The 115343-nt window shown below is 72.0% G+C and carries 91 protein-coding genes, 2 tRNA genes, 2 pseudogenes and 1 riboswitch (1 of these 96 running past the window's edge); of the genes and pseudogenes, 45 read left to right on the forward strand and 50 right to left on the reverse strand.

Annotated features, from left to right (window positions below; translation table 11 throughout):
• Positions 1–41 precede the first annotated feature (41 nt).
• The 5 genes from ngcE to AC5P1B_RS19885 form a co-directional block, all read right to left on the reverse strand.
• Positions 42–1478 (reverse strand): N-acetylglucosamine/diacetylchitobiose ABC transporter substrate-binding protein, encoded by a 1437-nt coding sequence (gene ngcE, locus AC5P1B_RS19865; protein WP_493888650.1) that lies wholly within the window; start codon positions 1476–1478, stop codon positions 42–44.
• A 429-nt stretch (positions 1479–1907) separates the two neighbouring features.
• A complete protein-coding gene (locus AC5P1B_RS19870; RefSeq protein WP_493888651.1) occupies positions 1908–2732 on the reverse strand; it encodes a carbohydrate ABC transporter permease in 825 nt (274 codons plus the stop codon).
• Positions 2729–3649 carry a carbohydrate ABC transporter permease gene (locus AC5P1B_RS19875; RefSeq protein ID WP_493888833.1) on the reverse strand — a complete coding sequence of 307 codons (921 nt, stop codon included), beginning with the start codon at positions 3647–3649 and terminating at the stop codon, positions 2729–2731. The genes AC5P1B_RS19870 and AC5P1B_RS19875 overlap by 4 nt, the downstream gene beginning before the upstream one ends.
• 23 nt (positions 3650–3672) lie before the next feature.
• Positions 3673–5100 (reverse strand): extracellular solute-binding protein, encoded by a 1428-nt coding sequence (locus AC5P1B_RS19880; RefSeq protein ID WP_493888652.1) that lies wholly within the window; start codon positions 5098–5100, stop codon positions 3673–3675.
• A 41-nt stretch (positions 5101–5141) separates the two neighbouring features.
• Positions 5142–6251 (reverse strand): carbohydrate kinase family protein, encoded by a 1110-nt coding sequence (locus AC5P1B_RS19885; protein WP_493888653.1) that lies wholly within the window; start codon positions 6249–6251, stop codon positions 5142–5144.
• Positions 6252–6482: 231 nt separating this feature from the next.
• Here AC5P1B_RS19885 and AC5P1B_RS19890 point away from each other — a divergent pair, with 231 nt between their 5' ends.
• The gene (locus AC5P1B_RS19890) at positions 6483–7244 is read left to right on the forward strand and encodes a DeoR/GlpR family DNA-binding transcription regulator (RefSeq protein WP_493888654.1); all 762 of its coding nucleotides are present in this window, start codon (positions 6483–6485) and stop codon (positions 7242–7244) included.
• Entirely contained in the window at positions 7241–8575 is a 1335-nt protein-coding gene (locus tag AC5P1B_RS19895; protein WP_493888655.1) for a 6-phospho-beta-glucosidase, read from the forward strand. The genes AC5P1B_RS19890 and AC5P1B_RS19895 overlap by 4 nt, the downstream gene beginning before the upstream one ends.
• Positions 8576–8640: 65 nt before the next feature.
• On the opposite strand, the gene AC5P1B_RS19900 is transcribed toward AC5P1B_RS19895, so the two are convergent.
• The 8 genes from AC5P1B_RS19900 to AC5P1B_RS19935 form a co-directional block, all read right to left on the reverse strand.
• A complete protein-coding gene (locus AC5P1B_RS19900) occupies positions 8641–9282 on the reverse strand; it encodes a histone deacetylase (protein ID WP_493888834.1) in 642 nt (213 codons plus the stop codon).
• A gap of 97 nt (positions 9283–9379) precedes the next feature.
• The gene (locus tag AC5P1B_RS19905) at positions 9380–10135 is read right to left on the reverse strand and encodes a 2OG-Fe(II) oxygenase (RefSeq protein ID WP_493888656.1); all 756 of its coding nucleotides are present in this window, start codon (positions 10133–10135) and stop codon (positions 9380–9382) included.
• Positions 10136–10222: 87 nt separating this feature from the next.
• Positions 10223–11812 (reverse strand): AlkA N-terminal domain-containing protein, encoded by a 1590-nt coding sequence (locus AC5P1B_RS19910; RefSeq protein ID WP_493888657.1) that lies wholly within the window; start codon positions 11810–11812, stop codon positions 10223–10225.
• Between the two features lie 422 nt (positions 11813–12234).
• Entirely contained in the window at positions 12235–13068 is an 834-nt protein-coding gene (locus AC5P1B_RS19915; protein ID WP_493888658.1) for a sugar phosphate isomerase/epimerase family protein, read from the reverse strand.
• A gap of 47 nt (positions 13069–13115) precedes the next feature.
• Entirely contained in the window at positions 13116–14426 is a 1311-nt protein-coding gene (locus AC5P1B_RS19920; protein ID WP_493888659.1) for a dihydrodipicolinate synthase family protein, read from the reverse strand.
• A gap of 163 nt (positions 14427–14589) precedes the next feature.
• On the reverse strand, positions 14590–15768 hold the full coding sequence (locus AC5P1B_RS19925) for a Gfo/Idh/MocA family protein (RefSeq protein WP_493888660.1): 1179 nt from the start codon (positions 15766–15768) through the stop codon (positions 14590–14592).
• Positions 15769–16196: 428 nt separating this feature from the next.
• On the reverse strand, positions 16197–16433 hold the full coding sequence (locus tag AC5P1B_RS19930) for a DUF2277 domain-containing protein (RefSeq protein ID WP_493888661.1): 237 nt from the start codon (positions 16431–16433) through the stop codon (positions 16197–16199).
• A gap of 247 nt (positions 16434–16680) precedes the next feature.
• Entirely contained in the window at positions 16681–17493 is an 813-nt protein-coding gene (locus tag AC5P1B_RS19935) for an alpha/beta fold hydrolase (protein ID WP_493888662.1), read from the reverse strand.
• 316 nt (positions 17494–17809) lie between these two features.
• On the opposite strand from AC5P1B_RS19935, the gene AC5P1B_RS19940 reads away from it, so the two are divergent.
• The 4 genes and pseudogenes from AC5P1B_RS19940 to AC5P1B_RS19955 form a co-directional block, all read left to right on the forward strand.
• Positions 17810–18388: a TetR/AcrR family transcriptional regulator gene (locus AC5P1B_RS19940; RefSeq protein WP_493888663.1), complete on the forward strand. Its 579-nt coding sequence runs from the start codon at positions 17810–17812 to the stop codon at positions 18386–18388.
• 811 nt (positions 18389–19199) lie between these two features.
• Entirely contained in the window at positions 19200–23885 is a 4686-nt protein-coding gene (locus AC5P1B_RS19945; RefSeq protein ID WP_493888664.1) for an amino acid adenylation domain-containing protein, read from the forward strand.
• Positions 23833–27708 (forward strand): annotated as a pseudogene (locus AC5P1B_RS19950) (amino acid adenylation domain-containing protein); the annotation flags it as partial. The gene AC5P1B_RS19945 and the pseudogene AC5P1B_RS19950, both read left to right, overlap by 53 nt.
• 716 nt (positions 27709–28424) lie before the next feature.
• Positions 28425–28562: pseudogene (locus tag AC5P1B_RS19955) on the forward strand (MbtH family NRPS accessory protein); the annotation flags it as partial.
• Positions 28563–28578: 16 nt separating this feature from the next.
• Here the strand turns inward: AC5P1B_RS19955 and AC5P1B_RS19960 are convergent.
• The 4 genes from AC5P1B_RS19960 to AC5P1B_RS19975 all read right to left on the reverse strand — a co-directional run bounded on the left by AC5P1B_RS19960 (position 28579) and on the right by AC5P1B_RS19975 (position 32656).
• Positions 28579–29484, reverse strand: a complete 906-nt coding sequence (locus tag AC5P1B_RS19960; protein WP_493888665.1) for a lysophospholipid acyltransferase family protein — start codon at positions 29482–29484, stop codon at positions 28579–28581.
• A gap of 38 nt (positions 29485–29522) precedes the next feature.
• Positions 29523–30281 carry a GNAT family N-acetyltransferase gene (locus AC5P1B_RS19965; RefSeq protein ID WP_493888666.1) on the reverse strand — a complete coding sequence of 253 codons (759 nt, stop codon included), beginning with the start codon at positions 30279–30281 and terminating at the stop codon, positions 29523–29525.
• A gap of 381 nt (positions 30282–30662) precedes the next feature.
• Positions 30663–31799 carry an isoaspartyl peptidase/L-asparaginase family protein gene (locus AC5P1B_RS19970; RefSeq protein WP_493888667.1) on the reverse strand — a complete coding sequence of 379 codons (1137 nt, stop codon included), beginning with the start codon at positions 31797–31799 and terminating at the stop codon, positions 30663–30665.
• A 509-nt stretch (positions 31800–32308) separates the two neighbouring features.
• Positions 32309–32656, reverse strand: a complete 348-nt coding sequence (locus tag AC5P1B_RS19975) for an ArsR/SmtB family transcription factor (protein WP_493888668.1) — start codon at positions 32654–32656, stop codon at positions 32309–32311.
• A 91-nt stretch (positions 32657–32747) separates the two neighbouring features.
• On the opposite strand from AC5P1B_RS19975, the gene AC5P1B_RS19980 reads away from it, so the two are divergent.
• Positions 32748–35117 (forward strand): heavy metal translocating P-type ATPase, encoded by a 2370-nt coding sequence (locus tag AC5P1B_RS19980; RefSeq protein ID WP_493888669.1) that lies wholly within the window; start codon positions 32748–32750, stop codon positions 35115–35117.
• 134 nt (positions 35118–35251) lie between these two features.
• Here the strand turns inward: AC5P1B_RS19980 and snpA are convergent, their stop codons facing one another.
• Positions 35252–35923: a snapalysin gene (snpA, locus tag AC5P1B_RS19985; RefSeq protein WP_493888670.1), complete on the reverse strand. Its 672-nt coding sequence runs from the start codon at positions 35921–35923 to the stop codon at positions 35252–35254.
• Positions 35924–36427: 504 nt separating this feature from the next.
• The gene (locus tag AC5P1B_RS19990; protein WP_493888671.1) at positions 36428–37390 is read right to left on the reverse strand and encodes an oxygenase MpaB family protein; all 963 of its coding nucleotides are present in this window, start codon (positions 37388–37390) and stop codon (positions 36428–36430) included.
• A gap of 154 nt (positions 37391–37544) precedes the next feature.
• Here AC5P1B_RS19990 and AC5P1B_RS19995 point away from each other — a divergent pair, with 154 nt between their 5' ends.
• A complete protein-coding gene (locus AC5P1B_RS19995; protein WP_493888672.1) occupies positions 37545–38237 on the forward strand; it encodes a TetR/AcrR family transcriptional regulator in 693 nt (230 codons plus the stop codon).
• A gap of 79 nt (positions 38238–38316) precedes the next feature.
• On the opposite strand, the gene AC5P1B_RS20000 is transcribed toward AC5P1B_RS19995, so the two are convergent.
• The 4 genes from AC5P1B_RS20000 to AC5P1B_RS20015 form a co-directional block, all read right to left on the reverse strand.
• Entirely contained in the window at positions 38317–39165 is an 849-nt protein-coding gene (locus AC5P1B_RS20000; RefSeq protein ID WP_493888673.1) for a pentapeptide repeat-containing protein, read from the reverse strand.
• A gap of 154 nt (positions 39166–39319) precedes the next feature.
• The gene (locus AC5P1B_RS20005) at positions 39320–39499 is read right to left on the reverse strand and encodes an alpha/beta fold hydrolase (RefSeq protein ID WP_493888674.1); all 180 of its coding nucleotides are present in this window, start codon (positions 39497–39499) and stop codon (positions 39320–39322) included.
• A complete protein-coding gene (locus tag AC5P1B_RS20010) occupies positions 39474–40124 on the reverse strand; it encodes a TolB-like translocation protein (protein ID WP_493888675.1) in 651 nt (216 codons plus the stop codon). The genes AC5P1B_RS20005 and AC5P1B_RS20010 overlap by 26 nt, the downstream gene beginning before the upstream one ends.
• Before the next feature lie 258 nt (positions 40125–40382).
• Positions 40383–41591 (reverse strand): MFS transporter, encoded by a 1209-nt coding sequence (locus AC5P1B_RS20015; protein ID WP_493888676.1) that lies wholly within the window; start codon positions 41589–41591, stop codon positions 40383–40385.
• Between the two features lie 54 nt (positions 41592–41645).
• Between AC5P1B_RS20015 and AC5P1B_RS20020 the strand changes: the two genes are divergently transcribed.
• Positions 41646–42395, forward strand: a complete 750-nt coding sequence (locus tag AC5P1B_RS20020; protein ID WP_493888677.1) for an AraC family transcriptional regulator — start codon at positions 41646–41648, stop codon at positions 42393–42395.
• A 50-nt stretch (positions 42396–42445) separates the two neighbouring features.
• Here the strand turns inward: AC5P1B_RS20020 and AC5P1B_RS20025 are convergent, their stop codons facing one another.
• Positions 42446–42790 carry an ArsR/SmtB family transcription factor gene (locus tag AC5P1B_RS20025; RefSeq protein ID WP_493888678.1) on the reverse strand — a complete coding sequence of 115 codons (345 nt, stop codon included), beginning with the start codon at positions 42788–42790 and terminating at the stop codon, positions 42446–42448.
• A gap of 135 nt (positions 42791–42925) precedes the next feature.
• Between AC5P1B_RS20025 and AC5P1B_RS20030 the strand changes: the two genes are divergently transcribed.
• From AC5P1B_RS20030 to AC5P1B_RS20045, 4 genes are all read left to right on the forward strand, one after another.
• Entirely contained in the window at positions 42926–44254 is a 1329-nt protein-coding gene (locus AC5P1B_RS20030; RefSeq protein WP_493888679.1) for an MFS transporter, read from the forward strand.
• A 146-nt stretch (positions 44255–44400) separates the two neighbouring features.
• The gene (locus AC5P1B_RS20035) at positions 44401–44916 is read left to right on the forward strand and encodes a GNAT family N-acetyltransferase (protein ID WP_493888680.1); all 516 of its coding nucleotides are present in this window, start codon (positions 44401–44403) and stop codon (positions 44914–44916) included.
• A gap of 296 nt (positions 44917–45212) precedes the next feature.
• Entirely contained in the window at positions 45213–45704 is a 492-nt protein-coding gene (locus AC5P1B_RS20040) for an RrF2 family transcriptional regulator (RefSeq protein ID WP_493888681.1), read from the forward strand.
• Positions 45705–45855: 151 nt separating this feature from the next.
• Positions 45856–47073 carry an MFS transporter gene (locus AC5P1B_RS20045; RefSeq protein ID WP_493888682.1) on the forward strand — a complete coding sequence of 406 codons (1218 nt, stop codon included), beginning with the start codon at positions 45856–45858 and terminating at the stop codon, positions 47071–47073.
• Positions 47074–47250: 177 nt separating this feature from the next.
• Here AC5P1B_RS20045 and AC5P1B_RS20050 read toward each other — a convergent pair whose 3' ends face one another.
• Positions 47251–48756 carry a DEAD/DEAH box helicase gene (locus AC5P1B_RS20050; protein WP_493888683.1) on the reverse strand — a complete coding sequence of 502 codons (1506 nt, stop codon included), beginning with the start codon at positions 48754–48756 and terminating at the stop codon, positions 47251–47253.
• A gap of 317 nt (positions 48757–49073) precedes the next feature.
• Positions 49074–49277, reverse strand: coding sequence for a cold-shock protein (locus AC5P1B_RS20055; RefSeq protein ID WP_493888684.1), 204 nt, complete (start codon positions 49275–49277; stop codon positions 49074–49076).
• A gap of 462 nt (positions 49278–49739) precedes the next feature.
• Between AC5P1B_RS20055 and AC5P1B_RS20060 the strand changes: the two genes are divergently transcribed.
• Positions 49740–50783: a sulfotransferase gene (locus tag AC5P1B_RS20060; RefSeq protein WP_493888685.1), complete on the forward strand. Its 1044-nt coding sequence runs from the start codon at positions 49740–49742 to the stop codon at positions 50781–50783.
• A 447-nt stretch (positions 50784–51230) separates the two neighbouring features.
• On the forward strand, positions 51231–52301 hold the full coding sequence (locus tag AC5P1B_RS20065) for a 2-dehydropantoate 2-reductase (RefSeq protein ID WP_493888686.1): 1071 nt from the start codon (positions 51231–51233) through the stop codon (positions 52299–52301).
• 292 nt (positions 52302–52593) lie between these two features.
• Here the strand turns inward: AC5P1B_RS20065 and AC5P1B_RS20070 are convergent, their stop codons facing one another.
• Complete coding sequence (locus AC5P1B_RS20070) at positions 52594–53313, reverse strand: polyprenol monophosphomannose synthase (RefSeq protein ID WP_493888835.1); 720 nt, start codon at positions 53311–53313, stop codon at positions 52594–52596.
• A gap of 300 nt (positions 53314–53613) precedes the next feature.
• Positions 53614–54270 carry a class I SAM-dependent methyltransferase gene (locus AC5P1B_RS20075; RefSeq protein ID WP_493888687.1) on the reverse strand — a complete coding sequence of 219 codons (657 nt, stop codon included), beginning with the start codon at positions 54268–54270 and terminating at the stop codon, positions 53614–53616.
• Between the two features lie 110 nt (positions 54271–54380).
• Between AC5P1B_RS20075 and AC5P1B_RS20080 the strand changes: the two genes are divergently transcribed.
• Positions 54381–55241 carry a GNAT family N-acetyltransferase gene (locus tag AC5P1B_RS20080; RefSeq protein WP_493888688.1) on the forward strand — a complete coding sequence of 287 codons (861 nt, stop codon included), beginning with the start codon at positions 54381–54383 and terminating at the stop codon, positions 55239–55241.
• A 138-nt stretch (positions 55242–55379) separates the two neighbouring features.
• On the opposite strand, the gene AC5P1B_RS20085 is transcribed toward AC5P1B_RS20080, so the two are convergent.
• Positions 55380–56354 carry a TIGR03557 family F420-dependent LLM class oxidoreductase gene (locus AC5P1B_RS20085; RefSeq protein WP_493888689.1) on the reverse strand — a complete coding sequence of 325 codons (975 nt, stop codon included), beginning with the start codon at positions 56352–56354 and terminating at the stop codon, positions 55380–55382.
• A gap of 268 nt (positions 56355–56622) precedes the next feature.
• Positions 56623–56810: riboswitch (cobalamin riboswitch) on the forward strand.
• A 29-nt stretch (positions 56811–56839) separates the two neighbouring features.
• On the opposite strand from AC5P1B_RS20085, the gene AC5P1B_RS20090 reads away from it, so the two are divergent.
• Genes AC5P1B_RS20090 through AC5P1B_RS20105 form a run of 4 tightly spaced genes read left to right on the forward strand, consistent with a single transcriptional unit; the run spans position 56840 to position 59597 of the window.
• The gene (locus AC5P1B_RS20090) at positions 56840–57538 is read left to right on the forward strand and encodes an energy-coupling factor ABC transporter permease (RefSeq protein ID WP_493888690.1); all 699 of its coding nucleotides are present in this window, start codon (positions 56840–56842) and stop codon (positions 57536–57538) included.
• The gene (locus tag AC5P1B_RS20095; RefSeq protein WP_493888691.1) at positions 57535–57990 is read left to right on the forward strand and encodes an energy-coupling factor ABC transporter substrate-binding protein; all 456 of its coding nucleotides are present in this window, start codon (positions 57535–57537) and stop codon (positions 57988–57990) included. The genes AC5P1B_RS20090 and AC5P1B_RS20095 overlap by 4 nt, the downstream gene beginning before the upstream one ends.
• 6 nt (positions 57991–57996) lie before the next feature.
• Positions 57997–58746 carry a cobalt ECF transporter T component CbiQ gene (gene cbiQ, locus AC5P1B_RS20100; RefSeq protein WP_493888692.1) on the forward strand — a complete coding sequence of 250 codons (750 nt, stop codon included), beginning with the start codon at positions 57997–57999 and terminating at the stop codon, positions 58744–58746.
• Positions 58743–59597 (forward strand): energy-coupling factor ABC transporter ATP-binding protein, encoded by an 855-nt coding sequence (locus AC5P1B_RS20105; RefSeq protein WP_493888693.1) that lies wholly within the window; start codon positions 58743–58745, stop codon positions 59595–59597. The genes cbiQ and AC5P1B_RS20105 overlap by 4 nt, the downstream gene beginning before the upstream one ends.
• A 350-nt stretch (positions 59598–59947) precedes the next feature.
• On the opposite strand, the gene bglX is transcribed toward AC5P1B_RS20105, so the two are convergent.
• The gene (bglX, locus tag AC5P1B_RS20110; RefSeq protein WP_493888694.1) at positions 59948–62272 is read right to left on the reverse strand and encodes a beta-glucosidase BglX; all 2325 of its coding nucleotides are present in this window, start codon (positions 62270–62272) and stop codon (positions 59948–59950) included.
• A gap of 355 nt (positions 62273–62627) precedes the next feature.
• On the opposite strand from bglX, the gene AC5P1B_RS20115 reads away from it, so the two are divergent.
• Entirely contained in the window at positions 62628–64061 is a 1434-nt protein-coding gene (locus AC5P1B_RS20115; protein ID WP_493888695.1) for a CAP domain-containing protein, read from the forward strand.
• Positions 64062–64303: 242 nt separating this feature from the next.
• Here AC5P1B_RS20115 and AC5P1B_RS20120 read toward each other — a convergent pair whose 3' ends face one another.
• Positions 64304–64894: an Rv1733c family protein gene (locus AC5P1B_RS20120; RefSeq protein WP_493888696.1), complete on the reverse strand. Its 591-nt coding sequence runs from the start codon at positions 64892–64894 to the stop codon at positions 64304–64306.
• A gap of 246 nt (positions 64895–65140) precedes the next feature.
• Between AC5P1B_RS20120 and AC5P1B_RS20125 the strand changes: the two genes are divergently transcribed.
• Together AC5P1B_RS20125 and soxR are read left to right on the forward strand one after the other, a co-directional pair.
• On the forward strand, positions 65141–65515 hold the full coding sequence (locus AC5P1B_RS20125; RefSeq protein WP_493888697.1) for an RNA-binding S4 domain-containing protein: 375 nt from the start codon (positions 65141–65143) through the stop codon (positions 65513–65515).
• A gap of 167 nt (positions 65516–65682) precedes the next feature.
• A complete protein-coding gene (gene soxR, locus AC5P1B_RS20130) occupies positions 65683–66183 on the forward strand; it encodes a redox-sensitive transcriptional activator SoxR (RefSeq protein WP_493888698.1) in 501 nt (166 codons plus the stop codon).
• 224 nt (positions 66184–66407) lie between these two features.
• On the opposite strand, the gene AC5P1B_RS20135 is transcribed toward soxR, so the two are convergent.
• Positions 66408–66701 (reverse strand): YiaA/YiaB family inner membrane protein, encoded by a 294-nt coding sequence (locus AC5P1B_RS20135; RefSeq protein ID WP_493888699.1) that lies wholly within the window; start codon positions 66699–66701, stop codon positions 66408–66410.
• Positions 66702–66900: 199 nt separating this feature from the next.
• On the opposite strand from AC5P1B_RS20135, the gene AC5P1B_RS20140 reads away from it, so the two are divergent.
• The 3 genes from AC5P1B_RS20140 to AC5P1B_RS20150 all read left to right on the forward strand — a co-directional run bounded on the left by AC5P1B_RS20140 (position 66901) and on the right by AC5P1B_RS20150 (position 68487).
• A tRNA-Pro gene (locus tag AC5P1B_RS20140) sits at positions 66901–66974 on the forward strand.
• Positions 66975–67424: 450 nt separating this feature from the next.
• Positions 67425–68270 (forward strand): carboxymuconolactone decarboxylase family protein, encoded by an 846-nt coding sequence (locus tag AC5P1B_RS20145; protein ID WP_493888700.1) that lies wholly within the window; start codon positions 67425–67427, stop codon positions 68268–68270.
• 143 nt (positions 68271–68413) lie between these two features.
• Positions 68414–68487, forward strand: a tRNA-Pro gene (locus AC5P1B_RS20150).
• 132 nt (positions 68488–68619) lie between these two features.
• Here the strand turns inward: AC5P1B_RS20150 and AC5P1B_RS20155 are convergent.
• From AC5P1B_RS20155 to AC5P1B_RS20165, 3 genes are read right to left on the reverse strand one after another with little or no spacing between them, the layout of a single operon-like run.
• Complete coding sequence (locus AC5P1B_RS20155; RefSeq protein WP_493888701.1) at positions 68620–69453, reverse strand: hypothetical protein; 834 nt, start codon at positions 69451–69453, stop codon at positions 68620–68622.
• The gene (locus AC5P1B_RS20160) at positions 69450–69902 is read right to left on the reverse strand and encodes a DUF6114 domain-containing protein (RefSeq protein ID WP_493888702.1); all 453 of its coding nucleotides are present in this window, start codon (positions 69900–69902) and stop codon (positions 69450–69452) included. The genes AC5P1B_RS20155 and AC5P1B_RS20160 overlap by 4 nt, the downstream gene beginning before the upstream one ends.
• Complete coding sequence (locus AC5P1B_RS20165; protein ID WP_493888703.1) at positions 69893–70543, reverse strand: DUF6230 family protein; 651 nt, start codon at positions 70541–70543, stop codon at positions 69893–69895. Before AC5P1B_RS20165 ends, AC5P1B_RS20160 begins: the two co-directional genes overlap by 10 nt.
• 290 nt (positions 70544–70833) lie before the next feature.
• Here AC5P1B_RS20165 and AC5P1B_RS20170 point away from each other — a divergent pair, with 290 nt between their 5' ends.
• The gene (locus tag AC5P1B_RS20170; protein WP_493888704.1) at positions 70834–71334 is read left to right on the forward strand and encodes a tetratricopeptide repeat protein; all 501 of its coding nucleotides are present in this window, start codon (positions 70834–70836) and stop codon (positions 71332–71334) included.
• A 151-nt stretch (positions 71335–71485) separates the two neighbouring features.
• On the forward strand, positions 71486–73081 hold the full coding sequence (dacB, locus tag AC5P1B_RS20175) for a D-alanyl-D-alanine carboxypeptidase/D-alanyl-D-alanine endopeptidase (protein ID WP_493888705.1): 1596 nt from the start codon (positions 71486–71488) through the stop codon (positions 73079–73081).
• A 191-nt stretch (positions 73082–73272) separates the two neighbouring features.
• On the opposite strand, the gene AC5P1B_RS20180 is transcribed toward dacB, so the two are convergent.
• Positions 73273–74223, reverse strand: a complete 951-nt coding sequence (locus AC5P1B_RS20180) for an NADP-dependent oxidoreductase (RefSeq protein WP_493888706.1) — start codon at positions 74221–74223, stop codon at positions 73273–73275.
• 70 nt (positions 74224–74293) lie between these two features.
• Between AC5P1B_RS20180 and AC5P1B_RS20185 the strand changes: the two genes are divergently transcribed.
• Complete coding sequence (locus AC5P1B_RS20185) at positions 74294–75232, forward strand: GlxA family transcriptional regulator (RefSeq protein WP_493888707.1); 939 nt, start codon at positions 74294–74296, stop codon at positions 75230–75232.
• 146 nt (positions 75233–75378) lie between these two features.
• On the opposite strand, the gene AC5P1B_RS20190 is transcribed toward AC5P1B_RS20185, so the two are convergent.
• The 3 genes from AC5P1B_RS20190 to AC5P1B_RS20200 all read right to left on the reverse strand — a co-directional run bounded on the left by AC5P1B_RS20190 (position 75379) and on the right by AC5P1B_RS20200 (position 80090).
• Entirely contained in the window at positions 75379–76836 is a 1458-nt protein-coding gene (locus AC5P1B_RS20190) for an alpha/beta fold hydrolase (RefSeq protein WP_493888708.1), read from the reverse strand.
• Between the two features lie 163 nt (positions 76837–76999).
• A complete protein-coding gene (locus AC5P1B_RS20195) occupies positions 77000–77269 on the reverse strand; it encodes a DUF5133 domain-containing protein (protein WP_493888709.1) in 270 nt (89 codons plus the stop codon).
• A gap of 541 nt (positions 77270–77810) precedes the next feature.
• Positions 77811–80090 carry a catalase gene (locus AC5P1B_RS20200; protein ID WP_493888710.1) on the reverse strand — a complete coding sequence of 760 codons (2280 nt, stop codon included), beginning with the start codon at positions 80088–80090 and terminating at the stop codon, positions 77811–77813.
• Between the two features lie 313 nt (positions 80091–80403).
• Between AC5P1B_RS20200 and AC5P1B_RS20205 the strand changes: the two genes are divergently transcribed.
• From AC5P1B_RS20205 to AC5P1B_RS20220, 4 genes are all read left to right on the forward strand, one after another.
• Positions 80404–81711 carry an ATP-grasp domain-containing protein gene (locus AC5P1B_RS20205; RefSeq protein WP_493888711.1) on the forward strand — a complete coding sequence of 436 codons (1308 nt, stop codon included), beginning with the start codon at positions 80404–80406 and terminating at the stop codon, positions 81709–81711.
• Between the two features lie 94 nt (positions 81712–81805).
• Positions 81806–83845 (forward strand): CocE/NonD family hydrolase, encoded by a 2040-nt coding sequence (locus AC5P1B_RS20210; RefSeq protein ID WP_493888712.1) that lies wholly within the window; start codon positions 81806–81808, stop codon positions 83843–83845.
• A 138-nt stretch (positions 83846–83983) separates the two neighbouring features.
• Positions 83984–84190 (forward strand): hypothetical protein, encoded by a 207-nt coding sequence (locus AC5P1B_RS20215; protein WP_493888713.1) that lies wholly within the window; start codon positions 83984–83986, stop codon positions 84188–84190.
• Between the two features lie 58 nt (positions 84191–84248).
• A complete protein-coding gene (locus tag AC5P1B_RS20220) occupies positions 84249–85310 on the forward strand; it encodes a glucose 1-dehydrogenase (RefSeq protein ID WP_493888714.1) in 1062 nt (353 codons plus the stop codon).
• 59 nt (positions 85311–85369) lie between these two features.
• Here the strand turns inward: AC5P1B_RS20220 and AC5P1B_RS20225 are convergent, their stop codons facing one another.
• From AC5P1B_RS20225 to AC5P1B_RS20235, 3 genes are all read right to left on the reverse strand, one after another.
• Positions 85370–85735: a GNAT family N-acetyltransferase gene (locus AC5P1B_RS20225; RefSeq protein ID WP_493888715.1), complete on the reverse strand. Its 366-nt coding sequence runs from the start codon at positions 85733–85735 to the stop codon at positions 85370–85372.
• A gap of 579 nt (positions 85736–86314) precedes the next feature.
• Positions 86315–88141 carry a sensor histidine kinase gene (locus tag AC5P1B_RS20230; protein WP_493888716.1) on the reverse strand — a complete coding sequence of 609 codons (1827 nt, stop codon included), beginning with the start codon at positions 88139–88141 and terminating at the stop codon, positions 86315–86317.
• Entirely contained in the window at positions 88128–88847 is a 720-nt protein-coding gene (locus tag AC5P1B_RS20235; RefSeq protein ID WP_493888717.1) for a response regulator transcription factor, read from the reverse strand. Before AC5P1B_RS20235 ends, AC5P1B_RS20230 begins: the two co-directional genes overlap by 14 nt.
• Before the next feature lie 233 nt (positions 88848–89080).
• Between AC5P1B_RS20235 and AC5P1B_RS20240 the strand changes: the two genes are divergently transcribed.
• The 4 genes from AC5P1B_RS20240 to AC5P1B_RS20255 all read left to right on the forward strand — a co-directional run bounded on the left by AC5P1B_RS20240 (position 89081) and on the right by AC5P1B_RS20255 (position 95706).
• Positions 89081–91141: a transglycosylase domain-containing protein gene (locus AC5P1B_RS20240; RefSeq protein WP_493888718.1), complete on the forward strand. Its 2061-nt coding sequence runs from the start codon at positions 89081–89083 to the stop codon at positions 91139–91141.
• Positions 91142–91332: 191 nt separating this feature from the next.
• The gene (locus tag AC5P1B_RS20245; protein ID WP_493888719.1) at positions 91333–92073 is read left to right on the forward strand and encodes a response regulator transcription factor; all 741 of its coding nucleotides are present in this window, start codon (positions 91333–91335) and stop codon (positions 92071–92073) included.
• Between the two features lie 83 nt (positions 92074–92156).
• Positions 92157–93512, forward strand: coding sequence for a sensor histidine kinase (locus AC5P1B_RS20250; RefSeq protein ID WP_493888720.1), 1356 nt, complete (start codon positions 92157–92159; stop codon positions 93510–93512).
• Between the two features lie 130 nt (positions 93513–93642).
• Positions 93643–95706 (forward strand): glycoside hydrolase, encoded by a 2064-nt coding sequence (locus AC5P1B_RS20255; RefSeq protein ID WP_493888721.1) that lies wholly within the window; start codon positions 93643–93645, stop codon positions 95704–95706.
• A gap of 115 nt (positions 95707–95821) precedes the next feature.
• Here AC5P1B_RS20255 and AC5P1B_RS20260 read toward each other — a convergent pair whose 3' ends face one another.
• Entirely contained in the window at positions 95822–98839 is a 3018-nt protein-coding gene (locus tag AC5P1B_RS20260; protein WP_493888722.1) for an AAA family ATPase, read from the reverse strand.
• A complete protein-coding gene (locus AC5P1B_RS20265) occupies positions 98836–100032 on the reverse strand; it encodes an exonuclease SbcCD subunit D (protein WP_493888723.1) in 1197 nt (398 codons plus the stop codon). The genes AC5P1B_RS20260 and AC5P1B_RS20265 overlap by 4 nt, the downstream gene beginning before the upstream one ends.
• Before the next feature lie 351 nt (positions 100033–100383).
• Here AC5P1B_RS20265 and AC5P1B_RS20270 point away from each other — a divergent pair, with 351 nt between their 5' ends.
• Positions 100384–101226 carry an NAD(P)H-binding protein gene (locus AC5P1B_RS20270; RefSeq protein WP_493888724.1) on the forward strand — a complete coding sequence of 281 codons (843 nt, stop codon included), beginning with the start codon at positions 100384–100386 and terminating at the stop codon, positions 101224–101226.
• 98 nt (positions 101227–101324) lie between these two features.
• On the opposite strand, the gene AC5P1B_RS20275 is transcribed toward AC5P1B_RS20270, so the two are convergent.
• The 3 genes from AC5P1B_RS20275 to AC5P1B_RS20285 all read right to left on the reverse strand — a co-directional run bounded on the left by AC5P1B_RS20275 (position 101325) and on the right by AC5P1B_RS20285 (position 104700).
• Entirely contained in the window at positions 101325–102371 is a 1047-nt protein-coding gene (locus AC5P1B_RS20275) for a phytase (protein WP_493888725.1), read from the reverse strand.
• A 516-nt stretch (positions 102372–102887) separates the two neighbouring features.
• Positions 102888–103514, reverse strand: coding sequence for a YigZ family protein (locus AC5P1B_RS20280; protein WP_493888726.1), 627 nt, complete (start codon positions 103512–103514; stop codon positions 102888–102890).
• Positions 103515–103677: 163 nt separating this feature from the next.
• Positions 103678–104700, reverse strand: a complete 1023-nt coding sequence (locus tag AC5P1B_RS20285; RefSeq protein WP_493888727.1) for an alpha/beta fold hydrolase — start codon at positions 104698–104700, stop codon at positions 103678–103680.
• Between the two features lie 754 nt (positions 104701–105454).
• Here AC5P1B_RS20285 and AC5P1B_RS20290 point away from each other — a divergent pair.
• Positions 105455–105889, forward strand: coding sequence for a CoA-binding protein (locus tag AC5P1B_RS20290; protein WP_493888728.1), 435 nt, complete (start codon positions 105455–105457; stop codon positions 105887–105889).
• Between the two features lie 25 nt (positions 105890–105914).
• On the opposite strand, the gene AC5P1B_RS20295 is transcribed toward AC5P1B_RS20290, so the two are convergent.
• Positions 105915–106487 (reverse strand): helix-turn-helix domain-containing protein, encoded by a 573-nt coding sequence (locus AC5P1B_RS20295; RefSeq protein ID WP_493888729.1) that lies wholly within the window; start codon positions 106485–106487, stop codon positions 105915–105917.
• A gap of 101 nt (positions 106488–106588) precedes the next feature.
• Between AC5P1B_RS20295 and AC5P1B_RS20300 the strand changes: the two genes are divergently transcribed.
• Entirely contained in the window at positions 106589–107455 is an 867-nt protein-coding gene (locus AC5P1B_RS20300) for an EamA family transporter (protein WP_493888730.1), read from the forward strand.
• A gap of 178 nt (positions 107456–107633) precedes the next feature.
• On the opposite strand, the gene AC5P1B_RS20305 is transcribed toward AC5P1B_RS20300, so the two are convergent.
• Entirely contained in the window at positions 107634–108404 is a 771-nt protein-coding gene (locus tag AC5P1B_RS20305) for an acyltransferase (protein ID WP_493888731.1), read from the reverse strand.
• A gap of 422 nt (positions 108405–108826) precedes the next feature.
• Between AC5P1B_RS20305 and AC5P1B_RS20310 the strand changes: the two genes are divergently transcribed.
• Both AC5P1B_RS20310 and AC5P1B_RS20315 read left to right on the forward strand, forming a co-directional pair.
• Positions 108827–109768 carry a glycosyltransferase family 2 protein gene (locus AC5P1B_RS20310; protein WP_493888732.1) on the forward strand — a complete coding sequence of 314 codons (942 nt, stop codon included), beginning with the start codon at positions 108827–108829 and terminating at the stop codon, positions 109766–109768.
• 41 nt (positions 109769–109809) lie between these two features.
• Entirely contained in the window at positions 109810–110775 is a 966-nt protein-coding gene (locus AC5P1B_RS20315; protein WP_493888733.1) for a polysaccharide pyruvyl transferase family protein, read from the forward strand.
• A 164-nt stretch (positions 110776–110939) separates the two neighbouring features.
• Here AC5P1B_RS20315 and AC5P1B_RS20320 read toward each other — a convergent pair whose 3' ends face one another.
• Positions 110940–112190, reverse strand: coding sequence for an MFS transporter (locus AC5P1B_RS20320; RefSeq protein ID WP_493888836.1), 1251 nt, complete (start codon positions 112188–112190; stop codon positions 110940–110942).
• A 748-nt stretch (positions 112191–112938) separates the two neighbouring features.
• Between AC5P1B_RS20320 and AC5P1B_RS20325 the strand changes: the two genes are divergently transcribed.
• The 3 genes from AC5P1B_RS20325 to AC5P1B_RS20335 all read left to right on the forward strand — a co-directional run.
• Positions 112939–113544: a flavodoxin family protein gene (locus AC5P1B_RS20325; protein ID WP_493888734.1), complete on the forward strand. Its 606-nt coding sequence runs from the start codon at positions 112939–112941 to the stop codon at positions 113542–113544.
• A 276-nt stretch (positions 113545–113820) separates the two neighbouring features.
• Positions 113821–114783 (forward strand): NAD-dependent epimerase/dehydratase family protein, encoded by a 963-nt coding sequence (locus AC5P1B_RS20330; RefSeq protein WP_493888735.1) that lies wholly within the window; start codon positions 113821–113823, stop codon positions 114781–114783.
• Between the two features lie 71 nt (positions 114784–114854).
• Positions 114855–115343, forward strand: the 5' end (the start) of a protein-coding gene (locus tag AC5P1B_RS20335; protein ID WP_493888736.1) for a carbamoyltransferase family protein. The gene runs 1314 nt beyond the window's last position; the window shows 489 of its 1803 coding nt (coding positions 1–489); the start codon lies at positions 114855–114857; the stop codon falls past the right edge of the window.

Consider the following 115343-nt stretch of genomic DNA (forward strand, 5'->3'; position numbering starts at 1 on the left):
CCGATCCCAGCCCATGGGCCCCGCCGCCGACCGACGCACCATCAGACGTGCTTGTACTTCTTCACCGCGTCATCCTTCGCGGTCTCATCGGCGTACTTCTGGCACTTCGCCATACACTCCGCGGGCGTCATCCGGCCCGCCATCATCTCCCCCAGCGCCGACACCCCGATCTTCTCCTTCTGCAACGTCACATACCAGTCCTGCAACCGCGGGTTCACCATCTTGTCCGTGCCCGCCTTCTGCCACAGCTCCTGCGCCGACGCCAGCCCCGGACCCAGCCGCAGCCCCTCGGTACCACCATTCAGCGATGACAGCGACGACACCTGCTTGATGAAGTTCCGCGTCGACTTTTTCCCCAGCATGATCCGCAGCAACTCCATACCGCCCCGCGGGTTCTTCGCGTTCCGCGGCACGATGAAGGGCTCACCACCCGACGCCCAGATCGTCCCGAATGGCATCTTGTCGCCCGAATCCAGCGACGACGGCGCAGCCACCGCCATGTCGAAGCCCTTGGGCGTCGTCTTCTTCGTCTCGTTCTCCACCCACGAACCGTTCGGCAGAAAGAGAACTCTCCCTTCGTTCCACGCCACCTGCGACTGCGTGTGGTCCATCCCCGCCGTTCCCTTGAGGATGTAGCCCTTCTGCTTCAGCTCGTAGTACGCCTCGAAGGCCGCCTTCACCGCCGGGTGCTTCCACGCGTTCGGCTCCAGATTATCGATCGCCTTCAGCGTGTCAGGCCCGCCGATCTTCGCGATGAACGGATACAGGCTGAACGACAGGTAGTACGGGTGCTTCCCCGGATACGTCCACCCGGCGATCCCCTTCTTCTTCGCCGCCGCGCACACCTTCAGCATGTCGGCCCAGGTCTCCGGGTACTCCCAGTCGTTCTTTTCCAGCAGCGACTTCGAATACCACACCCCGTAGATCGTGTACGCGTAGTACAGGACCCACACCGGATCACCGTCGAACTGCCCCATCTCCACGACACCCGGCCGCAGCGTCTCCCGCACCGTCTTCTTCGGGTCATCCAGCGACGGCGCGTCCAGCAACTCCGTCAGATCCGTCAACTGGTCCTTGGAGACCAGCGTGCCGAAGTCCATCTGCTCGGCACCCGAGTTGTCGATCAGGTCCGGCGGCGTCCCGCCGTTGAACCGCGGCTGCAACTTCGCCTGGATCTTCTGCGTCGCTGAATGCTTGATCTTCCCCTTCGTCTTCGGGAAAGCCCGCACGAACTCCGCCTCGGCGTCCTTCGCGTACTGCTCGCCGAACCCACCGTCGAAGATGACGACGTCAAGACCCGCGCCCTCATTCACCGCGAGCGGATTCTTCGCCGTCTTCTTGCCCTTCTCGACCTGCTTGGTGGTGTTGCTCCCGCTCGCCGCACAGGCACTCAGCGCGGCGATCGAGGGAACGGCGATGAGACCAGCGGCGGTGGCACGCTTGATCAGGTCGCGACGGCCGACGTCGTCGAATGTCATGCTCACGTTCTCGCCTTCTCCGGGCTCCGGCGGTGACCCGGCTTTGGGTAAGGATTCGCTCAACGTCGTGGGCAGGTCCATGGACGCCTGCTCGGACCTCTTGGACAAACGCATGTACGGTTCCGCCGCGCCGGTCGTGACAGGCACCGCACCGGGGCATGTTCGTCCGCCGTCCCTCTCCACGGTGATCGCTGCCGTCCGCATGGACGAATGATCGCCCCCTGCGCCCTCCACGAGCGGCACTGGACGCCGACGCCTCCGGTATCTCGCCGGTTCGGCCCATGCGGTAGCCCAGCGGGGGGCGTCCGCGTCCTGCTCTCCCGCGCGGCGCGCGGACGCCGGACAGGCTGGAGACCCAGTCTGTCCGGCGTGGGGGCGGGGTCCCCGGTCCGAGGGCGGGACCAGGGATCAAGGGCCGGGGACCGGGGGCTATTCCTTGACGGCTCCGCTGAGCATGCCCTCGATGAACCTGCGTTGCAGCGCCACGTACACCACCACCACCGGCAACGCGATCAGCACGGAAGCTGCGGCGAGCAGAGCCGTGTCCGAGCTGTGCTGGCCCTGGAAGAACGCCAGCCCCAGCGGGACCGTGCGGTGGGCCTCGTCGCTGACCATCACCAGCGCCATCAGGAACTCGTTCCAGGTCCACATGAAGACGATGACGACCATGGTGGAGATGGCGGGGCGCCCCATGGGCACCAGCACCCGCCACAGTGTGGTCCAGCTGTTCGCGCCGTCGATGCGCGCGGCCTCGATCACGGCACTGGCGCTGCCGCGGAAATACGTCCGCATCCAGAACACGCCGAACGCCAGGGACTGTGCCGCCTGCGGGAGGATCAGCCCCCAGTAGGTATCGGTGAGTTCGAGGTGGCGCAGATCGAAGTAGAGCGGGATAACCAGGGCCTCCTGGGGCAGGGCCAGCCCGAGGACGAAGAGGTAGAACAGCACGGTGGAGCCGGGGAAGCGCATCACCCCGAAGGCGTACGCGGCGAGGATCGCGAAGACCGTGGTGATCGCGACGACGGCCAGCGTGACCAGCACCGAGTTCCGCAGGTAGGTGCCGAAGTGGCCCTTGCTCCAGGCGTCGGCGAAGTTCCCCCAGCGCAGTCCGCCCTCGGGCAGTGAGAACCCGGTGTTCAGGGAGGACTGCGGGCCCAGGGCGGTGGAGAGGATGCCGATCACGGGGGTCAGCGAGACCACGGTGAACAGCGCGAGGATGCCGTAGGTGAGGGTGCGTTCCCAGCGGGAGGTCATGTCCGCCGCCCTTCGATGAGCCGGGAGATGGTGGCGGTCAGCGCGAAGATGAGGACGGTGAGCGCCACGCCGATGGCGGCGGCCGAGCCGACCTGGTTGGTCTCGAACGCGCGGTGGTACACCTCGTAGGCGGGGACGGAGGTCGAGTTGCCGGGGCCGCCGCTGGTGGTGATGTAGATGAGGTCGAAGTTGCGCAGCCCGGCCACGATGGTCAAGGTCAGCGCGACGGCGATCTGTGGCCGCAGGCCGGGCAGGGTGACGGCGAAGAACTCGCGCACCGGGCCCGCCCCGTCCAGCCGCGCCGCCTCGTACAGTTCGCGCGGGATGCGCTGGACTCCGGCCAGGAAGAGCACCATGCACAGCCCTGTGCCGACCCAGGTGCCGACGACTCCGACGGCGGGCAGAGCCCAGGAGTAGTCGCCGAGCCAGGGCCGGGTGAGCCCGTCGAGGCCGATGGCGCTCAGCGTGTCGTTGAGCAGCCCGTCGGGGGCGAGGATGGAGCGCCAGGCGACGCCGACGACGACGAGCGCGAGCACCTGCGGCAGGAACAGCACAGTGCGGAAGAACGTCATGCCGCGGACGCGGATACGGGACAGCAGGGTGGCGAGCAGCAGACCGATGGCGACGGGCAGCGCCGAGTAGAACACCAGCAGGATCAGCGCGTGCGCGAAGGGGGCGCGCAGCGCGGGTTCCGTGAGGAGGTCGCGGTAGTTGTCGAACCCGGCCCAGGTGGCGGCGGACAGGCCGTCCCAGTGCAGCAGGGAGAGCCATACCGCCTGGCCGAAGGGGAACAGGAGCAGCGCTCCGTAGAGGGCGACGGCGGGGAGGATGTAGAGGTAGCCGATGGCGCGTGGCTCGCCGGGGGCCCGCCGCCGGTACCGGCTCGGCGCGCCTTTCACGCCTTTCACGCCGTACATGCCCTTCACGCCGTGGATGCCCTTCACCGGCTGTCCCGGCGTTCGGCCGTCGCGGCCGCTTGTTGGCGCTGTTTCTTGATGAAGGCGGCGTAGTCCTTCTGCGCGGTGGCGGCGAAGCGGTCGGGGGAGGTCGTGCCGCCGACGACGCCCTGGAGTCCGGCGGAGAGCGTGTCGTAGAAGGTGGGTGTGGCGTAGTCCAGGTAGGGGACGAGGCCGTCGGCCTTGTTGAGCCGGTTCCAGCCGTCGATCATCTGACGGTCCACGGTGCCGGGTGGCACCTTCGCCGCGGCCTTGCCCGGCACGGCGGGCAGGACGCCGTGCCGGGTCATGACGTCCGCCGCGTGTTCGCTGGTGATGTGGTCGAGGTAGGCGGCGGCGACCTCGGGGTGCTTGCTGCGGGAGGTCACCGACCAGGCCAGGCCCTGCCCTCCGGTGGAGACCGGGCCGCGCCCGGCGGTGGCCGGGGGCGGGGGGATGAAGCCGAGCTTGTCGCCCATGGACTTCTTGAGGTCGGCGAGCTGCCAGGTCCCGGTGAGCAGGTACGCGCCGTCCCCCGAGGCGAACTTCTTGGCCGCGTCGTCGTAACCGAGCCCGTTGGCGCCCTTGGGCAGGTAGCCGCGCTTCATCCAGTCGGCGAGGGTCGCTGCCGCGTTCTTCGTGCGCGCGTCGTCGAACCTGCCGCCACGGCCGAGTACGGCGTCGCGGACCGGCGCGGCGCCGGACTGGTTCTGGAGGACGCCGAAGGTGTGGATGGCCGGGTACTTGTCCAGGTTGCCGAACTGGATGGGCAGTTCGCCGTCGCGCTTGAGGCGGGCGAGCCCGGTGGTGAACTCGTCCCAGGTGGTGGGGGCTTTCAGCCCGCTCTTGGCCAGCAGGTCCTTGTTGTAGAAGAGGCCGACGAACTCACCGGTCTGGGAGATGCCGTAGAGGCGGCCGGTGCCGAAGTGGCGGCCGTCGGCGGAGACGCGGTTGAGGTTGAGAAGGGTGGCCGGGTAGCGGGTGTTCCAGTCGTAGACGCCCGCGTAGTTGTCCAGTGGTGCCAGCAGCCCGGCCTGGACGAAGGCGACCATGTCGGGGTAGCCCTGGTTGGCCTGGACGACGTCGGGTGGGTTGTTGCCGGAGACGGCGAGTTTGAGCGTGGCCTTGAGGTCGGTGAACCCGCGTGCCACGCGCTTGATCCGCACATTGGGGTAGGCGCGCTGGAACTCCTTGTTGAGCTCCTCCAGTTGGCCGTTGGTACCGCCGCGTATCTCCTGGTCCCAGACGGTGAGGGTGACCTTTCCCGCCTTGGCCGGGTCGGGTATGGCGGTGGCCGCCCCTCCGGCGCCGCCGGTGGCGCCGGAGCCGACGGTGCCGGGCACACAGGCCGCCGCGAGCAGGGCCAGCCCCGCGAGCGCGGCGGGCCAGACTATGCCGCGTGCCCGGGTCGCGCTTCCCCTTCGGTTCCGCATGGAGGTCTCCTTCGCAGCCGTGGAGTGAGCGCCGGGCACGCTCACGCGCCCCGGAAGCCGATGGTGGGCAGGGCCCGCAGCCGGGCGCAGTCGCGCAGCCCGGCGGGGATCAGGTCGTCCAGGAAGCGGTAGCGGCGGGCGACATCCGGATCGTACGAGCCGACGCTGTCCGGCGACGATGCCCAGGCCCACCAGGCGGCGATCTCCGGCCACCCCGGCGCGGAGAGGGAGCCGCCGAAGTGCTGGACGGACAGCGCCGCTGTGAGATTGGCGAAGGCCAGCCGGTCGGCGAGCGGCCAGCCCGCGAGGGTTCCGGTCATGAATCCGGCGACGAACACGTCGCCCGCGCCCGTCGGGTCGAGCGCGTCGACGACGAGCCCGGGTATCTCCGCCGACTCCCCGGTCAGGGAGTCCACGGCGATGGCGCCGTGCGGGCCCTTGGTGACCACGGCGATGGGCACGATGTCGGCCAGTGCGCGCACGGCCCGTTCCGGACTGTCGGTGCGGGTGTAGCGCTGCGCCTCGGTCGCGTTGGGCAGGAAGGCGTGGCAGTACGCCAGGTCGGGCAGGGCCGCGGTGTCCCAGCGGCCGCTCTCGTCCCAGCCGACGTCGGCGAAGATCTTGCTGCCTTGAGCGTGGGCCTGCCGGACCCAGTCCTCCTGGCGGCCTGGTTCGAAGGCGGTGACGCAGGCGCGGGAGGGCGGCAGGAAACTGGTGATGGCGGGCGGCGGCGCGGGGTGTTCGTGCGTCACCATGGTGCGTTCGCCCTCGTACGCCATGGAGACGGTGACCGGCGAGTGCCAGCCCGGCACCCGGCGCGAGGCGGAGAGGCCGACGCCTTCGCTGTCGGCCAGGCTCTCCCAGCAGTAGTCGCCGTAGATGTCCGTGCCGAAGGCGGCGGCGAGGGTCGTGCGCAGCCCGAGCCGGGCCAGGGCGGTGGCCATGTTGGCGATTCCCCCCGGGCTCGATCCCATGCCGCGTGCCCAGGACTCGGTGCCGCGCACGGGGGCGTGGTCGAGCCCGGTGAAGACGATGTCCAGGAAGACGGTCCCGGTGAGGTACACGTCGTACGCGGGGTCCCCCGGGGCGCGCACCGCCGCCAGCGGGTCGAGGGTGCTGGCGGGGGGCCCGGAGTTTTCGGCAGCGGTCACTGACGCGCCCTTCCTGTTCCGTGCGGCCTTTCCCGGGAACGCCGTGGTGGCTCACGGGTCGCTCGGCCGCGGGTGCGCACGCGGCGTTGGCACGCCGCCCAGGGGCCGCGTTGTCGTCGCCGTGGCGTGTTCACCACGTCATGTGACGGAAACCTTGCACCGAGGAAGGCGCTTAGTGCAAGAGTTCAGTCAGAGTCGCGCAATCTCGCTCACGTGCAGTACGTTGCCATCATGTTGCGAGAGACCCGGCACGAGAAGCTGCTGAGCGTTCTCGACGCGGAGGGCGTCCTGCCGATCAAGGAGATCGCCCGGCGGCTCGGGGTCAGCGAGGCCACAGCACGCAGGGACCTGGACGAGCTGGGCCGCGCGGGCCGCCTCACCCGCGTCTACGGCGGCGCGGTCGCCGCCGCGCGGGTGGGCGACGAGCGCCCCTTCGACGAGGCGGAGGTGGACGATCTCACCGACAAGACGGCCGTGGCCCGCCGCGCCGCCGAACTCGTCGAGGACGGCGACGTGGTCCTGCTCGACATCGGCACCACCACACTCCAGCTCGCCAAGCTCCTGCGCGGCCGCCCCGTCACCGTCGTGACCAGCAGCCTGGCTGTCTTTGACGAACTGCGCGACGACCAGACGGTGACGCTGGTCCTGCTCGGCGGCCAGGTGCGCCGCAACTACCGCTCGCTCGTGGGATTCCTCACCGAGTCCAGCCTCACCCAGCTGCACGTCGGCCGGGCCTTCCTCGGGGCGAGCGGCGTGCTGCCCGACGGCGGAGTGCTGGACAGCACGCAGGTGGAGGTGCCCGTCAAACGGGCGATGCTCACCGCGGCCCGGCAGGTCGTGCTGCTGGTCACCGAGGGCAAGTTCCCCGGAGAGACCGGGCTCGCCCGGGTCTGCGGGCCACGCGACATCGACACCCTCATCACCAACGACACCTCCGACCCGGCGACGCTCGCCGTGTTCCGCGAGGCCGAAGTGGAGGTACTGACCGTATGAGGCTGACTGTGCTGGGCGGCGGCGGGTTCCGCATGCCGCTGGTGTACCGGGCGCTGCTCGACGACAGCGGCGACACCGCCGGACGCTGCACCGAACTGGTGCTGTACGACACCGAGCGGCGGCGCCTGGACGCGATCGGCGCGGTCCTCGCCGAGCAGGCGGCGGGCCGGGCCCGCGCCCCCGCCGTGCGGACCACCACCGACCTCGACGAGGCGTTGCGCGGCGCCGACTTCGTGTTCTCGGCGATCCGCGTCGGCGGCCTCGAAGGCCGCACCCGCGACGAGCGCGTACCACTGGCCGAAGGCGTCCTCGGGCAGGAGACGGTCGGCGCGGGCGGCGTGCTCTACGGGCTGCGCACCCTGCCGGTCGCGGTGCGGATCGCCGAGCGGATCGCCGCCGTCGCCCCCGACGCGTGGGTCATCAACTTCACCAACCCCGCCGGAATGGTGACCGAGGCCATGCAACGCGTCCTCGGCGACCGGGTCATCGGCATCTGCGACTCGCCGGTGGGCCTGTGCCGCCGCGCCGCGCGGGCGCTGGGCGCCGACCCCGAACGGGCGGGCTACGACTATGTCGGCCTCAACCACCTCGGCTGGCTGCGCGGAGTGACCATCGACGGCCGGGACCGACTGCCCGACCTGCTCGCGGACGAGGTCGCCCTCACGTCCTTCGAGGAAGGCAAGCTGTTCGGCGCCGACTGGCTGCGCGCGCTCGGCGCGCTGCCGAACGAATACCTGCACTACTACTACTTCAACCGCGAGTCGCTCACGTCCATCCGCGAAGCCGCGCAGACGAGGGGCGAGTTCCTGCGCGAGCAGCAGGCCGCCTTCTACGACACGGCCGCCGCCGCGCCGCACGGTGCGTTCCAGGCGTGGGAACGCACCCGCCTTGAGCGCGAGGAGACGTACATGGCCGAGAGCCGCGAGGCGACCGGCGGCTGGCAGCGCGACTCCTGCGACCTGGACGGCGGCGGCTACGACCAGGTCGCGCTGGCCCTGATGCGGGCCATCGCCCGCGACGAACGGACCACGCTCATCCTCAACGTGCGCAACCGGACGGCCGTGCCGGGGCTCGACGGGGACGCCGTGGTGGAGGTGCCCTGCATCGTCGACGCGAGCGGTGCCCACCCGCTGGCCGTCGGCGCGGTCGAACCCGGCCAACTGGGGCTGATGCTGTCCCTCAAGGCCGTGGAGCGCTCCACGATCGAGGCGGCGGAGAGCGGGTCGCGGCACGCGGCGCTGCGCGCCCTGGCCCTGCACCCGCTCGTGGACTCGGTCAACGTCGCCGACCGCATCCTCCACGCTTCAGGCGCCGCACAGGGCCGCGGCTGAGCAGCCCCGGCCGTCGTGCCTCATAAGTGGCCGTCGTGCCTCATCAACGGCCAGGGCCCGGGCGGTCAAGGGGCTGCCGCGCCCGGGATCAGGGCCGTGATCTCGCGTTCCGTCCAGTGCCCCGCCGCCCCGGGACACCCGGCCAGATAGCGGGCGGCGCGCGCCACGTCCCAGCCGTGCGCCTCCATCAGCCCCGTGGCCAGGTGCCGCAGATACGGCGCGGACGGCGCGTTCAGCGGCACGTCGCCGACGCCCCAGGGGGCGGTGAACGTCAGCAGCGGCAGGCCCTCCAGCACTCCCGCGCTGACCAGCGTCTCGTACCGGCCAGGGCCCAGTGCCAACCGTCCGCGGACGGGCACCCCGCTCAGGTCGAGGTCGCGGCCGGGCCGCCGGTACATCTCCTGGGCCACCAGGTCGGAGAACTGCGACAGGGTCAGCAGATACGCGCGGGCGGCCGTCTCTCCCGGGGCGTCCGGATCGTAGAAGGCCGGGCCCCCGGTCCACACCTCCGACTCCGTCGCGAAGTACAGGCAACCGGGCAGCGTGACCGGCTGGCAGCGGCCCGGCGGCCGGGGATCGCGGCACCCCGGGTGCCGCCGCGAGCCACCTGGCGGCGTGCCTCCGACGAGGTAGCTGGACAGCCGCCCGGCGTGCAGGTTCGATCCGTACGCCACGTACCAGACGTCACGCGCCCCCGAGCCCGCCACCGTCGGCGCGGCGGCATCAGCGGGCGCGGCGGGCGCGGGCGCGAAAGTGGCCGCTGAGGCGTCCTGGCCCTTGTCGTCAGTCACCCCCGCCACCCGCTCAGGCCGCGTCATGGAAGACCAGGCCGAGGGTGTGCCGGGAGCCGGAACGCACCGCGCTCACACCGTGCCGTACGGGCGAAGCCGACCAGCCCCGTGCGGAGCGCACCGGCCGGTCGCGCGTGGTGAAGATCAGCCCGTGGCCCTGCCGCAACAGGGTGGCCATACCGCGCGACTGGGCCCGAGGCCGCTGCTCAACCAGCAGGAACTCGCCTCCGGTGTGGTCCACGCCCGGCTCGTTCAGGCCGATGACGACCTGGAGCGGGAAGACCAGGTCCCCGTACAGGTCGCGGTGCAGCGCGTTCCAGTCACCCGCCCCGTAGCGCAGCAGGATCGGCGTCGGCCGGGTCTGGCCCGCGCGGTGGCACACGTCCAGCCACTCGTCGAGGGTGTCGGGCCAGGGCGCGGGCTTGTCGAGTTTGGCGGCCCAGTCGCGGGCGATGGGCAGCAGGCGCGGGTAGAAGGCCGCCCGGAGCTCGGTGATGAGCTCGGGGAACGGGTGGTCGAAGTAGCGGTACTGGCCGGAGCCGAAACGGTAGCGGGCCATGTCGATCGTCGACCGGAAGCGTTCCGGCTCGTCGTACAGCCGCGCCAGGAAGCGGCACTGGTGCGGAGTGAGCAGGCGCGGGGTCAGCGCGCAGCCGTACTCGTTCACCTCGTCGGTAAGTGACGGCCAGTCGGCCTGTGCCACCAGCGCGGCCGGACCGGCGGCCACCGTATCGCGGGGCGTGGTGCTCGTCGTGCTCGTGCTGCTCATGGTGTCTCCAGAAGGGTGTGCGGTGGGAAGCGTACCGGTGACGGGCGGCGCGCTGGGGCCGGGGCGCGTGGCCCGGGACCGGCCGGGTCACTCGCCGGGCGCGCCCGCGTGCGCCAGGTGCCGGGCATGACGGCCGGTCCCGGGCGGCTCGGCGTCGGGTGTCTCGGCCGCCGCCCACAGATGGTGCGTGGCGTACGAGCGCCAGGGCCGCCATCCGTCGGCGGCGTGCGGCGCCGCTCCGGCCCGCTCCAGCGCCGCCGCGACGACGGCGTCGCCCGTGGGCATGACGTCGGGGTCGCCGAGGGCGCGCATCCGGAGGTAACCGGCCACCCACGGACTGACACCGCGCAGGGTGAGCAGGGCCTGTTCGGCGTCGTCCCGGTCGGCGCCGGGACCGAGGCAGAGGGTGCCGTCGGCGAGCGCGGTGGCCAGTGCGCGGAGCGTCTCTCGCCGCGCCTCGGGCAGGCCGAGTTCCCGCAGCGACGCTTCGGCCAGGTCCCCGGCCTCGGGGAACAGATGCGTCAGGCCTCCACTGGGAGTGGCCAGCGGTTCGCCGTAGGCGCTGATCAGGGTGTCCCCCAGGCGGCGCGCCGCCGCCTGCGAGGTCTGCTGTCCCAGCACCGCGCGGATGGCCAGCTCGTGGGGCTCCGCCGAGCCGGGGGCGCGCAGACCCGGCCGCCGTGTCACCAGCGGGCCGAGTACGGCGGAGCCGCCCAGCCGTTCCGCTACGGCGTAGGGGTCCGCGTCGAGGTCGAACAGGCGCCGCATCCGCTGGCTGGCCGTGGTGAGGTCGCGCAGCTCGCACAGCTGGAGGCGGCACTCCAGCCAGCCGTGACCGCCGCTCTCCTCGCGGACCTCGGCGATGCCGCCGCCGTTGGGCAGCCGGAGCGTGCGCCGGTAGAGGCGTGCGCCGCACTCCCCCGTCATCTCCTCGACCCCCGTGAGGCAGCGCCGCTGGAGGTAGTCGAAGATCTCCCGTCCGGCGAAGGCGCCACGGTAGGCCAGGCGCAGGGGGATGCCGCGCGGCCCGGTGCCGGACGGCTCGGTGGGCGCGGTGGCCACCGCTGAGCGCGTGCCGGGGGCGTCGTCGCGTGCCACGGGCCCGTACCGTGAGGCGCGCCCGGGGCGGGCCAGCCGCAGTTCCGTCGGCGTGCTGGCGTAGATCTCCCTGATGGTGTCGTTGAACTGCCGCACGCTGGCGAACCCGGCGGCGAAGGCGATCTCCGCCGCCCGCATCGGGGTGGTCTGCAACAGCACCCGTGCGGTGTGCGCCCGCTGTGCGCGGGCCAGTGCGACGGGCCCCGCGCCCAGTTCGGCGGTGAGCTGCCGCTGTACCTGCCGGGCGCTGTACCCCAGCCGTCCGGCGAGACCGGCCACGCCCTCGCGGTCGACCACGCCGTCCCCGATCAGGCGCATCGCCCGGCCGACGACGTCGGCGCGCGCGTTCCACTCGGCCGACCCCGGCACGGCGTCCGGGCGGCAGCGGCGGCAGGCCCGGTAGCCCGAGCCCTGGGCGGCGGCAGCGGTCGGGTAGAACCGCACGTTCTGCCGCTTGGGCGTGATCGCGGGGCAGCTGGGGCGGCAGTAGATGCCGGTCGTGGTGACGGCGAAGAAGAACTCACCGTCGAACCGCGCGTCCCTGCTGCACACCGCCTCGTATCTGCTCTCCTCGTTCATCACGCTCTCCACTATGCGCCGGTCACGCCCGGGGTGCTGGCGGAAATCGGACGCGGCGTTCAGCGCCCCGGCGCTCGCGGGGCACGGCATCCGCCGGGGGCGCACCCCGTACGCCGCCCTGTGGCCCGCGGCCGCCTGTCACCCCCTACGGTGGATGGCGGACCAGCAGCCTCAGCAGGCTCCTGACCTGCATGCCTTCCTTCCGCTCCAGATCGTTCAGGGGGACCGTGCACCGCAAGGTCGGCCGGTGCGCCGACGGCGGTGAACGCGTCGATGAGCCGGTGGGCGGTCGCCTCGACGCCGGGGGCGCAGTCTCTCCACGCGCCGCGTGGTGAAGACACCGGTCATCAGCCGCCGCATCCGGGCGTGCTGGGGCGCGTCCATGCCCAGGGTGCTGGTGGGGATGGGCACCCGCCAGGGCGCTAGATCACGTGCGCCCGGTAGCGGTCCAGGGTCTCGGCCAGGACCTCGGAGCCGTCCCGCGCCCACAACGCGGGGTTGAAGATCTCCACTTCGATCGGCCCCCGATAGCCCGCGGCGTCGGTCACCTCTCGGAAGTGCCGCAACGCGATACTCCCTTCCCCGAGTTGGCCCCGCCCCAGCAGCACCCCCTCGGGCAGGGGCGTCACCCAGTCGGCGAGCTGGAACGCCGCGATGCGCCCGGCGCGGCCCGCCCGCGCGATCTGCGCGTCCACCGTGTCGTCCCACCACAGGTGGTACGTGTCGACGACGACTCCGACCTGCCGGGCCGGGAAGCGTTCCGCCAGGTCGAGCGCCTGGGCGAGGGTGGACACGACACAGCGGTCGGCGGCGTACATGGGGTGCAGCGGCTCGATGGCCAGTCGTACGCCTCGCTCGTCGGCGTACGGGGCCAGCTCGCCGATCGCGTCGGCGATCCGTTCACGGGCGGCGGGCAGATCACGGCTGCCGGGCGGCAGGCCGCCGGAGACCAGGACGAGGGTGCCGGTGCCGAGGGTGGCCGCCTCATCGATCGCCTCCCGGTTGTCGGCCAGGGCTCGCGCCCGTTCCGGCGGAGCCGACGCGGTGAAGAAGCCGCCCCTGCACAAGCTGGTGACGGTCAGCCCGGCGTCCCGGACCAGCTTGGCGGTGCGCTCGACGCCGTACTCGCGCACCGGAGCCCGCCACAGCCCCACGCCCGGCACGCCCGCCGCGACGCAGCCGGCGACCAGCTCGGGCAACGACCACTGCCTGACGGTCTCCTGGTTGAGACTGAACCTGCGCAGATCCTTCGTCACGGACCGACTCCTGTCACTGACCGACTCCCGCCTCTGGCCGACTCCCGTCACTGGTCCACCCCATGGACAGCGAGCAACTGCCGCATGCGGGCCTCGGCGAGCAGCGGTTCGGGGAACAGGCCGAGTCCGTCCGCGAGTTCGTACGCGCGCGCCAGATGCGGCAGCGAGCGCGCCGACTGCAGCCCGCCGACCATCGCGAAGTGCCGCTGATGTCCGGCGAGCCAGGCCAGGAGCACCACGCCGGTCTTGTAATAGCGGGTCGGCGCCTGGAAGAGATGGCGGGAGAGCTCAACGGTCGGGCCCAGCAAAGAGAGAAAGCGCTTCCCTTGCTCTTGCTGTCCTTGACGTTCCTGCTGTCCTGGCTGTCCTTGACGTTCCTGCTGCTCTTGCTGCTCTTGCTGTTCGCCGCGCCCGGCGCCGAGGGTCCGTACCGCTGCGGCGGCCAGCGGCGCGAGCGGGTCGAAGATGCCGAGCAGGGCGTGGCTGTGCCCGGCTTCGTCCCCGGCGATCAGCTCGGGGTAGTGGAAGTCGTCGCCGGTGTAACAGCGCACACCGTCCGGCAGCCGACGCCGTAGCGCGACCTCCCGCCCCGCGTCGAGCAACGACACCTTGATGCCGTCCACCCGGTCCGGGTGTGCCGCGATGACCTCAAGGAACGTCTCCGTCGCCAGGTCGAGGTCATGGCTCCCCCAGTAGCCGTCCAGCGCGGGGTCGAACATGGGGCCGAGCCAGTGCAGGATGACCGGCTCGGCCACCTGACCCAGCAGCCGGTCGTACACCCGGAGGTAGTCCTCCGGACCGCGCGCGACCTGGGCCAGCGCCCGTGAGGCCATCACGATGGCCCGTGCGCCCGCCGCCTCCACATGCGCCAGCTGCTCCTCGTACGCCGCGAGGACATCAGCCACCGAACGCGCCGGTCCCGTGAGCTGGTCGGTGCCCACCCCGCAGGCGATACGGCCACCCACGGACGCCGCCTCGGCGGCAGAGCGGCTGATGAGCTCCGCCGCGCCCGGCCAGTCCAGGCCCATACCGCGCTGAGCGGTGTCCATGGCCTCGGCGACACCGAGACCATGCGCCCACAGGTGGCGCCGAAAGGCCAGGGTGGCGTCCCAGTCGAGGGCCGCCGGCCCCTCCGGCGTGGTGTCGGCGAAGGGATCGGACACGACATGCGCGGCGGCGAAGACGATACGGGCGGGCACCGCCGCGGCCGCGGCGACCGACACCTCGCCTGGCACGGCGGCGGGCGCCACACCACCGTCCCCTTCGGTCGGGGAACCGGTCCGCAGGACGGACGGCGCGGGCTCACAGCGCGGTGCGTAGGAGCGCAGGACACCACCAGGACCAGGAAGACGGATCACCGCACACCTCGCGCTCGGACGGACGACTCGGGGCTGGGGAAGGCACCGTGCGACGCTACGTCCGCCAGGCACCGGATCGCGCGCGTACGGTGCGTGGGCGCGGGCAGGCTCGGGCTCGGCCGCCCCCTGGCTGGGCGGCAGACGGAGATCCGGACGGCGGCGGTCACAGCGTCAGCTCCGGGACTGCCAGCCTGCGGCCCTGCGCCGACGACCGCAGGCCGAGCTCGGCGAGCTGCACCCCCCGCGCGCCCGCGAGCAGATCCCACTGCCAGGGTTCGTCCAGGGCGACATGACGGAGGAACAGCTCCCACTGAGCCTTGAAGCCGTTGTCGAACTCCACGTTGTCCGGAACCTCCTGCCACTGCTCGCGGAACGGCTCCGTGACGGGAAGGTCGGGGTTCCAGACCGGCTTCGGCGTCGCCGACCGGTGCTGCGCCCGGCATCCGCGCAGCCCCGCGACCGCCGAGCCCTCGGTGCCGTCCACCTGGAACTCCACCAACTCGGACCGGTCGACGCGCACCGCCCATGAGGAGTTGATCTGCGCGATCACCCCGCCCTCCAGCTGGAAGACACCGTAGGCCGCGTCGTCAGCGGTGGCCTCATACGGCTTGCCGTACTCGTCCCAGCGGCGCGGAATGTGCGTGGCCACCTGCGCCTGCACCGTCCGTACGGCACCGAACAGCTCACGCAGCACGTACTCCCAGTGCGGGAACATGTCCACGACGATGCCGCCACCGTCCTCGGCTCGATAGTTCCACGAAGGGCGCTGCGCCGACTGCCAGTCCCCCTCGAAGACCCAGTAGCCGAACTCGCCGCGCACGGACAGGATCTGACCGAAGAACCCGCCTTCGATCAGCCGTCGCAGCTTGCGCAGTCCCGGCAGGAACAGCTTGTCCTGCACGACACCGTGCTTGACCCCGGCGTCGGTGGCGAGGCGTGCCAGCTCCAGGGCACCGGCCAGTCCGGTCGCGGTCGGCTTCTCGCAGTAGATGTGCTTCCCGGCGGTGATGGCCTGACGCACCGCCTCCTCGCGGGCGGAGGTGACCTGCGCGTCGAAGTAGATGTCGACGGCCGGATCGGCGAGCACGCTGTCCAGGCTGGTGGACCACTCGGTCAGGCCGTGCCGCTCGGCGATGTCCCGCAGCGCGTGCTCCCGCCGCCCGATGAGCACTGGCTCCGGCCACAGGACCGACCCGTCTCCCAGGGCGACGCCGCCCTGCTCCCGGATCGCGAGGAGGGACCGCACGAGGTGCTGGCGGTAGCCCATGCGCCCGGATACGCCGTTCATCGCGATCCTGACCGTGCGCCGGTCGCCGCCCGGCCGTGGCCCTTGTGTCGACATGTGTCCCTCCCGTACGCGGCGCGCGTCTGGCGGCCACGCTTGACGATGAACCGGATGGTGAACCGAGTGCCGACCAGTAGCCGACGGAACGCGACGAAGGCCGCGAACCGGTCTCGGACGGAGACAGTAAGCGCTTTCTTTGGCAGATTAACCCACGCCTCACGCTCTTGGGGAGAGCCGCAGCACGCCCCCGCTCCGCGCCACGTTTTGCCGTCGCGGACGGGGCTGCCGGATCGCGGGATCGCGGGATTACGGCGCGACGGGGCTGCGGGATTACGGCGCGAGGGGACTACGGGACAGGGGCCATCCGGCGCTCAGGCCTTGGGAGTCGGCTGACGGCCCCGCGTTCGAGCCCAGGGCTGACCCTCCGCGCGCTCCCAGCCCCCGGGCACGCGAGGAGCCCGGGACCCGGTTGAGCGAGGTGGCCGTCAGTCGGAGGCCGCTGCGCGGCGGGCTCGCGCGCCACGTATCTCCAGGCTGTCGAGCAACTGCTTCGTCGCTCCCGCGACGGCCTCGACCGCCTCGTCGAACGCCTCGCGGTTGTGCGCGGCGGGGGCGCGGAAACCCGAGACCTTGCGGACATACTGTAGGGCTGCGGCCCTGATGTCCTCGTCGGCAACCTCAGGCATCACCGGGGGACGGAGAGTCTTGATGCTTCGGCACATAACCACAGACTAGGCGGCGGGTACGACAACGGCCCGGCTTGACCGGCGCCAGCCCCGGCCCCCCACCCGCACCAGACTTCCCGGACGCCGCCCACCAGGACTTTCACCCCTCGCCAGCGTCTGGCGGCCGGGCTCCCTGCCACCCCTTGCCCCTTGATGACGTGGCCCCGCACCCCCGCGCCTACCCCCCACGCCCACGACCTGCCACGCCCCCGCCACCGCTGCCCCAACACGGCTCAGGCGCCCCTCACCGAGTCCGGGAGTCCAGGAAGTCGCCGACGGCGCGCGCGAACCCGGCCGGATCATCGGCATGGACCCAGTGACCGCAGCCCGCGAACTGCCGCAGCCTCGTCCGAGGTCGCCGTTCCGCCATCTCCTCGGCCATCGGCGTCGGGAGGACGAAGCTCTCCGTACCGTGCAGGAGCAGTGCGGGACAGGAGGAGCCGAGCCAGTCCTGCCACCAGTCGCCCACCGCCGCCTCCTGCGAGTCCATCATCGCGCGCAGATCGAAGAGGAACCCCCAGCCGTCCGGATACTCGACCGCGCTCTCCAAGAAGTAGGCGGCGTCCGGGATGCCCCACTCCTCCACCGCACGCCGCAGCCCGGCGAGGGTGTCGGCGCGCCGAGGCCATCGGCTGACGTCGAGGACCGGGTGCGGGATCTCCGGCTTCTTGTTGGAGGCTCCGCCCTCTTCGACGATCAGGGCACTGACCAGCTCCGGATGACCGGCGGCGAGCTGAAAGGCGGTGAGGCCGCCCATCGAGTGCCCGATCACCGGCACGGGCCCCGGACCGAGTTGCCGCAGGAAGGCCGCGGCGTCGGCGATGTACGCGCCACGACTGAAGTCACCCCCGTCGGCCTCGGTATCAGCACTGCGCCCATGCCCTCGCTGTTCGAGGGCGATGACCCGGTACCGGGGCGCGAGAGCCGCCGCCAGGGCCAGAAACATCCGGGCCCTTCCGAAGTGGCCATGGAGTGCGAGCACCGGCTGACCCGGCCCGCCCGCGTCGACGTAGCTGAGGCGGCGGCCACGGATCAGCACGGACGATGCGACGAGCACGACCGGGCTCCTTTCCTCACGCTCGTCCTCACGCTCGATGTCCGCGACCGCGACGGCGACGGCACCAGCACCAGCACCAGCACCATTAAGGTAACGATCGTTTCCTTTACCTGCAAGCGACCGTCTCCGAGCGGCTGCCTTCCCGCACCACCGACCCGCTGCGCGTTCTTACGCTCCACCCCCCTCAGTACGCGCGATACGGCGCATAGGGTGGCTGCGATGCTCCGCCCTTGGCAGGCGGCCGTGCGGCACCGAGGAGGTCACGGCGCAACGGGGCGGAGCGCCCGTCCGCCGACCTCACCGAGGAGTGCCGCTCATGGCCAGGCCCCGCGACCCACAGCGCCGCACCGAGCTGCTGGACGCGATCATCACGTACCTCGCCGAGCACGGTCTCGCCCAGCTGTCGATGCGCCCCCTCGCCGAGGCCCTCGGCCACAGCACACGGGTGCTCACCCATCACTTCAAGGACAAGAACGAGCTGATCGACGCCGTCCTCGTGCGCCTGGACGAGCACCAGCGCGACCGGCTCAGCGCCCTGCCCGGGTGGGCCGAGGGCCGCAGTCTGGGTGCCGTCATCCGCGCCTCCTGGGACTGGCACTTGACGGAGGAACACCTTCCGGTGATTCGCCTGCTCCATGAGATCGAGGGCCTGGCGGCGGGCGGGCGGCTGCCCGGAACCCATGTGCCCGCGATGCTCGCCGAGCGCGCCCGCTTCGTCGCTGAGGCCCTGCGGGTCCACGGTGTTCCCGCCGATGTCGCCGAGCGCAGGGCCACCCTTCTCAACGCGGCGTACGCGGGCCTGCAGATCGACTACCTGATGGCCGGAGACCATGGGCGCGTGCAGGCCGCCCTTGACGACCTCGTGGCGCTGGCCGACCACTGGACCGGCAGCTGACGCGGCCGGTCAGGGCACCAAGTGCCCCCAACCGGGTCTGAGAAGCGTGGCGCGGTGGCAGGGCGGGCCGAGCGCGCCCAGCGCGGAGAAACCGCGCACAGGCGCGGGCCAGGCGTGATGGAGGACGCCGGTCGCACGACAGATCCGGCAACCGCCGCCTTCACGTCGCCCACGCCCCCACCCCCGGGGCCCGGACGTGCCGATGTACTCGCCAACGCCCTTCTCCGGAGGGGGATTTAGGGGTCACCCCGACCGCGCTCCAGGGGTCAAGGGCTCCCCCCTCTTTCCCATATCCGCGTTCTCCGCCCGCGCTGTTCCTGGTCGTCAGCCTGCGAACAGCAGCGTGAGCGCCCCGTACGCGTCCCGCCCAGCGCGGCGGAACCGGCGGAAGAGGCCGGTCGGCCCCGAGTCCGGACGGCGCGGCCCGGCCTTTCCGCCTGACGCGCCGCCAGTTTCCCCGCCGACTGCCGTGGAGCTTTTCCGGGTTGATTCGAAAACCCCCAGTCTTTTGTGTCCGGGCATGAAAGCTTTCCAGCCACCACCCCTTAAACCCCTATCCTCACAACGCTGGTTGACATCTCTTCGATGCGATAGCGACGATGTCGGCAGGCCCGTCCCATGACCTGATGAAGATTGAGCCGCAGTTGACGAGGGGCAGGGCAAGCACTGCTGACGGGGGCTCCAGCATGCTGTCACGCCGCATTGACCGGCGTATGGAATCTCGCCCGTCGGTGCGGACAGCCGACGTGATAGCCAGCGAATAATTCCCGCACAGCTTCCGTGTGCCATTTGCCTCTCTCATGGAGTTCTCATGACCACTGTCGATCAGTTCCCTGCTGCCGATTCCTCTGCCGACGATTCCTCCATCCAGCGGAACTACGCTGCGGCGAAAGCGCCCACCGCAGAAGAACGGGAACTCCTGCTCACCGGGTGGCAGGTGAGCCAGGAGATCGCCGAGGGCACGTTGCCGGAGTTGTTCCAAGAGCGGGTGTTCAGGCATCCGCACGCGCCAGCGGTCTCCGACGCGCACCACACCTGGTCGTATGACGCGCTGAACGAGCGGGCGAACCAGATCGCGCACTGGCTCATCGGGCAGGGCCTCGGCCCGGAGCAGCTGGTCGGCGTGGCCATGCCGCGCTCAGCGCGGCAGGTCGCGATCATCCTCGGCATCCTCAAGTCCGGAGCCGCCTATCTGCCGATCGACCCGGCCTACCCCGCCGAGCGCATCGGTTACCTCATCGCCGACGCGAAACCCACCCTCGTCCTCACCACCACGGATGCGAGCGGCGGCCTGCCGCCGGACCAGGCAGTGCACCCCATCGCCACCGACGCGGCGGAGACCGCGGCGGCGTGGGACGCGTGCGCGCGCACCGACCCCACCGACTCCGACCGGCGCGGGGGCGTGCCACTCACCCCTCGGCACCTCGCCTACGTGATCCACACGTCCGGTTCCACCGGCCGCCCCAAGGGCGTCTCCGTGACCCACGCGGGGCTGGCCGGGCTGGGGGCGGCGCTCACCGAGCGCGCCAGGACCGACACCGGAAGCCGCATCCTCCAGCTGTCCTCGATCAGCTTCGACGCCTCGGTCCTCGAATACATGATGGCCTTCGACGTGGGCGCCACCCTCGTCATCCCCGCGCAACAGCGTCTGGCCGGAGGTGAGCTCACCCAGACCATCGCCGAGCAGCGCATCACCCACGCCTTCATCCCGCCCTCTGTCCTCGCCACCCTTCCCGATGGCTCGCCGGAGACCCTCACCGGGCTGCGCACGGTCATCGTCGGTGCCGAGGCATGCCCGCCGGAGCTGGTCACGCCGTGGTCCGCCGGCCGGCGCATGATCAACCTCTACGGGCCGACCGAGACCACCGTCGCCGCCACCATCAGCCGCCCCCTGAGCGACGGCTGCGCGCCCATCGGCCGCCCCCTGCCCAACACCCGCCTCTACGTCCTGGACGACCGTTTGCAGCTCGTCGCTCCCGACGCCACGGGTGAGCTGTACATCTGCGGCCCTGGCATGACCCGCGGCTACCTCCACCGCCCCGCACAGACCGCCGGCCGCTTCGTCGCCAACCCGTACGGGCCGCCCGGCTCACGCATGTACCGCACCGGCGACCTCGTCCGCTGGAACCACGACGGACAACTCGACTACCTCGGCCGCACCGACGACCAAGTCAAAATTCGCGGCTTCCGCATCGAACTCGGCGAAATCCAAGCCGCGCTCACCGCACTTCCCGACGTCGCCCATGCCATTGTCACCACCTACCAGGGAACAGCGGGCGATGCGCGGCTTATCGCCTATGCGGTGCCGTCCATCAACGGTGACTTCTCCGCGTCCGACGCGCGTGAAGCCCTGCGGCGGCAACTTCCCGACTATATGGTCCCGTCGAACATCATCTCCATCGATGACATTCCGCTCACGCACAACGGAAAAATCGACTACCGGGCACTCCCCGCACCCGACCATTCTCCCAACGGTACGGGCCGCGCGCCGCGTACCAGGCAGGAGGGAATTCTCTGCGGGCTCTTCGCGGAAATCCTGGGATTACCGCATGTCTCCCTTGATGACAATTTCTTCGACCTCGGCGGCCATTCGCTGCTGGGCACGAAACTCATCAGCCGCGTGCGTACCACCCTGGGCGCCGACGTCCCTCTTCGCCTTCTCTTCGAAGCACCCACCGTCGCCACTCTCCTCCCCCAACTCACCGACCGACTCACCGACCGACTCACCGACCAGAACACCCGGGCCGCCCTCGTCCCCGCCCCCCGGCCCTCGGTGCTCCCCCTTTCGTACGCGCAGCAGCGCCTGTGGTTCCTGCACAAACTCGAGGGCCCTTCGGCCACGTACAACATGCCGTTCGCCCTGCGGCTCACCGGCGAACTCGACCGCCAAGCCCTCGAAGACGCGCTGAACGACGTCATCGCCCGCCATGAAACGCTCCGCACCACATTCCCCGAGCACGCCGAGGGCCCGTACCAGCACATCCTCGACGCGGCGCAGGCCCGCCTTCGCGTACCGGCGACGGAGGCCGGCGCGGACGAGCTGGCCGACGCGATTGACGAGGTGGCGCGCTACGCGTTCGACATCGCCACGGAAATGCCGGTCAGGGCATGGCTGTTCACCACTGGCCCGTCGGACGCGGTGCTGGTTCTCGTGCTGCATCACATCGCCGCCGACGGCTGGTCCGTCGGACCGCTCGCCAGGGACATCGTCGCCGCGTACACCGCCCGTAGGACACGCACCGACCCGCCATGGTCCCCGCTCCCCGTGCAGTACGCGGACTACACCCTGTGGCAGCGCGGGCTTCTCGGCGATGAGGACGACCCGCGGAGCCTGTTCGCCGAGCAGTTCGCGTACTGGGCCGACCAGCTCGCCGATCTGCCCGAGCAGGTCACCGTCCCCACCGACCGGCCACGGCCCGCGGTCATCTCGTACGCCGGTGCCACCCTCGACTTCTCGCTGGACGCCGACCTGCACCGGGGCATCACCGAGCTGGCCCGATCCACCGGCACCACCGTCTTCATGGTGCTGCAAGCGGCGATGGCGACGCTGCTCACCCGGCTCGGCGCGGGGACCGACATCCCCGTCGGCAGCGGTGTCGCGGGGCGGACCGAGGAAGACCTGGAAGAGCTGGTCGGGTTCTTCGTCAACATGCTGGTGCTGCGCACCGACACCTCGGGCGACCCGACGTTCGCCGACGTGCTCTCCCAGGTGCGCGAGACCAGCCTCGCCGCCTACACCCACCAGGACATCCCGTTCGACCATCTGGTGGAACGGCTCAACCCCGAGCGTTCACCCGCGTACCACCCGCTGTTCCAGATCGCGCTGGTCCTGCAGAACAACGAGGAGGCGCGCTTCGACCTGCCGGGACTGCGGGCACGCTCGGAGATGGTGCCGACGGCGACCTCGCGATTCGACCTCTTCCTCAGCGTCAGTGAGACGTTCGGCAACGGCCGCTCCCCCGATGGGGTGGAGGTCCGGGCGGAGTACGCCACCAGCCTCTACGACGGGGACACCATCGCCACGCTCGCCTCCCGCTGGGAGCGGCTGCTGCGCGCGGTGGTAGCCGATCCCGGCCAGCGCATCGGCGCGGTGGAGCTGATCACCACCGAGGAGCGACGGCAGGTCCTCACCGACTGGACGCCCACCGACCCCACTGTCGCCGAAGCCACGCTCCCCACCCTCTTCGAGGCCAGGGCCGCCCAGCACCCCCACGCCCCGGCCGTCAGCGACGGCGACGGCGACGGACCGTGGTCCTACGCGGAGTTGAACGGGCGGGCCAACCGGATCGCGCACTGGCTCATCAGCCGGGGCGTCGCCCCTGAGCAACTGGTGGGCGTGGCGATGCCGCGCTCCGCCGAACAGGTCGCTGTGATCCTGGGCGTGCTGAAATCGGGTGCCGCGTATCTGCCCATCGACCCCGCGTACCCGGCCGAGCGCATCGCCTACCTCATCGCCGACGCCGCACCCGCGCTCGTACTCGCCACATCGGACACGGCGGGCGAGCTGCCAGCCGACCTGGGTACCGAGCTGGGTACCGGGCTTGTCGTCAGCGACGCGCCGGAGACCGCTGCCGCCTGGGGGCGGTGCGCCGAGAGCAACCCGGCCGACGCCGACCGCCATGGCACCGCCGTCACGCCGCAGCACCTGGCATACGTGATCTACACATCCGGCTCCACGGGCCACCCCAAGGGCGTCTCGGTCACCCACTCCGGCCTCGCGGGGCTCGGTGAATCACTGGTCCGGCGCTCCGCGGCCGATGCCGACAGCCGCATCCTGCAACTGTCGTCCATCAGCTTCGACGCCTCGGTGCTCGAATACATGCTGACCACCACCGCGGGCGCCACCCTCGTCATCCCCCGGCAGCAACGGCTCGCCGGGGAGGAGCTGGCCGCCGTCCTGGCCGAACAGCGGATCACCCACGCCTTCATCCCGCCATCGGTCCTGGCCACCCTGCCCGCCGACGCCCCGCGCATCCTCACCGGATTCCGCAGCCTGATCGTCGGAGCCGAAGCCTGCCCACCCGAACTGGTCGCCCCGTGGGCCGCCGACCGGCGCATGGTCAACCTCTACGGGCCGACCGAGACCACCGTCGCCGCCACTATCAGCCGCCAACTGACCGACGGCCGGGCGCCCATCGGCTACCCGCTGCTCAACACCCAACTCTACGTCCTCAACCCGCGGCTCCACCTGCTCCCCGCGGGCACCGCGGGCGAGCTGTACATCTGCGGCCCTGGCATGACCCGCGGCTACCTGCGCCGCCCAGGGCTGACCTCGGGCCGCTTCGTCGCCGTACGGGCCGCCCGGCTCACGCATGTACCGCACCGGCGACCTCGTCCGCTGGAACCACGACGGACAACTCGACTACCTCGGCCGCACCGACGACCAAGTCAAAATCCGCGGCTTCCGCGTCGAACCCGGCGAGATCCAGGCCGCGCTGCTCGCGCTGCCGGAGGTCGCCCAGGCCGTCGTCACCACCCACCACGACGAACGGGGTGACACCCGGCTGGTCGCCTACGTCGTGCCCGCCCGTGCCGACGGCTTCTCCGCCGCCCAGGTAAGCGAGGCGCTGCGCCGGCGGCTACCGGGCTACATGGTCCCGGCCTGCGTCACCGCCATCGACGGCATCCCGCTGACCCACAACGGGAAAACCGACTACAAGGCGCTGCCCGCACCCGACTTCTCGGCGGACGCCGCGACGGGCCGTGCGCCGCGCACCCCACAAGAGGAAATCCTCTGCGCGCTCTTCGCCGAGACGCTGGGCGTGCCCAGGGTCGCCATCGGCGACAACTTCTTCCACCTCGGCGGCCACTCCCTCCTCGCCACCAAGCTCATCAGCCGCATCCGCACCACCCTCGGCGTCGAAGCGCCCCTGCGGCTGCTCTTCGAGTTCCCCAGCGTCGCCACCCTCAGCCCCCAACTCACCCACACCCGCCCCCACACCCGCGTCCCTCTCGCACCCGCCGCCCGGCCCAGCCGTCTGCCCCTCTCCTCAGCGCAGCAGCGCCTGTGGTTCCTGCACAAGCTCGAAGGCCCCTCCAGCACCTACAACATGCCGTTCGCCCTCCGGCTGACCGGCGAACTCGACCAAACAGCACTCACAGCGGCCCTGAGCGACGTCATCACCCGGCACGAGACGCTGCGCACCACATTCCCCGAGACCACCGACGGCCCGTACCAGCACATTCTCGACCCGGCGCAGGCGCGCACGAAGTTCGCCGTGCGGCACGTCAGCGAGACGGAGCTGCCCGAGGCGATCGATGAGGCGGCACGCTACACCTTCGACCTCGCGAGCGAACTCCCGCTGCGCGCGCGGCTTCTCGTCACCGGACCGACCGACGCCGTACTGACGCTGGTGCTCCACCACATCGCCGCCGACGGCTGGTCGCTCGGCCCGCTCGCCAAGGACCTCATCACCGCGTACGCCGCTCGCCGCACCGGCACGGAACCGCAGTGGCCGCCGCTCGCGGTGCAGTACGCGGACTACACCCTGTGGCAGCGCGAACTCCTCGGAGACGAGAACGACCCGCGGAGCCTGCTCGCCCAGCAGCACGCGTACTGGGCCAAGCAGCTCGCCGGTCTCGCCGAACACGTCACAGCGCCCACCGACAGGCCGCGCCCGGCGGTCATCTCACACGCCGGTGATGTCGCCTGGTTCACCCTGGACGCGGAGCTGCACAAGAGCGCCACCGAACTCGCCCGCGCCTCCGGCGCCACGGTCCACATGGTCCTCCAGGCCGCCATGGCCACCCTCCTCACCCGGCTCGGCGCCGGAACGGACATTCCGGTAGGCGCCGGCGTCGCGGGCCGCATGGACGACAGTCTCAATGAGCTGGTCGGCTTCTTCGTCAACACCCTCGTCCTGCGCACCGACACCTCCGGCGACCCGACGTTCGCCGAACTGCTGGCGCGGGTGCGCGAGACCAGCCTGGCCGCGTACACCCACCAGGACATCCCCTTCGACACCCTGGTGGAGAAGCTCAACCCCGAGCGGTCCGCCGCGCACCGCCCGATGTTCCAGATCGCGCTGGTGCTGCAGAACACGGAGGACTGGCGGTTCGACCTCCCCGGACTCCAGGTACGTACCGAAGTCGTCGACCTCAAGGCGTCCCGCTTCGACCTCTTCCTCAGCCTGCGCGAGAACAAGGACGCCACCGACGCGCCCGCCGGCCTGACGATCCGGGCCGAGTACGCGACGGCCCTGTACGACCGGGAAACGGTCCAGGCGTTCATCGGCCGCTGGACACGCCTCATGCACGCCCTCGTCACCGACCCGTCGCAGCGCATCGGCAACCCCGACCTCCTCACCCCGACCGAACGGAACCAACTCCTCACCGACTACGGGCGCGACGACCAGGTACTGGCAGAAGTAACACTGCCCGAGCTGTTCCGGGCCCAGGCCGAGGCAACCCCATCGGCACCGGCCGTCCAATGCGGCGATACCTCCTGGACCTACGCCGAGCTCAACACCCGGGCCAACCGCATCGCCCACTGGCTCATCAGCCACGGCGCAGGACCCGAGCAACTGGTCGGCGTCGCCATGTCCAGCTCACCCCACTACGTCGCGGTCATCCTGGGCATCCTCAAAGCGGGCGCCACCTACCTCCCCATCGACCCCACATACCCCAGCGAGCGCATCAGCTACCTCGCCACCGACGCCCAACCCGCCTTCATCCTCACCACCACCGACACCACCACCCAACTGCCCGGCGAACTCACAACCCCGCTCGTCCTCATCGACGAGGAGGAGACGGCAGCCGCATGGCAGAACCAGTCCGACAACGACCCGGTGACGGCGCTCACCCCCGCCAACACCGCATACGTCATCTACACCTCCGGCTCCACCGGCCACCCCAAAGGCGTCGCCGTCACCCACTCCGGCATGGCAGGCCTCCACACCACCCACACCCAACGCCTCACCCCCGGCACCGGCGCCCGAGTGCTCCAGTTCGCCTCACCCAGCTTCGACGCCGCCGTATGGGAACTCGTCATGGCCCTCACCACCGGCGCCACCCTCGTCATCCCCAACCAAGACCGCCCGGCCGGAGACGAACTCGCCCAGATCCTCAGCGAACAACACATCACCCACGCCACCCTGCCCCCCTCCGTCCTGGCCACCCTCCCCCCACACACCGCCGAAACACTCACCGAACTGCGCAGCCTGACCCTGGCGGGCGAAGCCCTACCACCCCACCTCGCCAAACACTGGGCACCCGGCCGCACCCTCCTCAACGCCTACGGCCCCACCGAAACCACCGTTTGCGCCACCACCAGCACACCCCTGACCGACAACCACACGCCAATCGGCACCCCCATCCCCACCACCCACGCCTACGTCCTCGACACCACCCTGCAACTCGTCCCCATCGGAACACCCGGCGAGCTCTACGCAGCGGGGCCCAGCCTCGCCCGCGGCTACCTCCACCGCCCCGCACAGACCGCAGGCCGCTTCGTCGCCAACCCGTATGGGCCACCCGGCTCACGCATATACCGCACCGGCGACCTCGTCCGCTGGAACCACAACGGACACCTCGAATACCTCGGCCGCACCGACAACCAGGTCAAAATCCGCGGCTTCCGCATCGAACCCGCCGAAATCCAGGCCGCACTCATCGCTCATCCCGGAGTAGCACAAGCCGTCGTCACCATCCACCAGCCCGACGACAGCGACATCCACGACACCTTAGGCACCCGAGACGTCCAAGGCGCCCAACTCGCCGCGTACATCGTCCCCGTCACCCATGAGTTCGCAGCCAATGGCGACCAGGAAGACGACCACGTCGAGGAATGGCGGAACATCTACAACGCCGTCTATGACGAGATGGCTGCCACCTCCTCATTCGGCAGCGATTTCCACGGCTGGAACAGCTCGTACACCGGGCAGCCCCTCCCCCTCGGCGAGATGGAGGAATGGCGCCGAGCCACCGTCGACCTCATTCAGGAACACCGGCCGCAACACATCCTGGAAATCGGAGCGGGCTCAGGGCTTCTCCTCGCGCCTTTGGGACCCACCGTCGAGTCCTACTGGGCCACCGACCTCTCCCCGGCCTCCGCCAAGTACCTCACCACACAAACTGAGCGCAACAACTGGGCGCATGTCCAGGTCCGCTGCCAGCCCGCCCATGACTTCACCGGCATCCCCACCGACTACTTCGACACCATCATCCTCAACTCCGTCATCCAGTACTTCCCCCACCACCACTACCTCACCAACGTCCTCAACCAAGCCATCCACCACCTCACCCCCGGCGGCCGCCTCATCATCGGCGACATCCGCCACCACGCCACCCACCACACCCTCCACAACGCCATCCACACACCCACCGCCCCCCACACCAACACCCTCCACCACACCACCCAACAAACCCTCCTCAACGAAGAAGAACTCCTCATCCACCCCACCTACTTCACCACCTACACCCAACAAAACCCCCACACCACCGGCATCGACATCCGCCTCAAACACGGCACCACACACAACGAACTCACCCGCCACCGCTACAACACCATCATCCACAAAACACCCCACCAAACCACCCCCCTCAACCACCTCCCCACCCACCCCTGGAACACCCACAACACCACCCCAACACCACTCCACACCAGACTCACCCACCTCACCCAAACCAACAACGGCCCCTTCCGCATCACCGGAATCCCCAACAAACGACTCACCGCCGAAGTCGCCGCGTGGAAAGCCGCCGGTGACAACGCGCCGATCGAACAGATCCGCCGGGTCCTCACAGCGGATGACGCCACCGCCGTCGATCCGCAAGCGGTGCACGTATGGGCAGCCGAGCACGGTTACCAGGCCCTCACCACGTGGAACGACCACGCCCTCGACGCCTTCGACGCCGTCCTGATCCCCGCGGGCCACGCGGCGACCGCGTACACCGGGACCTACTGCCCGGCCCGCGTCCGTCACAACCCCGGCGCGCTCACCAACACCCCCACCACCACGCGGACCACCGCCGCCCTCATCTCCGCACTCCGCGAACACCTCAAGAAGCAGCTGCCCCCACATCTGCTCCCCGCCACGAGGTGCCCGCGGGCTGGAGCGTGGCGCTCCCGGCGGACAGTCACCAGGCGTGCGTGGACTACGTCGAGGAGCACTGGACGGACATGCGGCCGCGCAGCCTGGCCGACGCGATGGACAGGGCCGCGCGCGGCACCTGACCCGGCGGGCGCCCCGTCACCTGGCGTGCGCCCGCCGCGCAGCCCCCTCGCCCGCGCCGGGCCGTCCGGGACCCTGGCCCCGGACGGCTTCGCCGTCTCCAGCCGGGGCCGAGCTGAGCGGCGCGTGTACGCCACGTACAGCGTCCGCCCGACCCGCGAGAGCGGCATCGGGCACACTGTGCGCCCCGCGCACCGTGTCGCGTGCCAGTGCGGCGAGGACCCGGCGGTCCCGCGCTCCGTCGTGCGGCCAGATCAGCCGGTGGGCGCGGACGCGGACCGTCACCGCGTCGGCGGTCAGAACGCGGCGCAGTGAGCTGCCGAAGTCGTCGTCGCCTACGAAGGCGGTGACCGTGGTGGGGTTCTGGTGCTGGGAGTAGCCGAGGGTCACCGGCCGTACGGGCGCTCCCGCGTCGATCGCCGCCTGGAAGGTGGCCCTGCGGAAGTCGCCGCTCGCCCCCGCGCACCAGGTGACTCCCTGCGGGAAGACCATCACGGAGCGCCCGTCGCGGAGGAGGGTGGCGATCTCGCGCACCGTTGCGGGCAGCGCGCGCATATTGCCCCGGTCGATGAAGCGGGTGCCCACGCGGCGTGTGAGGGGGCCGATGACCGGCCAGTCGGCCACCTCGCGCTTGGCGAGCATGGTCACGGGTTCCACAGCGAGGAGGGCGACGACGTCGAGCCAGGAGATGTGGTTGGCCACGATCAGCGTCCCCGGCGCGGCCGGTCCCGGCGCGCTCAGTGGGCCACCGTCGTAGTCGACCCGTACGCCGACGGCGTCGAGTACGGCGCGCGCGTGGGCGCGGACCGTCGCGGGGTCGGCGAGTGCCTCCCCCGCCGCCACCGCGCTGACGACCTGGCGGGCGAAGGCGAGCGAGCGCCGTGTGGCGCGCCGGGCGGCGACGCGGGCGGTCGCGTGGCCCACGCAGCGCTGGTCACAGGGGGAACCGGGCGCCCAGGCGTTCACTGGGCTTCGCCGAGGAAGTAGCGGCGGTAGCGGTCGTTCATCCGCTCGGTGTCGAGGACGACGAAGAAGTCGGCGTCGTCGAAGTCCCTCTCGTGGTGCGGCGCGCCGCACATCCAGGCGCCGACGCGGAGGTAGCCGCGCAGCAGCGGCGGCAGGTCCGCATAGCTGGGCTGCGCCTCCAGCGTGCTGGTCGGCGTCCACGGGACGCGCGGCTGTACGCGCAGCTCGGGCGGGGCGGCGTGCCGGGTCGCGCCGAGCAGCCAGGCGTTGGTGGCGGCCTGGCCGCCGTCGCCGAGCGGGACGGAGGCGCAGCCGGCGAGGTAACGGTGGCCGGACAGCAGCACGTACCGGGCGAGGCCCGCCCACATGAGGTTGATGACGGCGCCGGAGCGGTGGTCCGGGTGGACGCAGGCACGGCCCGCTTCGACCAGGGATGACCGGATGCCGACCGGGAGTCCGCGCAGGTCGAACTCTCCCTCCGAGAAGAGGCGTTCGCCGCGCCCGGGGGGCAGCAGCCGGTAGGTTCCGACGACCTCTCCGGTGGCCTTGTCGGTGACGATCAGGTGGTCCATGACGGCGTCGAACTCGTCCACGTCGCGGCCCGTCGCGGCGGAGGCGAGCTTGGCGCCCTTCTCCTGGCCGAAGATCTGGTAACGCAGGCGCTGGGCTGCCTCGATCTGTTCCTGGGTGTCGGCTATCGCGGTGACGTACGAGCTGGTGGCCGCCGTTACCGTGGACGTCGAGAGCGTAGGCATTCTTGTTCTCCGTTCAGGGGGGAATCAGCAACGCTGGGGTCCCGGTCGGCAATTGTTCGCTGACCGGCTGTATGCCGTTTGTTCTCGTGACGTGAGAATGCCCCGCTCGCCGGTATACCGCCTACGGCCTTGCGCAGTGCATATCCCTGACAGCCGCCAGTATTACCGTGGCCGCGAAAGTCGCAGTGTCCTTACGGTGATTCGGATACTGCCGGGCGGTGACGAAATCGGAACGCCGTGGGCCGCGCCCCCTCTCGGGGAGGCGCGGCCCACGGCGTGCGTTTGCGGCGGTTCGCCCCACTGGCATCTCCCCGTGTCACGCAGGGTCAGGACCAGGGGAGATCCGGTCACCGGGGAAATGTCAGCCCGGGTGGACAATTGTCATTCATTGGCCGGGGATTCGTCGGGAAATATCTTGGTGACGATCTTTCCGTCTCGTGTGAGATAGCCGTGCAGCATCCCCGGGCTGCTGTGCGGCGCGTCGAACGCCCCCTTGGCGTCGAGGGCGATCACACCGCCGTCGCCGCCGAGTGGGGGCAGTCGCTTGACCAGGACCTCGTACGCGGCTTCCGCCACGCCCATGCCGCCGAACTCCATGAGGTGGGAGATCGTGGCCGTCGCCGCGCCCCGGATGAACACCTCGCCATGGCCGGTGGCGCTGGCCGCGACCGTGCTGTTCTTGGCGTACGTACCAGCTCCGATGATCGGCGAATCGCCGACCCGGCCGGTCATCTTGTTGGTCATCCCGCCCGTGGACGTGGCCGCGGCCAAGTCGCGGTCACGGTCGACCGCGACGGCTCCCACCGTGCCCTTGGTCTGGTCGTCGTCGGCTTCCGGCTGTCCGCCGGTGGCCACGCCCTTCCCCTTCTTCTCCCCGTGCTGCTTCCGTTTCGCGTCCATGAGCTGGTCCCAGCGCTTCTGCGTCCAGTAGTAGTCCTGGGTCACGGTCGGCAGGCCGTTGCGGGCGGCGAAGTCGTCGGCTCCCTCACCCGCCAGCATCACGTGCCTGGTCTTCTCCATGACCAGGCGGGCCGCCCTGATCGGGTTGCGCACGCTGCGCACTCCGGCCACGGCGCCGGCGGCGAGGTCGGAGCCGCGCATGATCGACGCGTCCAGTTCGTGCCCGGCGTCCTCGGTGAAGACCGCGCCGCGGCCCGCGTTGAACAGTTCGTTGTCCTCCAGCGCACGCACGGCGGCCTCGACAGCGGTGACGCTGCCGCCTCCTCGGTCCAGGACACGCTGCCCGGCGCGCAGCGCGCTCGCGAGCCCGTCGCGATAGGCGCGTTCCTGCTCGGGAGTGGTCTTGTCACGGTCGAGTGCCGTGCCCGCGCCGCCGTGCACGGCCAGGACGACACCGCGGGCGTCGGGCCGCGCGGGCCCGCCGGGTTTCGCCGCCCGGTCGTCCGGCCCGTCCGAACCCGCGCTGCTCGGTACCGCGGTGGTGAGCGAGGCCGCCAGCGCTATGACCGCGGCGAACACGGTCCAGAGCCAACTTCGTGAGTGGGATCGCCATCGCATACCTTCTCCTCATCCTGTGCCGGATCGGCGCGTGGTGTGAGGGATGCCGACGCGGGATGGCGGGCACGCGGCCGAGGGAGCGGGCCCGTACGCCCGTGACCGCCTCGCAAGCCGTGCCCACCGTCGCCGTGCCGTTCCTCTGCCCCCTTCCCTTCCCCACCTGTCACTCGTTCAGCACGCGTCCGGCGACCCACTCCTCGCGGCCGGTCCCCGTTTCGCCGTGTCTGTGCGTCTTCCGTCGTCATCCGCGGGCGCGGGCGTGGCGATGGGCGCGGGGCGCGGCCGTGGTCCGGCCGTGGCCGTGTCATGGCGGAGGGAGCGCGCTGCCGGGAGGGGCGCAGGCGGGGTGGGAACCGCCGTTGGCGACGTACGCGGCGGCGCGCGGGGGAACCACCCACGGGCGCCCGGCCGGGAGTCGGCGCGTCCGGCGACGCGCCACGTCCGGCGGTGGGCCACGGACGAGGCGGCGCGCGAAGGCCGCGTCGTCAGGCGCCGTGCGTCGTCAGCTGTCAGCCGGTGGGGCGAGCCGCGGCGGCGCCCGCCGGGCGGTGGTGCTCCACGTGGGTCAGTGTCTGCTCGATGAGCGTCGCGACGTGTTCGTCGTGGAGCGAGTACAGGACGCGGCGGCCCTCGCGGTGTCCGGCGACCAGGCCGAGATGGCGCAGCATCCGCAGGTGGTTGGAGACCGTGTTCTGCTCCATGCCGACCTCCGCGGCCAGCTCCCCCACCGGGCAGGGCGACCTGAGCAGGCGGTCCAGGATCTGCACGCGCGCGGGCGAGGCGAGCGCCTGCATGACCTCCGCTACGGCGAATGCCTGCTCTTGTGAGATCAACGCGCTCGTGTTGCCTGCTGCCATACCGCAAATGGTACCGGTATTCATGTCGGCTGAAAGGGGGCGGGGCGGCACGGAGACTAGACACATCATGAAGTCATGATATTTTGAGGTCATGACTTCGAACGATGACTGCGGTGTGGTCGACACGCTGCGCCTCGACATCGCCGAGCTGCTGCCGAGCCCGCTGGCGCCCTGCGACCCCTGTGTCGAGCGCGTCGTCGTCTCACTGGGCCGACGCGAGGCCATCGGGACGGTGCATCGCGCTCCCGGCCGCACCCGGGCAGCCGGGAGTGTCTGCGTGCACTTCGACGCGGCCGAGGTCGCGGCCGGGGAAGTCCGCCGGGCGGCCGAGCTGCTCGGCGCCCAAGCCGACCGGGACCACAGCCAGGGCCATGCCGGTGACCACACGTACGACAGCGCCACCTCCGGCGCCGCCCTGGCCCCCGTCTCCGACGGGAGCCGAGGCAAAAGCCGTGCACACGGGCACGAGGAGGAGCGGGGGCACGAGGAGGAGCGGGGGCACGAGCACGCGCACGGTTTCCTCGGGGAGCGCGCCGAGTTGGTCTTCGCGCTGCTGTCCGGCGCCGCCTATCTGACCGGCCTGGCACTCGGCCTCTTCACCGGCCTCGGCGAGCCGGTCTCCCTCGCCTGTTATGCCGCCGCGTACGTCTTCGGCGGATTCTTCACCGTCCGCGAGGCGGTCATGACCATCAGGGCAGGCCGCTTCGAGGTGGACTTCCTGATGCTGGTGGCCGCCGCCGGAGCCGCGGCCATCGGGAAGTGGGCCGAAGGAGCGGTGCTGCTGTTCCTGTTCAGCCTGGGGCACTCGCTGGAGGAGTACGCGATGGGGCGCGCCCGGCGCTCCATCGAGTCCCTCGCCGCCCTCACCCCGAAGACCGCGCTGGTCCGCCGGGACGGCCGGCCCGTGGAGGTCCCGGTCGAACAGCTCGTCCCCGGCGACACGGTGGTCGTCAGGCCGCATGCCCGGGTGCCCGCCGACGGCTTCGTCCGCACCGGCAAGAGCGCCATCGACCAGGCACCCGTCACCGGCGAGAGCGTCCCCGCCGACAAATGGCCGGTCGACGACGTGCCGGCCGCGCTGCGCGACCCCAGCGCCGTCGCCCCCGAGAGCAGGGTCTTCGCCGGCACCGTCAACGGCTCCGGCGCGCTGGACGTCACCGTCACCACCCGCGCCCAGGACAACACGCTGGCCCGCGTGGTGGCGATGGTGCGTGACGCCGAGACACGGCAGTCCCCGACCCAGGAGTTCACCGCCCGGTTCCAGCGGATCTTCGTACCCGCTGTGATCGCCGTCGTCGGCGCGCTGCTGCTCGCGGGGTTCGTCGTCGACGAGCCGTTCACCGACACCCTCTACCGCGCGATGGCGGTGCTCGTCGCCGCCAGCCCCTGCGCGCTGGCCATCGCGACGCCCGCCGCCGTGCTCAGCGCCGTCGGCCGGGCGGCCCGCAGCGGCGTACTCATCAAGGGCGGCGGGCCGTTGGAGCAGCTTGGCAAGCTGACGGCGATCGCCTTCGACAAGACCGGCACCCTCACCGAAGGACGCCCGCGCCTCACCGATGTCCTGCCGGCCGCGGGGGTGCGCGAGAGCGAGCTGCTCACCACCGCCCTGGCCGTGGAGCGACTCAGTGACCATCCGCTGGCGCAGGCCCTCGTCCGCGACCTGGCGCCCCGGCTCGACGGCGTGTCCGTACCGGAGGCCGACGATCTGCGAGCCGTCGTCGGGCGCGGCGTGCTGGCCCGGCTGGGCGGCGCCCCGGTCGCCATCGGCAACACCGCCTTCTTCACCGGCCCTGACGCGCCGGAGGGACCGGGCGTCCCGGCGGATGTGCGGTCGCGTGCGGAGCGGCTGGAGGAGGACGGCCGGACGACCATGATCGTCCGATCCGGCGACCGGTACCTAGGCGTCCTGGGCGTGATGGACGCTCCGCGCCCAGAGGCGGCCGCCGTCATCGCCCGGCTGCGGGAGCTCGGCATCCGGCGCGCCGTCATGGTCTCGGGCGACAACCAGCGGGTCGCGGACGCGGTCGCCGCCCAGGTGGGCCTCGACGACGCCTGGGGCGGCCTGCTTCCGGAGGACAAGGTGGCCGCCATCGAGCGGCTGCGGGCGGAGGAGGGCCGCACGGCGATGATCGGTGACGGGGTCAACGACGCCCCCGCGATGGCGAGCGCGTCGGTGAGTATCGCCATGGGAGCCGCGGGCTCCGCGGTCGCGCTGGAGACCGCTGACATCGCGCTGATGTCGGACGGCCTGGACCGGCTGCCGCTCGCCACCGGACTGAGCCGCCGTACCAGCACGGTGATCAAGCAGAACCTGTTCCTGAGCCTCGGCATCGTCGCCGTACTCGTGCCCGCGACGGTGCTCGGCCTGGGCATCGGCCCCGCCGTCCTGGTTCACGAGGGCTCCACGCTCCTCGTCGTCGCCAACGCGCTGCGGCTGCTGGCCTACCCCGAGCGCGGCTGAGAGTCCCCCGCCCCCAGTCCGCGATGCGGCCCGGCCCCCGAGAAGGGAGCCGGGCCGCATCGGCCTCAAGCGGTCCGCGCACGGTCCGTACGTGCTCCGCGAGCGGCCCGCGAGCGGTCACAACGCTGTCGTGCTCAGCGGGCTGCCTTCAGGTACGAGCTCTTGTCGAAGGCCGTGAGGCCGTTCGCCCACAGCGTGTTGACCCGTGCCGACTCCTGCTGGTTCGGGTACGCGTTGGTGCAGGAGGGGCCGGGGCCGCCGCCGGACATCAGCTCGCTGCACGGCCCCTGGTAGCGGTCGGGCAGGCCGAGCACGTGCCCGGTCTCGTGGGCGGTGACGCGGGTGGAGTTGTACTGCTGGTTCTGCCGGTAGTCCAGGAAGATGTAGCCGCGCCCGTGCCCGTTGGTGCTGGCGTACGAGCCGCGCGGGTCATTGCCCTCGCGGTACTCGAAGTCGCCGCCGGTGCCCGAGCGGAGCTGAACGTTGCGCACCGAGGAGTTCCAGATCTGCGTGCTGCGTGAGATCTGGGACGCGAAGGTCGGCGCCCTTCTCGCGTCGTACGTGACGGTGACGCTGGCGGCGCCCGTCCTGGCCTGCTTGGCCTTGGCGGACTTCATCACTGCCTCGAAGAAGGCCCTGGTCGCGGCCTCGTCCTCCGATGATCCCGAGTAGGCCGCGATGCTGCTCTCGGTGCTCGTGTTCGGGGCGGCGGCCGGGCTGGCGGACGCCGCGCCGGGCAGGGCGGTGAACGTGGCGGCCAAGCCGAGTCCCAGCGAGGCCGTCAGGAATATCTTGGAGCGCTTCATGTGGGGAACTCCTATTCCGATACCCGGCGCGCCGCACAAACCGCCCGGATAGCGGTCATCACGCGCCGGATACAGCTCAGTTCGTGAGCTGAGTGTCGAGGAGTTCGCCGCAGCGCGCATGATGCCACTTCGCGATAGCGTCATGTAATGGACCGCATAAACCGCTGACACAGCTATATGCGCGCATGGGACGGGAATTCAGGAATTTCACCATCGGTGTCGGCGATTGACCGCACTCGTGGAAGCACCGATTATCGTGCACGGCTCACGGGATGAGCCGTACGCCGCATTCCAGACTGATCGTGCCGGTACGCACACGATACGCGTGTAGATATCCCGGCGGACATCGGGGAGTTGGGCCGGGCGGCCCGACCGGTGAGCGGCGCGACGGCGGAGAGGCAGCGGAGAGGCAGCCTCCCCGCGCCTTGCGGAGCACGCCGGTTGGATCGCCGCACCGGCGCGCGCGTCAGCGCGGCGGTACACCGATCCGGGAGCGGACCGTGATCACACCCGGGGCGCGTAGTGCTTCGGGTGGTCGCGGTGGGCCAGGGGCGGGAGGTTCCTGGCGGGGGTCTCCACGGTGGGGGCGTCGGCGGGCAGCCTGCCGGACACGCGGCGCCAGCCCGCGCGCGCCCTGGGGTGATAGCGCCGGTCATGCGGCACCAGGCGCCATGCGGCGGTGAGCGCGCGGCCGAAGCGGCGCAGGCGGCGCTCGTCGGCCACGGTCCAGTGGTAGCCGAGACGTTCGCGTACGGCGGCGGGGTACAGGCCCACCGTGATCCAGAGAAGGCCGCGGGCGACGAGCGGGCGGATGACCGTCCAGGCGGCGCCGGGCAGCCAGGGCAGCGAGGGCGGCTTGCCGAGGCCGCGGATGTCGAGCACGTCACGCGTGGCCTTGTTGACCTCCAGCACGTCGGCGCACATGTGCTCCCAGTAGCGCTGGAAGGCTTCCCAGCTCTCGGGGACCGGACGGTCACTCACCCCGTACAGCGCGTACCACCGCACGTGCTCCTCGTACAGCCTGCGCTTGTCCGCCTCGGTCAGTCCGCCCGCGAGCCGGTTGGCGAAGACGACGATGCTCATGAAGAAGGTCGCGTGCGCCCAGTAGAAGGTGTCCGGGTCGAGTGCGTGGTAGCGGCGGCCGTGCCGGTCGGTGCCCTTGACCGTGTCGTGGTAGCCGCGCACGGCGCGGGCGACGTCCGGCGCCTTCGGCCCGTCGTAGACGACGCCGTAGATCGGGTACAGCGAGCGGTGCAGCCGCTCCCAGCGCTCGTCGAAGAAGTCCGAGTGCTCCTCGACTCCGGCGCCGAGCCCCGGGTGCATGTTCTGCATCGAGCCCGCCCACAGCGACATCAGGATGCCGCGCCAGTCGCCGAAGTATCTCCAGGTCACCGACTCCGGTCCGAGCGGAGCCGGTGGGGGCTCGGTGCTCGGCGCCGCCTCGCGCGCGGCCGTTGGCTCGCTCATGGCAGGGCTCCAGTCAGTCGTCGACCCGGCTCGGTTGAATCCGTAAAGTGATGACGCCTGTCCTCAGATTACGCTGAGCCCATGGGCCGAAGGCAAGACCGCTGACGGCAACGGGACCGCCGGCAGCAAGACGACAGAGCGAAGGGGTGCGGCCATGCCAGAGGGGTCGTCAGCGGCGCCGTACGTACGCACCTGGGGAGGCCGCAGCCTCACCGACCGGCGCGCCGACCGCAGGGCCGCGCTGCTGGAGGCGGCGCTCGACCTGGTGGGCGAGGAGGGCAGCGGCGCCGTCACCGTGCGCGCGGTGTGCCGCACGGCACGGCTGACCGACCGGTACTTCTACGAGAGCTTCGCTTCCCGGGACGCGCTGCTCACCGCCGCGTTCGACGAGGTCGCGCGGGAGGCGCGGGACGCGCTGAGCGAGGCGGTGGAGCGGACCGCCGAGCCGCTGGAGCGGCCGCGAGCAGCCGTGGAGGCGTTCCTGTCCCTGCTGCTGGACGACCCGCGCAAGGGCAGGCTGTTCCTCCTGGAACCCTTCTCGGACCCGGCGCTCGCCCGGCGGGGCTCCGCCGCGATGCCCGCGTTCACGGATCTCCTCGCCGGTCAGGCCCCGGCGACGGCGGACAGTGCGGAGCGGCGGCTGACGGCGGTCGCTTTGATCGGCGGCCTGGCGGGGCTCATCTCCGGGTGGCTGGCGGGCGATCCGCGGGTGTCCCGGGAGCGACTGCACGACCGTTGTGTGCGCCTGGTGTGGCAGGTGTACGGGTTGCGGGCAGCGCCGGAGCAGGCCGGGGCGCCGTCGGCCCGCGATGACGAGGGTGGTCGGCGGAAGACCAGCGACGGCTGACGCGGGCCGCGGATCACCAGCGCGGCCGCGAGAGCGCCGACGTGCCCCCGGTAGGAGACCCGGACGACCAGCGCGGAGTTCAGACCCGGGCGGGTCGCCAGTGCGCGGGGCGGCTCAGCGCGGGCGGCAGCTTGGTGGCGGCATCACCCTTGGCCGCGTTGAGCTGCGCCTGCGTGAGGAAGATGCTGCCCGTGAGGTCGGCGCCGCCCAGGGCGGCGTCGCGGAAGTCCGCCCCGATCAGGTCGGCCGTCCGCAGGTCGGCGTTCTGGAGGTCGGCGGCGATGAGGTAGGTCCCGCGAAGGTTGGCGCCCCGCAGGTTCGCGCCCTGGAGCCGGGCCCCGATCAGGTCGGCTCCCCGGTGGTTCTTCTTACGGCCGGGGACGCCTGCCCGCGCCAGTTCGCTGGCGCGCAGCAACAGGGTGTTGATGTCGTGCCGCAGCGCGGCGACGTCAAGGGCGGCGAGCGCGTCGGCACTGCCGCGTGTGTGCCGTTCGGTGGTGTGCAGCGCGCGGTGCAGATCGCCGTGCACGGGCCGGGCCGGCGGCAGTGCCAGCGCCTCGTTCACGTACCACAGCAGTTCGTGCAGCTGCCGCATCACGGGGAAGACGTCGAACATCTGGCGCGCGGTGTGCGGAGCCTGCCGCCAGTCCTGCCCGCCGAAGGTGATCTGGGAGACCTGCTGACCCGCGCCGAAGCAGTCGAAGACGGTGCACCCGGAGAAGCCCTCGTCGCGCAGGCGCGCGTGGATGCCGCAGCCGAAGTCGGCTCGCAGGTTCGTACAGGGCTTCCCGGCGTCCTTGTCCACCGCGAAGTCGGCCGACGCGGCGAAGGGCAGAGCCACGCAGCACAGGCCGAAGCAGTTCCCGCAGTCGGCTCGCAGGTCGCCGCGGTCACCGTCGGTGGTGCGAGGTTCGGGCTTCTGGGGCACGGTGCGCGTTCTCCTACGGCAAGATCAGCACCGCTTCCCGCCGTGCCTCGGACGAGGCTCCATCTTCCATGACCGGACGCTCGCCGACGAAATCGCGGCCGTGGGGCCGCGGGGTGCGGCAGCGTTCGCGCCGCGTCCACCGCTCGCGCGCCCGCTACGGCGTACCGAGGAATTCCAGCAGGGCGCTGACGACCGCCCGCGGATTCTCCTCCGCGAGCCAGTGGCCGGTCCCGGGTACGCGCACCCCGGTGACGTCCTCGGCGACCTCCCGCATCATGTCCGCGATGACCGCGCCCGTCGTACTGATCTCACCGCCCACGGCCAGCACCGGCACCGTCAGCTTTCCGTCGCGCCGCAGCGCCGCGCGGTTGTCCCGCGCGTCCTGGTCGAAGGCGCGGTAGACCTCGAAACCGGCGCGCATCGCTCCCGGGGCGGAGTACGCCGAGACGTATGCCGATGGTGTACGCGACGTGGCGGCCGTCGGCGCTGATCGCGGTGGTGCTGCCGAACTCGTAGAAGCCGTCCGGTGGTTCCCGCGGCCACAGGCGCTGCGACTGCCCGGTCACCCGGTCGTAGAGAGAGGGGTCCGGGTAGCGGCTGCCCGAGGAGTAGCCGATGTATCTGCCGTCGCCGATGATGACGGGCTGACCGGCCCCGTAGTGGCGGGCCCCCGGCACCTGGGTCAGCTCGCCGGTGGTGAGGTCTTTCACGAACAGGGCGTGGAAGAACCCGTCGGAGCCGAGGTTCTTCGCGAGTGACCAGAAGGCGACGACGCGGCCATCGGCGCTGAGCGCGGCTCCGAGTGAACCGCCGTCGCCCTGTGCGCCGTCCGAGGCCGTGCTGACCCGCTCGGTATGGGCGGCGGGCGCTCCGGCTCGCGCTGTCATGGGCAGCAAGAGCGCCGCCGCGCAGGCGGAGGCGACGGTGGCGCACGCTGCCGCCCGCAAGGACATCGGCATGATTCCCCCAGAAGCATGGCTACGTCGGCCCCCCGGGCCTTGGAGCATGCAACCGCGTCCGTGCGCGGGCGGCAATCGGACGTTCTTCGTACAACGGAACGCGGTGGTCAGCCGTCCGGGCGCGGGCCGGGCGGCGGATACCGGTGGTGGCGTGCCCTCGTCGGCACGGCGGGCGGTGCGGACGGGCGGTTCGGGAGCGGTCCCGGCACCCCGCATGGGGCAGCGGCACGCTGGGCGTCTGGGCCTGGTGACGGCAGCTCAGTCCTTGGCCGGGGCCGCCATCGGCGCGGCGTGGTGCTCCTCGATGGTGGCCGGTTCGGTCAGCGTGCGGGAGAGCGCCCAGCACACGACGGGCATGACCGTGAGGACGGCGAGAGCCGTGCGCAGCGACGCGGCTTCGGCGAGGGCGCCGACGGCCGGGCTCGCGATGCCGCCGATGCTGACGGCCAGGCCGAGGGTGACGCCGCCCGCCGTGCCCACCCGGCGCGGCAGGTAGTCCTGGCCGAGGGTGACATGCAGTGAGAACGGTACGTACAGGGCGATCGAGGCCGCCGCGATGAACAGATAGACGCTCACGCCGGGCGCGAAGGGGATACCGGCGACGGCCGGTATCGCCACCGCGTACGCGACGCGCAGGGCGCGGACCCGGCCCCAGCGGGCGGCGAGCCTGCCGCCCAGCAGGGTGCCGGCCGCGCCACCCGCGAAGAGGACGAACAGCGCCGCGGCCCCGGCCGTGTCACCCGCGTGCAGATGGCGTCGCACGTAGAGCGAGATGAACGCGCTGAGGCCGACGTAGACGATGGACCGGGCGATGATGATCGCCGAAAGGCGCAGGAACAGCGGCCAGTTGTCGGTGCCTGTGGGTTGCCGGGCGCTCTGCGCCGTGCCGGCCGCGCCGCCGGTGGTGGTGGCCCGGTAGGTGAGCAGGACCAGAGCCACGCCCATGGCGGCCGGGACGATGAGCAGCGGGCTGGCGGACAGGCCGCCGATGGCGAGCACCGGTGTGACGAGGACCGGGGCGAGCGCGAAGCCGATGTTGCCGCCTAGGGAGAACCAGCTCATCCCGATATGGCTGCCCCGCGAGGCGACGCGCGCCATCCGGGCCGCCTCCGGGTGGTAGGCGGCGACGCCGAGTCCGGAGAGGGCGACGGCGCACCAGGTCAGGGCGTACGCGTCGCCGAGTCCCACGAGCGCGATGCCCACACCGGCGGTGCCTGTCCCGACCGGTATGAGCCACGGCATGGGTCTGCGGTCGGTGAGCGCGCCGAACACCGGCTGCACCACGGAGGACAGCAGGGTCGCGGCGAGCACGATCCCGGAGACCCCCACGTACCCGTAGTGGCGCTCGGCCACGAGGAAGGGCACCAGGGCGAGGACCGCCCCCTGGTAGATGTCGACGCACGCGTGCGCCGTTGCCAGCAACGTGATCGTGGCGGGGCGCCGTCCCGCGCGGTCATGAGGTGTCATGTGATGATCATCGATCGGCGACGGGGTGGCCCGCTTCCGATAAAGTGCCAATCAATGCCGGAGATCCGCCACACTCCCAGAGCCAACACGGCCGTACGGCGACTGACCGCCGGGATCGGCGTCGGGGCGCACCACCACGACGATCACCAGATCGTCTACGCCGGGCGCGGCGTCCTGTCCGTCACGACCGACGCCGGAAGCTGGATCGCGCCCGCGACGAGCGCCCTGTGGATACCGGCGGGGACGGTGCACGAACCACGCGGGTGCGGCGAGACGGACCTGCACACGGTGGGGCTGCCCGCGACGGTCAACCCGCTGCGGCTGTCGACACCGGCCGTGATCGCCGTGGGCCCGCTCCTGCGCGAGCTGATCCTGGTGTACACCCGCGACCCCGCCGATCACAGCGCCGAACGCCGCCGGCTGCGCGCGGTGTTGCTCGATCAGCTGCGGCACTCACCGCAACGGCCCATCCATCTGCCCACCGCGCGCGACCCGAGGCTCGCCGCGCTCTGCGCGCTGCTGAACGACGACCCCGCGGACACCCGCACGCTCGCCGCGCTGGGCGCGGCCGTGGGCGCGAGCGACCGGACGCTGGCCCGGCTGTTCCGCGCGGAGATGGGCATGACGTTCCCGCAGTGGCGCACCCAGCTGCGGCTGTACCGCGCGTTGTTGCTGCTCGCCGAGGGCACTCCGGTCACGACCGTCGCACACCGCTGCGGCTGGGCGTCCGCCAGCGCGTTCATCGATGTCTTCCGCCGCACGCTCGGCCACACACCCGGCGCGCACCGACCGCCGCGCGCGTAAGAAGCGGCGACTCCCGCCCTACGCCGCCGGTCCCGCGGCCGCCGTGGCGGTCAGGCGGCCCCGCCGCCACCGGCCGCCGGGGGCTCGGCGTCGACGATCGCGTCGAGCAGTCCGGGGAAGCGGCGCTGGAGATCGTCACGGCGCAGCCTGCTCGGCCTGCTGGCGCCCGCCAGGCGCGTGGAGACCAGCCCGCTCAGGCGCAGCTGGTTCATGTGGTGGGAGATGGTCGAGACCTTGACGGGCAGGTCGATCGCCGTGCAGGTGGACTCCTCGACCGTGCTGAGCAGCCGCACGATCCGCAGCCGCATGGGGTCGGCCAGGGACTGCAGCACCGTGCTGATGTCGATCTCCGCCAGATCCGGCTGCGGCAGCCAGGTCTCCTCGTGCACGCCCATCCATTCCTCCTACGCCGGTCGGAATCTATCGTAGCCATCGGACTGTGGTTACGATGGCTGTCGTAATAATCAATGCTCATCGGAATTCGCGTTCCCGGAAGCGCCCGGGAACGCCCAGGAACGCTGAGGTGGCCGATGTCCGATCCTCTTCCCGTACCGCACTGGCGCCGTCACGCCGCCGTCCTCGCCTTCGGCGCCTTCGCGGTCGGCACCGATGCCTTCGTGATCTCCGGCGTGCTGCCGGAGATCGCCGCTTCCGTGCACGTCAGCGTGGGTGCCGCGGGCCAGCTGGTCACCGTGTTCGCCCTCGCGTACGCGCTCCTCGCCCCCGTCCTGACCGCGCTGACCGCCCACTGGACCCGCCGCACGGTGCTGGTCACCGCGCTCGCCGTCTTCGCGGCCGGCAACGTCGCGACCGCCCTCGTCCCCGGCTACGGCCTGGTCCTCGCCACCCGCGTGGTGGCCGCCGCGGGGGCCGCGCTGTTCACGCCGAACGCCAGCGCGGCCGCCGCCGCGCTTGCCGGGGAACGCCGCCGGGGCCAGGCGATAGCCATCGTCATGCTCGGCATGACCTCCTCGCTCGTGCTCGGCGCGCCGCTGGGCACCGCGCTCGGGTCATGGCTCGGCTGGCGGTCGACCATGTGGTTCGTGGCCGTGCTCACCGTGGCCGTGGCGCCGCTGATCGCCTGGCGGCTGCCGGACATCGCACCGGTGAGCACCGTGGGCCTCAGGCGACGGCTCGCACCACTCGGCGACCGGCGGGTGCTGCGGGTGCTGGCCTCGACTCTGGTGGTGTTCACCGGCATCTACATCCCGTACACCTACATCAGCGCCATCTTCGAACCAGCGACCGACGGTTCGGGCACCCGCCTCGCCTTCCTCCTCATGACGTTCGGGCTGGCGGCCACCGCGGGCAACCTCATGGCCGGACACCTCGCCGACCGGATACCGCCGCGCCGGGTGATCACAGCAGCCGCTCTCGCCCTCACGGTGGTCTTCGCCGCGATGCCGCTGGTCCGCGACGCCTACCCGGCGGCCATGGCGCTCACCGTCCTCAGCGGCGTGGCGTCCTTCTCGGTCACCACTCCGCAGCAGCACGAGATCATCGCCCTGGCACCGGAGAACGGGCAGCCGCTGCTCGCTTCCCTCTACCAGTCCGCGCTGTACCTGGCGATCTCCCTCGCGGGCGTCACCGGCGCGGTGGGCCTGCGCGTGACCGGAGCGGAACACGTGTCGCTGATCGCCGCCGGGCTCGTCCTCGCCGCCGCGGCGCTGACCGGGTACGTCCGGCGCGCCCCGGCCGCCACCGGCCACCCCGCCACCGGCGCACCGGCCAACGCCCGGACAGCCGCAGCCGCGGCCGGTGCCCCCGTGGTCGCGGCCGACGGCGCCGCGCCCGCCCCGGGCCCGGCGACGCCGGAGCGGCGTCCGGCCACCGGATCATCAGCGGCGCCGAGGCGTTGACCGGCCCGGCCGGAGGCGGGCCCGAAGGGTGCGGCGGGTACGGTGCGTGAGTGCGCGGCGTACGGGCACGCCGTGCCACGCCCCGGCGCGGCCCCGAGCCATCCCCGTCCCGCACCCGGCCCCGGAGAAAGGACATCCGCACCTTGATGACCACCACGTGGACCACCCGCCGCGAGAACGGCCCCGAGGACCGCGCCGCGATCCGCGAGATCAATCTGGCGGCCTTCCCCACCGCCCAGGAAGCCGACCTGGTCGACGCCCTGCGCGACGATCCAGCGGCCTGGCTGGCCGACCTGTCGTGGATCGCGGAAGCCCCCGGCACCGGCGTTGGATTCGCCCTGCTGACGCGCTGTCACATCGACGGCGCACCGGCGCTCGCGCTGGCGCCGTGCGCCGTGCGGCCGGAACACCAGGGCAAAGGCGCGGGAACCGGCGCGATTCTCGCCGCTCTCGACGCGGCACGGACGCACGGCGACGAGAACCTGGTCGTGGTGCTCGGCCACGCCGCTTACTACCCGCGGTTCGGCTTCACCCCGGCCTCCGGGTACGGAATCCGGGCCTCCTTCGAGGTCCCGGACGAGAACCTGATGGCGCTGGCACTCCACCCCGAGCGCCCCGTCCCCTCGGGCACCATCCGTTACGCGGCCCCGTTCGGCGTCTGACAGAGGCCACGGGCCAAGCGGCTCGGCTTCACGGCCGACTCGCGGTTTCACGGCCGCGCGGCTCCCCGCCGCAGCCCCGCGGGGAAGCGTCGCGGCTGGCCGGCCGAGTGCGGCAACGGCGCGCGTGGCGGCGGGCGTCCGCCCTCTCCGCGCTCGCCGGAGACGGCCCGTGCGGACTCCCGCCACGCGCACGGGCCGGGCCACCTCCAACGGTAGCCTCGCGGGCCGCCCCGCGAATCCGAACGCCCATCTGGACGCGCATCCGGACGGGAACCTGGATGTGTAATATCCAGGTTATGCGACTGACCAAAGGGGTCGAGTGGGGCCTGCATTGCTGTCTGACGCTGGCATGGCTCGGTGATGAGGAGCCCGTGCCGACGGTGAAGCTCGCCGCGTGTTTCGACCTGCCGCCGCCGTATCTGAACAAGTGCCTGCAGGCCCTGGCCCGGGCGGGCGTCCTCAGCTCCACTCCGGGGGCACGGGGCGGTTTCCGGCTCGCCCGGCCGCCCGAGCGGATCACCTTGATGGACGTCGTGGCCGCGATCGAAGGCCCGGAGGACCCCTTCCGCTGCACCGAGATCCGCCAGAGCGGCGCCGGAGCCGACGCCGACGCCGACGCCTCGGAGTTCCGCCAGCCTTGCGGCGTCGCCACCGCGATACGCAGAGCCGAACTCGCCTGGCGGCGTGAGCTGGCCGCCCAGACCCTCGCCGACCTGATGACCGCGACCCCACCCGCATCGGCGGAACGCGTCCGCCGTTTCTCCGCCAGGCTGAGCACGGCTTCCTGACATCCCGTCAGCAGGTCTCAGCGACCGGCGCGTCGCCATGGCAGGTCGTTCGCATCCGCTCACCAAGTCCGGGCCGACAGTCCCGGCGCGTACTCCCCCGCCCACAGAGGAAGGCCCATCCGGGCTCAGCGAAGCCGCGAGGAGGATCTGCATGTCCCACGTCTCTGCTTCGGCCTGGGGCCCGACGGCCACCGGCGAGGCGGCCCCGCCCACCCGTGGACTCAGCTCGGTGCTCATTTTGGCACTCGGCACGTTCGCGGTCGGCACGGACGTCTTCATCGTCGCCGGTTTCCTCCCGGACATGGCGGCGTCGCTCCACGTGTCCGAGGCGGCGGCCGGGCAGTCGGTCACGGCGTTCGCCGCCGCGTACGCCGTGCTCTCCCCCATCCTCGCGACCCTCACCGCCCGCGTCCCGCGCCGGACCCTGCTCGTCGGCGCGCTGATCGTGCTGGGCCTCGCGAACGTGGGCTCGGCGCTCGCGCCCAACTTCCCGCTCCTGCTGCTCAGCCGGGTGCTGGCGGCCGCCGGCGCGGCCGTGTACACGCCGGGCGCCGGAGCGGTCAGCGCCTCGCTCGTACGGCCGGAACTGCGCGCCCGCGCGCTCTCCGTCGTCATCGGCGGCCTCACCGTCGCCACCGCACTCGGCGTGCCACTGGGCCATGTCACCAGCGAGGTGCTCAGCTGGCGCGCGGCGCTCGCCCTGGTCGCCGTGCTGTGCCTGCTGACCGCCGTCGGCGTGGCCGCCCTCATGCCGCGTCTGCCGGGCGGGCCCCGGGTCCCGCTGTACATCCGCCTCAGGGCGCTGCGCCACCCCGCCGTGCGGGCCGTGCTGCCGCTGACCGTGCTCGGCATGAGCGCGACCTACACCGTGTACGCGTACAGCGTCCCCGCCCTGGAGGCGGTCGGGGTTCCGGCGTCCGGGCACGTGTGGATGCTCTTCCTCTACGGCCTCGGCGCGGTGGCGGGGAACTTCCTCTCCGGCTTCGCGACGGACCGGTGGTGCCCCAAGCGCGCACTGACCGCCGGATACGCGTGCATGGCGCTCTCGCTGGGTGGGCTCGGGTGGCTCGCGACCGCCGACAGCGCCCCGGTGCTGCTCGTCGGCCTGATGACGGCCGTCTGGGGCGGGAGCACCTGGAGCCAGAGCCCCGCGCAGCAGCACCGGCTGATCTCGGCCGCCCCGCAGGAGGCCCCCCTGCTGGTGTCCCTGAACGCGTCCGGCATCTACGTCGGCATCGGCCTCGGCACGGTCATCGGCGGGGCCACGCTGCCCGCCGGTGTGGCCCCCATGTACTTCGTCAGCGTGGCCATCGCCGTCGTCGCGCTGGCGTTCCTGCTGCTCTCGACGCGCGGCCCGGCGGACACGTAGCCGGTGCGACGTCCTCGTACGCGTACGGCCGGGTGACGCTCGTCTGGGGGGTGAGACAGCAGCGCGCCCGGCGGATGGCCGAAGCCATCCACCGGGCGCGTGCCGGGCGGCGAGAGGTGCCACCGCCCGGGAAGCCGTGCCGCGAGGGGCGAGGTGCCCCGGCGGCGGCGAGGTCCGCTACGCGGCGGTGCCGCGGCGTGCCGGACGGTCGGGGGAACCGCTGCGCGCCGTCGAGCCACGGCGCGCCTGCGCGGAGCGGCTGCGGCGGCCACGCGTCGAGCTGCCGCTGCGCTGCGGACGCTCGGGCGCGGGCGCGGTGACCGTCACCGGGACACCGGACGGCACTCGGGCACCGGTGACCGCGGCCAGCTCCTCGTCGCCGGACCGCACCTGGGCCGTGCGGGCGGTGATGCCCGCGGCGGCGATCAGCCGGGTCATCTCACGTCGCTGGCTGGGCAGGACGAGGGTGACGACGCTGCCGGACTCGCCCGCGCGGGCGGTGCGCCCGCCCCGGTGGAGGTAGTCCTTGTGGTCGGTGGGCGGGTCGATGTTCACGACCAGGTCGAGGTTGTCCACGTGGATGCCCCGGGCGGCCACGTTGGTGGCGACGAGGGCGGTGACGTGGCCGCTCTTGAACTGGTCCAGCGTCCGGTTGCGCTGCGGCTGCGACTTGCCGCCGTGCAGCGCGGCCGCCCGTACACCGTTGGCCAGCAGGTGCTTGGCCATCCGGTCGACAGTGTGCTTGGTGTCCATGAACATGATCACCCGGCCCTCGCGGGCCGCGATGTGCGTGGCGACGGCGTGCTTGTCCGCGTCGGAGACGTGCAGGACGTGGTGCTCCATCGTCGTCACGGCGCCGGCCGACGGGTCAACGGAGTGGACCACCGGGTCGGACAGGAACTGGCGCACCAGTTTGTCGACATTGCGGTCCAGCGTGGCGGAGAACAGCATGCGCTGCCCGTCCGGGATCACCTGCTGAAGCAGCGCGGTGACCTGCGGCATGAACCCCATGTCCGCCATCTGGTCGGCCTCGTCGAGCACGGTGATCCGCACCTGGTCCAGACGGCAGTCACCGCGCTGGATCAGGTCCTTCAGCCGCCCCGGGGTGGCCACGACCACCTCGACGCCGCCGCGCAGCGCGCCCGCCTGCCGGGAGATCGACATGCCGCCGACGACGGTGGCCATCTTCAGCCGGACCGCCTGGGCATAGGGGGTGAGCGCGTCGGTGACCTGCTGGGCCAGCTCACGGGTGGGGACGAGGACAAGGGCCAGCGGCTGGCGCGGTTCGGCGCGCTGTCCGGCGGTACGGGCGAGCAGCGCCAGGCCGAAGGCGAGGGTCTTGCCGGAGCCGGTACGGCCACGACCGAGCACGTCACGCCCGGCCAGGGAGTTCGGCAGGGTGGCCGCCTGGATCGGGAACGGGGCGGTCACCTCGTTGCGGGTGAGCGCGGTCAGCAGCGGGGCGGGCATGTCCAGGTCGGCGAACGCCTCGACCGCCGGGAGCGCCGGGGTGGTGCTGACCGGCAGCGCGAACTCGGCGTGCGCGACGGCGGGCTTGCGACGGCCCTGGCCGCCCTGGCCCTGGGGGCGCTGACGGCCGCCGCGGCCCTGGCCGGGTACGCGTGCCTGGCCCTGGCGGGGGGAACGGTCGGAGGAACGGGGGGAACGGGTGGGGCGGTTCAATGCGGAACCTTCCTCGAAACGGCGCGTATCGAGGAAGTCCTGGCGGCAGCCTGGCCGCACAAGGAATCGCAAGAACGAACCGAAGAAATGAATACGAAACGTGAAAAGGGAACAACTGTGCGCGGGGCTTCGAAGCGGCTGGCAATCACCACTGAGCCCCACCGCATCACACCCGAGTCACGGGAATTGCTGAATATATCCGGGCGGCAGGTGAGTGCCAGGACCACGGAATGCCGTCACATCGTCGGGACGGCAAGGCGGCGGGCCCGCACCCAGAGGTGCGGGCCCGCGCTACACGGCATCAGCCGTGCTGAAAATCAGGCGCCAACGATGTTCTCGGCCTGCGGGCCCTTGGGGCCCTGCGTGACGTCGAACTGGACCTTCTGACCCTCAAGCAGCTCGCGGAAACCCTGCGAGTTGATGTTCGAGTAGTGCGCGAAAACGTCGGGGCCGCCACCATCCTGCTCGATGAAGCCGAAACCCTTTTCGCTGTTGAACCACTTCACGGTGCCAGTAGCCATGTCAATCTCCTTCGGGGGCTCTACCGGAATACACACCTTGCGTATTCCATCGTCGCCATGTTGATCGCCCGACCGGAGAAAACACCGGAAAACAAAAATGCGCCTGAAGGTTCAGAACCAGCAGGCGCACACAAAGTCTATGGGAACCACAACTGCAACTAGAGACAAACATAGCACGGCCCAGCACACGGAAGGCGGCTCGCCAACGTTGCGATGATCACACTCCGCCGCTGGTCACGGCCGCCGCGCGACCCGGCGCCCCGGCCCCGCGGCGGGGAGGCGGCAGGCAGCGCCGCCGCCCACCCGGGCGACCCCGGGAGGAGGCGACGGGCGGGGGGTGCGCGGGGCACCGAAACGGCGCGTCCGCGCGCTCCGCCCGCGCGGCCAGTCCGCCCCCTGTCCTGTCGCGCTCCGCCATTACTCTGTGACCGGCAGTGCGGGCATTGAGCTGAGGGGGCACATGTGGAGTCCTTGACCTTCGTCGTGGGAACGGGGCGCAGCGGATCGACCGCGTTGTCGCGCATCGTGAACTTCCATCCCGACGTGCTGAGCCTCAACGAGTTCCTCGCCTCGGTCGGCTCGGACGGGCTGCCTGCCCGGCCCGTGTCCGGAGCGGGGTTCCGGCGGATCATCGCCGAGCCGAACGCCGTCTTCGACACGATGATCCGCAGCGGCGTGCCGCTGCCCGAGTTCCTCTATCCCAGGAACCCCGGCCGCTACGCCGCGGACACCACCGGCGTTCCCGCGCTGTGCCTGATGGTGCTGCCCCATCTCACGGACGACCCGGACACACTGCTCGACGAGCTGGTGGCGCGGGTCGAGAGCTGGCCGTCGCGGCCGGTCGCGCAGCACTACGAGGCACTGTTCGACCTGCTCTGCGACCGGTTCGGGCGCCGGGCGGTCATCGAACGCTCGGGGTACTCCCTGGGCCTGGTGCCGCGGCTCGACGAGATGTTCCCCGCCGCTCGCTTCGTCCACCTCTTCCGGGACGGCCCGGACTGTGCGATGTCGATGAGCCGCCACACCGGGTACCGGATGATCTCGCTGCTTCGCGAGATCCTCGAACGGGCCCAGGTCTCATCGATCGACGAGCTGACGGAGCACCACATCCGGGAGCTCCCACCGGACTTGTCCGCCCTGCTCGCCGACCGCTTCGACGGCCAGCGGCTGGTCATGGAGCGGCCGATGCCCGTCACCGGGTTCGGCGAGCTCTGGTCACGCCTGGTCGTGGACGGCGTGGGACTGCTGGAGAAGATCCCGGCACCGAGGCGTATGACGCTCTCCTACGAGGACCTGCTTGCCGAGCCGGAGCGGGAACTGACCAGGCTGGCCGAGTTCACCGGGGTGGAGGCCACCGCTGACTGGCTCGCAACGGGGCGGGCTCACCTGGACGGTGGGCGGCGGGGTACCGCGCTCCGGCTGCCGCCGGGCGAGCTGTCCGCACTGCGGGAGTCCTGCGCGCCGGGGACGCGCGCCCTGCGCGACGCGCGGGCGCACACCGCGTAAGCCGCGGCCGCGGGGCGCGGCGGCCTGGTGCCCGCGCCTCAGCCGCGCACCCGCGACCGTGCGCGTCCCCACCGCCGCATCGCCCCGCGCCCCCGGCACGGCCCCGCGGCGGAACCCGCTCCGGGCGGCGGGGCCGGAGGGCCGGTGGCCGGTGGCCGGTGGCGACCGACGCCCGCCTGAGCCTGGACGCCATCGCGAACCCGGCGGTAGGTTCAGCGTCCGACAGTGATCACGACGGTGTCACCGCGCGGCCGCACCGAGCCACGCCGCGGCCCGGCTCCGGCTCGTATCCGCACGGCCATGGCAGTGACGGCGACTGGGAGGGCGACGGCGACGGGTGGCCGGCCCGCTGGGGAGAGGTGGCGCACCGCCCGCTTCAAGGGCCCGGTGGCAGCCGCCGTGCGCGAGCCGCCGCCATCACCGGCAGGAGACAGGAGACCGGCCCGTATGTCACAGCCCGAGCCGCACACCAGCCACGGTCCCCGCTTGAGGATCGCGGTCATGGGCGCCGGAAGCATCGGCTGCCACCTGGGAGGCGGCCTCGCCGACCACGCCGACGTGACGCTGATCGGCCGCCCGGCCGCCATGGAAGCTCTACGCGGCAACGGGCTGACCCTCACCGGTGGCAAGCGCCCGGCGGCCCGCGTCGACACGACGGGCGACCGGTCCGGCGTGCGGCTGGCGACCAGTCCTGACGCGGTGGTCGGGGCGGACTATGTGCTCGTCACCGTCAAGTCGGCGGCGACCGCCGACGTGGCCCGGCAGCTCGCCCCGCACCTGTCCCCCGGCACGGTCGTGGTCAGCTTCCAGAACGGGCTGCACAACGCGGGCGTCCTGAGCTCCGGCCTCACCGGCCACACCGTCCTAGCGGGCATGGTCCCCTACAACGTTCTCGGCACCGCGCCCGGCGCCTTCCATCAGGGCTCGGCGGGCCACCTCATGGTCGAAGAGAATGAACGGGGCGAACCCCTGGTGCGCGCCCTGGCCTCGGCGGGCCTGCGCGTCCAGCCGCGCGGCGACATGCGCGAGGTGCAGCACGCGAAGCTGCTGATGAACCTCAACAACGCCATCAACGCCCTGTCCGGGCTGCCCCTGCGTGAACAGCTCGGCCAGCGCGCCTACCGGGAATGTCTCGCGCTCTGCCAGTCCGAGGCCCTGGCCGCCTTCCGCGCCGAGGGCGTGCGGCCCGCCCGGCTCAGCCCGATCCCCGCCTCCCTCACGCCGCGTCTGCTCCGGCTGCCGGACGGGCTCTTCCGGCGGCTGGCCGCCTCCACGCTCTCCATCGACGCCCAGGCCAGGTCGTCCATGTGGGAGGACCTGCAACGCGGGCGCGCCACTGAGATCGACTCCTTGCAGGGCGAGGTCACGGCGCTCGCGGCCCGCCACGGGCTGCCCGCTCCGGTCAACACCAGGCTCATCACTCTCGTACGGCGCAGCGAGGAGGCCGGTCCCGGCGCGGTCCCGCAGTGGACGGGGTCCGACCTGCTCGCCGAGGTCACCGCCGCCACCCGCCGCTGAGCGAGGCAGTGGCACGGGGCTGAATGAGCCCGCCGCGGAGACCCGTGAGCTGCGCGGCCGCGCGCACGAGGCAGCTGGCGGGGCAGCCCTGCGCGGTGTCGCGGCTCGCGCCCCCGGCCCGTCCGCTCGCTCGGTCACCGAGCCCGTCCCGTCCAGCGCCTGGCGCGGTCGGTGCCGTACGTACGCGCCGGGCGCGGCCACGACCGCCACAGGAGACCACCGGGACGGGGCTCGCAGCGCGCGACGAGGCCGCCCCGTCGCGCCGCGCCCGGTCCGTGGGATCGCCCGGCTGCTACGGGCGACGACGGTTGCGCAGCCGCAGCCGCCAGGGCACGACGGCGGACTCCAGCTGGACCGCGAAGCTCATCTTGGACTCGCCCGCCCGGCGCTCCTCGAAGCGGATGGGGATCTCCACCACCGTGGCGCCGCCCCGGACGGCGAGGTACTTCAGCTCGACCTGGAAGCTGTACCCCGCGCTGTTCAGGGCGCCCAGCCCGACGGCGCTCAGCGTGTCGGCGTGCCAGAGGTTGAAGCCCGCGGTGATGTCCCGCAAGGGGGTGGAGAGAATCGCACCGGCGTAGACGTTGGCCCAGCGGGAGAGCAGCCGGCGGTGCCAGCCCCACTCCTCGGCGAGCTCCCCGCCGGGGACATAGCGGCTGCCGACGACCAGCCCGGCGCCGGTGGCGAGGGCGGTGCCCAGCATCTGCGGCACGGACTCGGCGGGGTGGCTGCCGTCGGCGTCCATCTGCGCCACGTACCGGGCGCCCTCCTCCACGGCGGCGCCCATGCCCGCCGCGTAAGCCCTGCCCAGCCCTTCCTTGCCGGTGCGGTGCAGCACGCTCATCCGGGCTCTGCCGCCGGTGTTGGCCTGCTCGGCCAGTCGCTCGGCGAGGTCCCCGGTACCGTCGGGACTGGAGTCGTCCACGATCTTCAGTCGCAGCCCTGGCAGCGGCAGGGCGAGCACCTGCTCCACGGCGGCCTCAAGGCTGCCGATCTCGTTGTAGGTGGGCATGACCACGGCCAGCGGCGCTTCCGCCCAGGCTTCCGGCAGCGGCGCGGGGCGGACGGCGGCGCCCGGTGTACGCAACGGCACGTGCACGGTTACTCCTTGCGGCAGACAGCGCGGGAACGCCGAGCGATACGGCGGGTGTCCTGGGCGGTCCCGTCGGCGCGGACAGTCAGAGCCGCACCCTACTGGCCCGCTCGCCCGGCCCCGCAATTCCCGTGGCCGTCAGCGGTGCGGGCACCCGGCCACCGGGCACGGCGGCGGCCCGTGCGGGCGTCAGCCCCGGGGCAGGCGTCCCCGTGTGGATCAGACCCGGGCCAGCAGTGCGTAGCGCTCGTCGTCGACCGGGCCGCCCCACAGGTCCGGGTCGTCGCTGAGGGGCTGCACACGCAGACTGGTCACGAGTGGCCGCAGGACGGCGGCCAGCTCATCGGCGGCTATGCCACCGTGCCAGGGCAGCGTCTCGGCGTCCGCCACATACGGGGCACCGGCTCCGGCCGACTGCCGCCAGCGCCCTTCCACCAGCACGAGCCTGCCACCGGGCCGCAGGCGCGCCGTCCACTCGCGCAGCGCCGCCTCCGGGTCGGGCAGCGTCCACAGCAGGTGGCGGGCGAGCACCGCGTCGAACCGCTCGCCATCCGTCGGCGGAGCCGCGGCGTCGCCGACGACGAACCGCGCCCTGAACGTCGTGTCCGCCAGCTTGCGCTGGGCCTGGGCCACCATGCGCGGCGCCAGATCCACGCCCGTCACGCGGTGACCGGCCTGCGCCAGCAGCAGGGACAGCGAGCCCGTTCCGCAGCCGATGTCGAGCACGTCGGCCGGGTGGGGCGGCATCCAGGCTGCAATCAGCCGCGCCCACGCGGCGCGGGTGGGGGCGGCCAGCAGGCCGTGGTCGGGCTCCGCGTCGAACGCGGGGGCCGCCGCGTCCCAGTAGTCGGCGATGGCCGTGAGTCGGTGATCCATGCCTGTGATGGTCGCGGCCACCTCTGACATCGCCCTCGCTCCGGCGTCGGCCGCGGCGCCCGCGTGGGTATTCGGGTGCGTGAGGGGCCGTCGTTGGGTGAAGCTGGGGCATGACCTGGACGACGACTGACGACATCGACGCTTTCCTCGCGACCGCGAGCGGCTTTCTGCACGCGCGGCCGGACGAACACACCCTGCTGCTGTCGATCACCGAGTCGCTGCGGACCCAGGGCGCGGGGCGGTACTCCGCCGCCGCTCCCTTCTACGGCTGGTGGCGCGGGGACGACGGAAAGGTCGGCGCCGCCTTCGTATGCACCCCTCCGCATCCGGTGCAGTTCTCGCCCATGTCACGCGAAGCGGCCGGGCAGCTCGTGGCGACCCTGGCGGCGGGGCCCCGTACGGTCGTGGGCTTCGGCGGGGAGCAGGTGACGGGTGAGGCCATCGCGGACGCGTGGTCGCGCAGGCACGGCTCGCGGCCGGAGGTCGCGGGGCGCCATCGGCTGTACCGGCTGGGGGAACTGGTTCCGCCGCGGCCCGCTCCGCCGGGCCGCGCGCGGGTCGCCGAGGACGGTGACCGTGCCCTGCTGCTCGACTGGTTCGAGGCGTACCTCGTGGACATCGGTGAGGACCCCGCGGACGCGTCACGGGCCTTGGAGGAACGGCTCAGCCACGGCGGCTGCACGCTCTGGGAGGTGGGCACGACGCCCGTGGCGATGGCGGGGGTGACACGCAGCAGCGCGGGGATGGTGCGCGTCGCCGGCGTCTACACGCCGCCGGACCAGCGGCGTCGCGGGTACGCGGCGGCCGTGACGGCAGCCGTGAGCAAGGCCGCCGTGGACGCGGGAGAGCGGACGGTGCTGCTGTTCGCCAACCTCGCCAACACCGCGACCAACGCGCTGTACCAGCGGCTCGGTTACCGCCCTGTCAGCGACCGGGTGCTGTTGACGCTCGCCCCGCAGCCCACCTCCTGAGCCGGTCCGGCGGGCGTTATCTCTGATCCTGGCGGGTCCAGGTGCTCCTGGCGGGTCCAAGTGCTCCTGGCGGGTCCAAGTGCTCCTGGCGGCGGCGCCAGTGGCTGCTGTGCGCCGCCGTATCGATGGCCGGCCAGGTCAGGCCACGGCGCGCGCCGTGAGCCGGCGCATCGGGCCGTCGAGTTCCCTCGCGTAGAAGTCGATGAAGCCGTCGGGGTCGGGGCCCGCGTTCTGCATCACCAGGTGGTCGAACCCGGCGTCCGCGAAACCGCGCGCCGTGTCCACGTACCGGGCGGGGTCGGGGCCGCAGGCGAACTTCTCCATGATGTCGTCCTGGGTCACCGTGGTGGTCGCGGCGTCGAAGTTGACCGGGTTGGGGAGTTCGCTCATGACCTTCCAGCCGGTGAGGGCCCACCGTGAGGTGTCCAGGGCGGCCTTCGCCGCCGTGTGCTCGTCAGCCGCCCACGCCATCGGGACCTCGGCGTAGCCCGGCCCGGTGCCGCCCGCCGCGCGGTAGCGCTCGACGATCTCCGGTTTGTCCTCGGTGGCGAACAGGCCGTCGCCGAGTTCGGCGGCGATGCGCGCGGACGGCGGGCCGCTGGCGGCCACAGCGATCGGTGGGGCCTCCTCGGGCAGGTCGAAGACCCGGGCGTCCTCCAGTCGCAGATACTTGCCGTCGTACGAGCGGTATCCGCCGCGCCACAGCAGGCGAATGATCTCCAGTGCCTCACGCAGCATCGCGTGGCGGGTGCCCACCCCGGGGAACTCGCGCCCGACGACGTGCTCGTTGAGCCGCTCACCGGAGCCGATGCCGAGCGTGAACCGGCCCTCCGAGACCAGCGCGAGCGTCGCCGCCGCCTGCGCGATGATCGCCGGGTGGTACCGGACGGTCGGACACGTCACGCCGGTCGCGAGGCCGATGCGCTCGGTGCGCTCCGCGATGGCGCCGAGGACGGTCCACACGAACGGCGAGTGGCCCTGGTTGTCCAGCCAGGGGTGATAGTGATCACTGACCTCGACGAAGTCGAAGCCGGCGTCCTCCGCTCGCTGTGCCTGCCGGACCAGCTCCGCCGGGCCGAACGCCTCGGCGGCCAGTTTGTAACCGATCTCCATGTGCCCTCACTCCCTGGCGGTTCCGCGTTCACCGGCTTCCCCGCGTCTCGCACCCCCCGGTGGTCCGTGTCCCCCACGGGTCCCGGCCGACGATGGCGTGCGAGCGCCCGCCGCCGGGCCGTCCTGTGGCTGTCGGCGTCGGGTGCCACACGAGCGGGGTGGATAAACCCTCCAGGCCCTGGACATGAGGCCGACCGACGGCGCCCTGAGGTGCGGAGGGGAACGCGATGAACGCGCGTGCGCGGGTTGTCGCAGGCTGGGGCGGCCGCTACTGTCTCAGGGCCTTGGTGCACGGGAAACCGGTGAAGAACCGGTGCGGCCCTCGCCACTGTGATCGGGAAGTCCAGTTCCATCCCTCGGGAGCCACTGGATCGCCAACAAGACGGCGATCTGGGAAGGCGGAGCTTGACGGCATGACCCGTAAGCCAGGAGACCGGCCAAGGCGCGTCGTCCATCCACGAGGTGCTGGAGAGGTCTCTTACGTCATGCACATCGCCGAGGGGTATCTGCCCCCGTTGCACGCGGTCGCCTGGGGCGTCGCGTCAGCTCCGTTCGTCGCCCACGGTGTCCGGGCACTCACCCGCGAGGTCAAGGCGCACCCCGAGAGCACCCTGCTGCTCGGTGCGGCCGGAGCCTTCACGTTCGTCCTCTCCGCGCTCAAGATCCCCTCAGTGACGGGGAGCTGCTCCCATCCCACGGGAACGGGACTCGGAGCGATCTTGTTCAGACCGCCGGTCATGGCGGTGCTCGGCACCATCACGCTGCTGTTCCAGGCGTTGCTGCTGGCGCACGGCGGCCTCACCACCCTGGGCGCCAACGCCTTCTCGATGGCCATCGTCGGGCCGTGGACCGGCTACGGGCTGTACTGGCTGCTGCGCCGGTTCGGCGCGCCCCTGATGGTCTGCGTGTTCTTCGGGGCCTTCGCCGCCGACCTCAGCACCTACTGCGTGACCAGCGTGCAGCTGGCGCTGGCCTTCCCGGACCCGAGCAGCGGCTTCCTGGGCGCGCTCGCCAAGTTCGGCGGCATCTTCGCCGTGACCCAGATCCCGCTGGCGGTCAGCGAGGGCCTGCTCACCGTGCTGGTGATGCGCCTCCTGACCCAGTCGAGCAAGGGCGAGCTGACCCGGCTCGGCGTGCTGCTGCCCGGCCGCAAGGGCCGCGACGAGAAGGCGGTGGCGGGATGAAGCGCGACACGAAGATCAACGCTCTGCTGCTGCTGATCGTGGCCGCACTGGCCGTGATGCCGCTCGTGCTCGGTCTCGGGGACGACAAGGAGGAGCCGTTCACCGGCGCCGACGCGCAGGCCGAGACGGCGATCATCGAGAACGAACCGGACTACGACCCGTGGTTCTCACCCCTGTACGAACCGCCGTCGGGCGAGATCGAGTCGGCATTGTTCGCCCTCCAGGCGGCGCTCGGCGCGGGCGTCCTCGCGTACTACTTCGGGCTGCGCAAGGGGCGCCGCCAAGGGGAGGCCCGCGCGGCGGCCGCAGGTACGGCGGAGGGGACGGCCGCCACGTCCGGCGAAGCCGAGCCCACGGACGAACGCCCAGGCACGACCGCGGACACGGACACAGGGGCGGACGCGGACGCGGGCGCGCCAGTGAGCGGCACTCCCGGCTCACCCCGGTCGTAGCCGCCGATGCTCCCCATCGACGCGGCGGCGCACAGCAGCCACTGGCGCCGCCGCCACCCCCTGGACAAGGCATGCCTGGGCCTGGGGCTGACCGTCCTGGCGATCTCACTGCCCCCGTGGCCGGGCGCCCCGCTGATCGCCGCGGTGACACTGACCGTGCTCATCGGCCCGGCCCGGGTCGTACCGCGGCAGCTGTGGCGGGCCTGGCGCATCCCGCTCGGCTTCTGTGTGACCGGCGCGGTCCCGCTGCTGTTCGAGGTGGGCGGTCCTGACGGTCTGGTCGCGCTCGCACCGAACGGGCCGGTCCTCGCGGGGCAGCTGCTGGCGCGCACCTCGGCGGCCTCGCTCGGCCTGCTGCTGTTCGCGTTCACGACGCCCGTCTCCGATGTGCTCCCCCGGCTGGTCCGGGCGGGCGTGCCGCCCGCCGTGGTCGACGTCGCGCTCGTGACGTACCGGATGAGTTTCCTGCTGCTGGACTCGATGGCGCAGATCCGGCAGGCGCAGGCGGCCCGGCTGGGCCTCACCACCACCAGCGCCCAGTGGCGGTCGCTGGCGGGGCTGGGGGCGACCGCGTTCGTCCGTGCCTTCGACCGCGCCGCCCGCCTCCAGTCGGGCCTCGCCGGGCGGGGGTACGACGGCACGCTGCGGGTGCTGGTCCCCGAGGCGAAGATCTCGCGTTCCTTCCTGGGGGCGACCGCCGCACTGCTGGCGGCCCTCACCGGCCTCACCCTCGTCACCGAAAGGTTCCTCCCATGACCTCGCAGCGGCCCGTCATCGAACTCGTACGGGCTGAGTACGCCTACGAGGACGGTCCGCCCGTGCTGAGCGGGGTGAGCTTCGCCGTGCGCGAGGGGCGGGCCGTGGCGCTGCTCGGCCGCAACGGCGGCGGCAAGACGACCATGCTGCGGCTCCTCAACGGCGGCCTGCGGTGCGCGGACGGCCAACTGCTGCTGGAGGGCGAGCCCGTCCGCTATGACCGCAAGGGCCTGACGCGGCTGCGCACCACGGTGCAGCTCGTCGTGCAGGACCCGGACGACCAGCTCTTCGCCGCCTCGGTCGCGCAGGACGTGTCGTTCGGCCCGATGAATCTGGGGCTGTCCGAGGAGGAGGTGCGCGGCCGTGTACGGGAGGCGCTGGACGCGCTCGACATCGCGGCGCTTGAGGACCGCCCGACCCACCTGCTCTCGTACGGGCAGCGCAAGCGCGCGGCGATAGCGGGGGCGGTCGCGATGCGCCCCCGGGTGCTGATCCTCGATGAGCCCACGGCGGGGCTCGACCCGCATGGTCAGGAGCGGCTGCTCGACGTCCTCGGCCGTCTCCAGGCCGCGGGCACGACCATCGTGATGGCCACCCACGACGTGGACCTCGCTCTGCGGTGGGCGGACGACGCGGCCGTCCTGACGCCGGAGGGCCTGCGTACGGGACCGGCGGCCGAGCTGCTCGCCGACCAGGACCTCCTCGACGCCGCCCGGCTCCGCAGGCCGTGGAGCGTGGCGGTCGCCGAGATGCTGCGCGCCCATGGGCTGCTCACGGAGCCGGGCTTCGCGCCCCGCACGCCGGAGGAGCTGACCCTGTGGTCCACGACGCTCCCCCGGCCCAGCGCCTAGGCCGGGTCCCGGCGGGTCATGCCAGGGAGGGGTGCCCATGTCCGTGCGTCGCACGCAGACTGCGGGTGCGTCGTGGCTGGTCGCGCAGTTCCCCGCGCCCCTGGCAGGGCATGCTCCTTCGCTGTGCCAGGGCTGCTCCTCTGGGCCTGGCGGCGAGGCTCCTTACGCGGCCCGATGCCGGGCACGCGTGATCCGCCGGGCACCCGCTAGCCAGGGCCGGACTCCGGGGCCTGGTGTCGCCGGGCGGCGGAGCCCGGGGCGGGGCTGGTCCGGGGCGGGCTGGTCCGGGGCGGGGTGCGGGTCTGGTGTCTGCCCGCGGCCCGTCCACCGGCAGGGCGATGGGCCCGGTGTCAGGTGATCCGCAGCAGGGTCTTGTCCTTGGCCGTCGAGTCGCGGCCCACGTAGATCTCGATGTCGCCCTTCTCCACCAGGAACCGGCCCTCGTGGTCGTTCGTCCAGAAGCCGAAGTCCTCGGCGCCCAGCCGGAAGCGCACGGTGCTGGCGGCACCGGCGCCGAGGGTGACCCTGCGGAAGCCGCGCAGTCTGCGCACCGGCTGAGCGATGCTCGCCACCGGGTCGTGCACGTAGAGCTGCACGACCTCGTCGCCCTCGCGGTCCCCGGTGTTGCGGACGGTGGCCGTCACCTCGACCGTCTTGCCGTCGCGCAGCGCTTCGGCCGCGATCCGGCCCGTGCTCAGCTGCGGACGGCCGACCTCGAAGGTGGTGTAGCTCAGACCGTGGCCGAACGGGAACTGCGGCCCGTGAGCCAGGTCGAGGTACTTGGAGGAGAACTTGTTGTCCTTGTCGTAGGGGCGGCCGGTGTTCTCGTGGTTGTAGTGGATGGGGATCTGCCCGACGGCCCGGGGGAACGACACGGGAAGCTTGCCGCCGGGGTTGACGGAGCCGAAGAGCACGTCCGCGATGGCGTTCCCAGCCTCGGTGCCCGGGTGCCACGCCTCCAGGACGGCGGGCGCGGCGCCCAGCCAGCCGCCGATGGTCAGCGGGCGGCCGTTGACAAGGACGACGGCGAAGGGCTTGCCCGTGTCCGCGATGGCCTTGATGAGCTCCGCCTGTGCGCCCGGCAGCCCGATCTCGCTGCGCGAGCCGGCCTCGCCGCTCAGCGCGGCGGGTTCACCGACGACGACCACCGTCACCTCAGCGGCCTTGGCCGCCGCGGCCGCCTCGGCGATGCCGCTGGTGTCGCCCCCTTCGGCGGCGACGCCCTTCGCGTACGTCACACGGGCCTTCGGCGCGGCCTTCCTGACCGCGTCGAGCACGGTGACCGCGGGGAACTTCCGCGCCCCTGGCCCGGCCCACGTCCCGAGCAGGTCGGTCGAGTCGCCGAACGGGCCGACGACGGCGACCGAGGACGCGGCACGGTCGAGGGGCAGCGTCTTCCGCTCGTTCTTCAGCAGCACCATGGACCGGCCTGCGACCGTGCGCGCCGCCGCGCGGGCCTCGCTGGTCGGCTCGGTGATCGCGGCGTCCTCGTCCACATAGGGGTGGTCGAAGAGCCCGAGCTGGAACTTGACGAGCAGGATGCGGGCCACCGCGTCGTCCAGCCGCTCCCGCGTGATCCGGCCGGACTTCAGGAGCTTCTTGCCGTGGTCGCGCAGGTGGGTGCTGACCATCTCCATGTCGACCCCGGCGCCCAGCGAGAGCCGGGCCGCGTCGGCGCCGTCGGCGGCGAACCCGTGCGTGATGAGTTCCTGGACGCCGGTCCAGTCGCTGATGACGAAGCCCCCGAAGTCCCATTCGTCCTTGAGCACGTCGGTCAGGAGGTACGAGTTGCCGTGGGCGGGGACGCCGCTGATCGTGTTGAACGACGCCATGACCGTGGCCACACCCGCGTCCAGCGCGGCCTTGAACGGCGGGAAGTAGAGGTTGCGCAGCCGCGCCTCGGAGACGTCCACGGCGTTGTAGTCGCGTCCGCCCTCGGCGCCTCCGTACGCGGCGAAGTGCTTGGCGCAGGCCGCGACCCGGTCCTTCCTGCCCAGGTCCTTGCCGTCGGCGCGGCCCTGGTGACCGGTGACCTTCGCGGCGGCGAACCGTGCCGTCAGATACGGGTCCTCGCCCGCGCCCTCGGCGATCCGGCCCCAGCGCGGCTCGTGGGTGACGTCCATCATGGGCGCGAACGTCCAGTGCACACCGTTGGAGCGCGCCTCGGCCGAGGCGACCTCGGCGTCCGAGGCGGCGGTGCCGGGGTCGAAGCTCGCCGCCTGCGCCAGTGGAATGGGGAAGGTCGTCCAGAAGCCGTGGATGACGTCGAGCCCGAACAGCAGCGGGATGCCCAGCCGCGACTGCTCCACGGCGAGCCGCTGCACCGCGTTGGTGTTCTTCGCTCCGTGGATGTTGAGTACGGAACCGAGCCTGCCGTTGCGGGCCGCCTCTTCCGCTTCCGTGTTCTGCCCGCCGCCGGGCCCGGTGTCCCCGGTCCAGGAGAGCTGCTGGAGCTGGCCGAGCTTCTCCTCGACCGACATCCGGCCGAGCAGCTCCGCGATCTCTCGCTCGTAGGCGCTGGTCCGGCGCGGGGGCCGGGGCCCCGCGGGCGCCCCTGCCCGGGGGCCCGCCGCCTCCGCCGCGTGCGCTCCGGATGCCTGGCCGCCTGCCACACCGGCCGTGACGACCGTGCCGCCGACGGCCGCGAGCAACGTACGCCTCCGCATACTGTCCATACCATTCATCCTCTGAACGAAGTTGACGGTGCGTTAGGGGTGGCTCCTTCAAAAGGTGGGCTGAAGTTACGTTCCTGTGCCGGGAGGGTCAAGAGATAGCGCAGCGCTGGCCTGATCCTCGCCGTGGGCCTGGCCACCCCGCGGCCCACCACCCCGTGGCCGTGACGGGTTCAGCAGACCTCCCAGGGGTGGGCCGGGCGGACAGGACGCGCGCCGTACGCCGTACCTGACCGCGAAGGTCCACCCGTTCGCACCCCGGGCCCCGGCCACGCCGCCCCGCGGCACCGCACGCCCTGAAACCACCCGCTCAGCAGCGGCGTTCCTCAACTGAGCGACGCCGTAGCGGGGGTACGAGATGAACGAGCTGGTTCCAGGTGGCAATCAGGTGTTGCCCGGAGGCACGCTGACCCTCCGGGTGCCCGGGCCCTTCGACGTGTCCGCGCTGATCACGGGCGGCGACGGCAAGGTCGGCGGCGACGCCGACTTCGTCTTCTTCAACCAACCCGCCGCATCCGGCGCCCGGTTGGCGGGTGACACGCTCACGCTCCGCACCGGGAGTCTGCGCCCCGGCGCCAGCCGCGTCACGGTGGCCGTCAGCCCCGCCGACCCCGGCACGGCCCTGGGGCGACTGCCCGCGCCGACCCTGATCGTCACCCTCGGCGACGGGTCGCCCGTCGCCCGCTTCACCCCGCAGCGCCCCACCCACGAGACGGTGCTGCTGCTCGCCGAGATCTACCAGCGCGGCTCCGACTGGAAGCTGCGGGCCCTGGGGCAGGGTTACGCGGACGGCCTGGCGGGGGTCGCCCGTGACTTCGGAGTCGAGGTGCTGGAGGACACACCCGCGCCGCCTCGCCCGGCGCCGCCTCGCCCGGCGCCATTCCGTCCGGCACCACCTCGCCAGGCACGGACGACCGGTGGGCGGCACTCACCGTCGGGCGGCGGAGCCCAGGCGGCGGGTGGTCCGGTGCGGGCGGCGAGCGGTCCGGCGCCTGCGGGCGGTCCGGCCACGGCGGACGGTTTCCTACCGCTGGTCAACGCGGCCCGGTCCCGGGCCCGTACCCGGCCGGTGACCCTCGACGGACGGCTGACCAGCGCCGCCACCGCCCACGCCGGTGCGATGGCGGCTCAGGAACGCCTCGGCCTCGAAGCCCCCGCCGGGACGTCCGTCTTCCACCGGATCACCGCCACCGGGCTCGTCTGCCTGACCATCGCCGAGCACATCGTCTCCGGACCGCGCACACCGGCCGAGTTCGTGGAGTACTGCCTGACCGACGAGCGGCGCGCCACCCCGTTCCGCGACCCGGCCCTCACCCATGCCGGTGTCGGTCACGCCACCGGTTCCACCTCCGGTGACCTCTACTGGACGGCGCTGTGGGCCGAGCCGTTCTCGGTGGCCGGTCTGGTCCGCTTCGCGTCCGAGGTGGTCGCACTGACCAACGCCGAACGCGCCGCCGCGGGACTGCGCCCACTGGCCACCGACCCGCTGCTCACCGTGGCCGCGCAGGCGCACAGCGCCGACATGACCGCCAGGGACTTCTACTCCCACACCACCCCCGAGGGGCGCGAGCCGTGGGACCGGGCGGCAGCGGCCGGATGCACCCACAGCGGCATCGGCGAGAACATCGCCTGCGGCCAGCGCTCCCCCGCCGAGGTGGTGCGCGGCTGGATGAACAGCCCCGGCCACCGGGCCAACATCCTCAAGCCGGACTTCGACCGGATCGGCGTCGGATACGCGATGGGCAGCCAGGCGGGGACGTACTGGACACAGCTGTTCGGCGCATCCCGGTGAGCCGCCGGCCGGCGCAGGGGGTATCCGGCGGATCACGCGTGCCCGGCATCAGGCTGCGCACGGGGCCTGCCAGGCCGCCAGGCCCAGGAGAAACAGCCCCGGCCCAGCGCGGAAATGTACCCCCTCAGGGCGCGGGGAACCGCGCGACCAGCCACGACACACCCGCACTCCGCACCGCGACACACGGGCAGGCGCTCCCCCAGCACGATCCGCCGGACACGGCCTCGGCCGCCGCGCCGCACTCAGACCCGGCCACTCCACTTCGGCCCGATCTCGGCCCAGGCGCGCTCCCACTGCTCCTCCCTGACCCGGTCCAGCCGCCGCAGCACGACGCGGCGGGCGAGCAGCACCAGGACACAGAAGGCGGTGGCGGCCATGGCGCCGACCGTCACGGCCCGCGTCGTCGCCTGCTCGGGGGTGAGCGGGGTCGCGGTGAGGTTCCCGCGCGCGTCGGTCCAGACCGTGACCGCCGCGCCCGCCCGCTGGCCCTCGACCACCCGCGTCTCAGCCGTGCGCTCCTTACCGTCAGGGGTCGTCCAGCGCACCTCGGCCCGTACCCGGCTGTCGCCCGGCTCCCCCAGGTCGCGGGGGCGCACCGGGGCTTCCTCGACGAGCTGCGCCCGCGTCGGCTGGCGCTGCTCGTACTCCCGCAGCAGGGGCCGCTCCACAGCGGTGGCCGACATGGCGCCCAGCACCGCACCACCGGCGACCATGATCACCACCGCCAGCACGGCCACCCACCCCTCGATCACGTCGCAGCGGCGGCGCAACGGGTTGCGCCGCCACCGCCACAGCCGGCGGCTCACACCCGCGGTCATCGGCTTCGCGCTCATCGCTCACCCCCTGGTGAGTAGCCGCCCGCGCGGGGCGAGGCGGGCCCGGCTCATTACACCTGCGACGAGTACCGTGCCCGGCCCATCACATGCGCCCCAAAACCAAAACAGCCCCATTCGCCCCTTTGGTCGGACCCGCCGCGCGGCGGCCCCGAGGCGCGCCGCGCATCTCCGCCACCGCCGATATGTCCCCCACGCCGCGATAAAGCTCCCGGCGGCGCGGGCACCGGCGCTACAGTCGAGGGCATGACGGCAGACGAGGGGACCGTACGCGTCGACAGCTGGATCTGGTCGGTGCGGCTCACCAAGACGCGGTCGCTGGCCGCCGCGGCCTGCCGGGCGGGCCATGTCCGGGTGAACGGCGAACGGGTCAAGGCCGCGCACGCGGTGCGCTGCGGCGACGAGGTACGACTGCGGCACGCCGGGCGCGAGCGGATCGTCGTCGTCGCCAGTGTCGTACGCAAACGGGTCGGCGCTTCCGTCGCCGCCACCTGTTACGTGGACAACAGCCCACCGCCGCCGGCGCCCGAGGAGACCGTGGTGATCGCCCATCGCGACCGGGGCGCGGGCCGCCCGACCAAGCGCGACCGCCGCGACATGGAGCGCCTGCGCGGAGCCTGAGCGCCGCCGCCCCGGCGACCGGAAGCGGCCGCGCGCCGCCGGGTGTCCGCGAACGCGGGCAGCGCGCCACCACGGGTGCGCGCCCGCGTGCGGGAGTCCGCCCGATCCGCTCCGCCCGCGTCTGCGCCGCCAGCGCGGGCCCGCCACGGCGGCTACCCTCGAAGGCCATGACGTCGAAGCATGACCGCCTGACGATCGGCGAACTCGCGGCCCGTAGCGGACTGGCGACTTCCGCCCTGCGGTACTACGAGGAACTCGGGCTGATCCACTCCGAACGCACGGTCGGCGGCCAGCGTCGCTTCACCCGCGCCACACTCCGCCGCGTCGCCTTCGTCCGCGCGGCCCAGCAGGTCGGCCTCTCCCTTGAGGAGGCGGGCGAAGCCCTGGCCAAGCTCCCCGAGGACCGGGCCCCGAACGCGTCGCAATGGAACACGGTGGCCCATGTCTGGACTCGGCGGATCGACGCGCAGATCGACGCCCTGGAACAGCTGAAACGCCAGCTCGCCGGGTGTATCGGCTGCGGATGCCTGTCGCTGCGTAAATGCGGCCTGTACAACCCGGCCGACACAGCCGCCGACCGCGGCTCCGGCGCCCGCTACCTGCTCGGCGACGAGCCCCCGCGTCCCCCTGCCCCGGCTCCCGCGCCATCCACCGCCCGGACCCGCTGACCCGCGCCCGCGCGGCGCAGCCCCCGCCGGACAGGCCGAACGCCGCCCTCTCTTCCGAGAGAGCGGCGCTGTCCGTCGATGCCGCCCTGGCGGCCGAGACGTCCCGCCCTGGCGTGCGTCCCGGGCCGCTGCGAACACGACGCCGCAGCCCGTGGCGGGCCCGGCGCTGTGCCACCGGCGAGGCCGCCCGCGTCAGCAGGTGGCCCCGGTCCGCGCTCAGCCCGTCACATGCTGCCGGGCTTGAACACGTCCTGCTCGATGAGCAGCTTGTCGATCCGTGCCTTGTCCACGCGGTTCGTCACCTCGTCGACCTCCTGCCGGTCCCGCACGCACTTGGCCAGCGTGAACGCCGAGGTGACCACGAAGACCAGACCGAGCGCGAGAAACGCCCGCTCCCAGGCCCCGACAGGCAGCTTGGCGATGCCGACTGCGACAGCGGCCAGGGACAGGCCGAACGAGATCGCGGCCTGCACGAAGAACGCGGTGGTCGTCGGACGCTGGATTGAAGGAGTCGTCATGCACGTAGCGTGTCGGGCCCGTGACCCGGGCACATGAGTACGGCTACTCAGGTTGCCCTGGGTGCACCCCCCAGTACCGCGCGACGCCACCCGGACAACCAAGATCAACAGCCGGGAAAGGGGTGCGCGACCACCCGGTGAAGTGCGGTATTGTTCTCGTGCGCGGTCGGCCAGGGGGCAACCCCAGCCGGACAAGCATCGGGACGTGGCGCAGCTTGGTAGCGCACTTGACTGGGGGTCAAGGGGTCGCAGGTTCAAATCCTGTCGTCCCGACGGTGCTGAAAGGGCCTCGCGGCCAGGGAGAGATTCCTGGCCGCGAGGCCCTTCGCCGTTGGCGGGACGAGATCGTACGGCGCGTCGGCGGGCCGCGAGCGGCGCCCAGCCGACACGGTCCGGCGAGCGTGCCCTCCCCGCCGACGCACGGCCGGGGGCCTCGGACCGCTCGCGGTCCTGCCCCGCGCGGCACACCGGCCCCGGCGAGGCACCGTACGGCTCAAGGCCCCCGCTGACGCCCGGCGGCGCTCCGCGCGGGCAGCCTGGACACAGTATGGGCAGCGCGCGCGTCGCCGGACACCGGCGGCTCCCTCCCTACGCGGGGTCGGACCTCCTGGCCAGAGGGCTTCTGCCGGGCGGCGGATTTCCCTGCCGCTTCACCAGCCACCCCACCGCCCTGGCGGACTCCCGCTTGCGTGAGAGCGCACTCTCACACCTAGCTTGATTCCTATGGACACCACACCGCACTCCCCCGCCGCACCCGCCACCAGCGACGACCGCTACGCACGTGGGCTGGCCGTCCTGCGCGAGGTCAGTGGCGGCAGCCACGAGGCGGTGCTCAGCAGCCTGGATGGCATCGCCCCCGATCTGGCCCGCTACGTCGTCGAGTTCGGCTACGGAGACCTCTACTCCCGCCCGGGGCTCACCTTCCGGGAGCGCCAGTTGACGATCGTCGCGGCGCTGGCGGCCATGGGGAACGCCGCACCACAGCTCCGGTTCCACATCAGCGGCGCCCTCAACGTGGGCTGCACCCGCGAAGAGGTCGTGGAGACCCTGATCCACGTCTGCCTCTACGCGGGCTTCCCGGCCACACTCAACGGCGTCGCCGCGGCACGCGAGGTCTTCGCCGCCAACCCTGTGGCCCCGCATGCGGCAGCGCCCTCCGCCGCCGCGTCGCGCACCGCGTCGCCCGAGCGGGGCGGTGACCGGTTCAAGCGGGGCCAGGAGGCACTGGAGCGCGTCGACGGTCACGCCGGGCAGCAGGTGGTCGACTCTCTGCGGGACATCGCCCCGGATCTGGCCCAGTACATCATCGAGTTCGGCTTCGGCGACGTCTACTCCCGCCCGGGCCTGGACCTGAAGACCCGTGAGCTGGTCACGGTGGCGATCTGCACGGCGCTCGGCACCGTGGCGCCCCAGTTGCGCGTGCACCTCCACGGACTCCTCAACGTCGGCGGCACCGAGGAGGAAGCCATCGAGGTCATCGTGCAGATGTCCGGTTACGCGGGCTTCCCCGCCGCCCTCAACGGCGTCACCGCGGCACGGGAGGTCTTCGCTGAGCGGGCGGCGGGCTGAGGCCGGCGCGCACCGCTGCCCGCACGGCGGCCGCTCGTACCCGGACTGCCGGCAGGCGCGGGCCCGGTACGGAAGGGCGCCCCGGAGCATGTACGATGTAGCCATCTGACCTGCGGGAATAGCGAAGCAGGCGGATGGCACACCGGGACGTGGCGCAGCTTGGTAGCGCACTTGACTGGGGGTCAAGGGGTCGCAGGTTCAAATCCTGTCGTCCCGACGGTGTGGGAAGGGCCTGGCGGCCGGGGAGCAATCCCCTGGCCACCAGGCCCTTCTCGGGTTCCGGGCCGGATACCGGGCGCCTGCGGGCGGCGTTCCGTGCCCGGGGCACCGGCTCTCCTGCCCGGGTGACTCAGCCATGTCCCGTGGCGCACAGGTCGGCGGTTCCCAGCCTCATGTGGTCGCCCTCGGCGCGGGTCGCGCTCACCCAGAGTCCCTGTGCCCGGACGTCGGTGAGGACGATGTGCGGGATCGGCACCGGCGGCAGCGCGTAGGTGCTGACCGCGAGCGGCAGCAGCCCGAAGGCGCGCCCCTGGAGCAACTCGGCGCGCAGCCGCACGTCGCCGGTCAAGGTGATGCGGCGGGCTGTGGTGCAGGTGCCGCCCGTGCCGTCGGCCGAGGCGTACCGCAGGCGGAGGTGTTCGGCGACGAGTGAGTGGGCCCGGCAGGTGCCGGCGGCGCGCGGGGAGAACGGCGCGGAGCACAAGAGCCCGGTGACGGTGATGGTCCTCGCCCGCAGCAGGACCCGCTCGCCGACCGGGCCGCCGGGGACGTCAGCTCGACGGTGGTCGCTTCCCTGGCCTGACTCCGCCTCATCCCGGGCTTCGGGTGGGTAGCCGTCAGCACCGCCCAGGCAGGCGGCGAGAGCCTGCGCCGCACGGTGTGTCTGTCCGCCGGAGCCCGGGGTGCGGGTCGGAAGTGCGCGCTTCTCGCACGCTGCGGGCAGGGGGTTGTCCGGGGAGTCCGCCGCCTGCCGCGTGTTCGCGTACGCGGCACCGTCCGGCTCCGTGCGCTGGGTGGGGAAGCCCGCGAGCGCGGGCGCCAGCGGGGTCTCGGGGGCGCCGCCTGCCGGGGCTGTGGCGGGATGGACCGCGACCGCCGAGTGTGCGGCCAGCAGAAGCGCGGTCCACAGCAGCGTGGTGGCGGGCTGTTGTGGGCGGCGCTGACGGCGCGTGCCCCCGGTCATCTGACTGCCGGGCGCCAGGCTGTGGCGAGCGCGCCGCCGACGAGAGCGAGCAGCATCCCGACGAGGAACCCGCCGAGGTTGGCCATCGGGTAGGAGATGAGGCCCACGGCGATCGCCAGCCATCCGCTGAACCGCGCTTGTGCCGGACAGAGCAGCATGTGGACCGCGCAGGCCGTGAGGGCGAGGGCGATCAGCAGTGCCGCCGCACCGCCGAACCCCTGCATGGCCAGGAAGCTCGGGCGGCCCAGCGGGAAGTAGGCGATCTCAAGACCGGCGCCGAGCACCAGCACGCCTGCCGCCACCGGCCGTGCCCGCCACCGCGGCCCGACATGGCCGACGGCGCCGGCCGTGCCGTCAGCCGAGGTGGCGCCGACCGTGCCCGCACCGGACTCGGCACCGGCGCCCTCGTCCGGGCGGCCGGCCTGGGACTCCTCGTCGGTCAGAAGCACGGGTGCTCCCCCGGCAGGACGTACATCCGGGCGTTCTTCAGGCTGAACAGCCCCGCTGTCACCGACCATGAGCGCAGTCGCAACCGGTCGACGTTGAGAGTCTGGGACTGCTGTCCGTAGGCCCCGCGTGCGCCTGGCCGCCCCTGTGCGGCGTCGAGCGATGAGGCGTCGCGGCCCATCTCCACGCTGCCGAAGGACATGTCTCCCTCAAGCCGTGCCAGGTCGAGCACCAGGTTCCGCGCCTCGACGGGTTTCTTGGCGCTGGTGCGGATGAGGAGGGTGACCGCGCCGAAGGGGGTGTGCGCTACCGATGACTGGCACAGCCGGTACATGCGCGCCTCGCGGATGACGGCCACGGCCACCGGTCGGCGCTTTCCCGCCGAGTCCTTGGTGAAGGAGGCGTACTGCTGGGCCCCCTGGCCCTCCATGCGGTGCGCCGAGACCTTGAAGGTGCTGCCGGAGACGGCGAAGGAGACCGGTACGCCCGCCGCGGTCGTGGTGAGCATCGTGCCCACGGCCAGAATGGCGGCCAGCGTGGAGACGAGGGCGAACTTCCGCCAGTCCGTGGTGGCCCGCCGGGTGCCCACTGCGGCGACGCGGCCACGCAGGCCGCGCCAGGTGAGCGATCCAAAACGCCGCATAGCCGCCCTCTCCGCCCGCACGAATCATCGGTTTCTCCGGGACAAACGCGGCACCTGTTCGGAAGGACACGCGCCAACCCCCGGATGGCCGAAGACGAGAGGCGAGCGGGTGGATCGCGGTCCTGACACCCGCGGTGACCTCATCGGACGCGTCCGGCGCGGGATGGCTGCGGGACGGCTGCGGGACGGCGGCGGGACGGCGGTCGGCACCGGTCTCCTCGCGGCTCGCGCGCTTCCCTCCCCCCGGAAGACTTCCGAGCCCGCGCCACCGGACCTGCGACGATGCCTGCATGAGTGCGCCTACGAGAGACGACCTGCTAGCCGAGGCCGTGCGGTTGCGCGAGCAAGGGCAGCAAGAAGAGGCCCGCGAGCGGCTGCTGGCCCTCGCCGCCGAACACCCCGACGACGCCGAGGTGGCCTACCAGACGGCCTGGTCCCACGATGTGCTGGGCTTGGAAGCCGAGGCCGTCACGTACTACCAACGGTCCCTGCACGCGACCGGTCTGGGGGCCGAGGACCGCCGGGGCGCGCTGCTCGGCCTGGGAAGCACCTACCGCGTACTCGGCCGGTATGCCGAGGCCGTCGAGACGCTGCGCCGAGGGGTGGCGGAGTATCCCGACGACGGGGCCCTGCGGACGTTTCTCGCGATGGCGTTGTTCAACGCCCAGGAGCATCACGAGTCGATACGGACCCTGCTGCGACTGGTGGCCGCCACCAGCCAGGACCCTCATGTGCGGCAGTACAGGAAGGCCATCGAGCACTACGCCGAGGACCTGGACGCAACCGTGTGAGCCCGCCCCGGCGCGGCGGGCGGCCGCCGGCCGCCGCGCCGGGCACGCCGTACGCCGCATGCCGCCACTTGGGCCGCCACGGTGCGGACCCGGCGGCCACCGGGGGCGGCGTACTGTCGCGACGGCCCGTCATGCGGGATGCTCCGGTGGCATGAGGAGAGCCGCGCATCGCGTGAGTCGCAAGAACCGCCTTGGTCGCGCCGGGGCCTTCGCGCTCGTCATCGGCCTGCTGTCCACGCTGAGCTGGAGCGCGCCCGCGGGCGCCGACACCTCCCGGACCCGCCTGACGGAAGCCATCGACGTCATCCTCGCCGACCCCCGCATGGACGGCGGCTCGGCGAGCGTGGTGGTCGCCGACGCCGCCACGGGAGACATCCGCTACGAGCACCAGCCCGCTGACCGGCTGATGCCCGCGTCGAACACCAAAGTGCCCACGTCGGCAGCCGCCATGGAACTGCTGGGCCCGGCCTACCGTTTCAGCACCGACGTGCTGACCGACGGCGGACGCGGCGGCCCGGTGCTCAGGGGGAATCTGTATCTGCGGGGAACCGGCGACCCCACGATGCTCGCCAAGGACTACCAGGCGCTGGCCGCGCGGGTCGCGGACGCCGGGATCAAGCGGGTCACGGGGCGGCTGATCGCCGACGACACCCGGTTCGACACCCAGCGGCTGGGCCGGTCGTGGGCGGCCGATGACGAGTCCTCGTACTACTCGGCGCAGATCTCGCCGCTCACGCTCGCCCCCGACACCGACTACGACGCGGGCACCGTCGTCGTCCAGGTCTCCCCCGGCGACCGGCCCGGTGCCGCACCGAAGGCGCGGGTCACCCCGGACACCGACTACGCGGGCATCGACCTGCGGGCCACCACCGTCGCCAAGGGTGAGCGCCAGACGCTCTCCGTGGAGCGGCAGCACGGCGGCAACACCCTCACCGTCAGCGGCGGCATCCCGGTCGGCGCCGCCACGACCAAGCAATGGGTCAGCGTCTGGGAGCCCACCGGATACGCCGCCGAGGTGTTCAGGGACGCGCTCACCGAGCACGGCGTGCGCGTCAGCGGCGGCACCCGGCTGGGCAAGCCGACACCGAAGGACGCCAAGCCGCTCGCCAGGCACCGCTCCATGCCGCTGTCGGAGCTCATGGTCCCGTTCATGAAGCTGTCCAACAACAACCACGCCGAAGTACTGACCAAGACCATCGGCTACGAGACGTCGGGCGCGGGCACCTGGAGCGCGGGGCTCGCGGCGATCGGCGGATTCCTGAAAAAGGAGGGCGTGGACACCGGCACGCTGCGCCAGGTGGACGGCTCGGGCCTGTCACGGCTGAACAACTTCACGGCGGGCCAGCTCTCCACGCTGCTGCTGTCCGTACGGGACGCCCCCTGGTACCCCGCCTGGCACGCCTCACTGCCGGTGGCCTGCGCCCCGGACCGGATGGCGGGCGGCACGCTCCGCTCACGGATGTGCGGCACACCGGCGGAGGGCAACGCGCGCGCCAAGACCGGCTCACTGACCGGCGCGTCGGCGCTGTCCGGTTACGTCACCGACGCGGGCGGCCGCGAACTGGTCTACAGCATCGTCCTGAACAACCATCTGGCCCCGTCGGTGAAGAGCATCGAGGACGCCATCGTGGTCACCCTCGCCTCCTCGGAGGAGGACCACGTCAAGGCCGTCCGGCCGGGCACCGACCGGTCCGCCGCCCCGGCCGCCGACCTGGAATGCTCCTGGACCAAGCCACGGCGGTGCTGACCGGCGGACCTCGCGGCGCCGGGCGCCTCCGGCCATGGCCCGCAGGCCGTACGCCCCGGCCACCCCGCTGACCCCGTCGGCAGGGCGCGCGCCACGGGCCGGGCACGCGGGAGAACGTGCCCGGCCTCAGCACGTGCCCGCCCGCCGCCACTTGGTGGTTCCGGCCCGTCCGGCGGTTCCGGCCGGCGGCCTCACCGCACGACGAGGACCAGCTTCCCCGTGGTCCGGCCGGTCTCCCCCCGCTCATGGGCCTTGGCCGCCTCTGCCAGCGGGAAGGTCTCGGCGACGGTCGCGCGGAGCTCGCCCGCCTCGACCAGTCCGGCGAGGGCGTCCATCCCGGCGTGGTCCGCCTCGACGATCAGTGTCTTCGCCCGCACCCCGAGCCGCTCGGCCTCATCGCTGAGCTGCTGCTCCTCGTACGGCAGGATGGAGACCAGGAGTCCGCCCTGCCGGAGGGTGCGCAAGGAGCGGCCACGGTAGTCGCCGCCGATGGTGTCGAGCGCGACATCGACGTCGCTGACCGCTTCGGCGAAGTCGGTCGCCCGGTAGTCGATCGTCTCGTCCACCCCCAGCCCGCGCAGGAACTCGTGCTTGCCCGCACTGGCCGTGCCGATCACGTACGCGCCGCGCGCCTTGGCGATCTGCACGGCGAGGTGGCCGACGCCGCCCGCCGCCGCGTGGATCAGCACGCGCTGCCCCGGCTCCACCCGCGCGGTGTCGACGAGGGCCTGCCACGCGGTCAGCCCGGCGAGCGGCAGAGCCGCCGCCTGCACATGGTCGATCCGGGACGGCTTGCGCGTGAACACGCGTGTGGGCGCCGTGACATATTCCGCGTGGGCGCCTGCGCCATACGGGTAGGGCAGCATGCCGAAGACCTCGTCGCCCGGCTGGAACAAGGTGACGCCGGGACCGGCCTCCTCGACCACCCCGGAGACATCCCAGCCGAGGACGAACGGCGGCTGGCCAAGAAAACGTGCGCTCGCCCGGTGCTTCCAGTCCGTCGGGTTGACCCCTGCCGCGTGCACCCGGACCAGCACCTCACTCACCCTGGGCCGCGGGCGCTCCAGCTCCACTTCCTCCAGCACCTCGGGCCCGCCGAGGATGCTCTGACTCATCGCGCGCATGGTGCTCCGTGTACTCATGACTCCAACAGTGCCGTCAGTCAGCCACGATGCCCATGGCAAGATGGTCAACGTTCGATAGGATCGTGCCATGCATCGTGTCGTCGTGCTGGCGCTCGACGGGGTCTACCCCTTCGAACTCGGCATCCCCCAGCGGATCTTCGGCTCAGCCGACGGCCGGTACGAGGTGCTCACCTGCACCGTCGATGGCCGCCCGGTGCGCAGCGACGCGGATTTCACCATCGGTGTCGAGCGCGGCCCGGAGGTGTTGCGCACGGCCGGGACCGTCGTGATCCCGCCGTTCGACCTGTCGCTGGCCACCGCGCCACCGGCCCCCGCGGTGACGGCGGCGCTCGCGCTGATCCCGCCGGGCACCCGCATCGTGTCGATCTGCACGGGTGCCTTCGTCCTGGCGGCGGCGGGGCTGCTCGACGGACGCACGGCCACGACGCACTGGGAGCTGGCCGACAGCTTCCGGCGGCTGTTTCCGCGGGTGGCGGTGGACCCCGGAGTGCTCTTCATCGACGACGGGGATGTGCTCACCTCGGCCGGGGCCGCGTCCGGTGTCGATGTCTGTCTGCATGTCGTACGCAACGACCACGGCAGCGCGGTCGCCAACCGTGTGGCCCGCCGGTGCGTGGTCCCGCCGTGGCGTGACGGCGGCCAGGCGCAGTACATCGAGCATCCTGTTCCCGAGCCGTCCGCGCTGGGCACGGCCGCCACCAGGCAATGGGCGCTGGAGCAGCTGCATCTGCCGCTGGCGCTGGCCGACCTCGCGGGGCACGCGCGGATGAGCATGCGGACGTTCGCGCGCAGGTTCCACGACGAGGTGGGGGTGAGCCCCGGACGGTGGCTCATTCAGCAGCGCGTCTCCCGGGCGCGCCAACTGCTCGAATCCAGCGATCTGTCCGTGGACCAGATCGCCGGTCAGGTGGGGTTCGCGACCGGCGCGTCGCTGCGGCAGCATCTGCACGCCGCCATCGGCGTCGCGCCAGCGGCGTACCGCCGCACCTTCCGTGCCGTCCGATAAGCCGTGTCCGGCGGATCGGGCGGATCGTGGTGGGGAGGGGGCCCTGTCCGTGCGTCGCGGGCCGCGGGTCCGTCGTGGCTGGTCGCGCGGCCCCCCGCGCCCCTGACGGGGCACCCCTGCCTGGGCCCGGCGTACTCGCGACCGCGTCAGCCCTCGCGCGGTGGCCCGGTGAGGTCGAAGGCACGCGGCATCGGGGCGGGGGTGTACGCGACGAAGCGCGTGCCACGGGACCCGCCCCGGTCGTCGGAGCGGGCGTTCATGGCGCGCGGACCGGTGTCACCCCAGCGGCCGGTGGCGATGCGGTGGTCGATCGTCTTGATGGCGGTGAGCAGCTCGCCCTCGGTGAAGGTGCAGTGGCCGGGGCGGTCCACGTAGGTCTGACGCAGCAGCCGGGAAGCCCCGGCCTTGCGGACGGTGTCGCCGTACGCGTCCTCGTTCTGTACGGGCACCAGGCCGTCGTGGATGGTGTGGACGTTGAGCTGCGGCTTGGTCAGCTTGCCGGTGAAGGCGGAGGTGCGGGCCATGAAGGCGACGGCCCGGGGGTCGGCCTTGATACGCGGAGCGCCGCCCAGGGCCTTCAGGTCCTTGCCGAGCGAGCGCCCGGCCGCCGCGTAGTGCGCCTTGACCCCGGCGGCGTGCGGGGAACGGGCCAGCCGTGCGGTGTAGTTGATCCCGGTGTTCCAGGACATGCCGCCGCCCGCGCGGCCTTCGGCTTCCTGGCGCCACGTCGTGGACGAGCGGATCAGCAGCTTGGAGATCACCGCGAACTGGTTGGCCTCCACGGTCTTCCAGTCACCGGTTCCCGGCCGCTTCTGGTCCGGCGCGTTGTACCCGGCGACGCCCGCCAGGGACGCCGCCAGCGCGATACGGGCCCGGCCGCCCGGGGAGCGCTGCGCGTGGTGCAGCGCCCTGGTGAGCGCGACGGCCGAGGCGTGTGCCTCGGCCGGACTCCTGAAGGCGGCCAGCCGGGGGCGGCTGTGCGGAGCGAGGAGGGTGCGCAGCGCGAACGTCAGGTCGAGCTGGGAGTTCCAGCGGGCGACGCCGCCCGCCTCCGTGCCGCACAGGGCCAGTGATCCGTCGATCTGCTTCCCGTACCGCTCCGCGATCTTGCTGCTGATCATGCCGCCGAGGGACGCGCCCCAGACGATGGTCCGGTCAGCCGGGCCGAATCTCTGCTGGAATCTTCTCAGCGTCGCCATCTGGTCGGGGACCGCCCTGTCGGGCACCCAGCCCGTGGAGGCGTAGGAGGAACCGATGAGCGCGTAACCGTCACCGAGCAGCCGTTTCCTGGTGTCGCCGACGTCCGGCACGTTCTTGGCGGGGTTCGGCTGGCCGGGAGGCGTGCCGGCGACCATCCCGTGGCCGTACAGCAGCACGGTGCCGTTCCAGTCGGCCGGTACGTCCATGACGTACCGGGCGCCGTCAGGCAGTGTTCCAGTGACGTGCCGGGCCGTGTTGTCACGGTCATCGCGCTTGTCGCGGCCGCCGCCCGGCGGGCCGCCGTCGGAGCCGGACAGCGCGAGCGCCGCGACCACGGCGAGGGCGGTCACACCTGCGAGACAAGCGGCGAGGAGAAGGCGGCGGCTGGGCGGGGTGCTGCGCATCGAGGTCCTCCGGCAGCGACTGCTGCCTGACGGAAGCTGGGCCTCGCCGAACGCTACAAGATCCGCCGCGCGCTCCTGACAGGCCGGCTCGCGAGGCCGTACGACCCCGCGGCGCGGCAGTCGTGCCGCGCCGGGCCGTCGTCCTCACCGCACGTCCGCCGGGTCAGACCTCGCTGGATATCGACTGGTGCGAACCGCCGCCACCCGCTGAGCTCAGGATGGAGTCGTCCCGGACCTTGGCTCCGGGCAGCTGGTATTTGGCTGAGATCAGCGCGGTGTCGACGTCCCGCGTTCCGGTGGACACGCACAGGGTGTAGGCAACATCTTCCATCCGCTGGCGCGCTGCTGGGTCACCTGCTTCCGCATGCAGCGCCCGGAGGGCCTCGTACTGTTCAACGAGCCTCTTCAGTACCGCGGGGTGAGCCATCAACACGGGAATCTCCTTTCGGCGCCGGAACTGCCAAGCGTCCACCGCTCGGCTACCCGGCACACCAACCAACATGCCTCGCGCCTCGGGCACCCGCATCCTGAGCGGGCGAAGCCGCCCGTTGAGGCAGCGGCCGGCGCGTTTTGATCGTGTTCTTGATCGCATTCTTGATCGCGTTCTGTGGGCGTCGAACCGCCCCGACGGTGCACGGTCCAGGAACCGTTCGCGAAGGGCCGGAGGCCACTCCCGGAGGCTGGACGCCAGTCCGGGTCGCGCGGTCGGTTCCGACCAGATCAGACACGTTCCACCGCGCCCTTGGCACGCTCTGCGCGGCTCCAGGCACATCGTGGCGCGGCTTCACGGCACATAGTGCCTATCAGCAAGCGGGAATAACGGTCTGTAACAACGCTACCACTAATGCGGCACGGCCGGGGTGTGACACTTGTCCCCCGACATCCCCGGCGCGGCAGCACGCACGAGCGCCCGGCCCGGCCCAGGACGTGTCGGGGCCAGGGCCGGGCGCCCGGGGCCGGGCCGGTCGTCGGGCTCAGACAGCCGTGGGGAAGCGTTCCCAGACGCGGTGGGTGCCCATGAGTCCCATGACCTGCTCCAGGGTCCCGGCGCCGCTGTCGCCGGAGACCACGCCGGGCGCGTCGGCGGGGACACCGGCCGCCGCGAAGACGGTCTCGGCGCCCGCCCAGCCGCCGATGGCCTTGCTGTGCCGGTACGCCTCGGACAGCATCAGCAGCACGCGCGGATCGGTCGCCGCGGCTGCCCGGGCCGCCTCGTCACCGGCCTTGGCGTCCCGCGCGCCGTACGCGTCGCCGCCGGGTCCGGGCACCCCGGCCACGAGGATGGCGTCGAACTCGATCGACCGGGCCGTGGCGAACGTGCGCTGGACCGTGACCGGGTCGCCGTCCGTATCGAGCTTGCCGCCGGCCGGGGCGATCACGAGCGGCACCATCCCGGCGTCGAGTACGGACTGCCGTGCGGACCGCACCCCGTTCAGGTCACCGCTGCCGTCGACCACGATGCCGATGACCCGCCCGTCCAGAGGCCAGCTCCGCCCCAGCTGGGACAGGGCCGGGCTCGGCTCCACGGAGGCCAGGGGGACGGTGGGCTCGGGGGCGGGCAGCCCGAGCCCGGCGGCGACCTGCTCGCACAGCCGCGGGTCGATGTTGGCGAGCACCTTCAGCCCCCGCTCCTTGACCGCCTGCTCGTAGCACTTGCTCAGCTCGAAGGTGTACGCGCCGATGATGTGCTCGCGCTCCACCGCCGTCATGCTGAGCCAGAACCGCCGGGGCTGGCTGAAGTGGTCCGAGAAGGAGGCGGGTGCGTCGCGGATCTTCCGCGCGGCCGGGGTCGGCACGGGTACCTCGATGTACGCGCCGGTGTCCGCTCCGGCCAGGAACGGGCAGCCGCCGTCGAGGGAGTTGGGCCGGTAGGGCGCCGTCCCGCCGTGTACGGCGGTCTGGTGCATGCCGTCGCGCAGCATGTCGTTGACGGGCGCGTGGGTCCGGTTGACGGGGAGCTGGGCGAAGTTGGGGCCGCCCAGCCGGCTGATCTGGGTGTCCAGGTAGGAGAACAGCCGTCCGCTCAGGAGCGGGTCATCGGTGATGTCGATACCGGGGACGAGGTGCCCGGGGTGGAAGGCGACCTGCTCGGTCTCGGCGAAGAAGTTCACCGGATTGGCGTTGAGGGTCATCAGGCCGATGGGCTGTACGGGTGCGAGTTCCTCGGGAACGAGGTTCGTCGGGTCGAGCAGGTCGATGCCCTCGAAGGTCTGCTCCGGGGTGTCGGGGAAGGTCTGGATGCCCAGCTCCCACTGCGGGTGGGCACCGGCTTCGATCGCGTCGGCGAGGTCGCGCCGGTGGAAGTCGGGGTCCATCCCGTTGACGATCTGCGCCTCCTCCCACACCAGGGAGTGCGCGCCCAGCTTCGGCTTCCAGTGGAACTTCACCAGGGTCGTCGTTCCCTCGGCGTTGACCAGCCGGAAGGTGTGGACGCCGAAGCCCTCCATCATGCGGAACGAGCGCGGGATGCCCCGGTCGGACATGTTCCACAGCGTGTGGTGGACCGCCTCGGTGTGGAGGGTGACGAAGTCCCAGAACGTGTCGTGCGCGCTCTGCGCCTGCGGGATCTCCCGGTCCGGGTGCGGCTTCCCGGCGTGGATGACGTCGGGGAACTTGATCGCGTCCTGGATGAAGAACACCGGGATGTTGTTGCCGACCAGGTCGAACGTGCCCTCGCTGGTGTAGAACTTCGTGGCGAAGCCCCGGGTGTCGCGCACCGTGTCGGACGAGCCGCGTGAGCCGAGCACCGTGGAGAAGCGGACGAAGACCGGCGTCTGGGCGTCCTTGGCCAGGAACGCGGCCTTGGTGATCTTCGCCGCTGTGCCGTAGCCCTCGAACACGCCGTGAGCGGCGGCGCCCCTGGCGTGAACGACGCGCTCGGGGATGCGCTCGTGGTCGAAGTGGGTGATCTTCTCGCGCAGGTGGTGGTCCTGGAGCAGCACCGGCCCGCGGGCCCCTGCCTTGAGCGAGTGATCGGTGTCGTACAGCCGGGCGCCCTGGGCCGTGGTCAGGTAGGCGCCGCCCTGAGCCAGCCTCTCCTGTTCCGTCCCCGTGGGCTGCCCCGTAGGACTGACGGTGTCAGGGCCGCGCTGGTCCGGTTTGGGCGGCAGCGGCCCGCGCACCTCGGTCGGCTCGTCCACCGGCGGCGTCCGCGCTCCCGGCTTGCCGGGGACTCCGTCAGCCGGCCCCGTGCCGCCACCCAGCGCGCTCGTCACCTTGTCAGCGGCTGCCTTCAGGGGATTGGCCTCGCCCATCATTCCTCCGTGCTCGGGGACAGCAACGTCACACCTGTGACCGGCGGGGCGGGCTCCCAAACGGAGCGCGTCGGAGATCAGCCCATCAGCACATGCCCCCGGCGGTTCCGCCGTCCGGTCCGCGAGGCGGGGCCCGCGGCGGACGGCGGCGGCCCGGGTACCCACGGGGCGGACGCTCAATCGCGGGTTCCTGGTTTCCCCCGCTCTCACCACGCCCTGTCCCCCGTGCGCCCCGGCCAAGTGGCGGCGACCAGGCATTACGTGTACAGGGCCGGGTACCCGGCGGCCTGGACGCGAGCGGAAGGTAGAGTCGATGAGCGATAAGAACGTCTTCGTGATCGGTCTGGACGAGGCGAATGTGCCCCTCCTCCACGATGTACCGGGCGCGAAGGACTGCCGGTTCCACGGGCTGCTCACCGTTGAGGAACTCCAGCAGGGCGAAGTCTCCGTAGAGGCCCTGCTCAAGAAGGCCGAGGGCGTGCTCGACGCCTTCCCCGGCAGCATCGACGCGATCGTGGGGTTCTGGGACTTCCCGGTCAGCACGCTCATCCCCATGCTGAGCAAGCGCTACGGGACCCGCAGCACCAGCCTGGAGTCCGTCGTCAAGTGCGAGCACAAGTACTGGAGCCGGCTGGAACAGCGGAAGGTCATCGACGAACACCCGCGCTTCGGCCGGGTGGACCTGGCGGCACCGGACCCGCGGCCGCCCGAGGGGGTGCGGTTCCCCATGTGGGTCAAGCCCGCCCTGGCGTACTCGTCCCAGCTGGCCTTCGGCGTCGCCGACCTGGAGGAGTTCCAGGCGGCGGTCACGGAGATACGCGAGGGCATCGGCCGCATCGGCCGGCCCTTCGCGTACGTCCTGGAGCAGCTGGAACTACCGCCGGAGATGGCCGGAGTCGGCGGCGAGGTGTGCCTGGCGGAGGAGGCGTTGTCCGGCCTCCAGGTCGCGGTGGAGGGCTACGTACGCGACGGGGAGATCACCGTCTACGGCGTACTGGACTCCATCAACTACCCCGACTGCTCCTGCTTCCTGCGCCACCAGTACCCCTCGACGCTGCCCGAGTCCGTGCAGTACCGGCTGCGTGAGGTCTCCGAGCGGGTCATACGGCAGATCGGCATGGACGCGGCCACCTTCAGCATCGAGTACTTCTACGACCCGCGGACCGACGAGATCAACCTGCTGGAGATCAATCCCCGGCACTCCCAGTCCCACGCGCCCCTGTTCGAGTACGTCGACGGTGTGCCCAACCACCACTGCATGGTCAGCCTGGCGCTGGGCGAGGACCCCAGCCTGCCGCACCACGCCGGTCCGTACGCGACAGCGGCCAAGTGGTACTACCGGTGGTTCGCCGACGGGGTGGTGCACAACGTGCCGACGCCGAAGGACATCGAGCGTATCGAGAGTGAGATCCCCGGGGTGCTGGTCAACGTGATCCCTGTGGAGGGGCAGCGCCTGTCCGACGCCCGGGAGCAGGACAGCTACAGCTTTGAGGTGGCCCACATCTTCACCGGCGGGGACAGTGAGGAGGACTTGAAGGAGAAGTACAACCGCTGCGTGGCGGCCCTGAACCTCACCTTCGACGAGACAGTGCCCGGCGGCCGGGACGAGACGAACGCGTGACCACCGCGCCCGGGGCCGCGCCGGGCCGCTCCCGGCCTTCCCCGCTCCCGGTACGCCGTCCCGCGCCGTCACGCGAAAGGAGCAAGCCCACCGCATGCGTTTCGTGAGCAACCTGCCCTACGCGACGAAGGAAGAAGAACACGTCGCCATCCACATGTCCGACGGCACCTGCCTGTCCGCACGCATCTGGCGCCCCACGTCCTCGGAAGACGAACCGGTGCCCGCGGTGCTGGAGTACATCCCCTACCGCAAACGCGACCTGACCTCCGTACGCGACTCGATCCACCACCCCTACATGGCCGGTCACGGCTACGCCTGTGTCCGGGTGGACCTGCGCGGCACCGGCGATTCGGAAGGGGTGCTGCGGGACGAGTACCTGGAGCAGGAGCAGATCGACGCCGAGGAGATCCTCGCCTGGCTGGCCGAGCAGCCGTGGTGCGACGGGAAGACCGGCATGATGGGCATCTCCTGGGGGGCCTTCGCCGCGCTCCAGGTCGCCGCGCGGCAGCCGCCCAGCCTGCGGGCCATCGTCATCGCGTCCTTCACCGACGACCGGTACGCCGACGACATGCACTACATGGGCGGCGCCCTGCTGTCGGACAACCTGGCCGAGGCGGGCACCATGTTCGCCTACGGCACCTGCCCGCCTGACCCGGCCGTCGTCGGCGGGCGCTGGCGGCAGATGTGGCACGAGCGGCTGGAGAACACCCGCCCGTGGGTGCTGGAGTGGCTGCGCCACCAGCGCCGCGACGACTACTGGCGGCGCGCCTCGGTCTGTGAGGACTACCAGGCCGTGCGCTGCCCCGTCCTCGCGTCCAGCGGCTGGGCGGACGGCTACTCCAACGCGGTCAGCCGCCTGCTCAGCAACCTGGACGTGCCCCGCCGGGGGCTGATCGGCCCGTGGTCGCACAAGTTCCCGCACCTGGGGGAGCCCGGTCCCGCCATCGGCTATCTGCAGGAAGTCGTGCGCTGGTGGGACCACTGGCTCAAGGGTGTGGACAACGGCATGATGGACGGCCCGATGCTCCAGACGTGGATGCAGGAGAGCGTGCCCCCGTCCACGTCCTACGAGGAGCGGCCCGGCCGCTGGGTCGCCGAGCACAGCTGGCCGTCGCCGCACATCAAGTCCGTCGCGCACCCGCTCACTCGGCACCGCATCGGGACCCCGGGCCACGCCCCGCCGGCCAAGGGCTGGCCGCGGCGCCCGCTGACCGTGCAGTCCCCGCTGTCCGTCGGGCAGTTCGCGGGCAAGTGGGCCTCGTACAACGCGCCGCCTGACCTGCCGTACGACCAGCGCGAGGAGGACGGCGGCTCGCTCGTCTTCGACACCGACCCGCTCGCCGAGTGCGTGGAGATCCTGGGGTCACCCACCGTCGAGCTGGAGCTGTCGGTCTCAGAACCCGTCGCCATGGTCGCCGCCAGGCTGTCCGACGTGGCCCCCGACGGCAGTGCCACCCGGGTCACCTACGGGCTGCTCAACATCGCCAGGCGCGACGGGACCGGCGAGCCCGAGCACCTGGTGCCCGGCGAGCGGTACCGCGCGACCGTCCAGCTCAACAGCGTCGGGCAGGCGTTCCCCGCCGGTCACCGCATCCGGCTGTCCCTGTCCACCTCGTACTGGCCGCTGGCCTGGCCACCGCCCCGGCCGGTCCGGCTGAGCGTGTACGAGGGAACCAGCACCCTCACGCTGCCCATCCGCCCGGCGGACCGGCCCGACGAACTGTCCCACCGGCCGTTCGACGAGCCGGAGGGCTCACCGCCGCTGCGCAGCACGCAGCTCACTCCTCCCGAGACGCGCTGGGACGTCAAGCGCGACCTCGTCAGCTACCGGTCCGAGCTGGAGATCGTGAAGGACCGGGGCATGGTCAGGTACGAGGAGATCTGCCTGGATGTCGGCCGCCGGGCCTACGAGCGCTATTCCGCCATCGCGGACGACTTCACCTCCGCCAGCGGCGAGGCGACCTGGACCATGCGGTTCCGGCGCGGTGACTGGGACGTGCGGGTGGAGACCCACACGGTGCTGCGATGCAGCGAGACCGACTTCTTCGTGGACGCGACGCTGGACGGCTACGAGAACGACCGGCGGGTGTTCTCCCGCACCTGGAACGAGACGCTGCCCCGCGACTGCCTGTAGCCCCCGCCCGTACCCCGCCACGCCCGCGCCCCCGCGCGTGCCCGGCTCCCGGGGGTGCGGGAAGGCCCGGCCGGATACCGGCTCGTCCTCCCGTGTCATCGGGGAGGTGAAATCCGTGCGGCGGGGTACCCGGTGCGCATGCACGCACAGGAAACACCCCGGACGCCCGGACAGCACGACACAGCGGCGGAGGACGAGGAGCCGCAACTGACACCCGACCTGCCGCCTGTGGTGGATGTTCCCGACCCGGAGGACGTGGGACAGGAGTCCGAGAGGCGGGAACCGGAGGAACAGCCAGGCAAGGACGTCAGCGAGACCGCCCACATCACCGAGCCGACCGACTAGGCCCGGCGGCCAGGACACCGGACGTGGGGGCCGGCCCCCACGAGTGAGGGAAGACCGTATGCGCGCGCTGACAGTGCGGCCATCGCACGCCAAGTCGCTGGAAGTACACGACGTGCCCGACCCCGCGCCGGGCCCCGGCGAGCTGCTGGTGGACGGGCTGGCCGTGGGCGTGTGCGGGACGGACAAGGAGATCGTCGCCGGGGACTACGGCTGGGCCCCGCCGGGCCGTGCGCGCCTGGTTCTGGGCCATGAGTCGGTCGGCCGGGTCCGCAAGGCGCCCGAGAGCAGCGGTTTCACCTCCGGCGACCTGGTGGTGGGGGTGGTGCGGCGGCCGGACCCGGAGCCGTGCGGTGCCTGCGCGCGCGGCCAGTTCGACATGTGCCGCAACGGCCGTTACACCGAACGGGGCATCAAGGAGCGCGACGGCTACGCCAGTGAGGCGTGGTGTGTGGAACCCGGCTACGCCGTCCGGCTCGACCCCCGGCTGGAGCGGGTGGGCGCGCTCATGGAGCCGACGACGGTGGTGGCCAAGGCGTGGGAGCAAGTGGAGCGGGTGGGCGCGAGGGCCTGGTTCGAGCCGCGCCGGGTGCTGGTCACCGGCGCCGGGCCGATCGGGCTGCTGGCCGCCCTGCTGGGGGTGCAGCGCGGCCTTGACGTGCATGTCCTCGACCAGGTCACCGAGGGCCCCAAGCCCGGCCTGGTCGCCGACCTGGGCGCGACGTACCACGCGCGGGAGATGGCCCAGGTGACGTCCGAGGTGTGCCCCGACATCGTCATCGAGGCCACGGGAGCCGGGCAGCTGGTGTTCGACGCGATGGCGGGCACCGGCCCGTACGGCGTTGTCTGCCTCACCGGCGTGTCCCCGGCCGGGCGCCGGCTGACCGTCGACGCGGGCGCCATCAACCGCGAGCTGGTCCTGGAGAACGACGCGGTCGTGGGCTCCGTCAACGCCAACCTCCGGCACTACGAGCAGGCGGCCGACGCACTGGCGCGCGCCGACGTGGGCTGGCTGGAGCGGATCATCACCCGGCGGGTGCCGCTGGAACACTCCGCCGACGCGTTCAGCGCGCAGCCCGACGACATCAAGGTGCTCATCGCCCTGGACGACACGCAGCGTTGACGCGGGCTGACGCGGTGCCGGGGCGGGGCCACCGCGCGCCCCCGTCCGCTCATCCCGACTCATCCCAACGTGGCGTCGTGGGCGGTGCCTTGGGCGGCGGTGATGTGCGGGCAGCGGTCCTTCTGGCCAGGAAAGGCCATGCCGGTCTCCTCGGCCATGGCCGCGAAGAACCTGCGGCCCGCGGCGGACTGCCGTGACGTCGTCCAGGCATACCCCTGGTCACACACGAGCGCCTGGTGCAGCGACTCACGGCCCAGGCCCTGGCGCTGCCAGGAGGCCGCGATGGCGATGTCGGAGATGTACCCGGCCGAGCAGGGATGGCAGACCTGGAAGGTGAGCCGCCCGACCTCCCGGCCTTCACCGTCGAGGATGACGACCGCCTGCGCACCGGCGGGCGCGCGGGGATGCGCGCGGACATAGCGCACGGGCGCGGGCTGCGACCAGGGCCGCCACCGCCGGATCACGGACAGGCCGTTGAGCGGCGCATGGCGCGGGGCGCTGCCGCGCCGGATGGGCGCGGGCGCTGCCCGGTCGTCGGCACGGCGTTCACACAGACCTCCGTCGCATCATGGCCCGCGGCGCCCGGCCGGACAGCACGCGTACCGGCCATCCGCCCGCGAGCCGCTCGCCCCGCGAGCGGCTGTCCCGAGGCGCGTCACCTGGCCAGCGCCCCGCCCGGGCCCGCGTCGGAGCCGGGTTCGGCCGGGCGACGGGCAGCGCTCCCTGGTCCCGTACCGGAGGAGCCGGCCAACCGGCTGGCGTCACCCATGTCGTAGACAGTAGCGACAAAACCGCTTACCGCTCGTCAGATCAAGCCATACTGGGGCGTCTTCTGGCAGGGACGGAGCGCACGTCGCGCCCTGGCGTGAGAACCACCCGGGCGGACGCCGCCGGACGGGTGGGGATCAGCCGCCTACGCCACGCGCCGCGGCTCTCGGGGCTGGCGGCCGCTACCGCTTGGCGCGCCGACGGCCGCGCGAGCCGCACACCGCCGCGCCGCCGGGTCACAGCGGCAGGCGAAGGGCGAAGACGCAGCCCTCCCCCGGTGTGCTCGCGACCGTCACCGTGCCGCCGTGCGCCTCGGTGAGCTGGCGGACGATGGCCAGGCCGAGGCCGCTGCCGCCGGACTGCCGGCTGCGGGACTTCTCGGCGCGCCAGAAGCGCTCGAAGACGTGCGGCAGGTCATCCGGGGCGATGCCGCTGCCCGTGTCGCGGACTTCGATGACGGCATGGGCGGCGCCGTCGGCGTGCGCGCTGAGGGTGACGGCGCCCCCGGGCGGGGTGTGGCGGATCGCGTTGGAGACCAGGTTTCCCGTGGCCTGCCGCAGCCGTACCGGGTCGGCCGTCAGGCACAGCCCCTCGCCCGCCGTCACGGTGAGGGTGACGTCGGCGGTGTCGGCCCGGACCTGGTGGGCGGCGGCGACCTGGTCGAGGAGCCCGCGCACCTCGACCCGCTGCGGGTGCAGGGCAAGAGCCCCGGCGTCGGCGGCGGCCAGGTCCCTCAGGTCGTCGATGACGTGCTGGAGCAGCACGGCCTCTTCGTGCAGGGAGGCGATGAACTCCTCGTCGGGAGTGGCGAGACCGTCCTGGGCGGCCTCCAGCCAGCCCCTGATGTTGCTGAGGGGCGTGCGCAGTTCGTGGGCGATGTCGCTGACCATGGCCTTGCGCTGGGCTTCGAGGCGCTCGCGGTGCGCCGACAGGTCGTTGAAAGCGGCGGCGAGCCGGCCGATCTCGTCGTTGGTGGTGATGGGCACGGGGGCGGTCTCTCCGCTGTCCTTCATCCGCTGCGCGGCGCTGGTGAGGGTGCGCAGCGGGCGGACGAGCGGGGTGGCGGCCAGCACGGAGGCTCCCATGGTGAGCGCCAGCACCAGTGCGGCGACTCCCGCGATCTTCACCGTGCTGGCCGTCGAGAGGTCGAACGCGGAACGGGGTGACTCACCGGGCGTGGTGATGAACAGCCGGACCGGCGCGGCGACATGGCCGCGCAGCTGCTCCCGGCGGCTTTCGGCCACGCAGGAGGCGATCCGCTGGTCGCTGCGGGCCGGGCCCGCCCCGGTCTTGTACCAGTTGAAGTCGAGGCCGACGTGGACGACGGGCTCCCCCGACCCGCCGAGGCAGCTGTCCACGAGCGAGTTGAGCCGGTCGAGCGCCCTGTGCTCGGTCGGCGTCTCCCTGTCCAGTGCGGGGTTTGCGCACAAGTCGGGGGGAAGACTGGGGGCGCGCTCGGTGTCGGACGCGTTGACGAGCTTGACCCTGGGCCTTCCGCTGGGGCTGGTGACCACGGTGGCGTCGACGCCCATCTGTTCCAGGCAGCCGCTCCTCTGCTCGGCGGCCTCGCCCAGCCGCCGTCTGTCCGCGGACGGGAGCCGGAAGGGGCCGACAGCTCGCGGGTCGATCCGGTCGGTGGAGTCGTCCGCGGCGTCCTTGGTGGAGAAGGCGGTGTCCACGGACAGCGGGTCGATGACCGCCGAGGAGCGGTGCGGCAGCGGTGTGGAGCCGTCGGCGGAGTCCGCGATCGGGTCGCGGCCCAAGGTGGTGAGGGCGATCCTGCGGCCCGTCTCACGGGAGAGCTCACGCACGGTCGTCTCCGCGCCGTTCCAGTCGCGGTGGGTCGCCGCGTAGCCGAGGAGGCTGTCGTAGATCCGGGTGTCGTCGGCGAGGATCTGGCCCTGCTCCCGCTTGATGGCCCCGGTGGTGGCCTGGACGGCCAGCCATGAGGTGGCGGCGACGGAGCAGGCGGCGACGAGCGCGGAGACGGCGAACAGGCGGCCGAGCAGGCTGGTGCGCAGCGGCGGTCTGCGGGAGGTGGCGCGCGGCTTACGACGCGCCATGCCGGGTCTCGCGCTCGGTGGCCGTCAGTTTGTACCCGACGCCGAAGACCGTGACGAGGCGGGCGGGCCGCCGGGGGTCCGCCTCGATCTTCCGGCGCAGGTTCATGATGTGCGCGTCGACGGTGCGTTCGGTGGTGAAGCGGTCGAAGCCGTGCAGTTCGGCGAGCAGGTGCTGCCGGGTGAAGACCCGGCCGGGGCGCGCCGCCATGGCCGCGAGGATGCGGAATTCGCCGGGGGTGCACTCGACGGGGCCACCGTCCACGGCGACCTCGTGCCGGTCGGGGGTGACGGTCAGGCCCCCGACGGTGAGGACGGGGTCAGCGGGCGGTGCGGGTATGCGGCTGCTGCGCCTCAGCAGGGTCCGGACCCGCGCGACCAGTTCGCGGGGGCTGTACGGCTTGGTCATGTAGTCGTCGGCGCCGAGGTCGAGCCCGAGCAGCAGGTCGTCCTCGGCGGACCGGGCGGTGAGCATCAGCACCGGCACGTCCCGGTTTTCCGCGCGCAGCACGCGGACGACGTCGAGCCCGTCGACGCGCGGCATCATCACGTCGAGGACGACGAGGTCGGGGTGGTCCCGCCGGATCTGATCGAGGGCGTCCCTGCCGTCGCGTACGACGGTGACGGTGTGCCCCTCCCTCTCCAGATAGCGGCGGGCCAGTTCCGCCTGCTTGGCGTCGTCCTCGGCGATCATGACGTTTGCGCACATGTGCCGATACTAGGCGCCGGGTGCGGGGCACGGCCGAGCTGACGGGATGGGCACGGCGACCTGACAACTTCCTCATAAGTGCAGGCCAGCCTGGGGCGCATGGCACCTTCCAGCTGCGGTTCCGCGACGGTCGCGCGCCGGTTCCGGCCGCCGGGCGCGCATGCCGCGCCCGGCGGTGCCGGTCCTTGGCCCGGCCTTGACGGCGGGTGCCCCCTCAAGGAGTAAGGCGACACATGAGCTTCGTACGGACCGCGCTGAGCCAGCGGAGGAACCGGGGCCGACGCCCGCGCGGACGATTCATCGACTATCCGCGGCTCGGCAGAACCGGTTTCCGCCGCTGGCTTCCGTCGTGGCGGCTTCAGCTGGGCACCTGTGCGCTGTTCCTCGGCGCCCTGAGCGGCCTGTTCGCGTACGTCTATCTGACCATCGGGATACCGGACGAGAACGCGGCGGTCCGCCAGGAGGCCAACGTCTACTACTGGGCGGACGGCACGCACATGGTCAGCCTGGGCAACGTCAACCGTAAGAACGTGCCGCTGTCCGCCGTTCCCGAGGCCGTCCAGAACGCGGTGATCGCGGCGGAGAACGACACCTTCTACAGCGATGCCGGAGTCTCGCTCAAGGGCCTCGCGCGCGCGGGCGTCAACATGGTCCGGGGGCAGGAGACGCAGGGCGGGTCGACCATCACCCAGCAGTACGTGAAGAACACCTACCTCTCCCAGGAGCAGACGGTCCAGCGCAAGGTCAAGGAACTCGTCATCTCGCTGAAGGTGGACCGGAAGAAGAGCAAGGAGGACATCCTCCAGGGCTACCTGAACACCAGCTGGTTCGGGCGCGGCGCCTACGGGATCGAGGCGGCGGCGCACGCCTACTACGGGATTCCGGCGAAGGACCTCAACCCCAGCCAGGGGGCGCTGCTCGCCGCCCTGCTCAAGGGGGCGGAACAGTACGACCCGGCACTGAGCCGGGGCAATCACCAGCGGGCGGTGGACCGCTGGAAGTGGATTCTCGACCGCCAGGTCAAGACGGGGCTGCTCTCCGAGCGAAAGCGGGACACCTACCGGACGTTCCCCGAGCCCCGCGCGCGGTCGCTGTCCACCAGCCTGCGCGGCCAGACGGGCTACCTGGTCGATGTCGCCAACAAGAACGTCAAGCAGCACACCGGGCTCACCGACAAGGACCTCGCGCAGGGCGGTTACGAGATCCACACCACCTTCGAGAAGGACGCGGTGCGCCGGCTCCAGCAGGCCGTTGACGGCACCCTCAGCCAGGCCATCGACCCGGCGAAACGCCCGGCTGACCGGCACGTGCGCGCGGGCGCCGCCTCCGTGCGCCCCTCGGACGGTGCCATCACGGCGGTGTACGGGGGTCCCGACGCCACGAAGCAGTTCACGAACAACGCCGACACGTCCGGGGTTCCGGCCGGCTCCGCCTTCAAGCCGTTCGTCCTCGCCTCCGCCCTCGACAACGGCGTGGACACCGGGTCCGGGTCCGGCACCCGCGTGGACGCCCGCCCCGGCGACCCCGGCACCGGCGCGTGGGGCGACGTCACCCCCGACAGCTTCTACGGCAGCGATGGCACCCTGCGCCTCGCCGACGGTGACATCCCACCCGAGGACGCGGAGGCGGCGCGGACCGGCGACGGCACAGGAGCCGAGTACCCCGACGCGTCGCGTCCCACGCTCCGCGAAGCGCTGCTGACCGGCGGCAACGCCACCTACGTCCGGCTCGGCCGCGACGTGGGCTGGGAGCGGGTGCGGGACACCGCCGCCGCCTCCGGACTGCTCAAGAAGAGCATGGGCCCCCTGGAGAAGACCTTCCCGATCGGCACGTCCACGCCCAGCGCCATCCGACTCGCGGCGGCTTACGGCACGTTCGGCAACGACGGCATGCGCCATGACCCGTACGCGGTGAAGAAGGTGCTCAAGGGCGGCCGGCCAGTGGACGGGCTCGACCGGCCGCGGGCCACCCGGGCGATGAGCCAGAACACGGCGGCCTCGGTGTCCGGCGTCCTGCGGGAGGTCGGGGAGAAGAGCCGGAGCGACATGGACCAGGCGAAGGCCGAGCGTCTCGGCCCGTTCGCCGCGGGCCGCACGGGCGGACAGGACCGGCTGAAGTCGGCCTGGTTCGTGGGGGCCACCGAGGATCTGTCGACGGCGGTGACCCTGTTCCGCACGGCACCGGGCAAGGCGCAACTGCTGCCCATGGCGGGAGTGGGCGGCGCCGCGACACGGCACGGCAGCGCGCTTCCGCCGCGCGTCTGGGCCGACTACATGAGCGCGACGCGCGCGTAGGGCGCACCACGCACATCACCGGAGGCCGCCCGCCGGGGGCGCTGGTTCCGAACGGGTGAGCCGCCGGTCGGCGGCGGGCTCCTGTTTTCCGCCCGCGGACGCCCTTCGCTTAGGGTGCGGAATCTGCCGGCGCGAGCCCGGGCTCCCGCGCGGAGGCGTGGCAGCGCACGACGTCGAATGGGAGAGCCCGCATGCACGCACCCGGCCGGCCACCCGCGCACGGGGACGCGGCGGCCCATGGCCGCCCGTCCACCCAGGCCCGGCGCGTCCTCGTCGTGGACGACGACCAGGAGGTCGCCGAGGCGATCGGCGCGGCCCTGGAGATCGAGGGCTACGAGGTCGGCATCGCCCGCGATGGCGCGGACGCGCTGGAGGTGGCCGCGGTGTGGAGCCCGGACGCCCTCGTCCTCGACCTCCTGATGCCGCGGCTTGACGGGCTGGCGGTATGCCGCCGGCTGCGGGCGCTGGGCGACCGGGTGCCCATTCTTGTCGTCACCGCCCGCGACGCGGTCTCCGACCGGGTCGACGGGCTGGACGCGGGCGCCGACGACTACCTGGTCAAGCCCTTCGACGTGGAGGAGCTGCTGGCCCGGCTGCGGGCCCTGGTCCGCAGGGCCTACCCGGAGCCCGCCGCGCCCTGGGGCGCGGGGGATCTGATCCTGGACCCCGAGACCAGGACCGGGCGGCGCGGCGAGCGGACGATGGTCTTCACAGGCACCGAGTACGCGGTGCTTGAGCTGCTGGTCCGTAACGCCGGGCAGGTCGTGTCCCGTGAGGTGATCATGGACCGGGTGTGGGGCTGGGACTTCGGGCCGAGCGCCAACTCGATGGAGGTGTACATCGGTTACCTGCGCCGCAAGCTGGAGGCCGGGGGCGAGCCGCGGCTGATCCACACGGTGCGCGGTATCGGCTACCGCCTGGAGGCCCGGTGACGACCGGCGGGGACGGCCCCGGGGTCCGGAAGGCCCCCCGCACGCCGCCCCGGCGCCGCGTGACGCTCCGGACACGGCTGGGCGTGGCCGCCTCCGCCGCGGTGGCCCTCGTCGTGGTGGCCGTCAGCGCGGGCGCGTATCTCGCCGTACGGCATGAGCTCGACCGCGAGCTGAACCTCTCCCTCAAACGCGAGACGGCCCGCGTCCGGCAGCTCGTCCACTCCGGGCGCGGCTGGGCGCAGTCGGGCGGCTGCCAGTGGCTCACCGCCCCCGCGTGCACCCAGACCGTGCGCCCGGACGGGCGCATCACCGAGCGCGGAGACGACCCGCTGCCGGTCACCTCGGCCACCCGCGACGTCGCGAGCGGCCGCCGCGGCAGCTTCTCCACCGACATCCGCGTCCACGGTTTCCCCGCCCGCGTCTACACCACGCGGCTGCCGGACGGCACGGCCCTCCAGGTCGCCGTGCGCTCGGACGCCGCGCGCGACAGCCTGCGGCGGGTCGGCACCGTCCTGCTGGTGATCGGCGCGGGCGGGGTGCTGCTCGCCGGAGTCCTCGGCTGGGCCGTCGCCCGGGCCGGGCTGCGCCCGGTCGCCAAGCTCACCGCGACGGCCGAGCGCATCGCGGCGACCCGGGACCCCACGCCCCGCATCGAGACCGGTGGCGCGGACGAGATCGCCCGGCTGGCGGCGGCGTTCAACACCATGCTCGCCGAACTGGAGGAGGCCGTCGCCAGCCAGCGGCGGCTGGTCGCCGACGCCTCCCACGAGTTGCGCACACCGCTGACCAGCCTGCGCACCAACATCGCCCTGCTGGCCCGCGCCGACCGGCTCAGCGACGCCCAGCGCGACCGCGCGGTCGGCGCGCTGGACCGCGAGCTGGCGGAGATGTCGGGCCTGGTACGCGACCTGATCGACCTGGCACGGGGCGAGGAGCCGCCGGCGCTCGTGGAGGAGGTCTCCCTGTGGCCGCTGGTGGAGCACTGCGTACGGGCCGCCGAACGGCACTGGCCCGCCGTCACCTTCCGGCTGGCCGCGCCCGGCGACGAGGGACGGCAGGGACCACCGGCCGCCGCCGGGAGCGATCCGGTTCTGGTGCGGGGCGTGCCCGCGCGGCTGGCCCGGCTGACGGCCAACCTCCTGGACAACGCGGGCAAGTTCAGCCCGCCCGGCGGGCGAGTGGCGGTCACGCTGGGCACCGCGCCCGACGACGCGGCGGAGCTGGCCGTACGGGACCACGGTCCTGGCGTCGCCGAGGAGGACCTGCCGCATCTCTTCGACCGCTTCTACCGCTCCGCCTCGGCCCGCTCGCTGCCCGGTTCGGGACTGGGGCTGGCCATGGCCGACCAGATCGCCCGCTCCCACGGGGCGCGGCTGACCGCCTCCAACGCGCCGGACGGCGGCGCGGTGCTCCGGCTGCGGATTCCGGCCTCCGGCTGACGGCGCCCGGCGGAGCGGCCTCACGGCCGGTCCGGGCGCTCTCTCAGGAACCTCTCAGGTATCCCGAGCAAGATCCCCGAAGCGAGCGGCTCCGAGGTCCGGTGCCGCACGGATGAGGGGAGCCACGCGTATGACGACAGACTCCAGGAAACGCGGCAGTCGGCGAGCGGACCACCACACCCCACCGCATGCCCGCCCACGCCGCCAGGAGGCGGCCGTACGGGCCGTGTCCGTCGGCGCCGTCTGCCTGGTCCTCGCCGGAGGGCTCACGGGATGCGGCACGGCGGGCGCCGCCACCCCCGCGGCCGGTGCGCCGCGCCTCGAAGGAAAGACCCTGCACGTCGGTGCCGGGGGCGCGCGCATGCAGGTCGATCTGACGACGCTCGCGGTGACGGCCCGCGCGGACGACGGCAGCGAACTGCGCCTGTCGGACCCCGCGCGTCAGCGGCTGGGCGAACCGGGCCGGGTGACGTGGAAGCGCGGCGTGCCCAGCTGGAGCTATCCCTCGCGCGGGCTGACCGTCACCGCCAAGGAGCGCGACGGCCGCCTGGAGATGCGGGTCAGCTCCAAGCGGGACACGACGCTGGGCTGGCCGGTCAGCGGAACCGACAAGGCGGCCAAGGCGGTGCAGTTCCCCAGCGGCGAGGGGCTGAACGTGCCGGTGAACGACACGTTCTGGAACTCCGAGCGCGGGCGGCTGGCAGGCTCCGCGTACGACCTGGCCGGCGGCGCTCTCGCCATGCCGTTCTGGGGCTACACCGTCGGCTCGTACAACGCGTCGTATCTGACCCCCGACGGCATCGGCAGCAAGCTGCGCTTCGTCTCGCGCGGCGGGCGGCTGCACACCGTGACGGAGCACGAGTTCTCCTCCGCGCGCGACACCGGGTCGTACACCGTGCACTTCTCCGTCACCGACGCCTCACCCGTCGCCGCCGCCACCGACTACCGGCGCTGGCTGATCGACCACGACGGGCTGACCACCCTGAAGGAGAAGATCCGGGCCAACCCGCGCGTCAAGCGGCTGATCGGCGCCTTCCACGCCTACACCTGGGGTGATGCCCGTAAGGCGTCCACGGTCAAGCGGCTGCGTGAGCTCGGCATCGACCGCATGTGGCTGGGCTACGACGCGGACGAGACCCCCATGGACGCGCGGGCGGCCGCGGCCGCCGACAAGGCCGGCTACCTCGTCGGCCCGTACGACTCCTGGGCCAACGCCCAGGACGGCGCGACCTCCGACGCCCACACCTCGGTGTGGCCGGGGACGCTGTATCCGCAGGGGTGTGTGCGTGATGTGAGCGGCAAGGCCGTCGAAGGGTTCCACGGGCGCGGCTGCTACCTCAGCTCCGAAGCGCTCGCCAAGGACCCGCAGGGCGAGGCGGTGCTGTCCGACCGGGTGCGCCGGATGACCGGCAACGGGGCCAGGAGCTACTTCCTCGACGTCGACGCGGCGAGCGAACTGTTCGACGACTACAGCCCTGACCACCCGATGACCCAGCGGGAGGACCTGGACAACCGTGTGGAGCGGATGCGCCGCCTCACCGCGGGCGACTACTCCGGCGGCAAGCCGCTCGTCGTGGGCTCGGAGACCGCGGCGGGCTGGGCCAATGGCGTCGTCTCCTACAGCCACGGCTCCAGCACTCCCGCCACCGACCACCTGTGGCCGCTGGAGAAGGACAAGGAGAACTGGGGCAAGTACTCCCCGGCCAACGCCCCCGGTATCTTCTTCAAGCCCGTCCAGCTGCCCGCCGACGCCGCGCGCGCCATGTTCGGCCCTGCCTACCGCGTACCGCTGTACGAGACCGTGCTGCACGACTCCGTGATCAGCACGGACCGCTGGGAGCTGTCGTACCAGAAGCTGCCCGGTCAGAAGAAGGACCGCGCGCTGCTGGCGATGCTCTACAACACCCCGCTGAACTTCGCCCTCGACGGTGAGTCCCTGAAGCGCGACGGGGCGGAGATCGCCACCTTGCAGAAGTTCTTCGCGACGTTGCAGGACGCGGCGGGAACCGAGGCGATGACCGGCTTCCGGTATCTGACGGCGGACCACCAGGTGCAGCGGACCACGTTCGGCAAGAACAAGCTGACCGTCACCGCCAACTTCAGCTCGAAGGAGAGCAACGGCGTACCGGGGGGCTGCGTCGAGGCCACCACGCCGGGCGGCGGCCCGGCCAAGCAGCTGTGCCCCGGGGCCTGACCAGGAATAGCCGAGACAAGGGGTAGCCGCGACTGCCCCCGCCCAGCAGCGGGCCACCGCCCTCGGGGCGGTGGCCCGCCGCACCGCTGCGGTGCCTGCTGCCGTGCGCGGGGGCTCAGTGGCCGAGGCGGTGCCGTACCACCGAGCCCGCCCGGCTCTTGACGACCTCCAACTGAGCCGGGATGCGCTGACGCAGGTCGGCGACGTGGCTGACGATGCCGACCGTCCGGTCCCGCTCACGCAGCGAGTCCAGCACATCCAGCACCTCGTCGAGGGTCTGCTCGTCGAGGCTGCCGAAGCCCTCGTCGATGAAGAGCGTGTCCAGCCGTACGCCGCCCGCCTCGTCGGTCACCACATCGGCGAGGCCTAGGGCCAGCGCGAGCGAAGCGAAGAACGTCTCACCGCCGGAGAGCGTGGCGGTGTCCCGCTCGCTGCCGGTCCAGGAGTCGATGACGTGCAGGCCGAGTCCGGCCCGGCCGCGGCCGCTGGTGCGCGCGTCGGAGTGCACCAGGGTGTAGCGCCCGGCGGACATGTGCCCCAGGCGGGCGCTCGCGGCGGCGGCGACCTGTTCGAGCCGGGCCGCCAGCACATACGACTCCAGTCGCATCTTGCGCTCGTTGTCCGCGGACGTTCCCGCGGCGAGGGAGGCGAGCGCGGCGACCCGGTCGTACTCGGCGCGCAGCGGCCCGAGCGCGCGCGCCGCCCGCGTGGCCGCGCGCGAGAGCTGGTCCAGCTGGGCGCACCGCTCGCGGGCCGCCGTGTCACGCGCTGACGCCTCGCGGAGCACCCGGGTGGCGGCCTCGGCCGCCGAGCGCGCCGCGTCGGGCTCCGCGGGCGGCCGCGCGGCGGCGGCGCGGCCGTCCGGGCTGGCCAGCTCGGCGGCCACCGCCGCCTCCTCCGCCTGCCACTGGTCGAGTGCGTGCTGCAGGGCCCGCTGCTCATGGGCGGCGAGCATGGCGTCGGCAGCGGCCTGCGGCGTGTCGAACTCCGCCCGGTAGGCGGCGTCGGCGAGGCGGGCGTCGGCCTCCTTGAGCCGCCCGGCTGCCGCTTCCTGGGCGGTCGCGGCCTCGGCGGCCGCCGTGAGCAGCTGTGCTTGCCGCTCCAGCTGGGTGGCGCGTACGGCGACGGACGCCGCGCCGCCCCTGGCCTCGGCCAGCCCGTCCTCCAGCGCCTGCTGTTCGCTCGTCAGTGCCTCCCGGCGCGAGGTCCGGGCGGCGGACCGCCGCTCGGCCTCCTCACGCTGCGCGCGGCGCTGCTCGTACTCGCGTTCCGCGTGCGCCAGTGCCTCGCGGGCGGCGTGCGTCGCGGCCCCGGCCGCCTGGGCGGTGGCGTGTTCACGCTTGAGGTCGCGGACGGCCTCCGCGAGGTCGGCGAGGGGGCTGTCGCCCGCGCCCTCGGTGGCGGCGGCGAGTTCCTCGCGCAGGAAACGCAGCCGCCCGTCGGCCTCCTCACGCCGCGCGTCGGCCTCCTGGTACGCGGCGAGAGCGGCTTCCTCCTCGGCGTGGCCGACGTGTCCCTCACCCGGGCGGGCGGGCGCGGGGTGCTCGGTGCCGCCGCACACCGCGCAGGGCTGACCGGGGCGCAGCGCGGCGGCGAGCTCGGCGGCGATGCCGCGCAGCCGCCTTTCCTTGAGGTCGAGCCAGTGGTCCCGGGCGGTGGCGGCCCGCTCGGCCGCCAGCAGCAGTTCCTCGCGCGCCGTGTCGATACGGGCGGCGCAGCGGTCGCGCCGCTCGGCGGCTTCGCGGGCCCGCTCGGCGGGTCCGACGCGGGCGGCGAGCTGCTCGGCGCGGCTCGCCGCGTCCTGGCAGGTCTCCACGCGCTGCTGGAGAGCGAGGCGGCGCTGCTCCCATCCGGTGAGCCAGTCGGCGGCTTCGGCGATGGCGTCGTCGTCGGCGCGTGCCTCCCTGTGCAGGGTGGTGAGTTCGGCGCTGAGGGCGGTGGCGCGCTGCTCGGCTCGCTGTGCGGCGGCGAGTCCGCCGAGTTCCTGCCGGAGTTCGCGTTCCAGGGCGGCGAGTTCACCGCGGCCCGCGTCGGTGAGGTGCTGCGGCAGCCGTGCCCTGCCCTGCTCCTCGGCGGCGCGGGCGGCGTGGTGGTCGCGTTCGGCGGCGTCGCGCGAGTCGAGCGCGGGGACCACGGATTCAGCGGCGCGGGCGCGCTCAAGGCGCGCGCGGGTCCGCTCACGCTCGGGCGCGTGGGTGGCGAGGGCGTCGGCCCGGCGCCTGGCGTCGGCGTACCGCTGCTGCCTGCGGGCGAGTTCGCCGACAGCCTCGGCATGCCGCTGCGCCGTGTGGTGCGCGGACTCGGCGGCGTGCACGGTGGCCTCGGCGATGTCGCGGCTCTCCCGGGCGCTGGTACGGGCGATGGCGGCCCACTCCAGCACGGCGTCGGCGAGCCCCGGCTCCCCCGGACCCGTGTCGGGCAGCGGGTGCTCCCGGGTGTCGGCGGTGTCTCCCGCCTCCTGCGCGATCCGGTGGGCGAGGCGCAGCAACTCCTCATCGGCGCGGAAGACTTGCCGCTGCGTGGCGCGTCGCAGTTCGGCGAGGCGGTCTTCCACGGCGGCGAACCGGCCGGTGTCGAAGAGCTTGCCGAGCAGCTGCCCGCGCGCTTGGTCGTCGGCGCGCAGGAACCGCGCGAAGTCACCCTGCGGCAGGAGGACGACCTGGCAGAACTGCTCTCTGCTCATGCCGAGCAGCTGGCTGATCTCCTCGCCGACCTCCTGGTGGGAGCGGCTGAGCGCCTTCCACCGCGGCCCGTCCGGCCCCTCCCCCGTGTACTCCCGCAGCAGGGTCTGCGCCTTGTCGCGGGTCATACCGTCGCCCCGCTTCTTGGGACGCGGCTGCTCGGGGCGCCGGGTGATCTCCAAGCGGCGCCCGCCGACGGTGAGTTCGATGAGGACGGAGGTCGCGGTGAGCGGCTTGGCGTGGTGGCTGCGGAGGGTGAGCCCGCTGCCCTGCCGGGCGCCGGGCACGGCTCCGTACAGTCCGTAGCACACGGCGTCCAGGACGGAGGTCTTGCCCGCGCCCGTGGGCCCGTGCAGCAGGAACAGCCCCGCCGCCGAGAGGGCGTCGAAGTCGATGTCCTGAGTGCCGCCGAACGGGCCGAAGGCCGTGACGGACAGCCGGTGCAGCCTCATCGGGTGGCCTCCGGGCGCCCGGCGGCGCGGTGCGCGCCCTCGCTGCCGGCCGCGTGCGCGCGTACGTCGTCGAAGGCGTCGCTGAGGACAGCGCGCTCCGCCTCGTCGGCGGACCGCCCGAACCGCACGTGGGTCACGAAGTCCTCCGCGATCTGCTGGTCGGTGCGGCCGTGCAGCCGCTGGGCGTACGAGGCGAGAGGGTCTTCCAGGCCGCGCTCCGGCGCGAAGGCGAGGCTGAGGATGTGCGGGAAGCGTCGCGCCAGGCGGGCCATCGGCTCGTGGGGCCTGGCCGCGTCGGTGAGGGTGGCCTCCAGCCACGCGTCCCGGTACCGGTCGAGCCCGGGGTCGGTGAGCAGGTCCTCCAGCCGCCCCCGGACGCGGGCGAGCGGCCGGGGCACGGGGCAGTCAAGGCGCTCGGCGCGCACACCCCCGCCCCCGTCGAGGTCGACCAGCCACATGGACTTGCGGTGAGTGGCCTCGGAGAAGGAGTAGGCGAGCGGGGAACCCGAGTAGCGCACCCGCTCCGAGAGCGTCTGACAGCCGTGCAGGTGCCCGAGGGCGACGTAGTCCACGCCGTCGAAGACCGAGGGCGGCACGGCGGCGACGCCGCCGACGGTGATGTCCCGCTCGCTGTCGCTGCCCGCACCGCCGGAGACGAAGGCGTGGGCGAGGACGACGGAGCGGGTCCCGGCGGGGCGGGCGGCGAGGTCGGCCCGCACCTGGTCCATGGCCGCGCCGAGCACGGCGGTGTGCCTGGCGCGCTCGGCGCCCACGGCCGCGCGCGCGAGGGACGGCTCAAGGTAGGGCAGGCCGTAGAAGGCGACGTCGCCGTGCGCGTCGCTCACGATGACGGGCTCCGCGCAGCGGGCCGGGTCGGTACGCAGATGGATACCGGCCTGCTTGATCAGTCCTGAGCCGACTCCCACCCGGCGGGCCGAGTCGTGGTTGCCGGAGATGAGGATGGTGGGCACCCCGCAGTACGCCAGCTGGTGCAGGGCGTCGTCGAACAGCTCTATCGCGGCGAGCGGGGGCACCGCGCGGTCGTAGATGTCGCCCGCCACCAGCACCGCGTCCACCTCGTGCTCGTGGACGGCGCCGATCAGGTGCTGGATGAACGCACGCTGAGCGTCGAGCAGGCTCACCCGGTGAAAGGAGCGGCCCAGGTGCCAGTCCGATGTGTGCAGCATTCTCACGTGGTCGCTCCACCCCGCATGATGTCCCCTCCGTCATGCCCCAGACCGGCACGAGCCCGGCTGTCAGCAGCGACCACGCTAACGCCGGTCCGTATCTGACACCTCACGCTCCTCAGTTTTCCATCAGGGTCCGACATCACCGTCCACGGGTCCCGCCCGGCCCAAGCGCCCCCGCGGCGGCGCAGCGGAGCCGACCGCTCACCGCCACCACCCTCGCCTGCCCTCGCCATGGCAGCCCTCTTGATCGCTGCCTGGATCACTGGCCCTGGCCGCTGCGCTGATCGCTGCCTTGATCACTATCTTGACCGCTGCCTTGACCTGCACTGCGGTTCAAGTTCTACGTTCGCCGTCATGAGCGCGATTCTGGTGACCGGCGCGACCGGCAACGTAGGCGAACACGTCGTCTCCACGCTGGCCGGACAGGGCCATGAGGTGCGGGCACTGGTGCGCGACCCGGGCAACGTCTCGCTGCCCGCGGGAGTGCGGGCCATACGGGGTGACCTGTCGTCCCCGCGGACGCTGGAGCCCGCGCTGCGCGGTGCGGACAGCGTGTATCTGATGTGGCCCGGGCTTCCTGTGGAGCCCCGTGTGGTGAAGGTCATCGCCGAACACGCCCGGCACCTCGTGTACCTGTCGACCGACGTCACCGACCTCGCGGACGGTGAGCAGGCCACGTCCTACCACCAGGAGATCGAGCGGCAGATCAGGCAGTCCAGGCTGAGCTGGACCTTCCTGCGGCCCATCGACTTCGCCACGAACACCCTGGGGTGGGCGGGCCAGGTCAGGCAGGGCGTCGTGCGCTGGCCGTACGGGCGAGCCTCCCGGTCGCTGATCCACGAACGGGACATCGCGGACGTGGCCGTCCACGTGCTCACCTCCCCCCGACCTGCCGAACATGCCGGAGCCAGGTACCTGATCACCGGGCCCGAGTCGATCACCCATGCCGAGCAGGTCAGGATCATCGGCGAGGCCGTCGGGCGCGAGGTGCGGTGGGAGGACCTGCCGGTGGAGACGGCGCGCGAGCAACTGACAGCGGCGTGGGGGGACGCGGCGTTCGTAGAGGCCAGGCTGGCGGCCTGGTGCGCCTTCGTGGACGAGCCGGAGCGGGTGACCGACACCGTGGAACGACTGCTCGGGCGCCCGGCGCGGACGTTCCGCTCCTGGGCCGAGGAGCACGCCGACGACTTCCGCTGAGGCCCGTCGGGCTTCGGCCCTGCCAGGGGGGGGGAGCGAGCGCCCCGTACCGGAGTCCGACGATTCCGGTACGGGGCGCTCGTCGCGGCGTGCCGCCGTCAGCCGATGGCGCTGATCACGCGCTCCAGCGGCACGAACTTGAAGTTCTGGTTGCCGCTGCTGCCGGGGGCCGAGTTGGAACCGTCCTGGCAGGCGAACATGCCCTTCGGGAAGGCCGGGCCCAGATTCGCGGCCGTGGCGTCGATGCCGTCGGTGTCCTCGCAGTCGTCCGCCGCGCTGCCGTTCGCCACGGCGAAGCGGCCCACGTACGAACCGCTGGACCGGTCGTACGCGGTGAAGTCGTCGCTGCCCTGCGACGAGACGAACACGCGGTCACCGGCGGCGGCGATACCCTCGGCGTCGGCCTTGATGTGGCCGGACCCGCCTGTGGAGTCGAGCTTGCTGCGCGAGGTGCCCTCGCCCGGCTCCGCCCCGTAGATCCACACGCCGACGTCCTCCTCACCGAGATAGAACTTGCCGCTCTTCTCATCGGCGTAGCAGCCCTCGACGGCGCTACCGGCGTCGAAGCGGCGCACCGACTTGCCGGTGACGCTGTCACCGCTGACGGTGATCTCCCACTGCTCGACCTCACCCGAGGTGGAGTTGGGGTACGCGTACAGCTTGCCGCTGCCCGGCGACTTGTACATGCAGATGCCGTGCGCGGTCACGCCGGTGGGGATGTCCTTGAGGTGGCGGAGCTTCTGGGTGCCGGGGTCGATGCGGTAGACGTGCATCGCGCCGCGGCCGCCCGCGGCCTCGTCGTCCGCGGAGATCACGATGTCGCCGCGCAGATCGACGTTGTTCCCGAAGTCGCCGGAGATCCGCTGGATGCGGGCACCGGAGAGGTCGTACACCTCCAGGGCCCCCTTCTTGTCGGTGCCGATCACCGCGGACTTCGCCGGATCGGAGGGGTTGACCCAGATCGCCGGGTCGTCGGCCGCGTCTCCGCTGTGCGACACCGGGGCGGTTTCCGCGGTCGCCGTGACAGAGGCGGCCAGTGCCTGCGCGGGGGTCGCCAGCGGAAGCAGCAAGGCGGCCGCGGCGGCGGCCGAAGTGCCCATGGCGATCCGGCGAGCGGCGCGTGGGGGTGGGGCGGCGAACACCATGTCGTTCCTTCTGTAGACGGGACAGGAGCCAGCTGTAGACGGGACGGAGCCAGCTGACGGCAGTCCCGGAAACACCCGTCGGCGCCGGCTGCAACAGTGGGCGAACACCCGCCCACAAGTCGCGTGGACACAAGCGAAAACCCGATAGACGCACGCACACCATTTCGGTATTTCCACCGGCTGGGGCTGACGCTGAACGGGGCCTTCCGGAATACCGCCACTGAACTGTGGCGCTCGGCACCGACCATGACAAGAGCTCACCGAAAACGCGTTTTCAACAGAGTTTCCTCCGACTGTTGAGCACCCAGCTGAGAGCCGAAATGAACAGCGGAGCGACGATCTCTGTCACGTCGGAGAAAGGAATGAAAGCCTGTCGGCCCGTACACGACTGCGCAACCGGGCGGCTGCTCTACGGAGCGACTGCGCGACCGGGCGACTGCGCGTCAGAGAAGAAGCTCTTTGCCTATGCGGCGCGGAGGGAGAGTTCTGGGCTTCGGCAGGCCGCAGTCCGAGGGCTCAGGCGTCGCCGTACGCTTCGCCGCCCACCTCAAACCGCGCCGTCCCCGCCGTCGCGTCGGCCAGCCAGGCCCGGAACGTCTCGACATCGGCATCCGGCAGCCCGAGCTCGAACGTCACGCCCTCGCCGTACCGCACGTCCCGCACAGCACGCCCCATCGCCCGCAGGTCGTTCTCCAGCTTCCCGGCCCGCTGATGGTCGGTAACGACCGTGACCAGCCGGAACCGCTGGCGAACCACGGTGCCCAGCGCGTCCAGGGACTCCCCGACGACCCCGCCGTACGCACGGATCAGCCCGCCGGCACCGAGCTTGACCCCGCCGTAATAGCGGGTGACGACGGCCACGACGTACCGCACCTCGCGGCGCACCAGCATCTGGAGCATCGGCACACCGGCCGTCCCGCCCGGTTCGCCGTCGTCGCTCGCCTTCTGGACGCCGCCGTCCGCGCCGATGACGTAGGCGAAGCAGTTATGCGTGGCGGTGGAGTGCTCCCGGCGGACACGCTGGATGAACTCCTGGGCCTCCTGCTCGCTGGCGGCGGGCGCGAGCGAGCAGCGGAAGCGCGACTTGTTGATCTCGATCTCGTGCACACCCTCGCGGGCCACCGTGCGGTACTGCTCTGCCATCTCGCCACCCTATGCGGGATGGCGAGAGGCAACGGGCAAGGGGCCAGGCGGAGGGGCACGGCAAGGGCTGTTGCCGGGGCGGATGTTGTGCGGGGCGCGTGTTGTGCGGGCCGATGTCGTACGGCACGGCCCCGTACGTGCAGCCCCGTACGGTGCGCGCTGCTCAGAAATCCCCCATATCCCGGGAACCTCCGTCTTGGATCTCGCGGGCAACGGTCTTTCCGATCTCATCCGCCGCCGTCGAATCGAGCATATCGGAATGAGTGCAATCGACCTCGATGACCCTGATAGCGCCGTCCACGTACGGCCGCCAATCCGCCGGGTCGGCCGGAACGGCGTCGCTCTCCGGCCTCGCGGCACGAAAGAGGGTGATGTCGCCCGAGAAAGACGGAGGAGCGTAGCCCTGCATCAGCTTCATATTGCTCTGATACGCCCGGTGAATTCCGGTCACATGTTCCTCGGTGTAGGAGCAGTCGCTCTCTTCAGCTTCCCCAAGCGGGGCGTTCAGCGGCGGCCGCCACAGCCCGTCGTCCTCCGCCGGGTCATGGAAATTGTCGGCGATCTTGAACAGATCCTCGATGACCTCGCGCCGCGAAGGCACCCAGAACGACTCCTGCTCGCCCGTCTGCGCGATGGGGTAGGCATCGAGCAGGAACAACTGGTCGACCTGCTCGCCTGCCTTCTCCAGCAGGGCGGCCATGGCGTGGGCCACCAGACCGCCGAATGACCAGCCCATCAGCAGATACGGCCCGAAAGGCTGAACCGACCTCATCGCGGCCACGTATTCTTCGGCCATCTCGCTGATACTCGCGGGCGGCTCCTGGGACACGTCCAGGCTGCGCGACTGAAGGGCGTAGAGCGAGAAATTGTCGACCGCGCTCCTGGACAGGGCTTGGTAGGACCAACCGATTCCACCCGCCGCGTGCACGCAGACGAGATTCGGCGTGTCCGGCTGACACCTGATCGGCAGAACGACATCGAAGTCGTGCGAGCCCCCCGACTGGTCAAGCAAACTGGCGAGTTGGGCTGGGGCCGGGGCCCGGAACAGGGTGTGAATTCCGAGGTCGGCTCCGGTCTCCGCCCGTACGCGTCCCACCAGCCGCATGGCGAGAAGCGAGTGCCCGCCGAGCTCGAAGAAGCTGTCGTCAGGCCCGACCGCGTCAAGCCCCAGCACCTCGGCGAACAACCCACACAGGACCTCCTCCTGCGGGGACGCCGGAGACCGACCGCTCCCACCATCGAACTCCGGCACGGGCACCCAAGCCCTCCAAACCCTCACCGACCACCACGACACCCTCCGCCTCACCCTCACCAACACGACCACCAACCCCGACGGAACCCCCAACGGCACACCCACCCCGACCATCCGCCCCAAAGGCACCGTCAACGCCGCCGACCACTTCCACGAAGTCAACATCACCGGCCAGACCCCACAACAACGCACCACCACCATCGAACACCACCACACCAACAACAGACACAGAAGCAAGCAGCACAGCCACCGAACCCACCACACCAACAACCAAAAGCACCGCCACCCCCAACACCCCACCCACCACCTGGCCCTACGCCCCCGAAACCACACCACTCAACGGCGGAACCGACCCCCACCTCAACCAACCCCACCCCCTCGAAATCAACACCCTCACCCACAACACACCCAACGGACCCCAACTCACCACCACCTGGACCTACAACCCCACCCACATCACCCACCACCACATCACCCAACTCGCCACCCACTGGCACACCGCCCTCAAAGCCCTCAACACCCACACCCAACACCCCAACACCGGCGGCAGAACCCCCTCCGACATCCCCCTCCTCACCCTCACCCAAAACGACATCGAGTCACTGGAAAGCGATCTCGAACTCGAATGGGAGGACCTTGAGGACTAGCCGCCGGAATCTTTCGGTCACCGTCGCCGTTGGGCAGCACAATGACGTCCAGTGCCCAGGAGGCGACCGTGTACGGCGACCAGGAGACGGTCCGCAGGATTCTCAACGAGCTCGGCGACACCTGGGCCGTCGTCGGCCTGTCGTCGAATGAGAGCCGCGCGGCGTACGGGGTCGCCAAGGTGCTCCAGCGCTTCGGCAAGCGGATCGTCCCGGTCCACCCGAAGGCCGAGACGGTGCACGGGGAGAAGGGCTATCCCACGCTCTCCGCGGTTCCGTTCGCCGTGGACGTGGTCGATGTGTTCGTCAACGCGCGGCTGGCCGGGCCGGTCGCGGATGAGGCGGTGGCGATCGGAGCGAGCGCGGTGTGGTTCCAGCTGGGGGTCGTCGACGAGGAGGCGTACGAGCGCACCCGGGCGAAGGGTGTGGCGATGGTGATGGACCGCTGCCCGGCGATCGAGATCCCTCGCCTCGGCTGAGTCACCTGCCGCTGGTCGCCGCGGGTCAGCCGACTGGCGGGATGGCCACAGTCATGGTCATCTCCACGGGCTCGGTGCCGTCGTTGCGGTAGGCGTGTGCGGCGTTGGCCTCGAAGGTCGCGGAGGTGCCGGCGGGCAGGTGGTGTGCCTGGCCGTCGACCACGAGGGTCAGTTCGCCGGCCGACACGTGGAGGAGTTCGACCGTGCCGGGCGGGTGGGGGTCCGAATCGCTGCTGTCGCCGGGCATCAGTCGCCACTCCCACATCTCCAGCGGCCCGCGCTTCTCGGTGCCCACCAGCAGTGCGGTGTAGCTGCCCGCCTCGGTGGACCACATCCGCACCGCCTGGCCTGGTGGCACGATGCGGACCTGGGGCCCCTGTTCGTAGTCGAGCAGGGTCGTGATGCTGACGCCGAGCGCGTCCGCGAGCTTCACGGTGGTGCCGACGCTCGGGTTCGTACGGGCCTGCTCGATCTGGATGATCATGCCCCGGCTGACGTTGGCCCGGGCCGCGAGGGCGTCGAGGGTGAAGCCGCGCTCCCCTCGCCAGCGCTTCAGATTGCGTGCGAGCGACTGCGTGAGCTGGTCGAGATCTGTCACAGCGAATCCAACCGTCCAATATACTAAATGACAGAGTACAAAATGATGCACTACGGTGTGCTGCACTGCATCGTTCAACACACCGTACTGCGAGGCCCGCCATGACTGCCCTCTTCGCGCTTGCCACGAGCCTCTTGTGGGGGCTGGCCGACTTCGGCGGCGGGCTTCTCGCCCGGCGCATGCCGGCCCTGACCGTGGTGCTGGTCTCCCAGCTGCTGGCCGTAGGCGTGCTCGGGGCGATCGTCGTCGCCACCGGCGGATGGTCCGAGGCGGGGCCGCAGCTGTGGTTCGCGGTGGCGGCAGGCGTCGTCGGAACGGTCGGCATGCTCTGCTTCTACCGGGCGCTCGCCCTCGGCCCCATGGGCGTGGTCTCGCCCGTCGGAGCGCTGGGCGGAGTCGCCGTGCCGCTCGGCGTGGGACTGGTCCTCGACGAGATACCCGGGGTGCTCCAGGTCGTGGGCATCGTGGTCGCCGTCGCGGGTGTCGTGCTCGCCAGCGGCCCGCAGCGGGGCGGCACGCCCGTACAGCGCCAGACGCTCGTTCTGACGCTCACCGCGGCCTTCGGCTTCGGCTCCGTGATGGCGCTGATCGCCGAGGCGTCGAGCAGCATGACCGGCCTGTTCCTCGCCCTGTTCGTCCAGCGGGTGTGCAACGTGGCGGTCGGCGGCACCGCGCTCTACGTGTCCGTACGGCGCGGCGGCAGCGCCCTGCCCGAGGGGGGCGCCCGTGCGGTCCGTTCGGCGCTGCCCGCGCTCGCGTTCGTCGGCCTCGCGGACGTCGCCGCCAACGGCACGTACTCCATCGCCGCCCAGAACGGCCCCGTCACCGTGGCCGCCGTGCTCGCCTCGGTCTATCCCGTCGTGACCGCCCTCGCCGCCCGTGGCGTGCTCCACGAACGCCTGCACGCCCTCCAGGCGGCGGGAGCGGGGCTCGCGCTGGTCGGCACAGTGCTGCTCGCGAGCGGCTGAGCCCGGCCCGCGGGTACCGCCGCCCGTCAGTGCTGCCGGACGTACCACACCAACAGCGCGAGGCCGTGCAGCGCGACGGCGGCGCAGAGCAGCAGCCGCAGCTGTCGCCCGCTCATCGGCACTCCCCTCCGTCCGCCCGCTCGCGGACCGGCCGTCCGCGCGGCGTAGGCCCCGCCCGTCAGTGGTCCGCGGTCACGTCCAGTGTGCCGGGCGCGGGCGGCGGCAGTACGCCGAGCGCCAGCAGCTGTTCGTGGGTGACGCCCTCGGGCACCGGCATGGGGGTCGGGCTGCGCAGCGGCGGCTGCCAGCCCGCCTCGGGGTCCCAGCGGCGCACCACCTTCGCGGGTGCCCCGGCCACCACCGCGTGGTCGGGCACCTCGCCCCGTACGACCGCGCCCGCCGCGACCACCACGTTGCGGCCGAGCCGGGCGCCGGGGAGGATCACCGCACCGGCGCCGAGCCAGCTGCCCGAGCCGATGGTGACGGGGGCGCTGCGCGGCCACTGCTTGCCGATGGGCTGCTCGGGGTCGTCGTAGGCGTGGTTGTCGCTGGTGACATAGACGTACGGGCCGCAGTAGACGTCCCTGCCGAACTCGACCGACACCGAGGCCACCACGTGCGTGCCGCGGCCCAGGACGACGCCGTGCCCGAGCCGCAGCACCGGTTCGGGGCCGAGGTCGAGGCCGGGCATCATTCCGGCGGCCAGGGTGACGCCCTCGCCGATCACGCAGTGGTCGCCCAGCTCTATCCACCGCTCGCCGAACACGGTGCCCAGCGGGAACGCCAGCCGGGTGCCGGTGCCGATCCGGCGGAAGCGGTAGGGGCCGGGCCGCTCGGCGGTCACCGCGCCTGCCTGCTGCACCCAGCGCCATCCGCGATGCACGGCGCGTGATGTGGCACGCCGCCGCCAGGCACCGAGTGATGAGAACACGTTCTGATGTATCGGCACGCGCCTACGGTACTCATCGGTATGCCGATCGCCCGGGTCGCCCGCTGTGATCTTTCCCGCACGCGTCGCGACGGGGACGCGGCGGCGGGGCGGCGTCGCGGGGCGGCTGTGAAGCCCGCCGACGCTCGTTGTCCGATGTGCCCCGCGCGGCGTTTGCGGCATTCGCGGCCAGAGCTCGCACGCGAGGTGTGAAACGACCTTCCCGCGTCTACTCGTACGGGCATGGACGACGTCATCGTGGGCCGGAGGCCCGGGTGCGGCGATGTACGGCATCTCGCCCGCGAGGCCGCGCCGGCGTCGCCCTGAGCAGCACAGGCCAAGCCGTATCCGGGCCACGGGGCCCGGGTCGACGCGAGCACGCCGCAACGGAGCAGCCCGGTGCCGGAGCACGGGTGCGCCGGGACGGGTGAGGGAGATCTGCCGTGAGCGACCACCGGACCACCGTCGTGGTGATCACGCACAACCGCCGCGACGAGTTGCTGCACACCTTGGAGCGGCTTGCCGCGCTGCCGGAGCGGCCGCCGGTGACCGTCGTCGACAACGCGTCGACCGATGGCACGGCACTGGCGGTGCGGGCGCGGCATCCGGGGGTGCGGCTGCTGTCCCCCGGCCGCAACCTGGGGGCGGTCGGGCGCAACCTGGCCGCTCGGCTCGCCACGACGCCCTACCTCGCCTTCTGTGATGACGACTCGTGGTGGGAGCCGGGCGCCCTGGAGGCCGCCGCCGACATGCTGGACGCGCACGACCGGCTCGCCGCCGTCACCGCCCGCATCGTCGTGCACCCGCAGGCGGGCGCCGTCGCGGGGAGCGGGCCGGGAGAGCGGGACGACGCTCCGTATGAGGACCCCATCGTCGCCGAGCTGCGGGATTCGCCGCTGCCTGGCCCGGACTGGCTGCCTGGTCCGGCGCTGGGCTCGTTCCTGGCCGCCGCGACGGTGATGCGTACCGACGCCTTCCGGTCGGTGGGAGGCTTCTCGCCCCGGCTGTGGCTCGGCGGCGAGGAGGAGCTGATGGCGGCCGACCTCGCGGCGCGGGGGTGGTGGCTGTGCTACGCCGAGCAGCTGACCATCCACCACCGGCCGTCGTTGAGCCGGGACCCCGGTCTGCGCCGTCGGCACGGTATCCGCAACACCCTGTGGTTCAGCTGGCTGCGCCGCTCGGCGCCGTCCGCGCTGCGCCGCACCGCGCGGCTGGCGGTCACCGTCCCGCGCGACACGACCTCCGTGCGCGCTTTCGGGGACGCCCTCGCCGGTCTGCCCTGGGTGCTGCGGGAGCGCCGCCGACTGCCTCAGGATGTCGAGCGGCGGCTCAGGCTGCTGGAAGCACCGCAGAACGCCTCATCGGCCCGCCGCTACGTCGGCTGAGCGGCCGCACTCCGCAGGTCCGGGGACAGGAGACACCCGACGTGACCCATGTACTGATCACCGGCTGGTTCAGCTTTCTGCACGGCGAGGTCACGGCGGGCGACATGCTCGCCGCCGAGGCCGTACGGAAGGCGCTCAGCGAGGCGTCGCTGAGCTACGACACGGCCTGGTCGCCGGTCTTCCGGCCGGACGCCGTGCATCTGGAGACGGCCGACCCCGCCGACTACACGCACCTCGTGTTCGCCTGCGGTCCGGTGCACTCCCGGCGGGCACCGGCGGCGGGAGGGCGTGCCCCGCTGCTCGATCTGCACGCCCGCTTCGCGGGGTGCCGCCGGATCGCCGTGGGGGTGTCCGTCATCGATCCGGCCGATCCGGCCGTCACCGGGTTCCACGCGCTGCTGCCCAGGGACATGGCGGGGCAGTCAGTGGGCACCGCCGACCTGAGTGTGCACGCGCCCGCGCCCGTGAGGGTGCCGTTGCTGGGGGTGGTGCTGACCGAGGGCCAGCACGAGTACGGGACGCGCCGTCGGCACAGCGACGTGTCGCAGTCCGTGCAGGAGTGGCTCGGCGAGCTGGACGCCGCCCGGCTGCCGCTCGACACCCGTCTGGACACCCGCGACTGGCGGCTTCCCGCGACACCCGATCAGCTGCACACGGTGTTCTCCCGGCTTGACGCCGTGGTCACCACCCGGCTCCACGGGCTCGTGCTCGCGCTGCGGGCCGGGACGCCGGTGGTGGCCGTGGACCCGGTGGCGGGCGGGGCGAAGGTCAGCGCGCAGGCCGCGGCGCTGGACTGGCCCGCCGTGCTGCCGTGTGAGCGGGCCCGGCCCGCTGAGCTGCACCGGGCGCTGGCCTGGTGCCTCTCCCCGCAGGGGCGGGAGCGGGCCGGGGCGCCGGCCGCCCGGTCCGCGCGGGACGGCATGCTCGCCGACCTGCTCACGCATCTACGCGGCGCCCCCGGCCCGGCACGGGAGCGGCCCCTCCTGGAAGGTGACCAGCTCGCCTGACGGGGCCGGGCGGCGCCGCCCGGCCGGACGCGGACCTGGGCCGCACAACGAGGAGGCGTGCCCCGTCAGGGGCGCGGGGAACTGCGCGACCAGCCACGACGCACTCGCAGTCCGCGACGCACGGACAGGGGCACCCCTCCCTGGCACGACCCGCCGGACACGGCCTACGCGGCGGCAGCGACGGAAACGGGCTCCCGGACGACGGGCTGGACCGTCACCAGCGTGGGGAGCCGGTGGCGGAGCATGGCTCCGGCGCCGATCGAACCCGCGATGAGCAAGCCGCCGACGATCAGCGCGCCGCGCGCACCGGCCACCTCCATCAGCAGTCCGAGGAGCGGCGGGCCGATGAGTCCCCAGCCGGTGCTGGCGCTGCGCCACACACCCAGCACCCGGCCACGCATGTGCGCGGGCGGGTCCGTCTGGAGCACGGTGGTGCCCGCGGTGTCCGAGACCGACTCCGCGATGGCCATCGGCAGCACCAGGAGGATCAGGATGAACAGCGACGGGGACAGGCCCGCGGCGACCTGGAGCAGCGCCCCGACGGCCGTCAGGGTGCCGACGAGCCGTACGGAGGGGCTTTGCAGCCGTCCGGCGAGGACCGCTCCGGCGATGCCGCCGATGGCGAGGACCGTGGAGACGGTGCCGAACTGGGCGGCGGTGCCGTGCAGCGCTCCGGTGACCAGCACCGCCAGGGTCAGGCCGTAGTTCCGGCCGAAGATCGCGCCCAGTCCGGTGATCACGGCCAGTGCCACCAGGCGCGGCCTGCGCAGGAAGAAGGCCAGCCCGTCGCGCGCGCTCATTCCCGCCTCTGCGGCTGCCTGCGCGGGCGGGGGCCCGGCCTGGGAGCCCGCGACGGTGCGCGTCTCCGCGGGCGCGGGGCGCAGGAAGGGGATGACGGTGGCGACGAAGAGGAACGACAGGCCGTTGGCCGCGTAGGCCGCCGCCGTACCGAAGAAGCCGATGGCCACGCCCGCGGCCGCCGTACCGGCGAGCCGTCCGACGCTGTGGACCACCGAGCCGAGCGCGATCGCGGACGGCACGTCCTTGGTGGCCACGAGGTCGTTGCCGAGCAGGGAGCAGGCGGGGCCGTCGACGGTGGCGATGAGGCCGGTGATGACGGCGAGCGCCATCAGCAGGCCCATGCTGAGCTGGTCGAACGCCACGAGAGCCGCGGTGACGAACGCCACCGCGCCGAGCACGGCCTGGCTCGCGGTCGCGACCAGCTTCCGGGGCCAGCGGTCGACGGCCGCGCCGCCGAAGAGGCCGAAGAGCAGCCCCGGGGCGGCCTGTGCGGAGAGCGACAGGCCCGTCGCGGCCGCGGAGCCGGTGATCTGGAGCACGAGCAGGTTCTGGACCGTGAGCTGCATCCACGTACCGGCGTTGGAGACGAGGTTGGCCACGGACCACCAGCGCATGCTCGGGTAGCGCAGGCAGCGCCAGGGGGACCGCTCGCCGCCCGGTTCCGCCGCCCGGCGGCGGAAGGGGAGGCGGCGGGCGGCGCGGCGCGCGGCGCCGGTGGGCTCCGAAGGCTCGGTGGGCGGCCCGGTGGGGCTTGTCGCCTGCTGCGAGGTGGCAGCGCGTGTCGCCGTTTCGGGCGCGGTGACGTCGGTCGCACGGGCAGGGGCAGGACGGAAAAGAGGCACGGTGGCGCGTTTCGTGAAGAGCCCAGCAGGCTCGGAAAGCGGACTCGGTGGCAGAAGGCGATCCGCACCCGGCGGTCGGCCGACGGTGGGGGCTTCTGGGCTGCTGTACCGGTGAGATGGCCTCGGCCATCGGGTCCGCTACTGCGCAGCGAGGTTCCATGTTCACAGACGACTCGCGACAGTCGTCGCCACTACGGGGTCATCCAGCACGGCAGGAGCGCTGAATGCCTTGCGCCCCAAGGGTTCTGGGCGAGTGCGTGCCCTTGCTCACAGGGGTCCGCACGGCCCCTTTCCGCGGCGTTTCCCGGCCTCGTTCTGCGGTCTTGTTCTGGGGACTTCTGGGGGGGCGCACCGGTCGCCGTGCGCCTGCTCTGCTCGACCCGATCCGATCCGATCCGGGTGAGACGCGTCTCACCGCTCTGTCGCGTCTGTCGCGTCTGCCGCGGCGCCCGTGTGGACCGGTCGCCGGTCACCCGCTCGGCCCGTGCGTAACTCGCGCGGCACGGGTACTTCGCAAGCTATGCGCGCAATCGTGATCAACTGCACTCTCAAGCCCTCGCCCCAGCCCTCGAACACCGAGGCGCTGGCCGCCGTGGTGATCGCGGAACTCGCCCGGCGCGGAGTCACCACCGATGTCGTCCGGGCGGTCGATCTGCGGCTGTCACCCGGTGTGCGGACCGACATGGGCGAGGGCGACGACTGGCCGGCCGTCCACGACAAGATCCTCGCCGCTGACATCCTCATCATGGCCTCCCCGACCTGGCTGGGGCGCCCGTCCTCGGTGGCCCAGCGAGTGCTGGAGCGGATGGACGCCATGCTGAGCGAGACCGACGACGAGGGACGCCCGGTGGCGTTCAACCGCGTGGCCGGTGTCGTGGTGACGGGAAACGAGGACGGGGCGCACCACGTGATCAGTGAGATCGGCGGGGCGCTGGGGGACATCGGCTTCACGGTGCCCGGACAAGCGTGGACGTACTGGCACTTGGGGCCGGGGCCAGGGCCCGACTTCCTGGACGACCAGCGGGGGCACGACTGGTCGCGTTCCACCGGCAGAGCCATGGCCGCCAACCTGATTGGAGTAGCCCAGGCACTCGCCGAGCGCCCGCTGGGCCCGCCGCCCTCCTGACACGGTCACCAGCGGTTCCCACGGCCGCTGTTCCCGCTGCGGCACCGCGCGCTCACAGCTGCCCTGAGTGCGTTTCCCACCAGCGCTGATGTCGCCGCAGCGCCCTGAGCAGGGCGGCGGCGCCGTTCTCGCGATGTGCCGCCTGTCGTGAGCCGTGCCACGATAGTCAACGTTTCGTCCCGTTATGTTCGGTAACTCAGAGCGGAGGCACGACCAGCACCCTGTCCCGCGAGCCGGTCATCACCGTCACCTCCGGGGAGATTCGAAGGAGGCCACATGAACACAGCTGTCGCGCCCGCTTGGGGCCACGCCGTCGTCACCGGCGGCGCCGGCTTCGTCGGTTCGCATCTGTGCGCCGCGCTTGCCGACCACGGCACGGATGTCACCTGTGTCGACGACCTCAGTACCGGTTCGCGGGAGAACATCGAACCGCTGCTGGACCGCCCCGGCTTCGTCTTCCAACAGGCCAGCGTCTGCGATCCGTTGAGCGTCGAGCGCCCGGTGGACCTCGTTCTCCACTTCGCCTCTCCCGCTTCCCCCGCCGACTATCTGCGGCTGCCGCTGCACACACTGGAGACGGGAAGTCTCGGAACGCGCAACGCACTTGCCCTGGCCCGCGCCCACGAGGCGCGGTTCATTCTGGCCTCGACGTCGGAGGTCTACGGCGACCCGCAGCAGCACCCGCAGAGCGAGGACTACTGGGGGAACGTCAACCCGGTCGGCCCGCGCAGCGTGTACGACGAGGCCAAGCGCTTCGGCGAGGCCCTGGCCACCGCTGAAGCGGCGACCAACGGCACCGACACCGGCATCGTGCGGCTGTTCAACACGTACGGCCCCCGCATGCGCGGCCACGACGGGCGCGCCGTGCCCACCTTCGTCCGGCAGGCACTGGCCGGTGAGCCGCTGACCGTCACCGGTGACGGTCAGCAGACCCGTTCCCTGTCGTACGTGGACGACACGGTGCGGGGCATCCTGGCGGCCGCGGCCTCCGACCTCCGCGGCCCGGTCAACCTCGGCAACCCGACCGAGATCACCATGGCCGCTCTAGCCGAGCTGATCGTCGAGCTGACCGGCTCCCGCTCCACGGTCCGCTTCATCGACCGGCCGACGGACGACCCCGCCGTGCGCTGCCCGGACATCACCCTGGCCCGCGGCAAGCTCCAGTGGGAGCCCCGCGTGGCCGCAGAAGAGGGGCTGACCCGGACCATCGCCTGGTTCCGCGAGCGGCCGGCCGCCTGACCGGCGCCCGGCCCCGCCCCCGCCCTGTCCGCACTTACCGTCGCCGGAATCGCCGAAAGGCCAGTACGAGCATGCGCGTTCTCGGAATCAACGCCCTCTTCCACGACCCCGCCGCCGCCCTCGTCATCGACGGCCACACCGTCGCCGCCGCCGAGGAAGAACGCTTCTCCCGGCGGAAGCACGGCAAGCGGCCGGTGCCCTTCGCCGCGTGGGAGATGCCGGAGGCCGCCGCCGCCTGGTGCCTGACCCAGGCCGGGCTGCGCCCGCAGGACCTCGACGCGGTGGCCTACTCCTTCGACCCCGGCCTCGCCAGTCCCGCCGCCGAGATGGGCTTGGACGACCCCTGGGACCATCTGCGGCTGACGTACGCCCGCGAGGCGCCCGGCTTCCTCAAGACGGCGCTGCCCGGGCTCGATCCGGACATCGTGCGGTTCGTCCCGCATCACATGGCGCACGCGGCGTCCAGCGCCTTCGGCGCCCCCGGCGCGGAGACGTCCTCCGTCCTCGTCCTCGACGGACGCGGAGAGCACACCTCGCACCTCGCCGCCCACCGGGTCCAC

Source organism: Streptomyces sp. A01 (assembly GCF_059026195.1).

Bases quoted from the DNA above. Each gene is read 5' to 3' on its own strand.
- ngcE (WP_493888650.1), bottom strand. From the start codon at position 1,478: ATGACATTCGACGACGTCGGCCGTCGCGACCTGATCAAGCGTGCCACC.
- AC5P1B_RS19870 (WP_493888651.1), bottom strand. From the start codon at position 2,732: ATGACCTCCCGCTGGGAACGCACCCTCACCTACGGCATCCTCGCGCTG.
- AC5P1B_RS19875 (WP_493888833.1), bottom strand. From the start codon at position 3,649: ATGTACGGCGTGAAAGGCGTGAAAGGCGCGCCGAGCCGGTACCGGCGG.
- AC5P1B_RS19880 (WP_493888652.1), bottom strand. From the start codon at position 5,100: ATGCGGAACCGAAGGGGAAGCGCGACCCGGGCACGCGGCATAGTCTGG.
- AC5P1B_RS19890 (WP_493888654.1), top strand. From the start codon at position 6,483: ATGTTGCGAGAGACCCGGCACGAGAAGCTGCTGAGCGTTCTCGACGCG.
- AC5P1B_RS19895 (WP_493888655.1), top strand. From the start codon at position 7,241: ATGAGGCTGACTGTGCTGGGCGGCGGCGGGTTCCGCATGCCGCTGGTG.
- AC5P1B_RS19905 (WP_493888656.1), bottom strand. From the start codon at position 10,135: ATGAGCAGCACGAGCACGACGAGCACCACGCCCCGCGATACGGTGGCC.
- AC5P1B_RS19910 (WP_493888657.1), bottom strand. From the start codon at position 11,812: ATGAACGAGGAGAGCAGATACGAGGCGGTGTGCAGCAGGGACGCGCGG.
- AC5P1B_RS19925 (WP_493888660.1), bottom strand. From the start codon at position 15,768: ATGTCGACACAAGGGCCACGGCCGGGCGGCGACCGGCGCACGGTCAGG.
- AC5P1B_RS19930 (WP_493888661.1), bottom strand. From the start codon at position 16,433: ATGTGCCGAAGCATCAAGACTCTCCGTCCCCCGGTGATGCCTGAGGTT.
- AC5P1B_RS19940 (WP_493888663.1), top strand. From the start codon at position 17,810: ATGGCCAGGCCCCGCGACCCACAGCGCCGCACCGAGCTGCTGGACGCG.
- AC5P1B_RS19945 (WP_493888664.1), top strand. From the start codon at position 19,200: ATGACCACTGTCGATCAGTTCCCTGCTGCCGATTCCTCTGCCGACGAT.
- AC5P1B_RS19965 (WP_493888666.1), bottom strand. From the start codon at position 30,281: ATGCCTACGCTCTCGACGTCCACGGTAACGGCGGCCACCAGCTCGTAC.
- AC5P1B_RS19970 (WP_493888667.1), bottom strand. From the start codon at position 31,799: ATGCGATGGCGATCCCACTCACGAAGTTGGCTCTGGACCGTGTTCGCC.
- AC5P1B_RS19975 (WP_493888668.1), bottom strand. From the start codon at position 32,656: ATGGCAGCAGGCAACACGAGCGCGTTGATCTCACAAGAGCAGGCATTC.
- AC5P1B_RS19980 (WP_493888669.1), top strand. From the start codon at position 32,748: ATGACTTCGAACGATGACTGCGGTGTGGTCGACACGCTGCGCCTCGAC.
- snpA (WP_493888670.1), bottom strand. From the start codon at position 35,923: ATGAAGCGCTCCAAGATATTCCTGACGGCCTCGCTGGGACTCGGCTTG.
- AC5P1B_RS19990 (WP_493888671.1), bottom strand. From the start codon at position 37,390: ATGAGCGAGCCAACGGCCGCGCGCGAGGCGGCGCCGAGCACCGAGCCC.
- AC5P1B_RS19995 (WP_493888672.1), top strand. From the start codon at position 37,545: ATGCCAGAGGGGTCGTCAGCGGCGCCGTACGTACGCACCTGGGGAGGC.
- AC5P1B_RS20010 (WP_493888675.1), bottom strand. From the start codon at position 40,124: ATGCCGATGTCCTTGCGGGCGGCAGCGTGCGCCACCGTCGCCTCCGCC.
- AC5P1B_RS20015 (WP_493888676.1), bottom strand. From the start codon at position 41,591: ATGACACCTCATGACCGCGCGGGACGGCGCCCCGCCACGATCACGTTG.
- AC5P1B_RS20020 (WP_493888677.1), top strand. From the start codon at position 41,646: ATGCCGGAGATCCGCCACACTCCCAGAGCCAACACGGCCGTACGGCGA.
- AC5P1B_RS20025 (WP_493888678.1), bottom strand. From the start codon at position 42,790: ATGGGCGTGCACGAGGAGACCTGGCTGCCGCAGCCGGATCTGGCGGAG.
- AC5P1B_RS20030 (WP_493888679.1), top strand. From the start codon at position 42,926: ATGTCCGATCCTCTTCCCGTACCGCACTGGCGCCGTCACGCCGCCGTC.
- AC5P1B_RS20035 (WP_493888680.1), top strand. From the start codon at position 44,401: ATGACCACCACGTGGACCACCCGCCGCGAGAACGGCCCCGAGGACCGC.
- AC5P1B_RS20040 (WP_493888681.1), top strand. From the start codon at position 45,213: ATGCGACTGACCAAAGGGGTCGAGTGGGGCCTGCATTGCTGTCTGACG.
- AC5P1B_RS20045 (WP_493888682.1), top strand. From the start codon at position 45,856: ATGTCCCACGTCTCTGCTTCGGCCTGGGGCCCGACGGCCACCGGCGAG.
- AC5P1B_RS20055 (WP_493888684.1), bottom strand. From the start codon at position 49,277: ATGGCTACTGGCACCGTGAAGTGGTTCAACAGCGAAAAGGGTTTCGGC.
- AC5P1B_RS20065 (WP_493888686.1), top strand. From the start codon at position 51,231: ATGTCACAGCCCGAGCCGCACACCAGCCACGGTCCCCGCTTGAGGATC.
- AC5P1B_RS20070 (WP_493888835.1), bottom strand. From the start codon at position 53,313: ATGCCCACCTACAACGAGATCGGCAGCCTTGAGGCCGCCGTGGAGCAG.
- AC5P1B_RS20075 (WP_493888687.1), bottom strand. From the start codon at position 54,270: ATGGATCACCGACTCACGGCCATCGCCGACTACTGGGACGCGGCGGCC.
- AC5P1B_RS20080 (WP_493888688.1), top strand. From the start codon at position 54,381: ATGACCTGGACGACGACTGACGACATCGACGCTTTCCTCGCGACCGCG.
- AC5P1B_RS20085 (WP_493888689.1), bottom strand. From the start codon at position 56,354: ATGGAGATCGGTTACAAACTGGCCGCCGAGGCGTTCGGCCCGGCGGAG.
- AC5P1B_RS20090 (WP_493888690.1), top strand. From the start codon at position 56,840: ATGCACATCGCCGAGGGGTATCTGCCCCCGTTGCACGCGGTCGCCTGG.
- AC5P1B_RS20095 (WP_493888691.1), top strand. From the start codon at position 57,535: ATGAAGCGCGACACGAAGATCAACGCTCTGCTGCTGCTGATCGTGGCC.
- cbiQ (WP_493888692.1), top strand. From the start codon at position 57,997: ATGCTCCCCATCGACGCGGCGGCGCACAGCAGCCACTGGCGCCGCCGC.
- AC5P1B_RS20105 (WP_493888693.1), top strand. From the start codon at position 58,743: ATGACCTCGCAGCGGCCCGTCATCGAACTCGTACGGGCTGAGTACGCC.
- bglX (WP_493888694.1), bottom strand. From the start codon at position 62,272: ATGGACAGTATGCGGAGGCGTACGTTGCTCGCGGCCGTCGGCGGCACG.
- AC5P1B_RS20115 (WP_493888695.1), top strand. From the start codon at position 62,628: ATGAACGAGCTGGTTCCAGGTGGCAATCAGGTGTTGCCCGGAGGCACG.
- AC5P1B_RS20120 (WP_493888696.1), bottom strand. From the start codon at position 64,894: ATGAGCGCGAAGCCGATGACCGCGGGTGTGAGCCGCCGGCTGTGGCGG.
- AC5P1B_RS20125 (WP_493888697.1), top strand. From the start codon at position 65,141: ATGACGGCAGACGAGGGGACCGTACGCGTCGACAGCTGGATCTGGTCG.
- soxR (WP_493888698.1), top strand. From the start codon at position 65,683: ATGACGTCGAAGCATGACCGCCTGACGATCGGCGAACTCGCGGCCCGT.
- AC5P1B_RS20135 (WP_493888699.1), bottom strand. From the start codon at position 66,701: ATGACGACTCCTTCAATCCAGCGTCCGACGACCACCGCGTTCTTCGTG.
- AC5P1B_RS20145 (WP_493888700.1), top strand. From the start codon at position 67,425: ATGGACACCACACCGCACTCCCCCGCCGCACCCGCCACCAGCGACGAC.
- AC5P1B_RS20155 (WP_493888701.1), bottom strand. From the start codon at position 69,453: ATGACCGGGGGCACGCGCCGTCAGCGCCGCCCACAACAGCCCGCCACC.
- AC5P1B_RS20165 (WP_493888703.1), bottom strand. From the start codon at position 70,543: ATGCGGCGTTTTGGATCGCTCACCTGGCGCGGCCTGCGTGGCCGCGTC.
- AC5P1B_RS20170 (WP_493888704.1), top strand. From the start codon at position 70,834: ATGAGTGCGCCTACGAGAGACGACCTGCTAGCCGAGGCCGTGCGGTTG.
- dacB (WP_493888705.1), top strand. From the start codon at position 71,486: ATGAGGAGAGCCGCGCATCGCGTGAGTCGCAAGAACCGCCTTGGTCGC.
- AC5P1B_RS20180 (WP_493888706.1), bottom strand. From the start codon at position 74,223: ATGAGTACACGGAGCACCATGCGCGCGATGAGTCAGAGCATCCTCGGC.
- AC5P1B_RS20185 (WP_493888707.1), top strand. From the start codon at position 74,294: ATGCATCGTGTCGTCGTGCTGGCGCTCGACGGGGTCTACCCCTTCGAA.
- AC5P1B_RS20190 (WP_493888708.1), bottom strand. From the start codon at position 76,836: ATGCGCAGCACCCCGCCCAGCCGCCGCCTTCTCCTCGCCGCTTGTCTC.
- AC5P1B_RS20200 (WP_493888710.1), bottom strand. From the start codon at position 80,090: ATGGGCGAGGCCAATCCCCTGAAGGCAGCCGCTGACAAGGTGACGAGC.
- AC5P1B_RS20205 (WP_493888711.1), top strand. From the start codon at position 80,404: ATGAGCGATAAGAACGTCTTCGTGATCGGTCTGGACGAGGCGAATGTG.
- AC5P1B_RS20210 (WP_493888712.1), top strand. From the start codon at position 81,806: ATGCGTTTCGTGAGCAACCTGCCCTACGCGACGAAGGAAGAAGAACAC.
- AC5P1B_RS20215 (WP_493888713.1), top strand. From the start codon at position 83,984: ATGCACGCACAGGAAACACCCCGGACGCCCGGACAGCACGACACAGCG.
- AC5P1B_RS20220 (WP_493888714.1), top strand. From the start codon at position 84,249: ATGCGCGCGCTGACAGTGCGGCCATCGCACGCCAAGTCGCTGGAAGTA.
- AC5P1B_RS20230 (WP_493888716.1), bottom strand. From the start codon at position 88,141: ATGGCGCGTCGTAAGCCGCGCGCCACCTCCCGCAGACCGCCGCTGCGC.
- AC5P1B_RS20235 (WP_493888717.1), bottom strand. From the start codon at position 88,847: ATGTGCGCAAACGTCATGATCGCCGAGGACGACGCCAAGCAGGCGGAA.
- AC5P1B_RS20240 (WP_493888718.1), top strand. From the start codon at position 89,081: ATGAGCTTCGTACGGACCGCGCTGAGCCAGCGGAGGAACCGGGGCCGA.
- AC5P1B_RS20245 (WP_493888719.1), top strand. From the start codon at position 91,333: ATGCACGCACCCGGCCGGCCACCCGCGCACGGGGACGCGGCGGCCCAT.
- AC5P1B_RS20255 (WP_493888721.1), top strand. From the start codon at position 93,643: ATGACGACAGACTCCAGGAAACGCGGCAGTCGGCGAGCGGACCACCAC.
- AC5P1B_RS20260 (WP_493888722.1), bottom strand. From the start codon at position 98,839: ATGAGGCTGCACCGGCTGTCCGTCACGGCCTTCGGCCCGTTCGGCGGC.
- AC5P1B_RS20270 (WP_493888724.1), top strand. From the start codon at position 100,384: ATGAGCGCGATTCTGGTGACCGGCGCGACCGGCAACGTAGGCGAACAC.
- AC5P1B_RS20275 (WP_493888725.1), bottom strand. From the start codon at position 102,371: ATGGTGTTCGCCGCCCCACCCCCACGCGCCGCTCGCCGGATCGCCATG.
- AC5P1B_RS20280 (WP_493888726.1), bottom strand. From the start codon at position 103,514: ATGGCAGAGCAGTACCGCACGGTGGCCCGCGAGGGTGTGCACGAGATC.
- AC5P1B_RS20290 (WP_493888728.1), top strand. From the start codon at position 105,455: ATGACGTCCAGTGCCCAGGAGGCGACCGTGTACGGCGACCAGGAGACG.
- AC5P1B_RS20300 (WP_493888730.1), top strand. From the start codon at position 106,589: ATGACTGCCCTCTTCGCGCTTGCCACGAGCCTCTTGTGGGGGCTGGCC.
- AC5P1B_RS20320 (WP_493888836.1), bottom strand. From the start codon at position 112,190: ATGCGCTGGTGGTCCGTGGCCAACCTCGTCTCCAACGCCGGTACGTGG.
- AC5P1B_RS20325 (WP_493888734.1), top strand. From the start codon at position 112,939: ATGCGCGCAATCGTGATCAACTGCACTCTCAAGCCCTCGCCCCAGCCC.
- AC5P1B_RS20330 (WP_493888735.1), top strand. From the start codon at position 113,821: ATGAACACAGCTGTCGCGCCCGCTTGGGGCCACGCCGTCGTCACCGGC.